112 protein-coding genes and 3 pseudogenes (1 of these 115 cut by a window edge) are annotated in these 113,071 nt (G+C 58.6%); 59 read left to right on the top strand and 56 right to left on the bottom strand.

Annotated elements, in window-relative coordinates; genetic code table 11:
- Positions 1-533, bottom strand: the 5' portion of a protein-coding gene (locus HBH25_RS15370) for a S9 family peptidase (protein WP_168084817.1). It extends 1,510 nt beyond the left edge of the window; only the first 533 of its 2,043 coding nucleotides appear in the window; its start codon is at positions 531-533; its stop codon lies off the left edge, out of view.
- Between the two features lie 111 nt (positions 534-644).
- Here HBH25_RS15370 and HBH25_RS15365 point away from each other — a divergent pair, with 111 nt between their 5' ends.
- Genes HBH25_RS15365 through HBH25_RS15355 form a run of 3 tightly spaced genes read left to right on the top strand, consistent with a single transcriptional unit; the run spans position 645 to position 2,504 of the window.
- Positions 645-1,172: an MFS transporter gene (locus HBH25_RS15365; RefSeq protein WP_168084816.1), complete on the top strand. Its 528-nt coding sequence runs from the start codon at positions 645-647 to the stop codon at positions 1,170-1,172.
- A gap of 24 nt (positions 1,173-1,196) precedes the next feature.
- A complete protein-coding gene (locus HBH25_RS15360) occupies positions 1,197-1,973 on the top strand; it encodes a class II glutamine amidotransferase (RefSeq protein ID WP_168084815.1) in 777 nt (258 codons plus the stop codon).
- 9 nt (positions 1,974-1,982) lie between these two features.
- A complete protein-coding gene (locus tag HBH25_RS15355; protein ID WP_168084814.1) occupies positions 1,983-2,504 on the top strand; it encodes a DUF2937 family protein in 522 nt (173 codons plus the stop codon).
- Between the two features lie 104 nt (positions 2,505-2,608).
- Here the strand turns inward: HBH25_RS15355 and HBH25_RS15350 are convergent, their stop codons facing one another.
- From HBH25_RS15350 to HBH25_RS15340, 3 genes are all read right to left on the bottom strand, one after another.
- On the bottom strand, positions 2,609-3,787 hold the full coding sequence (locus HBH25_RS15350) for a vWA domain-containing protein (RefSeq protein WP_168084813.1): 1,179 nt from the start codon (positions 3,785-3,787) through the stop codon (positions 2,609-2,611).
- A gap of 13 nt (positions 3,788-3,800) precedes the next feature.
- The gene (locus HBH25_RS15345) at positions 3,801-4,646 is read right to left on the bottom strand and encodes an AAA family ATPase (RefSeq protein ID WP_168084812.1); all 846 of its coding nucleotides are present in this window, start codon (positions 4,644-4,646) and stop codon (positions 3,801-3,803) included.
- 152 nt (positions 4,647-4,798) lie between these two features.
- Positions 4,799-5,875, bottom strand: coding sequence for a DUF748 domain-containing protein (locus HBH25_RS15340; RefSeq protein WP_168084811.1), 1,077 nt, complete (start codon positions 5,873-5,875; stop codon positions 4,799-4,801).
- Between the two features lie 134 nt (positions 5,876-6,009).
- Between HBH25_RS15340 and cysK the strand changes: the two genes are divergently transcribed.
- The 3 genes from cysK to HBH25_RS15325 all read left to right on the top strand — a co-directional run bounded on the left by cysK (position 6,010) and on the right by HBH25_RS15325 (position 8,753).
- Positions 6,010-6,984 (top strand): cysteine synthase A, encoded by a 975-nt coding sequence (cysK, locus tag HBH25_RS15335; RefSeq protein ID WP_168084810.1) that lies wholly within the window; start codon positions 6,010-6,012, stop codon positions 6,982-6,984.
- A gap of 92 nt (positions 6,985-7,076) precedes the next feature.
- The gene (locus HBH25_RS15330) at positions 7,077-8,015 is read left to right on the top strand and encodes an aspartyl/asparaginyl beta-hydroxylase domain-containing protein (RefSeq protein ID WP_168084809.1); all 939 of its coding nucleotides are present in this window, start codon (positions 7,077-7,079) and stop codon (positions 8,013-8,015) included.
- 210 nt (positions 8,016-8,225) lie between these two features.
- Positions 8,226-8,753, top strand: a complete 528-nt coding sequence (locus tag HBH25_RS15325) for a GNAT family N-acetyltransferase (protein ID WP_168084808.1) — start codon at positions 8,226-8,228, stop codon at positions 8,751-8,753.
- 47 nt (positions 8,754-8,800) lie between these two features.
- Here HBH25_RS15325 and HBH25_RS15320 read toward each other — a convergent pair whose 3' ends face one another.
- Together HBH25_RS15320 and HBH25_RS15315 are read right to left on the bottom strand one after the other, a co-directional pair.
- Positions 8,801-9,670: a DUF6279 family lipoprotein gene (locus HBH25_RS15320; protein WP_168084807.1), complete on the bottom strand. Its 870-nt coding sequence runs from the start codon at positions 9,668-9,670 to the stop codon at positions 8,801-8,803.
- Between the two features lie 96 nt (positions 9,671-9,766).
- On the bottom strand, positions 9,767-10,486 hold the full coding sequence (locus HBH25_RS15315; RefSeq protein ID WP_168084806.1) for a TorF family putative porin: 720 nt from the start codon (positions 10,484-10,486) through the stop codon (positions 9,767-9,769).
- 246 nt (positions 10,487-10,732) lie between these two features.
- Between HBH25_RS15315 and HBH25_RS15310 the strand changes: the two genes are divergently transcribed.
- From HBH25_RS15310 to def, 4 genes are all read left to right on the top strand, one after another.
- A complete protein-coding gene (locus tag HBH25_RS15310; RefSeq protein ID WP_168084805.1) occupies positions 10,733-11,572 on the top strand; it encodes a CvfB family protein in 840 nt (279 codons plus the stop codon).
- 117 nt (positions 11,573-11,689) lie between these two features.
- Positions 11,690-11,872: a CsbD family protein gene (locus HBH25_RS15305; protein WP_168084804.1), complete on the top strand. Its 183-nt coding sequence runs from the start codon at positions 11,690-11,692 to the stop codon at positions 11,870-11,872.
- A gap of 120 nt (positions 11,873-11,992) precedes the next feature.
- Complete coding sequence (locus HBH25_RS15300; RefSeq protein ID WP_168084803.1) at positions 11,993-12,931, top strand: YihY/virulence factor BrkB family protein; 939 nt, start codon at positions 11,993-11,995, stop codon at positions 12,929-12,931.
- A gap of 6 nt (positions 12,932-12,937) precedes the next feature.
- Positions 12,938-13,477, top strand: coding sequence for a peptide deformylase (def, locus tag HBH25_RS15295; RefSeq protein WP_168084802.1), 540 nt, complete (start codon positions 12,938-12,940; stop codon positions 13,475-13,477).
- A gap of 67 nt (positions 13,478-13,544) precedes the next feature.
- On the opposite strand, the gene alkB is transcribed toward def, so the two are convergent.
- From alkB to HBH25_RS15275, 4 genes are all read right to left on the bottom strand, one after another.
- The gene (gene alkB / locus HBH25_RS15290; protein ID WP_168084801.1) at positions 13,545-14,204 is read right to left on the bottom strand and encodes a DNA oxidative demethylase AlkB; all 660 of its coding nucleotides are present in this window, start codon (positions 14,202-14,204) and stop codon (positions 13,545-13,547) included.
- 3 nt (positions 14,205-14,207) lie between these two features.
- Positions 14,208-16,040 carry an ABC transporter ATP-binding protein gene (locus tag HBH25_RS15285; protein ID WP_168084800.1) on the bottom strand — a complete coding sequence of 611 codons (1,833 nt, stop codon included), beginning with the start codon at positions 16,038-16,040 and terminating at the stop codon, positions 14,208-14,210.
- A 53-nt stretch (positions 16,041-16,093) separates the two neighbouring features.
- Positions 16,094-16,657 carry a peptidylprolyl isomerase gene (locus tag HBH25_RS15280; RefSeq protein WP_168084799.1) on the bottom strand — a complete coding sequence of 188 codons (564 nt, stop codon included), beginning with the start codon at positions 16,655-16,657 and terminating at the stop codon, positions 16,094-16,096.
- A 135-nt stretch (positions 16,658-16,792) separates the two neighbouring features.
- Positions 16,793-17,716, bottom strand: a complete 924-nt coding sequence (locus tag HBH25_RS15275) for a LysR family transcriptional regulator (protein WP_168084798.1) — start codon at positions 17,714-17,716, stop codon at positions 16,793-16,795.
- 277 nt (positions 17,717-17,993) lie between these two features.
- Between HBH25_RS15275 and HBH25_RS15270 the strand changes: the two genes are divergently transcribed.
- From HBH25_RS15270 to HBH25_RS23530, 4 genes are all read left to right on the top strand, one after another.
- Positions 17,994-18,848, top strand: a complete 855-nt coding sequence (locus tag HBH25_RS15270; protein WP_168084797.1) for a carboxylate/amino acid/amine transporter — start codon at positions 17,994-17,996, stop codon at positions 18,846-18,848.
- Between the two features lie 87 nt (positions 18,849-18,935).
- Positions 18,936-20,267: a DEAD/DEAH box helicase gene (locus HBH25_RS15265; RefSeq protein ID WP_168084795.1), complete on the top strand. Its 1,332-nt coding sequence runs from the start codon at positions 18,936-18,938 to the stop codon at positions 20,265-20,267.
- Positions 20,268-20,360: 93 nt separating this feature from the next.
- A complete protein-coding gene (locus tag HBH25_RS15260) occupies positions 20,361-20,738 on the top strand; it encodes a transcriptional regulator (protein ID WP_168084793.1) in 378 nt (125 codons plus the stop codon).
- Positions 20,739-20,994: 256 nt separating this feature from the next.
- Positions 20,995-21,117, top strand: coding sequence for a PA1414 family protein (locus HBH25_RS23530; protein ID WP_267874401.1), 123 nt, complete (start codon positions 20,995-20,997; stop codon positions 21,115-21,117).
- A gap of 141 nt (positions 21,118-21,258) precedes the next feature.
- On the opposite strand, the gene HBH25_RS15255 is transcribed toward HBH25_RS23530, so the two are convergent.
- The 4 genes from HBH25_RS15255 to HBH25_RS15240 are packed head-to-tail and all read right to left on the bottom strand — an operon-like array spanning position 21,259 to position 23,979.
- A complete protein-coding gene (locus tag HBH25_RS15255; RefSeq protein WP_168084791.1) occupies positions 21,259-22,086 on the bottom strand; it encodes a hypothetical protein in 828 nt (275 codons plus the stop codon).
- Complete coding sequence (locus tag HBH25_RS15250) at positions 22,061-22,834, bottom strand: hypothetical protein (RefSeq protein ID WP_168084789.1); 774 nt, start codon at positions 22,832-22,834, stop codon at positions 22,061-22,063. Before HBH25_RS15250 ends, HBH25_RS15255 begins: the two co-directional genes overlap by 26 nt.
- Before the next feature lie 35 nt (positions 22,835-22,869).
- Positions 22,870-23,484, bottom strand: a complete 615-nt coding sequence (locus HBH25_RS15245; RefSeq protein ID WP_168084787.1) for a lysozyme family protein — start codon at positions 23,482-23,484, stop codon at positions 22,870-22,872.
- Positions 23,485-23,493: 9 nt separating this feature from the next.
- Entirely contained in the window at positions 23,494-23,979 is a 486-nt protein-coding gene (locus HBH25_RS15240) for an Hcp family type VI secretion system effector (protein ID WP_168084786.1), read from the bottom strand.
- Between the two features lie 344 nt (positions 23,980-24,323).
- Here HBH25_RS15240 and HBH25_RS15235 point away from each other — a divergent pair, with 344 nt between their 5' ends.
- The gene (locus tag HBH25_RS15235) at positions 24,324-24,911 is read left to right on the top strand and encodes a tRNA-uridine aminocarboxypropyltransferase (protein ID WP_168084784.1); all 588 of its coding nucleotides are present in this window, start codon (positions 24,324-24,326) and stop codon (positions 24,909-24,911) included.
- 140 nt (positions 24,912-25,051) lie between these two features.
- On the opposite strand, the gene HBH25_RS15230 is transcribed toward HBH25_RS15235, so the two are convergent.
- From HBH25_RS15230 to minC, 11 genes are all read right to left on the bottom strand, one after another.
- Entirely contained in the window at positions 25,052-25,705 is a 654-nt protein-coding gene (locus HBH25_RS15230; RefSeq protein WP_168084782.1) for an HAD family hydrolase, read from the bottom strand.
- A gap of 18 nt (positions 25,706-25,723) precedes the next feature.
- A complete protein-coding gene (locus HBH25_RS15225; RefSeq protein WP_168084781.1) occupies positions 25,724-26,713 on the bottom strand; it encodes an ABC transporter ATP-binding protein in 990 nt (329 codons plus the stop codon).
- A gap of 1 nt (position 26,714) precedes the next feature.
- Entirely contained in the window at positions 26,715-27,512 is a 798-nt protein-coding gene (locus HBH25_RS15220; protein WP_168084780.1) for an ABC transporter permease, read from the bottom strand.
- Positions 27,499-28,341: an ABC transporter permease gene (locus tag HBH25_RS15215; RefSeq protein ID WP_168084778.1), complete on the bottom strand. Its 843-nt coding sequence runs from the start codon at positions 28,339-28,341 to the stop codon at positions 27,499-27,501. The genes HBH25_RS15220 and HBH25_RS15215 overlap by 14 nt, the downstream gene beginning before the upstream one ends.
- A 22-nt stretch (positions 28,342-28,363) precedes the next feature.
- Complete coding sequence (locus tag HBH25_RS15210; protein WP_168084777.1) at positions 28,364-29,446, bottom strand: ABC transporter substrate-binding protein; 1,083 nt, start codon at positions 29,444-29,446, stop codon at positions 28,364-28,366.
- A gap of 277 nt (positions 29,447-29,723) precedes the next feature.
- On the bottom strand, positions 29,724-31,892 hold the full coding sequence (locus HBH25_RS15205) for a mechanosensitive ion channel domain-containing protein (protein ID WP_420708490.1): 2,169 nt from the start codon (positions 31,890-31,892) through the stop codon (positions 29,724-29,726).
- A complete protein-coding gene (locus HBH25_RS15200; protein ID WP_168084776.1) occupies positions 31,889-33,178 on the bottom strand; it encodes a M18 family aminopeptidase in 1,290 nt (429 codons plus the stop codon). The genes HBH25_RS15205 and HBH25_RS15200 overlap by 4 nt, the downstream gene beginning before the upstream one ends.
- A 135-nt stretch (positions 33,179-33,313) precedes the next feature.
- Positions 33,314-33,949, bottom strand: coding sequence for an RluA family pseudouridine synthase (locus tag HBH25_RS15195; protein ID WP_168084774.1), 636 nt, complete (start codon positions 33,947-33,949; stop codon positions 33,314-33,316).
- Positions 33,950-34,012: 63 nt separating this feature from the next.
- Entirely contained in the window at positions 34,013-34,267 is a 255-nt protein-coding gene (gene minE, locus HBH25_RS15190) for a cell division topological specificity factor MinE (protein WP_168084773.1), read from the bottom strand.
- Entirely contained in the window at positions 34,264-35,079 is an 816-nt protein-coding gene (gene minD, locus HBH25_RS15185; protein WP_168084772.1) for a septum site-determining protein MinD, read from the bottom strand. Before minD ends, minE begins: the two co-directional genes overlap by 4 nt.
- 137 nt (positions 35,080-35,216) lie before the next feature.
- Positions 35,217-35,972 carry a septum site-determining protein MinC gene (gene minC / locus HBH25_RS15180; protein ID WP_168084771.1) on the bottom strand — a complete coding sequence of 252 codons (756 nt, stop codon included), beginning with the start codon at positions 35,970-35,972 and terminating at the stop codon, positions 35,217-35,219.
- 120 nt (positions 35,973-36,092) lie between these two features.
- Here minC and HBH25_RS15175 point away from each other — a divergent pair, with 120 nt between their 5' ends.
- Positions 36,093-37,031 carry a lipid A biosynthesis lauroyl acyltransferase gene (locus HBH25_RS15175; RefSeq protein ID WP_168084770.1) on the top strand — a complete coding sequence of 313 codons (939 nt, stop codon included), beginning with the start codon at positions 36,093-36,095 and terminating at the stop codon, positions 37,029-37,031.
- 6 nt (positions 37,032-37,037) lie between these two features.
- Here HBH25_RS15175 and HBH25_RS15170 read toward each other — a convergent pair whose 3' ends face one another.
- The 3 genes from HBH25_RS15170 to HBH25_RS15160 form a co-directional block, all read right to left on the bottom strand.
- Positions 37,038-37,892 (bottom strand): pirin family protein, encoded by an 855-nt coding sequence (locus HBH25_RS15170; RefSeq protein WP_168084769.1) that lies wholly within the window; start codon positions 37,890-37,892, stop codon positions 37,038-37,040.
- A gap of 148 nt (positions 37,893-38,040) precedes the next feature.
- Entirely contained in the window at positions 38,041-38,817 is a 777-nt protein-coding gene (locus tag HBH25_RS15165) for an MlaA family lipoprotein (RefSeq protein ID WP_168084768.1), read from the bottom strand.
- Positions 38,810-40,108 carry an alpha/beta fold hydrolase family protein gene (locus HBH25_RS15160; protein ID WP_168084767.1) on the bottom strand — a complete coding sequence of 433 codons (1,299 nt, stop codon included), beginning with the start codon at positions 40,106-40,108 and terminating at the stop codon, positions 38,810-38,812. The genes HBH25_RS15165 and HBH25_RS15160 overlap by 8 nt, the downstream gene beginning before the upstream one ends.
- Positions 40,109-40,317: 209 nt before the next feature.
- Between HBH25_RS15160 and HBH25_RS15155 the strand changes: the two genes are divergently transcribed.
- Entirely contained in the window at positions 40,318-40,692 is a 375-nt protein-coding gene (locus tag HBH25_RS15155; RefSeq protein WP_168084765.1) for a hypothetical protein, read from the top strand.
- Here HBH25_RS15155 and HBH25_RS15150 read toward each other — a convergent pair.
- Positions 40,654-42,210 carry a glycoside hydrolase family 17 protein gene (locus tag HBH25_RS15150; RefSeq protein ID WP_168084764.1) on the bottom strand — a complete coding sequence of 519 codons (1,557 nt, stop codon included), beginning with the start codon at positions 42,208-42,210 and terminating at the stop codon, positions 40,654-40,656. The two genes, HBH25_RS15155 and HBH25_RS15150, sit on opposite strands and share 39 nt — an antisense overlap.
- A gap of 290 nt (positions 42,211-42,500) precedes the next feature.
- Between HBH25_RS15150 and HBH25_RS15145 the strand changes: the two genes are divergently transcribed.
- The 4 genes from HBH25_RS15145 (at position 42,501) to HBH25_RS15130 (ending at position 47,705) form a co-directional block, all read left to right on the top strand.
- Positions 42,501-43,352 carry a glycine betaine ABC transporter substrate-binding protein gene (locus tag HBH25_RS15145; RefSeq protein WP_168084762.1) on the top strand — a complete coding sequence of 284 codons (852 nt, stop codon included), beginning with the start codon at positions 42,501-42,503 and terminating at the stop codon, positions 43,350-43,352.
- Between the two features lie 166 nt (positions 43,353-43,518).
- Positions 43,519-43,830 carry a DUF485 domain-containing protein gene (locus tag HBH25_RS15140; protein ID WP_168084761.1) on the top strand — a complete coding sequence of 104 codons (312 nt, stop codon included), beginning with the start codon at positions 43,519-43,521 and terminating at the stop codon, positions 43,828-43,830.
- Positions 43,827-45,482 (top strand): cation acetate symporter, encoded by a 1,656-nt coding sequence (locus HBH25_RS15135; protein ID WP_168084759.1) that lies wholly within the window; start codon positions 43,827-43,829, stop codon positions 45,480-45,482. Before HBH25_RS15140 ends, HBH25_RS15135 begins: the two co-directional genes overlap by 4 nt.
- 198 nt (positions 45,483-45,680) lie before the next feature.
- The gene (locus HBH25_RS15130; RefSeq protein ID WP_168084901.1) at positions 45,681-47,705 is read left to right on the top strand and encodes a TonB-dependent receptor; all 2,025 of its coding nucleotides are present in this window, start codon (positions 45,681-45,683) and stop codon (positions 47,703-47,705) included.
- A gap of 74 nt (positions 47,706-47,779) precedes the next feature.
- On the opposite strand, the gene HBH25_RS15125 is transcribed toward HBH25_RS15130, so the two are convergent.
- Entirely contained in the window at positions 47,780-47,932 is a 153-nt protein-coding gene (locus HBH25_RS15125) for a DUF3309 family protein (protein WP_163007607.1), read from the bottom strand.
- Between the two features lie 215 nt (positions 47,933-48,147).
- Here HBH25_RS15125 and HBH25_RS15120 point away from each other — a divergent pair, with 215 nt between their 5' ends.
- The gene (locus HBH25_RS15120; protein WP_168084758.1) at positions 48,148-48,477 is read left to right on the top strand and encodes a YnfA family protein; all 330 of its coding nucleotides are present in this window, start codon (positions 48,148-48,150) and stop codon (positions 48,475-48,477) included.
- A gap of 155 nt (positions 48,478-48,632) precedes the next feature.
- Positions 48,633-48,785, top strand: a pseudogene (csrA, locus tag HBH25_RS23370) (carbon storage regulator CsrA); the annotation flags it as partial.
- 40 nt (positions 48,786-48,825) lie between these two features.
- Here csrA and HBH25_RS15110 read toward each other — a convergent pair.
- The 6 genes from HBH25_RS15110 to mnmC all read right to left on the bottom strand — a co-directional run bounded on the left by HBH25_RS15110 (position 48,826) and on the right by mnmC (position 58,168).
- Positions 48,826-49,056: a YheU family protein gene (locus HBH25_RS15110; RefSeq protein ID WP_168084755.1), complete on the bottom strand. Its 231-nt coding sequence runs from the start codon at positions 49,054-49,056 to the stop codon at positions 48,826-48,828.
- A gap of 64 nt (positions 49,057-49,120) precedes the next feature.
- Positions 49,121-50,296, bottom strand: a complete 1,176-nt coding sequence (locus tag HBH25_RS15105; protein ID WP_168084754.1) for an osmoprotectant NAGGN system M42 family peptidase — start codon at positions 50,294-50,296, stop codon at positions 49,121-49,123.
- Between the two features lie 91 nt (positions 50,297-50,387).
- Positions 50,388-52,133 (bottom strand): N-acetylglutaminylglutamine synthetase, encoded by a 1,746-nt coding sequence (gene ngg, locus HBH25_RS15100; RefSeq protein WP_168084752.1) that lies wholly within the window; start codon positions 52,131-52,133, stop codon positions 50,388-50,390.
- A gap of 3 nt (positions 52,134-52,136) precedes the next feature.
- Positions 52,137-53,909: an N-acetylglutaminylglutamine amidotransferase gene (locus HBH25_RS15095; RefSeq protein WP_168084751.1), complete on the bottom strand. Its 1,773-nt coding sequence runs from the start codon at positions 53,907-53,909 to the stop codon at positions 52,137-52,139.
- Between the two features lie 358 nt (positions 53,910-54,267).
- Positions 54,268-56,034: a sensor domain-containing phosphodiesterase gene (locus HBH25_RS15090; RefSeq protein ID WP_229631928.1), complete on the bottom strand. Its 1,767-nt coding sequence runs from the start codon at positions 56,032-56,034 to the stop codon at positions 54,268-54,270.
- Positions 56,035-56,152: 118 nt separating this feature from the next.
- A complete protein-coding gene (mnmC, locus tag HBH25_RS15085) occupies positions 56,153-58,168 on the bottom strand; it encodes a bifunctional tRNA (5-methylaminomethyl-2-thiouridine)(34)-methyltransferase MnmC2/FAD-dependent 5-carboxymethylaminomethyl-2-thiouridine(34) oxidoreductase MnmC1 (protein WP_168084749.1) in 2,016 nt (671 codons plus the stop codon).
- A gap of 84 nt (positions 58,169-58,252) precedes the next feature.
- On the opposite strand from mnmC, the gene pap reads away from it, so the two are divergent.
- Positions 58,253-59,740 (top strand): polyphosphate:AMP phosphotransferase, encoded by a 1,488-nt coding sequence (gene pap, locus HBH25_RS15080; protein WP_168084747.1) that lies wholly within the window; start codon positions 58,253-58,255, stop codon positions 59,738-59,740.
- 74 nt (positions 59,741-59,814) lie between these two features.
- Here the strand turns inward: pap and HBH25_RS15075 are convergent, their stop codons facing one another.
- Positions 59,815-60,018, bottom strand: coding sequence for a DUF6316 family protein (locus HBH25_RS15075; RefSeq protein ID WP_168084745.1), 204 nt, complete (start codon positions 60,016-60,018; stop codon positions 59,815-59,817).
- 32 nt (positions 60,019-60,050) lie between these two features.
- Positions 60,051-61,445, bottom strand: coding sequence for a class II fumarate hydratase (locus HBH25_RS15070; protein ID WP_168084743.1), 1,395 nt, complete (start codon positions 61,443-61,445; stop codon positions 60,051-60,053).
- Between the two features lie 202 nt (positions 61,446-61,647).
- Here HBH25_RS15070 and HBH25_RS15065 point away from each other — a divergent pair, with 202 nt between their 5' ends.
- From HBH25_RS15065 to HBH25_RS15040, 6 genes are all read left to right on the top strand, one after another.
- Positions 61,648-62,178, top strand: a complete 531-nt coding sequence (locus HBH25_RS15065) for a DUF2059 domain-containing protein (protein ID WP_168084742.1) — start codon at positions 61,648-61,650, stop codon at positions 62,176-62,178.
- 6 nt (positions 62,179-62,184) lie between these two features.
- Positions 62,185-62,478 (top strand): BolA family protein, encoded by a 294-nt coding sequence (locus tag HBH25_RS15060; protein ID WP_168084740.1) that lies wholly within the window; start codon positions 62,185-62,187, stop codon positions 62,476-62,478.
- A 118-nt stretch (positions 62,479-62,596) separates the two neighbouring features.
- Positions 62,597-63,535 (top strand): oxygen-dependent tRNA uridine(34) hydroxylase TrhO, encoded by a 939-nt coding sequence (gene trhO, locus HBH25_RS15055; RefSeq protein WP_168084739.1) that lies wholly within the window; start codon positions 62,597-62,599, stop codon positions 63,533-63,535.
- Between the two features lie 3 nt (positions 63,536-63,538).
- Complete coding sequence (locus HBH25_RS15050; RefSeq protein WP_168084738.1) at positions 63,539-64,171, top strand: DsbA family protein; 633 nt, start codon at positions 63,539-63,541, stop codon at positions 64,169-64,171.
- Positions 64,172-64,323: 152 nt separating this feature from the next.
- The gene (locus tag HBH25_RS15045; RefSeq protein ID WP_168084737.1) at positions 64,324-66,762 is read left to right on the top strand and encodes an EAL domain-containing protein; all 2,439 of its coding nucleotides are present in this window, start codon (positions 64,324-64,326) and stop codon (positions 66,760-66,762) included.
- 68 nt (positions 66,763-66,830) lie between these two features.
- A complete protein-coding gene (locus HBH25_RS15040; protein WP_168084736.1) occupies positions 66,831-67,622 on the top strand; it encodes an iron-containing redox enzyme family protein in 792 nt (263 codons plus the stop codon).
- 128 nt (positions 67,623-67,750) lie between these two features.
- On the opposite strand, the gene HBH25_RS15035 is transcribed toward HBH25_RS15040, so the two are convergent.
- The 4 genes from HBH25_RS15035 to HBH25_RS15020 are packed head-to-tail and all read right to left on the bottom strand — an operon-like array spanning position 67,751 to position 71,267.
- Positions 67,751-68,491, bottom strand: a complete 741-nt coding sequence (locus tag HBH25_RS15035; RefSeq protein WP_168084735.1) for a YciK family oxidoreductase — start codon at positions 68,489-68,491, stop codon at positions 67,751-67,753.
- A gap of 29 nt (positions 68,492-68,520) precedes the next feature.
- Positions 68,521-69,192: an N-acetylmuramic acid 6-phosphate phosphatase MupP gene (gene mupP, locus HBH25_RS15030; protein WP_168084734.1), complete on the bottom strand. Its 672-nt coding sequence runs from the start codon at positions 69,190-69,192 to the stop codon at positions 68,521-68,523.
- Positions 69,193-69,194: 2 nt separating this feature from the next.
- Positions 69,195-69,893, bottom strand: a complete 699-nt coding sequence (gene ubiG, locus HBH25_RS15025; protein WP_168084733.1) for a bifunctional 2-polyprenyl-6-hydroxyphenol methylase/3-demethylubiquinol 3-O-methyltransferase UbiG — start codon at positions 69,891-69,893, stop codon at positions 69,195-69,197.
- Positions 69,894-69,935: 42 nt separating this feature from the next.
- Positions 69,936-71,267: a TRZ/ATZ family hydrolase gene (locus HBH25_RS15020; RefSeq protein ID WP_168084732.1), complete on the bottom strand. Its 1,332-nt coding sequence runs from the start codon at positions 71,265-71,267 to the stop codon at positions 69,936-69,938.
- A gap of 103 nt (positions 71,268-71,370) precedes the next feature.
- Here HBH25_RS15020 and mtnA point away from each other — a divergent pair, with 103 nt between their 5' ends.
- The 18 genes and pseudogenes from mtnA to HBH25_RS14935 all read left to right on the top strand — a co-directional run bounded on the left by mtnA (position 71,371) and on the right by HBH25_RS14935 (position 91,683).
- On the top strand, positions 71,371-72,447 hold the full coding sequence (mtnA, locus tag HBH25_RS15015) for an S-methyl-5-thioribose-1-phosphate isomerase (protein ID WP_168084731.1): 1,077 nt from the start codon (positions 71,371-71,373) through the stop codon (positions 72,445-72,447).
- 304 nt (positions 72,448-72,751) lie between these two features.
- The gene (gyrA, locus tag HBH25_RS15010; protein WP_168084730.1) at positions 72,752-75,427 is read left to right on the top strand and encodes a DNA gyrase subunit A; all 2,676 of its coding nucleotides are present in this window, start codon (positions 72,752-72,754) and stop codon (positions 75,425-75,427) included.
- A 74-nt stretch (positions 75,428-75,501) separates the two neighbouring features.
- Entirely contained in the window at positions 75,502-76,584 is a 1,083-nt protein-coding gene (serC, locus tag HBH25_RS15005) for a 3-phosphoserine/phosphohydroxythreonine transaminase (protein ID WP_168084729.1), read from the top strand.
- The gene (pheA, locus tag HBH25_RS15000; protein ID WP_168084728.1) at positions 76,584-77,690 is read left to right on the top strand and encodes a prephenate dehydratase; all 1,107 of its coding nucleotides are present in this window, start codon (positions 76,584-76,586) and stop codon (positions 77,688-77,690) included. The genes serC and pheA overlap by 1 nt, the downstream gene beginning before the upstream one ends.
- 93 nt (positions 77,691-77,783) lie before the next feature.
- Positions 77,784-78,689: pseudogene (locus tag HBH25_RS14995) on the top strand (prephenate dehydrogenase/arogenate dehydrogenase family protein); the annotation flags it as partial.
- A 168-nt stretch (positions 78,690-78,857) separates the two neighbouring features.
- Positions 78,858-79,544: a (d)CMP kinase gene (gene cmk, locus HBH25_RS14990; RefSeq protein WP_324616899.1), complete on the top strand. Its 687-nt coding sequence runs from the start codon at positions 78,858-78,860 to the stop codon at positions 79,542-79,544.
- A gap of 134 nt (positions 79,545-79,678) precedes the next feature.
- Positions 79,679-81,361, top strand: a complete 1,683-nt coding sequence (rpsA, locus tag HBH25_RS14985; RefSeq protein WP_168084725.1) for a 30S ribosomal protein S1 — start codon at positions 79,679-79,681, stop codon at positions 81,359-81,361.
- A gap of 257 nt (positions 81,362-81,618) precedes the next feature.
- Positions 81,619-81,813 (top strand): glycosyltransferase family protein, encoded by a 195-nt coding sequence (locus tag HBH25_RS23095; protein WP_218585499.1) that lies wholly within the window; start codon positions 81,619-81,621, stop codon positions 81,811-81,813.
- A 72-nt stretch (positions 81,814-81,885) separates the two neighbouring features.
- A complete protein-coding gene (locus tag HBH25_RS14980) occupies positions 81,886-83,289 on the top strand; it encodes a glycosyltransferase family protein (RefSeq protein ID WP_218585498.1) in 1,404 nt (467 codons plus the stop codon).
- Positions 83,290-83,306: 17 nt separating this feature from the next.
- Positions 83,307-83,690 (top strand): GtrA family protein, encoded by a 384-nt coding sequence (locus HBH25_RS14975; protein WP_168084724.1) that lies wholly within the window; start codon positions 83,307-83,309, stop codon positions 83,688-83,690.
- The gene (locus tag HBH25_RS14970; RefSeq protein WP_168084723.1) at positions 83,687-84,391 is read left to right on the top strand and encodes a glycosyltransferase family 2 protein; all 705 of its coding nucleotides are present in this window, start codon (positions 83,687-83,689) and stop codon (positions 84,389-84,391) included. The genes HBH25_RS14975 and HBH25_RS14970 overlap by 4 nt, the downstream gene beginning before the upstream one ends.
- A complete protein-coding gene (locus tag HBH25_RS14965) occupies positions 84,382-84,975 on the top strand; it encodes a phosphatidylinositol-specific phospholipase C/glycerophosphodiester phosphodiesterase family protein (protein ID WP_168084722.1) in 594 nt (197 codons plus the stop codon). Before HBH25_RS14970 ends, HBH25_RS14965 begins: the two co-directional genes overlap by 10 nt.
- Before the next feature lie 135 nt (positions 84,976-85,110).
- Positions 85,111-87,030 carry a hypothetical protein gene (locus HBH25_RS14960; RefSeq protein WP_218585497.1) on the top strand — a complete coding sequence of 640 codons (1,920 nt, stop codon included), beginning with the start codon at positions 85,111-85,113 and terminating at the stop codon, positions 87,028-87,030.
- The gene (locus HBH25_RS14955) at positions 87,030-87,779 is read left to right on the top strand and encodes an HAD family hydrolase (protein ID WP_168084720.1); all 750 of its coding nucleotides are present in this window, start codon (positions 87,030-87,032) and stop codon (positions 87,777-87,779) included. Before HBH25_RS14960 ends, HBH25_RS14955 begins: the two co-directional genes overlap by 1 nt.
- On the top strand, positions 87,776-88,786 hold the full coding sequence (locus HBH25_RS14950) for a class II aldolase/adducin family protein (protein ID WP_168084719.1): 1,011 nt from the start codon (positions 87,776-87,778) through the stop codon (positions 88,784-88,786). Before HBH25_RS14955 ends, HBH25_RS14950 begins: the two co-directional genes overlap by 4 nt.
- An 11-nt stretch (positions 88,787-88,797) precedes the next feature.
- Positions 88,798-90,531, top strand: a complete 1,734-nt coding sequence (locus HBH25_RS14945) for a hypothetical protein (RefSeq protein WP_168084718.1) — start codon at positions 88,798-88,800, stop codon at positions 90,529-90,531.
- Between the two features lie 565 nt (positions 90,532-91,096).
- Positions 91,097-91,396, top strand: coding sequence for an integration host factor subunit beta (ihfB, locus tag HBH25_RS14940; RefSeq protein WP_168084717.1), 300 nt, complete (start codon positions 91,097-91,099; stop codon positions 91,394-91,396).
- A gap of 17 nt (positions 91,397-91,413) precedes the next feature.
- A complete protein-coding gene (locus HBH25_RS14935) occupies positions 91,414-91,683 on the top strand; it encodes a lipopolysaccharide assembly protein LapA domain-containing protein (protein ID WP_168084716.1) in 270 nt (89 codons plus the stop codon).
- An 80-nt stretch (positions 91,684-91,763) separates the two neighbouring features.
- Here HBH25_RS14935 and HBH25_RS14930 read toward each other — a convergent pair whose 3' ends face one another.
- On the bottom strand, positions 91,764-92,042 hold the full coding sequence (locus tag HBH25_RS14930; protein WP_168084715.1) for a hypothetical protein: 279 nt from the start codon (positions 92,040-92,042) through the stop codon (positions 91,764-91,766).
- Between the two features lie 246 nt (positions 92,043-92,288).
- Here HBH25_RS14930 and HBH25_RS14925 point away from each other — a divergent pair, with 246 nt between their 5' ends.
- The 3 genes and pseudogenes from HBH25_RS14925 to HBH25_RS14915 all read left to right on the top strand — a co-directional run.
- The gene (locus HBH25_RS14925) at positions 92,289-93,701 is read left to right on the top strand and encodes an MBL fold metallo-hydrolase RNA specificity domain-containing protein (RefSeq protein ID WP_168084714.1); all 1,413 of its coding nucleotides are present in this window, start codon (positions 92,289-92,291) and stop codon (positions 93,699-93,701) included.
- A 139-nt stretch (positions 93,702-93,840) separates the two neighbouring features.
- The gene (locus HBH25_RS23525) at positions 93,841-94,572 is read left to right on the top strand and encodes a CatB-related O-acetyltransferase (RefSeq protein WP_168084713.1); all 732 of its coding nucleotides are present in this window, start codon (positions 93,841-93,843) and stop codon (positions 94,570-94,572) included.
- Between the two features lie 185 nt (positions 94,573-94,757).
- Positions 94,758-95,497: pseudogene (locus tag HBH25_RS14915) on the top strand (polysaccharide biosynthesis protein); the annotation flags it as partial.
- Between the two features lie 50 nt (positions 95,498-95,547).
- Here HBH25_RS14915 and HBH25_RS14910 read toward each other — a convergent pair.
- Positions 95,548-95,811, bottom strand: coding sequence for a hypothetical protein (locus tag HBH25_RS14910; protein WP_168084712.1), 264 nt, complete (start codon positions 95,809-95,811; stop codon positions 95,548-95,550).
- A gap of 379 nt (positions 95,812-96,190) precedes the next feature.
- On the opposite strand from HBH25_RS14910, the gene HBH25_RS14905 reads away from it, so the two are divergent.
- From HBH25_RS14905 to fabF, 3 genes are all read left to right on the top strand, one after another.
- Positions 96,191-97,246: a lactonase family protein gene (locus HBH25_RS14905; RefSeq protein ID WP_168084711.1), complete on the top strand. Its 1,056-nt coding sequence runs from the start codon at positions 96,191-96,193 to the stop codon at positions 97,244-97,246.
- Between the two features lie 104 nt (positions 97,247-97,350).
- Positions 97,351-97,677: a ComEA family DNA-binding protein gene (locus tag HBH25_RS14900; RefSeq protein ID WP_168084710.1), complete on the top strand. Its 327-nt coding sequence runs from the start codon at positions 97,351-97,353 to the stop codon at positions 97,675-97,677.
- Positions 97,678-97,836: 159 nt separating this feature from the next.
- On the top strand, positions 97,837-99,108 hold the full coding sequence (gene fabF / locus HBH25_RS14895; protein ID WP_168084709.1) for a beta-ketoacyl-ACP synthase II: 1,272 nt from the start codon (positions 97,837-97,839) through the stop codon (positions 99,106-99,108).
- Between the two features lie 200 nt (positions 99,109-99,308).
- Here the strand turns inward: fabF and HBH25_RS14890 are convergent, their stop codons facing one another.
- Both HBH25_RS14890 and HBH25_RS14885 read right to left on the bottom strand, forming a co-directional pair.
- Positions 99,309-99,893: a TetR/AcrR family transcriptional regulator gene (locus HBH25_RS14890; RefSeq protein WP_168084708.1), complete on the bottom strand. Its 585-nt coding sequence runs from the start codon at positions 99,891-99,893 to the stop codon at positions 99,309-99,311.
- A 63-nt stretch (positions 99,894-99,956) separates the two neighbouring features.
- Complete coding sequence (locus tag HBH25_RS14885; RefSeq protein WP_168084707.1) at positions 99,957-100,124, bottom strand: DUF2897 family protein; 168 nt, start codon at positions 100,122-100,124, stop codon at positions 99,957-99,959.
- 150 nt (positions 100,125-100,274) lie between these two features.
- On the opposite strand from HBH25_RS14885, the gene pyrF reads away from it, so the two are divergent.
- Entirely contained in the window at positions 100,275-100,976 is a 702-nt protein-coding gene (pyrF, locus tag HBH25_RS14880; protein WP_168084706.1) for an orotidine-5'-phosphate decarboxylase, read from the top strand.
- An 11-nt stretch (positions 100,977-100,987) separates the two neighbouring features.
- Here the strand turns inward: pyrF and HBH25_RS14875 are convergent, their stop codons facing one another.
- The 5 genes from HBH25_RS14875 to HBH25_RS14855 all read right to left on the bottom strand — a co-directional run bounded on the left by HBH25_RS14875 (position 100,988) and on the right by HBH25_RS14855 (position 104,621).
- Complete coding sequence (locus tag HBH25_RS14875) at positions 100,988-102,184, bottom strand: benzoate/H(+) symporter BenE family transporter (protein ID WP_168084705.1); 1,197 nt, start codon at positions 102,182-102,184, stop codon at positions 100,988-100,990.
- Between the two features lie 178 nt (positions 102,185-102,362).
- A complete protein-coding gene (gene folE / locus HBH25_RS14870) occupies positions 102,363-102,908 on the bottom strand; it encodes a GTP cyclohydrolase I FolE (RefSeq protein WP_168084704.1) in 546 nt (181 codons plus the stop codon).
- Positions 102,909-102,998: 90 nt separating this feature from the next.
- Entirely contained in the window at positions 102,999-103,556 is a 558-nt protein-coding gene (locus HBH25_RS14865; RefSeq protein WP_168084703.1) for a Smr/MutS family protein, read from the bottom strand.
- A gap of 35 nt (positions 103,557-103,591) precedes the next feature.
- Positions 103,592-103,915 carry a hypothetical protein gene (locus HBH25_RS14860; protein WP_168084702.1) on the bottom strand — a complete coding sequence of 108 codons (324 nt, stop codon included), beginning with the start codon at positions 103,913-103,915 and terminating at the stop codon, positions 103,592-103,594.
- Positions 103,916-104,030: 115 nt separating this feature from the next.
- Positions 104,031-104,621, bottom strand: a complete 591-nt coding sequence (locus HBH25_RS14855) for a cysteine hydrolase family protein (protein WP_168084701.1) — start codon at positions 104,619-104,621, stop codon at positions 104,031-104,033.
- 134 nt (positions 104,622-104,755) lie between these two features.
- Here HBH25_RS14855 and prmB point away from each other — a divergent pair, with 134 nt between their 5' ends.
- Positions 104,756-105,664, top strand: a complete 909-nt coding sequence (gene prmB / locus HBH25_RS14850) for a 50S ribosomal protein L3 N(5)-glutamine methyltransferase (protein ID WP_168084700.1) — start codon at positions 104,756-104,758, stop codon at positions 105,662-105,664.
- Between the two features lie 37 nt (positions 105,665-105,701).
- Here prmB and ppnP read toward each other — a convergent pair whose 3' ends face one another.
- Together ppnP and HBH25_RS14840 are read right to left on the bottom strand one after the other, a co-directional pair.
- On the bottom strand, positions 105,702-105,983 hold the full coding sequence (ppnP, locus tag HBH25_RS14845; RefSeq protein WP_168084699.1) for a pyrimidine/purine nucleoside phosphorylase: 282 nt from the start codon (positions 105,981-105,983) through the stop codon (positions 105,702-105,704).
- A 63-nt stretch (positions 105,984-106,046) separates the two neighbouring features.
- Positions 106,047-106,604 (bottom strand): 3'-5' exonuclease, encoded by a 558-nt coding sequence (locus HBH25_RS14840; RefSeq protein ID WP_168084698.1) that lies wholly within the window; start codon positions 106,602-106,604, stop codon positions 106,047-106,049.
- Between the two features lie 186 nt (positions 106,605-106,790).
- Between HBH25_RS14840 and HBH25_RS14835 the strand changes: the two genes are divergently transcribed.
- The gene (locus HBH25_RS14835) at positions 106,791-107,615 is read left to right on the top strand and encodes a substrate-binding periplasmic protein (protein ID WP_168084697.1); all 825 of its coding nucleotides are present in this window, start codon (positions 106,791-106,793) and stop codon (positions 107,613-107,615) included.
- Here HBH25_RS14835 and HBH25_RS14830 read toward each other — a convergent pair.
- Both HBH25_RS14830 and HBH25_RS14825 read right to left on the bottom strand, forming a co-directional pair.
- Positions 107,608-108,330 (bottom strand): UDP-2,3-diacylglucosamine diphosphatase, encoded by a 723-nt coding sequence (locus tag HBH25_RS14830; RefSeq protein WP_168084696.1) that lies wholly within the window; start codon positions 108,328-108,330, stop codon positions 107,608-107,610. The genes HBH25_RS14835 and HBH25_RS14830 overlap by 8 nt on opposite strands.
- On the bottom strand, positions 108,327-108,830 hold the full coding sequence (locus HBH25_RS14825) for a peptidylprolyl isomerase (protein ID WP_168084695.1): 504 nt from the start codon (positions 108,828-108,830) through the stop codon (positions 108,327-108,329). The genes HBH25_RS14830 and HBH25_RS14825 overlap by 4 nt, the downstream gene beginning before the upstream one ends.
- Positions 108,831-108,978: 148 nt before the next feature.
- Between HBH25_RS14825 and HBH25_RS14820 the strand changes: the two genes are divergently transcribed.
- Both HBH25_RS14820 and cysS read left to right on the top strand, forming a co-directional pair.
- Positions 108,979-110,679 (top strand): glutamine--tRNA ligase/YqeY domain fusion protein, encoded by a 1,701-nt coding sequence (locus HBH25_RS14820; RefSeq protein WP_168084694.1) that lies wholly within the window; start codon positions 108,979-108,981, stop codon positions 110,677-110,679.
- A gap of 7 nt (positions 110,680-110,686) precedes the next feature.
- Positions 110,687-112,069, top strand: a complete 1,383-nt coding sequence (gene cysS / locus HBH25_RS14815) for a cysteine--tRNA ligase (RefSeq protein ID WP_168084693.1) — start codon at positions 110,687-110,689, stop codon at positions 112,067-112,069.
- Positions 112,070-112,971: 902 nt separating this feature from the next.
- Here cysS and HBH25_RS14810 read toward each other — a convergent pair.
- A partial coding sequence (locus HBH25_RS14810) for an IS3 family transposase (RefSeq protein WP_168084692.1) occupies positions 112,972-113,071 on the bottom strand: 100 nt, incomplete at its 5' end.

The following is a 113,071-nucleotide window of genomic DNA, read 5'->3' as shown; positions in this document are numbered from 1 at the left end:
TTGGCCCAGGTCATGCTGCCGGCGCAGTCTTCGAAGGGCAGGTGCTCCACCTCGCCGCTGGCCAGGGTTTTCACGAACAGCTGATACACCTCGTCCCCTTGGGTGTCCAGGCTGTAGGCCAAGCGCTGGTGGTCTGGGCTGACACTGAAGGCACCCAGTGACAGGAACCCGCCGTCGGCCAGGGCGTTGGGGTCCAGGAGCAGTTCTTCCTGTGTAGCATCCACGGTGAGCGAACCATCAGCCGGGCGCGGTGCGCGGTAATGGCGGGCGTATTCGTCACCTGCAGTGGTACGCGAATAATACAGCCAGGGGCCCCAGGGGGAGGGCAGGCTCAGGTCGGTTTCCTGGATGCGGCTGCGGATTTCTTCGAACAAGGCTTCGCGCAAGGGCGCCTGGTCAGCCAGCTGTGCGTCCAGATAGCTGTTTTCGGCACGCAGGTGCTCCAGCACTTCGTCGCTGTCTTTGTGCTGCAACCAGGCATATGGGTCGTTCCCATCGGCCTTGCGAGCAATCGGGGGCATCGGCTGTGACATGCGTGTGTCCTCACTGTGGCAACGCGGCGTGGCCACGCGGGCCAGCGGCACTGCGCCGCCGGCTAAAAGCCGTTATCATAAGCGTCACTTTGCTGCCATGCCACGAGCACCATGACCGAGAACGATTATTACATTGCCTGGGGCATCTATGCCGTTGCCGCACTGGGCTGCCTGCTGGTGTGGTTCCGCCTGACCGGCTGGATGTGGCGATGGCTTCGCGAACCCCTGCGTGTACTGGGTGCCGCGTTGCTGCTGACCCCTACCGTGGTGGACCCGGCCAAGGATCAATATGCGCCGGCCGTCGCCATCTCTGCCCTGGACCTGGTCTTCAAGGTCGCCGGCAATGCCTGGCGGGCCATCTCGGACCTGGCCATGTACAGTGTGATAGCGATGGTGGCGTATGTTGTGTTTGCACTGGTCCGCTGGCCGTTGGAGCGCAGTGCACGTGCTCGCCGGGCAGAGCGCGAGGCGGCCGCCGAGCGGCAGGCAAAACGGGCAGAGGCTGACGCCAGCGTGCCTTACGAGCCACTGCAGGCAACTCCGCTGGAACCTGGCCGTTACGATACGGACTCACGCCCGGCGACCGGCACGCCAAGGCGCCCGCCGGACACCGGCTTGCGGGTAGAACCCAGGCTTTGACGCGCTAACCTTTCGGGAGGCTTTATGTGCGAATTGCTCGGCATGAGCGCCAATGTGCCTACCGACATTGTCTTCAGCTTCACCGGCCTGATGCAGCGAGGCGGCCGCACCGGCCCTCACCGTGATGGGTGGGGTATCGCGTTTTATGAAGGCCGAGGCCTGCGGCTGTTCCAAGACCCGGCCCCCAGTTGTGACTCACGCGTGGCAGAACTGGTGCAGCGCTACCCTATCAAGAGCGAAGTGGTGATCGGCCATGTGCGCCAGGCCAATGTAGGCAAGGTATGCCTGGCCAATACCCACCCCTTCGTACGTGAGCTCTGGGGCCGCAACTGGTGCTTTGCCCACAATGGGCAATTGACGAACTTCCTACCCTCACCCGGTTTCTATCGCCCCATTGGCGACACGGACAGTGAAGCCGCCTTCTGCGACTTGCTCAACCGTGTGCGCACCGCGTTTCCCGAGGCTGTGCAGGAAGAATACCTGCTGCCTGTTCTGGTAGAGGCGTGCGCCCACTACCGCCGGCTAGGTGTGTTCAACGGCCTGCTGAGCGATGGCGACTGGTTGTTCACCTTCTGTTCGACCAAACTGTCCCACATTACCCGGCGGGCACCTTTCGGGCCGGCCCGGCTCAAAGACGTGGACGTGATCGTGGACTTTACCGCTGAGACCACACCCGATGACGTGGTAACGGTGATCGCCACCGAACCGCTCACCGAAGATGAAACCTGGCACCGCCATGAGCCGGGGCGCTGGGCGCTGTGGCGGGGCGGTGAATGCGTATCTGAAGGCCATATCGAATAAGGATGCTCCATGCTGCGTAGTTACCTTCGGCTGATACTGTTCGCGGTGGGCTTGCTGGTAGGGGTGCAGGTGCCCGGTGTAATCAATGACTATACCCAGCGGGTGCAGGCGCACTTGATCGAGGCTCAGCGGGCGTTGGAAGGCTTCAACGAAACAGCCCGCAAGTTCTTCAATGGCGACCTGCAGGCCTTGGTACAGCATTACCAGAGCAGCGAGGACCCTGTGTTCCGCAGCGATGCCCAAAGCGTGGCTGGGCTGGTCAACCGTGAAGTGGCGCTGGAGCAGGAATGGCAGGCGCTGCAAGGCCATTGGTACGAACGGGCCTGGCATGTGGCGACAGCAGCTGACCGGCAGATCCGGGATGAAACTTTAAGCAACTATGACTACCGCGTGCCCCTTTCGCCTGAAGCCATTGCCTGGGGCATTGTGGTGGCGTTGTTGCTGGCTGCCGCTGTGGAATGGTTGCTTATTGGCGTTGGGTACACCTTTGGTATTCGACCAAGAAAACCGATTCCGGAGAGCTGGCGGTAGGCGCCTGTTCGCAGGCTGGCGCCTACTCCTACAAAAGCCATTCCATGCCTGGTGACCTTGTAGGACCAGGCGAAGCCTGGGAACAAGCACCGACTGATGGCCCCTCACTTGGCCAGGTAGCGCATTCCCTCTTCCAGGCCTGCCAAGGTGAGGGGGTACATGTGGTTGTGTACTAAGGTTTGCACCACACGGGTCGAGGCGGTGTAGTGCCAGGTGTCCTGAGGGTAGGGATTGAGCCAGATAATCCGGCGGAATTTGTCCTGAAAGCGGCGCATCCATACCTCACCGGTCTCTTCGTTCCAATGCTCCACACTGCCGCCTGGGTGAGTGATTTCATAAGGTGACATGGCCGCGTCACCGATAAAGATCACCTTGTAATCAGCGCCATAAGTGTGCAAAAGGTCGTAGGTGGCGGTGCGCTCCGAGGTGCGGCGCAGGTTGTTCTTCCACACGTCTTCGTAGACGAAGTTATGAAAGTAGTAATACTCCAGGTGCTTGAACTCGGCCTTGCAGGCAGAAAACAGTTCTTCACAGGTCCTCACATGGGCATCCATGGAGCCGCCAATGTCGAACAACAGCAGCAGCTTGATGCTGTTGCGCCGTTCCGGCCTTAGCTGGATGTTCAACAAGCCGCCATCGCGGGCGGTGTGGTCGATGGTGCCATCGATGTCCAGCTCGTCCGCAGCGCCGTGGCGCGCGAACTTGCGTAGCCTGCGCAGGGCCAGCTTGAGGTTACGCGTACCCAGCTCTACCTGATCGTCCAGGTTCTTGTAGTCCCGCTGGTCCCATACTTTCGCCGCCTTGCCCTGCCGTTGGCCTTCGTTGCCGACCCGAATGCCCTCGGGGTGATAGCCGCCCGACCCGAAGGGGCTGGTGCCGCCCGTACCGATCCATTTGCTTCCCCCGGCATGGCGGGCGGTCTGTTCCGCCAGGCGCTGCTTGAACGCTTCAATCAGTTGGTCCAGGCCACCCAGGGTCTGGAGCTGGGCCCGTTCTTCAGCGCTCAAGGAGCGCTCGAACGCCTTGCGCAACCAGTCTTCTGGAATCATCGCGTCCAGGTGCTCGCCGAGGCTCTGAAGGCCATTGAAGTAGGTGGAAAACGCGCGGTCGAACTTGTCGAAGTGGCGCTCGTCCTTCACCAGAATGGCTCTGGCCAGGTAGTAGAAGGCGTCCATGTCGGCAAACACAACGTGGTGCTCAAGCGCCTCCAGCAGGTCCAGCCATTCGCGCAGGGATACGGGCACCTTGGCGGCGCGCATTTCATTGAACAGGTTCAGCAGCATGGCGTGCGCCCCATCAGCGATTGTTACGCCGGCTCATGAAGGCCAGGCGCTCAAGCAACTGCACATCCTGTTCATTCTTGACCAAGGCACCGGCCAGCGGCGGAATGGCCTTGGTAGGGTCGCGCTCGCGCAGCACGGCTTCGCCAATGTGGTCCGCCATCAGCAGCTTGAGCCAATCCACCAGTTCGGACGTGGAAGGCTTTTTCTTCAGCCCTGGCACTTTGCGCACATCAAAGAACACATCCAGTGCTTCACTGACCAGGCTTTGCCGAATACCGGGGAAATGCACGTCCACGATCTTCTGCAAGGTGTCCCGGTCCGGAAAGGCAATGTAGTGAAAAAAGCACCGGCGCAGGAACGCGTCTGGCAGCTCCTTTTCATTGTTGGAGGTAATGATGATGATCGGGCGATGGCGGGCCCGGATGGTTTCATCCGTTTCGTATACGTAGAACTCCATCTTGTCGAGTTCTTGCAGCAGGTCGTTAGGGAACTCGATATCCGCCTTGTCGATTTCATCGATCAGCAGAATCACCCGCTCCTCGGCCTCGAAGGCTTCCCACAACTTGCCCTTCTTCAGGTAGTTGCGCACATCGTGAACCTTATCGACCCCCAGTTGGGAGTCCCGCAGGCGGCTGACCGCATCGTATTCGTACAAGCCTTGGTGGGCCTTGGTCGTGGACTTGATATGCCAGGTGATCAACCGCGCCCCGAAGGCCTCAGCCAGTTGCTCGGCCAGGAGGGTCTTGCCAGTGCCAGGCTCGCCCTTTACCAGCAAAGGCCGCTCAAGGGTGATAGCCGCGTTCACGGCCAGCTTCAGGTCAGCGGTGGCCACATAGGTGGGAGTGCCTTCGAATTTCATGCAGAGGTCCTTTTGATTCGAGCTTCAAGCTTCAAGCTTCGAGCCGCAAGCCGCAAGCCGCAAGCCGCAAGCCGCAAGCCGCAAGCCAATCTGCCTTTACTTGCAGCTTATAGCTTGCAACTTGCACCGCATAGCTTGCCGCTTGAAGCGGGTCAGTCCTTGCTAGGCGGCGCCTGCTCGTACCGGGCATTGAACGCTTGTACAAAACCATTGCGCAGGATTTCCCAGAAGGCCTGCAACGGGCTGATGTCCTGGCGGTGAACGTTGCCGCTCAGGTCTACACGGGTGGCGAACTGGTTTTTGCGCTGGTTCTTGAGCACTGTTTCCGTACCCCCTACCAAGGCTTCCCATACCGAACGGAAGAACCCTTTGTTCTTGTTTTCCACGTCCTGCTGCCAATTGAAGACGTCTACATCACGTAGCAGAGGCTTGATATAGCCCGATAGCTTGCCATTGGTTGCCTGGGCCTCGATCACCACGTCCCCGTGGCCTGCGTTGAAATCGAATTTGCCATAGGCCGAGGCGAAGTCGTTCACGCGCTTGAGCTCGATGTCTGTCACGCGCAGGCGGAATTCGAAATCCTCGAAATTGTTGAACGGGTCGAAGGTGGCCTTGGCGTCCAGCGGGGCCTGGCCGAACAGCACGGCCTTGCCCTCGAAGCGGGCATCACGCTTGCCGTCGGAGTCCTCCACGTTGGTGAGGTTGTACAGGCTGGCGTTGATATCGGTAGCAGCCAACTTCACCGGGGGTTTGGAGGTGAAGTTGTTGAAGGTGATCTTGCCGTTATCGATCCGAATCTCGTTCAGGGTGATCGGCAGCAGTTTTTCCAGCTGCGCGCGCCAGTCAGTACCAGCACCCGTCTGAGACGCCTGCTTATTCTCGCCCCCGTCCACAAAGTTGAGCGCCGGTTGCATGAACGCGATACGGGCCACTACCGCATGGTCGTACCAGAGCGCATGCCAGCTCACGGCAATGTCGGTTTGCGGAATGTCTACCAGGGGTACCGGCACCTTGCCGTCCACCTTGGTCACGCGCAGGCCGTTGATGGAGTAGGCACCGCGCCACAGAGCAATGTCCACGTCATCCACGTGGCCGCTGTAGGCGCCCATGTCATGCAGCTTGTCGTTGAGATAGTCCCGCACCAGGAAGGGCAGGGCGATGTGTACGATGACCAGCAACACAACCAGGGCAGCAAGGGCCACCAGGGGCCAGCGATAACGACGTTTCATGGGAGCAGCTCCTTCAGCATGCTCAATGGACTTTCTAGCGCCCAAAGCGTTCGGCTTGCCAGCACTGGACGCCTTCCTGGTGCAAGCTTACCCTGCTGGCCACCTCAGGTTCCGACGTTCAAAAAGGATATGGCATGAGCCGCATTTTCTCTGACAACGCCCACGCCATCGGCAACACGCCGCTGGTACGGATCAACCGGATCACACCGTCAGGCGTGACGATCCTGGCCAAGATCGAAGGCCGTAACCCTGGCTACTCCGTGAAATGCAGGGTGGGCGCCAACATGATCTGGGACGCCGAGGCCGATGGCCGCCTCAAGGCGGGCATGACCATCGTAGAGCCTACGTCGGGCAACACTGGTATTGGCCTGGCATTTGTGGCGGCGGCACGCGGCTATAAGCTGCTGTTGACCATGCCTGCCTCCATGAGCCTGGAACGGCGCAAGGTACTCAAGGCCTTGGGGGCCGAGCTGGTGCTCACCGAGCCTGCCAAGGGGATGAAAGGCGCCATCGAGAAGGCCGGGGAGATTCTGGCCAGCGACCCTGCCCAGTATTTCATGCCGCAACAGTTCGAAAACCCGGCTAACCCGGGCATTCACGAAAAAACCACAGGCCCGGAAATCTGGAACGACACGGAGGGGGCGATCGATGTACTGGTGGCCGGCGTGGGCACCGGCGGCACCCTCACCGGCATCTCTCGCTACATCAAACACACCCAGCAAAAACCGATCCTGTCAGTGGCTGTGGAACCTATTGGTTCACCTGTGATTACCCAGGCCATGGCCGGCGAGGAAATCAAGCCCTCGCACCATAAGATTCAAGGCATAGGGGCAGGGTTTGTGCCGAAGAACCTGGACCTGAGCCTGGTAGACCAAGTAGAGCTGGTCAGTGACGACGACGCCAAGGCCATGGCGCTGCGGCTGATGCGTGAGGAAGGCATTCTGTGCGGCATCTCCTGCGGCGCGGCCATGGCGGCGGCTGTGCGGCTGGCTGAACAGCCAGAGATGCAAGGCAAGACACTGGTGGTGATTCTGCCGGACTCAGGCGAGCGCTATTTGAGCAGCATGCTGTTCAGCGACCTGTTCACCGAGCAGGAAAACCAGGCCTGAGGATGACGCTGGTCAAGCGGTGCCGTCACTGACCTGTGCGGAAGGCGGCTACGGGTTTATCATGGCCGACTGCCAAACCCCAGGAGCACCGCATGACCCTCTCGTTCACCGTCAAGGCCCTTGTGCTGCTTGTGTTCATAGGCAGCACGCTCTATGTGCACCTGCGCGGCAAGGCACGGCTGCCGGTGCTGCGCCAGTTCGTTAACCACTCGGCGCTGTTTGCCCCCTATAACGCGCTGATGTACCTGTTTTCCAGCGTACCCTCCAAACCTTACCTGGACCGTACCCGTTTCCCCGAGCTGGATGTGCTGCGTGACAACTGGGGCGACATTCGTGAAGAAGCCATGCGCCTGTTTGACGAGGGCTATATTCGGGCCGCAGAAAAGAACAACGACGCGGGCTTTGGCTCCTTCTTCAAGAAAGGCTGGAAGCGCTTTTACCTCAAGTGGTATGACAAGCCATTGCCTTCAGCTATGGCGTTGTGCCCCCGTACCGTAGCCTTGGTTAGCGCTATTCCCAATGTGAAGGGTGCCATGTTCGCGCTGCTGCCAGGCGGCAGCCATCTCAACCCGCACCGCGACCCTTTTGCCGGTTCGCTGCGGTACCACTTGGGCCTGGCGACGCCTAATTCGGATGACTGCCGCATTTATGTGGACGGCCAGCCCTACGCTTGGCGGGACGGGCAGGACGTGATGTTCGATGAGACCTACGTGCACTGGGTAAAGAACGAAACCGACGAAACCCGCGTGATTCTGTTCTGTGACATCGAACGCCCGCTCTCGAACCGTTTCATGACCCGTATCAACCGCCGCGTCAGTGCGTTCCTGGGCCGTGCTACCGCACCGCAGAACCTGGATGACGAACGTGTCGGCGGCATCAACCAGGCCTATGCGTGGAGCAAGCGCTTCAGTGACCGCACCAGCAGTGGCGTGAAGCAGTTCAAGCGCAAGCACCCCAAAGCCTACCGCGTGCTTCGCCCAGTGTTGGCAGTGGCGGTGTTGACGGCGCTGGGGTACTGGCTGTTCGGCTGATCCAGGCTGGTTTTGGGACAGGCATCACAAATACGCCCGATAGTGGCACTTTAGCTCAACGGAGCGGCACTTTTGCATCAGCAGGCTGCCTCACGTCCGGGTAAACTTGCAGTGCCGGGTGGTTGGATCCATCATGCATGTTTTACCTGATGGAGCTGTGCTTGCGATGGATTCCTCGCATTTTGGGAATTTTTTCAGGATGTCTGTTTTATGACGTTTTGCCTGGTAAGGACGGCGCGCCTCACTGACTGTGTGGCTTTGCGTGCTGTTCATGCAAACCCTGCTCATGGTATTTCCGTACCCGCAGACAACGACCCCGACCTGTGCGGGTTGTTGGCCACTACCTTGGGGCGCTACCCGTTCCTGGTGGCCGAATGTAACGACACCATTGTGGGCTTTGCCTACGCCCGCGCGCACAAGGCCTCCTTGGCATTACGCTGGTCTGTGGACATTACCGTCTACATGACCCCACAAGGGCGCGAAGCGGGCATGCTGCGTTCCTTGTATCGCCTGTTGCTTGAGCACCTGCAAGAGCAGGGTTACCTGGCGGTCTACGCCGGCCTGGCAGTAACAGACACCGCTGCAATTGCTGCCCACGAAGCTTTCGGGTTCGTTCATATCGGGCTGGGGCAGGCGCTGGATATGCGCGGAGACGCCGAGTACTGGTGCCTCACGTTGGGTGGGGCTGCTCCCCAGGCGACTAGCCGCTTCCCAGGGTTCGTCCGTACATTTACGTAGGCAAGCGGTTACGTAAGCAACGGGTGCAGTCGCCTGGCCGTTGGGCGCTACCGTTTCCGGAGGCACCGAAGCGCAGCAAAACGATCGCGTAACGCCTGCAGTTGCTGGGTAAGCGTCTGCCGTTGCCGGGCATCACTGGCGTTCATCACTGCAATGGTCAGTTCCCGAGCTGCTGCCTGGCTATGGGCGCGGTCGGTACGGTAGGCTTCGGTCCACAGGGTGTCACGGTGCTGCAGCAACTGAGTTACCTTGCTGTCGAACCCCGGTCCATCTCGTTGGACCAATGCTGAGAGCAGGGCTTGCTGCCAACGTGAACGAGCCTCCACTGCCACTTGGTTATGGTTGCCCAAGCTTGCGGACCACCGCTCGATCGCGGCTTGCTGCTCGGCATTGATGTCCCCCAGCCAAGGTTGCAACCGCTTGCCCATGCGCTCGGTTCGGTCCTGGGCTTGCTGAGCCATTGAAGGGCTCACCTGCTCGTTACGCCGTTTGGCAATGTCCTTTGCAAAGGCCTCCCGCAATTCGGCCACCTGGTTATCGTCGAGGTTTTTCAGCAGCTGCACGACCGAAGGCGTAATTTGCCGGGCGATGTCCTGAGCGGCTTGTTCGCCTTCCTGGGTCAGGGTTTGCAGGTCGCCGTCATTAACGTGCTGCGTGGCCACTTGTGCCTGCAGGCGATCCAGCCACGGCAGGTAACCAGGGAGCTGCGTCTGGCAGTGCCAACGCAAATGGTCTTCCAATTGTTTGTCAAACCAGGCCTTCTGGCCCCGGTTCATGTCCAGGTAGTCATCCAGGGACCAGGGGATGAGGGTATCGAGGTTGCGGTAAGCCAGGTCCATGCGGGTACAGGCCGCGCAGGCCAATAGGGCAACCCCAGTGAGCAGCATTACAACGTGACGTACTGCCGAACTTCTCATCGTTTTCCCCATAGTGGCGACTACAGCCGTGCTTACAGCCGTGCTAACCGTAGAACGGTTGTCGCCGCTACGCCACCTGGGGTGCCTACCGGGGACCTAGAAAAAGGCGCGTTGGGCCTTGAGCATCACCATACTGTCGCAGGCCGGGTTATGCCCCGAATATGCCACACACTGGCTGCCTTGAAGGTCCGACGCGCTGTATATCAGGTTCAGGTCTACCCCCATCAAGGGGCGGGACACCTGCATGGACCAGTCACTATAACCGTCGACCAGGTCCCCATTGCCCAGCGAATAAGGTGTCGTGAGGTCATAGCGGGTAACTTTTACCGTCAGGTCAACGTCCACCAGCGGCAATTGCCCAAGGTCGGCGAACAATGTACCCGACCGGCTACCCACGGCTTGGCTGAAGGCGGCGCCAAAGCGGCTATCGAACACACGCATGCCAGCATACAGTTGGTGGCTGTTGCCATTGGCCACGTCTGGGCGGGCATAGCTGATCATGCCCAGCTCGTAACCGAAGTCTGGTACCAGGCGGCGTTTATAGCCTAGGTAGCTGTCCAGTTCGAAGTCGCTGTCTGGGGTAAGGCCAACGCTGGGAGACCATTGGCCTGCATACCAGCCGCTGTCATGGGTGATATCGATGCCACCATGAAAGGACCCCGCTGTGCCAGGCGCAACCAGCCCCTGGGCCATGCTACGTGTAGGCGTGGTACCCAGCTTGAGGTCGAAGTCGCCCAATTCACGCTGTATCGTTTGAGCATAAAGGTGAGGTGCGGCCATCAGGCCAGCGGTCAGCATCAGGCTGCGCTTGAGCATGCGTGTCTCCCCTGGCACAGGGCGCGAGGTTGCTGCGTAGTGCTCGCAACGGTCAATGTAAGGCGCAAGGGCCGGTTTAGACGGGTCAGAGGATACCTGTGATTGCCCTGAAATGAGCACCGCTCGTCGATTTGACCTGCCCCTCCCCGCCGTGTGGCTTTGGCATGCAGCCACTCAGTAGCGTGTGCAGGCGTTAACGCGGCCGCTGTGGGTTACACTAGCGGCTTGTCAACATAGGTGTCGGTCATGGCTTTGGTAGGTCGTTACAACAGCTTGCAAGTGGTCAAGCATACGGATTTCGGGTTGTACCTGGACGGTGGCGCGGACGGGGAAATTCTGCTGCCCAACCGCTATATCCCCAAGGACACGCCCCATGAGGTCGAAGACTGGCTGAATGTGTTCGTGTACCTGGACAGCGAAGACAAATTGTTGGCGACGACCGAACGGCCCAAGGCTCAGGTAGGCGAATTCGCCAGCCTGAAAGTGAAGGAAATCAATGCCATTGGCATTTTCCTGGACTGGGGTTTGCCAAAAGACCTGTTGCTGCCTTTTTCAGAAGAAAAGCGGCAGATGAAAGTAGGCGAATATGGCATCGTGCATCTGTTCCTGGACCGCCGTACCCGGCGCATCACGGCCAGTGCCAAAGTGGATCGCTACCTGGACAAGGCACCGGCGAATTACAAAGTGGGCCAAGCGGTAAACATACTGGTGGCCGCCCAGACAGACCTGGGGTTCAACGCCATCATTGAAAATGCGCACTGGGGCCTGATTCACAAAAACGAAGTGTTCAAGTTCCTGCGCAGTGGCATGCGTGAAACGGCCTACATCAAAGAGGTGCGAGAGGATGGCAAGCTTGCTCTGAGCCTTCAGCCCGTGGGGCAGCAGGCGGTGGAAGGCTTGCAAGGTCAGATTCTCAGCGCCTTGGAAAAGGCTGGCGGCAGCCTGCCATTGAGCGATAAAAGCGAGCCGGAAGTGATCGCCCAGCAGTTCGGCGTCAGCAAGGGCAATTTCAAGAAGGCCATTGGCGCGTTATATAAAGCCGGAAAACTCGTGATACGGCCCGATGGCATCGCTTTGGTGAAATAACCCTTCGTCGGGGCGCAAGAATGTTTTAAAAAAAACTTTGAAACTCGCGAGCGTAGCGGTGTGTCAATCCTTATGCCGATTGAATTGATTTCAATCCACATTCTAGGAGTAACACTCATGAGTGGCACTGGCGACAAAATCAAAGGCAAAGCGAACGAACTGGCTGGCAAAGCACAGCAGGAAATTGGCAAGGCCACCGGCAGCACCGAAACTCAAGCCAAGGGTGCAGCCCGTGAAGTGAAGGGCGATGCCCAGCAGGTCAAGGGTGAAGCCAAGGATGCCATCAAAGGCAAATCCTGATACTGAGTAGCGTTACGCACTACCCCGGCGGTCATCTCAGGATGGCCGCCGTGCGTTTCAGGCGAGGCAAATTGAATGGACTGGCTCAATGAGCCAAGGGGCACGACACAGGAGCGCCAGATGATTTTCCCAGATATGAAAAAGCTGCCATTGGGCAAGGTACTGATCCGTACCGTAAAGGAGTTTTCCAACGACGAAATGCCCACGTATGCCTCGGCGCTGGCGTACCAGATGCTTTTTTCTTTATTCCCGTTCCTGTTGTTCCTGATCGCCATGATCGGTTTTTTACACCTTCCTGATTTCTTTTCCTGGTTGCGCGAACAGGCCAGCCTGGTACTACCTGGCAAGGCCCTGGATTCAGTCAACCCGGTTATCGACCAGCTTCAGCAGTCCAAGGGGGGCTTGTTGTCCTTCGGGATCATTGCAGCCTTGTGGACGGCCTCTGCAGCCGTGCGCTCACTGATGAGCGCCATGAACGCGGCCTATGATGTGGCTGAAGGGCGCCCACTGTGGAAACGCTTGCCGTTGTCGGTGCTGTACACCGTCGGGCTGGCAGGCATGCTGTTGTGCGCTGCAGCGCTGATGGTATTGGGCCCTCAAGTGATGAACTGGATTGCCGGGCAAATCGGCCTGGAAAGCATCACTGTGACGATCTGGACCATCGCGCGTTGGCCAGTGGTGGTGTTGCTGCTGACGCTGGCTGTTGCCCTGATGTACTACCTGATGCCCGACGTGGACCAGCGTTTTCGCTTCCTTACCCCAGGGGCGGTGCTGGCGGTGGTGGTATGGATTCTGGCGTCCATGGGCTTTGCCTATTATGTGACCAACTTTGCTGACTACAACGCCATGTACGGCAGCATCGGGGCGATCATTATCCTTTTGCTGTATTTCTACATTTCGTCCGCAGTGCTGCTCCTTGGGGCTGAAATGAACGCGGTCATTGAGCACATGTCCGAAGAAGGCAAGGATAAAGGTGAAAAAGCCCCAGGTGAGCCTTCTGAAGGTGCCCCTGAAGAAAAGGCCGGCCTAGCCGGAGGACCTGCTTCCGCCAATCAGTGAGGCACTATGATTCGCGAAATCCTTAAGATGGGTGATGAGCGCCTGTTGCGTGTTGCCCAACCTGTGCCTGCCGCCCTATTGGGCAGCCATGAGCTGGATGAGTTGGTCGCGGACATGTTCGCGACCATGGACCAGGCCGGCGGAGTAGGGCTGGCCGCGCCCCAGATAGGTGTAGACCTGCAAGTGGTGGTGTTCGGTTTCGAACGTACTGCCCGCTACCCCTCTGCTGCTGCGGTAGAGCGCACGGTGCTGATCAACCCCTTGATCACTCCCTTGGGGCCGGGGAGGGAAGAGGGATGGGAGGGGTGCCTATCCATTCCTGGGCTCCGTGGAACAGTGCCTCGCTACACCCATATTCGTTATGAAGGCGTGGATGCCCAAGGCAGAGCTTTCCAGCGGGAGGCGCACGATTTCCACGCCAGGGTAGTGCAGCACGAATGCGACCACCTGATAGGGCGGTTGTACCCGTCTCGTATCACGGACTTTACCCGCTTTGGCTTTACCAGCGTGCTGTTTCCAGAGCTTGAAAACCAGGCGAGCCAGTGAGGTTCGCGGGCTGGCGCCGGAAGGCCGGCCCCTCGCTCCAACAAGCCTGACGCCGCGAACGGTCCACCTAGAGGTTAACCTTGCGGAAGGTGAGGTTCAGGCGTCTTGCCCCTGTGAGTGGGTGCTCGCCTTGTTTTAAGGGGGAAACACCATGGAACCTGAGCCGGTCTTCGCCGCCCCACACGACAACGTCTCCATGGCGTACCTCATAGCGCTGTACCGGGTCTGTGCGCCGGGCGCCACCGAACAGAAAAACGGCAGGTAGCCCTAGGGACACAGAGACGATAGGGGCACTCAGGTCTTGTTCATCCTTGTCTTGGTGCAGCGAGAGGCGAGTACCCGCTGTATAGGTGTTGATAAGGCAGGCATCGGGGCTAAAGGCCGTGTAACCCGCAGCCTCCGCCGCGCGCGCAGCCAGTGATAAAAACACAGGCGGCAGTGTGGGCCAGGGGCGCTGTATAAGCGGGTCCACGGGGGTGTATTGGTAGCCGCGCAGGTCACTGGTCCATCCCAGACGGCCACAATTGGTCATGGCAACAGACATGGTGAAACCGCCTGGTGTGACCAGGTGCCGGGGCGGGCTCGCCTGATGCACGTCTTCAACCGCGGCTACCAGTTCACGCGCTGTCGCTAGCGCGAAGCCTTCCAGCAACCAGGCCCCAGGGCCTAGTTGTTGCCGGTTACCCGTGCTGCGGGGTAGGTCGGAGAACAGGTCCAGTGTGAACACGGGTCAATCCACTCCAACGAACCCACCGGTCTGGTGGCGCCACAGCCGGGAGTACAACCCCTTGTGCGCCAGCAACTCGGTATGAGTACCCACTTCCACTACTCGGCCCTTATCCATCACTACCAAACGGTCCATCTGGGCAATTGTGGAGAGCCGGTGCGCAATGGCAATCACCGTTTTGCCTTCCATCAACGTCTCCAGGCTTTCCTGAATGGCCGCTTCCACCTCAGAGTCCAGGGCGGACGTTGCCTCGTCCATGATCAAAATGGGCGCATTCTTTAGCAATACCCTGGCAATGGCGATGCGTTGCCGCTGGCCGCCTGACAGCTTCACACCACGCTCGCCCACATGGGCATCCAGGCCAACGCGGCCCTGTGCGTCGGTCAAGGTCGCCAGGAATTCGTCCGCACGTGCCTTGCGCAAAGCATCCCATAAATCTTCATCTGTGGCCTCAGGGCGGCCATAGCGCAGGTTGTCACGGATGGAGCGATGGAGCAGGGCGGTGTCTTGGGTAATCAGGCCAATCTGCTCACGCAGGCTCTCCTGTTTCACATGGGCAATGTCTTGGTCGTCGATCAGGATGCGACCACTTTCCAGGTCGTACAAACGCAGCAACAGGTTCACCACAGTGGATTTCCCAGCACCCGAAGGGCCGATCAACCCAATGTTTTCGCCAGGTTTGATTTCCAGGTCCAGGCCACTGATAACGCGCCCTACCTTGCCATAGTGGAATTCGGCTGCTTCAAACCGAACGCCGCCTTGGCCGATTTTCAAAGGGGGTGCGTTGGGCAGGTCGGTCACGCTCAGGGGCTGGGAAATCGTCTGCAGGCCGTCTTGGACGGTGCCAATGTTCTCGAAAATCCCATTGACCACCCACATGATCCAGCCAGACATGTTAACGATACGGATCACCAGGCCTGTGGCCAGCGCAATGGCGCCCACGGTCAGCAGGCTTTCGGTCCACAACCATAAGGCCAGGCCCGTGGTGCCGACGATCAGCAAGCCATTCAACGTGGTGATCACGACGTCCATGCTGGTGATAACGCGGCTGGCCAGCTGGGTTTTCTCGGTCTGTTCGCTCATGGCCTCCTTGGCATATTCCTGCTCCAGGTTGGTATGGGCGAACAGTTTGAGGGTGGTGATGTTGGTGTAGCCGTCTACCATGCGCCCCATCAGTTTGGAACGGGCATCTGAAGACACCACCGAGCGCTCCTTTACCCTGGGCACGAAGTACCACAGGGCGATCACATAGCAGAAGATCCAGGCCAGCAGCGGAATCATCAGCCGCCAGTCGCTTTCTGCAAACAGTACCAGGGAACTGATGGCGTAGATCGCGACGTGCCACAGCGCATCTACGGCTTGCACAGCCGAGTCACGCAGTGAGTTGCCCGTCTGCATGATGCGGGTGGCAATGCGCCCTGCAAAATCGTTCTGGAAGAAGTTCATGCTCTGCTTGAGCACATGGCTATGGTTTTGCCAGCGGATCATGCTGGTCATGCCTGGAGCGATGGTCTGGTGCACCAGCAAATCGTGAAGGCACACGAATACCGGGCGAATGATCATGGCCACGATCAGCATCCACGCCAAGGCGCCCCAGTGTTCACTGAAGAAGTTTTCGCGCGGGGTGCTGTTCACCATATCGATGATGTCACTGAGGTAGCTGAACAACGCCACCTCGATCAGCGCAGCGATCAGGCCAACAACTAACAGGGCTGCGAAGCTGGGCCACACCTGGCGCAGGTAATACAGGTAGAACGAGGTGACCTTGCCAGGCGGTGCGTCGGTAGGTGGGTCACGAAAAATGTCGATCCACTGTTCAAAGCGGCGGTACAGCATGGGCATCCCCTCAAGGTCTGAGAACCGCCCGAGGCCGGGCGGTAAGGCGCAGATCAGTCGATGCGCTTTGCGGTCTTGATCATGATCGGGTTGGTCGGCACGTTTTGCATGCCGCCACGCGTGGTGGTAGGGCTCTGGACAATGTTCGTGACCACGTCCATGCCTTTGACCACCTTGCCGAACACAGCGTAGCCAAAGTCGCGGCCACCGTGGTCCAGGAATGCATTGTCATTGACGTTGATGAAAAACTGGCTGGTGGCCGAGTTCACATCGGCTGTACGGGCCATGGCCAGGGTGCCAGTCACGTTCTTCAAACCATTGTCAGCTTCGTTCTTGATAGGTGCCTGGGTTTGCTTCTCGTTCATGCTGCGGTCATAGCCGCCGCCTTGAACCATGAACCCAGGGATGACCCGATGGAACTGGGTCCCGTTGTAATGGCCGCTGTCCACGTAACTCAGAAAGTTCTTGGTGCTGATGGGCGCCTTGTCAGCGTCCAGCTCGACTTCGATCTGGCCCATGTCGGTATCCAACAGGACGTGGGGCTTGTTTGCCGGTGCAGCGTGAAGGGTAGCGGCGAAGACCAGAGAGCAGGCAGACAGCACGAGTTGTTTGAACATGGAGGTAAGGCTTCCTTGGTTAAGGGTTAAAGCATAGGCGGTGTACTGCGCGAGGCAGCGCGACAGGATACCTGATCACCCTTCGATACCCTGTTATGGACTGCCTATGTTCTACAGGTGTTCCCGTTGTGTGTCTCAGGGCTGAGCAGGGATAGGGAAGGGCGCGTCCAAAGGCGCGGTATCGAACGTGCGTAGCCATTGCACGAGGATCTGCGTGGCAGGCCCGAGCGGCTTTTCTTTACTGGCATAGAGGTGAAAAACAGGGTGACGCGTGCCGCCTTGGTCCAGGGGAAGCGGCTTGAGTACGCCGTCGCGCAGCTCCCGTTCAATGATATGGCGCGGCAGCCAGGCAAAGCCCAGGCCGCTGCCCACGAAGCTGGCGGCCGTGGCCAGGCTGCCTACCGTCCACCGATGCTCGGAACCTAGCCAGCCAACGTCGCGAGGCTGCTGCCGCCCGGAGTCACGAATCACCACCTGCAGCTGGCTTTCCAAGTCCTGAAAGGTCAGTTCACGGTTCATGCGGTGCAAGGGGTGTTCGGGGTGGGCAACGGCCACAAACTCTACAGCGCTCATTTCAGTGCCCAGGTACCCGGGAATATTGAAGCCGCTGATGGCCAGGTCGGCGCTACCATCGAGCAACACCTCTTCAACACCTGACAGCACTTCCTCTCGCAAGCGAACCCTGCAGCCCCGGCTCTGGGGCATGAAGGCGCTCAAGGCGCGCACCAGGCGAGCATTGGGGTAGGCGGCGTCCACCACCAGCCGCACTTCTGCCTCCCAGCCCTGCTCCATGTGCTGGGCGAGGTCTTCCAATTGGCTGGCCTGCTTGACCAGCTGCCGCGAACGGCGCAGCAGCACGGCCCCGGCTTCGGTGAGCACGGCTTTGCGACCGTCGATGCGCAGCAGCGGCACGCCTAGTTGCTCCTGCATACGGCCCACGGTGTAGCTTACAGACGACTGGGACCGGTGGAGGGCATTGGCCGCTTGCGCAAAGCCACCGTGGTCTACCACGGCCTGAAGGGTTCGCCATTGATCGAGGGTCACGCGGGGCGCTTTCATCTGCACAGGCCTACTGGGTAGAAGGGTGTGTATTAAACAGGAAATTCGATGTTTGGCCCCAGGTTCTATCTGAAATATGCTGTGCATCGGTGATGCTGCGTTGAAAGCAGGCTCGGAATGCTCATTTACAACCAGTAAACTCCGCTTCCTCGCCTGCTTTCGCCTTGCCTGACCTTCGCACATACATATTTCAAACATAACCTCAGTACTAGCAAAGTTTCATCAGCCTGATGTCTTGGCGTGATAAGGTCGCGCGCTTTTGCGAGCGGGCCCGCGTATGCCTTACCTTCTTATTGTGACCCTTATCCAGGCGTTGTCCTTCAGCCTGATCGGCGAATACCTGGCGGGCCAGGTCGACAGCTATTTTGCCGTACTGGCCCGGGTGCTCATCGCCGGCCTGGTGTTCCTGCCCCTTACCCGCTGGCGCAGCCTGGCAGCCCCTTTCATACGGCACATGGTGCTGATCGGGGCGCTGCAGTTCGGCGTGACCTATGTGTGCTTGTACTTGAGTTTTCGTGTACTCACGGTGCCGGAGGTACTGCTGTTCACCATCCTTACACCTGTACACGTGACCTTGCTTCAGGACGCCCTGGAAAAGCGGTTCAATGGCTGGGCGTTGATGGCGGCTCTGGTGGCGGTAGCCGGTGCGGCGGTCATCCGCTTCGACGGCATCAGCGCACACTTCCTAGGCGGGTTCCTGTTGTTGCAAGTGGCCAACTTTACCTACGCGGCAGGGCAGGTACTGTACAAACGCCTGCTCGCACGCCACCCCCTGTCCGGCCCACATTATCAGGGGTTCGGCTATTTCTTCGTGGGTGCGCTGCTAGTGGCCCTGCCAGCATTTCTGGTGTTCGGCAACCCTGCACGCCTGCCTGCAGCACCATTGCAATGGGGCGTGCTCCTGTTTCTGGGCCTGGTGGCCACAGCCTTCGGCATGTATGCCTGGAACAAGGGCGCCAGCCAGGTACCGGCCGCTACCCTGGCGGTGATGAACAACCTGCACGTGCCTGTAGGGCTGCTGCTCAACCTGTTGGTGTGGAACCATAACGAGCCCCTTGGGCGGCTGGCTCTGGGCGGGTCGATCATTCTGTTATCGGTGTGGATCAGCCGGCGGCGCCTGATGGCCGTATAGTGCCATTGGGTGCATCCCGCTCGCTTGTCAGCCCCGGCTCCGCTACCCTATGCCGTCGTTCCATGTTCCCCTTCGAGGTCAGTACCCGTGTTTTCCCAATTCGCCCTTCATGAACGCCTGCTCAAAGCCGTGGCCGAGCTCAATTTCGTCGAGCCGACGCCTGTGCAGGTCGCAGCCATTCCGCCTGCGCTCGAAGGGCGTGACCTGCGGGTAACGGCCCAGACCGGTAGCGGAAAGACCGCCGCCTTCGTACTGCCCTTGCTCAACCGCCTGATCGGCCCAGCGCGCCCGCGGGTGGATATTCGCGCGATCATCCTGCTGCCCACCCGCGAGCTGGCCCAGCAAACCTTGAAGGAAGTAGAGCGCTTTTCCCGTTTTACCTTTATCAAGGCAGGCCTGATCACCGGCGGGGAAGATTTCAAGGTGCAGGCCGCGATGCTGCGCAAAGTGCCGGATATTCTCATCGGCACACCCGGCCGCCTGTTGGAACACCTCAATGCCGGTAACCTGGACCTGGCTCAGGTCGAGGTGATAGTGCTGGACGAAGCCGACCGCATGCTGGATATGGGCTTTGCCGAAGATGTAAGCCGCTTGTGTGACCTGTGCCCTGCGCAACGCCAGACCTTGCTGTTCTCGGCGACCACCGGCGGCGCGGGCCTGCGCGACATGATCACCAAGGTGCTGAAAGACCCAGAGCACTTGATGGTCAATAACGTTAGCGACTTGAGCGACACCATCAAGCAGCAGGTCATCATGGCCGACCACAACGCGCACAAGGAAGCGATCGTGCAGTGGTTGCTGGCCAACGAAACCTACCGCAAGGCCATTGTGTTCACCAATACGCGCAGCATGGCCGACCGTGTGTACGGTCACCTGGTCGCCAAGGACTTCAAGGTCTTCGTACTGCACGGCGAAAAGGACCAGAAAGATCGCAAGCTGGCCATCGAGCGCTTGAAGCAAGGGTCGGCAAAAATCCTGGTGGCCACCGATGTGGCCGCTCGGGGCCTGGACGTGGAAGGCATGGACCTGGTCATCAACTTCGACCTGCCCCGCAGCGGCGATGAATACGTGCACCGCGTAGGCCGTACGGGGCGTGCGGGTAACGAAGGCATGGCCATTTCCCTGATCTGCCATGGCGACTTCAACCTGATGTCCAGCATCGAGCGCTACCTGAAGCAGCACTTCGAGCGCCGTACCATCAAAGAAGTGAAGGGCACCTATACCGGGCCTAAAAAGCTGAAGGCCTCCGGCAAGGCCGTAGGCGTGAAGAAGAAAAAGGCGGACAAGGACAAGAAGGGCACGGCCAAGCCCAAAGCCAAGGCCACGCCTAAGCGCAAGCCGAACGCGCCCAAAGCCGAAGGCGCTGGCTTGTCCAGCCAGGACGGGCTGGCTCCGCTGAGAAAGCGCAAACCCGAGTAAACCCTGCTGCCTGGAGTTGACCGAACGGTCACTTCCAGGCTCGGTCACAGTTAGGCATGCCACCTCCACCCTCTTTTCTGGAGTTACCGCACCATGCCTACCTACAACTGGGACCTGATCGAGCGCCTGCTGCACAAGGTGCAGGCCACTGCCGGCGAACGCTTCGACGCCCACGGTCATGCTGAGGAATTAGCCCGCACACAGGCTGCCGAAGGCGCCCAGCCTGAAGCCCTCGATACGCTCAAAGCTGCTGCTACTCAATACGAAGCGCTGCTTCAGGAGCGCGGCTTTATTGAGGCTGGAACAGGGCAGGGCTATCAGCTCACCACCAATGGCGCCCGCTTGCTGGCCTTGCTGGACAGCAGTATTCCAGACAGTGAGCACCCACGTGATGTGTTGAACGAACAGGATGACGCACTTGATCCGCTGACCTTCGTGGAATTGGCCGCCAAAGCCCAGGTAGCGCCCTGAGGGAACCACTGTTTCCCTAGGCAGGTCATCCCTACATCGACAGAAACACACGTGCGGCCCTAAAGGGGCCGCCAGGGATGCCGATACAGGGGCGAGTAGGATTCACTCGCAGCATCGGCCGCTACAGGTAGGGTATGCCTTCCTTAGCGACGTTTAGTCACACATGAATCAATGCGTGAAACCATTACCTGGCTTATGATCAGACAGTAACGGCACATGCGGTCGCCGTATCGGGCAAGTCCCAAGGGGGCGTGTTATGCAAGGCAAACTCTTCAACTGGCTACACGACCTGGCCGTGGCGCTAGGCCTCATCCCACCCATGCAACCTATTCCTATTCCTGCAGAAGACGAACGCAAGCGGCGCCAACCTCGGCGGTAGCGGGGGCTGCCCAAAATAGTCATGTCTTGGGAGCGAGGTATAGGCGGTCCTGAAAAGCCGGTTTCTGTATACCCTCACTGAATAGCCGCGTAGCCCTAGGTTGGGTGCTCGCGGCCAGCAGGCCTAGGGGTCGCCGATACATCATTCGTGGCCGGGTATATCTTCAAATCCTCTATAGGCTTCGATAATACGGTAGCGGCCGTTTGCCTCTAAGCAGGTCAGAACGTATAACCCCACGTCGAAGTAGGAAGCGGGGTAGTCAGCGGTGCTGATTATTTTCAGTACGATATCCTCTATACCATCACCATCCATGTCCCCTCGGCCTTGAATGAACACCGTTTGCCGGGCGCCGTTGAGTTTAATGACAGCGCGGTGGTCATTTTTTTCTATGATTTTAAAGGCCCGGTCAGATTCCGCCCATGTGGCATCGGGCCTTTCTTTTAAAACTGCATTCAGTTCGCTGAGGCTGGCATTCATCCCCAGGCGGTAAGGCGCCTTGTCGACCGTTTCCCTAGTGAAGAAATCGGTTGGAATAAAACTGGTGTTAAAAGGTTTTGCCTGATAATTCAGTTTCGCTGCTACACAGTCCGCAGTAAGGCTGGTGTAGAATTGTGTATCCACTACAGACGCGGGATTGAAAAAGCGTTTGGACGTTCCCAAGGTTTCCAGTACTTCCAAACAGTTGGTCATTGGGCTAGGGTGGCCTATTGCCAAAAAAGGGTAGTCGAACTTTTTTGTTAGGCTCGTTTTAAGTATTTTTTTCGAATGGGTGTTAAAATTGCTACCGGGCAAAACGATAGCGCTTACTGGAAATATATTTTTATTTATTGGTAAATCAGGGGTGGGTGTATTTGCAAGTAATAATAAAGCGGGGAGTAGTGTCAGCATGATGTAGAGAAAATTGGGTGGATGAAATACGTGTGTTTTATGGCTTAAGTAGATATCAGGGCTCTCCACCAAATCCATCATAAGACTCCAGAACGATATAGTCGCCTTTAGGCTGAAGTCTGGTTAAGACCCAAAGGCTGCTGGTGAAATAGTTTGACGGCGGGTCCATCGTATTCGTGATTTTCAAAATTATATCCTCGATGCCATCACCGTTTATATCGCCCCTTCCAACCAGCTTTATATGCTGCCTTGCGCCGTTTAGTATCAGTGTTACATTGTAGATGTCATGTTTTTTTAGCCGAAGTATAGGCCCGGAATCAGCCCATTTTGCTTTAGGGTGATCGTGTAGAAAATGCTGCTTTTCATAATAGCTACTATTTAGCCCTAGCGCGTAGGGCGCCGATTTCAACATGCTCTCATCAATTGGGTTTTTTGAGATAAAAGTAGTTTTTGAAGGCTCGGCGTTCAGATTGAGTTTTGCTGCAATACAGGTGCTGGTAATATCAGTAAGTGTGGGCGTTTCCCATTCCTTGCTTGGCTCTAGGTAATGCTTTACAGAGTTTTGCAGGTTAATAACCTCTGTGCAAGTTCTTAGTGGTTCAGGATGATCTTTCGTGCCGAAGGCGGTATAAAATGGGAGGTCAAGCGAGAGTTCTATAGCTTTTTTAGAAGTTAATGGCGCTGAGGAATAGGTTATTTCTTGAAGATCCAGGCCGGCAATTTCTGGAGGGATAAGATCGTTGGCGTCGGTTTTGTGGGATATTGTAATGAAAAATATCAAGGAAAATAAAAATTCGCGTTCTGGATTGCGTTTGATTTTTATTATCATGCTGGTAAAAAACCTATAGTTATAAAGTTCCTTAATTAGCCTGTATTTCGGATTTTTATTGGTTTTGATTCGATTTCATGGGCTTCCAGAAAAAGCATCCTTATATCGCTGTTGCGGCGCTTTGACAGTTGGTATCGATAGGACTGAATTGCGGCTTCATGCCAATTCCTTTTCTTTACTGCAGATTTGAATCTGGGCCATTTTGAATTGAGTGCTGTCATGCCAAGATTGAATATCATATCCATGCACGCCAACTTCGCTTCGTGTGGGAAAGTGTCAAAACACGGGAATATTATTTTTATCTCATTATAAAATTGTAGTACACTTGTGGATAGCTGCCTTTTTATTTCGGCGCACGGCATTCGAAGCTCTGAGTATTTTTTATAATAAGGGGCAGCTAGAGGCCTCCCGTCTAAGCGGTATCCGGGAGCGTCATAAACTCTTGTATAAGCTTCTCGTTTTTGCTGTTCTGAAGCTTTTATGCCCTCTTGGGTGAGGAGATCTATTCGCGTCATGTCATCAATATTTTTTATGAGATTGCCTATTCCTATTGTTACTTTTCCTAAAGAATCCTGGTACAGATAATCAATCACCCCTTCGCTATCGCGAAGCATGTTTTCTAAAATTTTCCTCTCTTTTTCGTTAAGCATCATCTTATCCTAGGCAAAGACCTTGTTACCAATTCGGTCCCATCCCCCGGTGATACTTCCGCCACCGGTTCCGTCTTTCCGTTTCTGCTGAGTGTATGTAACCCTTAGTCGTCCATAATTCAACTCAATCTGTTCCCGTGCTTCCGAAGAATTGGAATGGATGAAATCCGCAATCAGCACTTCCTCCATAACAACTTCTAGGTATTTCTGTTTCTCCCCGCCTGCTCGATTGACAATAAGTGTGACCTGAGGAATGTGATGCCCTTTGCAGCAGGCTTCGAAAAGCTTAGGTGTTGAAATGTCGACCAGTTTGTCGAAGTAAAACTCACGCAGTTGCACTCTTCCAACACTTGCGCCGCCGGCGCTGCTGGCGGTGTTGGAAACCTTCTGCTGTGCGCCGAAGCTATAGGATTCAATTTCAATCCACCCTGCATAAGTCTGATCAGACGTTTCGCCTTGAATGGTATCGAATTTTATATAAGCGTCGAAAGCCATTTTTAGTCCTTTAAATACCACCTATTGAGTTAAAATTAAATCATGGTTATTTTCTTTTGACAGGGTATAAATTATTTCAAAATGCTTATTTGTATTAAATTGTTTTATTGAGTAATAGGTTATTTTAAAGAATGTAAATTAGTTTGATTTTATGTATTTAAGTCGAATTTTTTAGGATTGCCATGTGGGTTGGAGATTATTTCGTTTACAGGGTTAGATAACGAGGAATAGCGAAGTAGGGTCACTGGCAGATCACATATTCGTCTAGCTGTGAGACCATAAGGCGATGCAGCCTCCAGGCCACTGGACGCTGCCGCACTCTTCAAGTTTCCAAAGGACGTTTCATGCCCCGCCTACAGTGCCCTTGCTGCCAGCGGCCGGAAGGCCATTGCCTCTGCTCGTTGATCCCTAGCCTGCCAAGCAACACGCGGGTGTTGATCCTTCAGCACCCCAGCGAAGCCGGGCATGCCCTCAATACAGCCCGCCTGGCTCACCTGGGCCTGAACAACAGTGAGCTGGTCATTACCGAACTCGTAGACCCTGCGCTTTGGGCGGCGCATGAAGGGGAGGCCTGCGTGTTGTTCCCTGGAGAAGGCTCGCAGCCCCTACAACCGAGTTCAGGCAAGGCGATTCAATTGATTGTGCTGGATGGCACCTGGCGTAAGGCGCGCAAGCTGCTGCACCTCAACCCGGCGCTGGCAGCTTTGCCCAGGGTATCCCTTGCTCAGGTGCAACCTACACGCTACCGGCTGCGCAAGGCCCCGGGGCCTGAGGCGCTTTCAACAGTCGAAGCCATTGTGCAGGCCTTGGAGGTGATGGAAGCGCCAACTTCATTCCAGCCCTTGCTGGCACCCTTCGAAGCCCTGATAGACGGGCAGATTCAGGCCATGGGGGACACGGTGTATCAGCGTAACCATGGGCAAGGGGTTTGATGTTCGTTCGGGGGCTGCCCGCCTAGGCCAGGCCGTACCCGTTGTGGGACCGGTCGCAGCCGCAGGCGGAGGCCGGGAACCTGCCAACGCCTATTGCACGCTATAGGCTTAGCCGGGCTAGATCAGAAAGGCTGCGCGTTTTATTTCCAATACAGTACCGGCCAACCCATGGCCTCAGCCCGTGCCTTCAGTATCGGGTCGGGATTTACCGCGTTTGGCCGGCTCACCTTTTCCAGCAAAGGCAGGTCATTGTGTGAGTCTGAGTAGAACGCCGCGCCTTCGAGACTCTCGCCTTCAGCCGCCAACCAGTCCAGCAGGCGGGCGACTTTGCCCTCGCGGTAGGTGAGGGTGCCTTGGGTCTGGCCGCTGTATACGCCATGGGCGACGTGCAGGTCGATGGCCAGTACTTCGTCGACGCCGATGCGGTCGGCAATGGGCTTGACCAAGTGCACCCCGGAGGCGGAAATCACCAGCAGCCGGTCGCCGGCCGCGCGGTGCTGCGCGATACACCGAGTGGCGTCACTAAAAATCAGCGGTTCAATCACATCCTCCACCCAGGGGCCTACCAAGTGGTCTAGCTCTTCTTCAGTTCGGCCCACCAATGGCTCCAAGGTGAACGCCATATAGGCCTCCATGGCCAATTCACCACGGCTGTAGGCATCCATCAGTTCAACATCCTTGCGGATGAAACTGTCAGGGTCGACCCACCCCAGGCGGGCCATTTGAGTGCTCCACAGGGAGGAGCAGTCGCCGTCGATCAGGGTTTCATCCAGGTCAAAGATAGCCAGGGGCATTGCGGTATTCTCCAGAATTCAGGCGACGTCCCGTAGGGCGGCCGCAGCGATGTGCAGGCGTACGCGCGTACCAGTGGGGTACAGGTCTTCAGCCGCGCGGTTCAGCACGTCCACTACCAGGTCCACCTCATGGGCGCGCACACGGTAGCGGATCACGCTGCCCAGCAGGCTATGGCTCAGAATCTCACCCTGGCCGCCAAGTTCCGGAAACAGCTCGATCGCCTCTGGCCGAATAGCTTGGCGGGTGGCTACTTCACGTTGCAGCAAGCGGCTGGCTGCAGCGGCGTCGAGCACATTGTAATTGCCGATAAAACCCGCGACGAAGGCACTGGCCGGCGAGGTGTACAGGCTCTGGGCATCACCGCTCTGAACAATCTGGCCCTCATTCATAAGGAAGATGCGGTCGCTGAGGGTCAGGGCTTCTTCCTGGTCATGGGTCACAAAAATCGTCGTCAACCCCAGGCTTCTCTGGATGTCTCGTATCTGCTCACGCAAGTGTTTGCGAATACGCGCGTCCAGTGCCGACAGCGGCTCGTCCAGTAACAAGAGGCGAGGGCGCGTGACCAGTGAGCGTGCGAGCGCTACCCGCTGAGATTGCCCGCCTGACAGCTGGTGCGGATACCGGTCGGCAAAGGTTTCCAGTTCCACCATGCCGAGCGCTTCTTGCACACGGGACCTGATAGCCTCCATGCCGACCTTTTGCATGCGCAGGCCAAAAGCCACGTTCTGCTCCACGGTCATGTTGGGGAACAGTGCGTAACTTTGGAACACCATGCCAATGTCCCGCTTCTGTGGAGACAGCGGCACCAGGTTTTGGCCATCGAGCATGATCTGGCCCGCATCCACGGGCGTGAGCCCGGCGATACAGCGCAACAAAGTGGACTTCCCGCAGCCGGAAGGCCCCAGCAGGGTCACGAACTCGCCTTTGGCGAGCTCGAAGTTGATATTGGCGAACACAGGGGTAGGGCCGAAACTCTTGCGCAGCGCGTTAACCGTCATGAAACTCATGTCAGGGGCGCTCCTTGTTCAACCGCGTGGCGACCCACGTCAGCATCAGTACAAAAAAGAAGTAGGAAATGACCAGCGCGCTGTTGAAGTGGCCGCTGCTGTTACGCATGTTGTTCAGGTACACCTGCAGGGTTTCATACCGCGTACCCACCAGCAGGTTGGCGAACACGAACTCACCGAACAGGAACGAAAACGATAGCAACAGCGCCACCATCAGACCTTTGCGCAGGTTGGGTAGCACCACCTGCCACGCCGCCTGCCAGGGGCTGGCACCGAGCAGTTGAGCCGCGTCCATCAAGTCTCGCAGGTTGATCGCCTGCAGGTTGTTGGAAATGGCGCGATAGATGAAGGGCAGCGCTACCGTGAAATAGCAACCGATGAGTACCCAGGGCGTGCCCGTCATGGCCAGCGGGCCGGAACCATAGAGCTGCAGCAGTCCAACCGAAGACACCACGGGTGGCACAGCGAAAGGCAGCAGGATGAGCATGTTCATCAGCCCGTCCAGGCGCGGAAAGTGGTAATGCACGACAAAGAGCAAGGGCAGGATCAGCACCACTGCCAGCAGCAGCGCCCCTAGGCATACCAGCAGGGAGTGCCCAAAGGCCGTCAAAAAGCGGGGGTCAGTCCAGAGTGCCACATACCATTTGAACGTCAACCCGCTGGGCAATAGCGTGGCAGACCAACTGGTGGCCAAGGAATACAACAGGGTACCTGCCAGCGGCAGCAGCAAGATCAGGAACAACGCCCATACCACCAGGCGGTGGTAGAGCGACGCAGGCGTGGGCTTAGCGGCGGCCATGGTAGCTCCTGCGCAGTATCCATTGGTGAACCACGGTAACCAGCGCCATCATGGCCACCAGGATCATCGCCAGTGCGCTGGCCAGGTTCGGGTCCAGTGAAATATCCCCGGCGACCATGGCGGCGATGCGGATGGGCAGCACGTTGAAGTTGCCCGTGGTGAGGGCATACACCGTGGCATAGGCGCCCAGGGCATTGGCCAGCAGAATCACAAACGTACCCAGCAGCGCTGGCATCAACACCGGCAACGCAACCAGCCGCCAGTATTGCCAGGGGCTGGCACCCAGCAGTGAAGCCGCATCGCGCCAGTCCTCCCGTAAGGCGTCGAAGGCGGGGTACAGCAGCAGTACACCCAGTGGAATCTGGAAGTAGGTGTACACCACGATCAGGCCAACCTTGGAGTACAGGTTGAAATCGGTGAGTAGCCCGCTCTGCTTGAGCAACAGGGTTATGGCGCCGTTGAAGCCCAGCAGGATGATAAAGGCGAAGGCCAGCGGCACCCCGGCAAAGTTGCTGGTCATGTTGGCAAAGGCAGTCACGAAGTTGCGCAAGCGTGAATCCACCTGGCGCAACGAGTAGCTGCCTACCAAAGCGATGATCAGCCCGAACAGGCTGGACCACAGGCTGATCTCCAGGCTGAACTGCATGGCCTGGCGGTAGAACTTTGAATTGAAGGCCTTGGCGAAATTGGCAAGGCCCCAGCCGTCCGCCCCCTGCACGCTGTTGAGGGCGACCCAGGCCAGGGGCGCCAGTTGGAATACGAGGAAGAACGCGGCAAAGGGCAGCAACCAAAGGGCTGCCAGCCATCTGCCGCGAGGCCGATTGCTCACTGTCACACTCCCGGCAGCAGTGCTATTGCTTCATCTCGGTAATCACCTGCTCGTTCCATTGCTGCGGCAGGGCTTTTGAGCTTTTTTCCCAGGCCGCCGCATCGGTGATGGGCTTCACGCCCTTGTACTGCTCGGCCGGCAGCAGCTTGGCCGCCACGTCAGGCGGCAGTTTCACGTGGTCGGCACGGATAGGGCGAGCGTAGCCCGCCGCCAAGTTGATCTGCCCTGCATCGCTGAGGATGTACTCGCGTGCTAGCTTGGCAGCGTTGGGGTGCTTGGCGTATTTGTTGATGAGGGTGGTATAGCCGGAAATCACAGAACCATCAGCCGGGATCAGCACGTCAAAGCGCTTGGGGTCGATCTGATCCCTGTAGCTAAGGCCGTTGAAATCCCACACCACACCCACGTCGATCTCGCCTTTTTCCAGGGTTTGAATAGTAGGGTTAGCCATGGAGAGCCGGCCCTGCTGGGCCAGTTTGGTGAACAGTGCCAGGCCAGGGGCCAGGTTGCTTTCGTCGCCCTTGAACGCAATGGCCGCTGCCAACACACCATTGGCGGCTTGGGCAGCAGTGCTCACATCGCCAATGGCGACCTTGTAGGTGCCGGTCTCCAGGTCTTTCCAGGTTTTAGGCGCGTCAGCTTCCTTCACCAATTGCTTATTGATGATGAAAGCGATGCTGCCGGTGTAGGCCAGCATCCAGTGGCCATCGGCATCCTTGGCCCATTCGGGGATCTGCGCCCAGGTCGTGGGTTTGTAAGGCTGGGTCACACCTTGGGCCGCCGCGATGGGCCCAAAGGCGGCGCCTACGTCACCGATGTCGGCGCTGGCGTTATCTTTCTCGGCTGCGAACTTGGCCACTTCCTGGGCCGAGCTCATGTCCGTGTCCATGTGCTTGATGCCGTATGTTTTGGCCAGGTCCGCCCATGTGCCCTTCCAGTTGGCCCAGGCATCGGGCATGCCTACGCTATTCACTTCACCTTCTTTTTTTGCAGCGGCTTCCAGGCTGGCCAGGTCATCGGCGGCCACGGCCTGGTTGCCCAGGGCCAGGGCCGTCCCCAGCACAGAAGCAAGGCACAGTGTCTTGAACGTAGGCTGTTTCTTCATGAATGGCTCCAGGCGAGTGAAAAGTGCAGGCCAGCCTAGGGGTGCTGTATGACCGTTTGATGTCGCACGCCCCAGCGCCGTTTCGCTACCAAGCGTAGACCAGGTTGGTGCCTAGCGTGCAGAGAAGGGTGACGCTGTCACGGTTCTGTAAGCCGCCCCTGTCAGGCTGCTGTGAACACACCGGGAGTACTGTGATGAACGAGTACGAAGAGGCACTGCTGGAACAGGGCGCCGACGCCTGGGAGCCCTCAGACGTCGACGACGATGCCATGGAGCTCTAAGTCTTAGTAGCAGGCGGCCCGGCATGCACCACCTGTACACTTAGGCGCGGTGTGGCCAGGTCCAGGCCTGCGGCGTCCAGGGTACGTTTGAGGAGCAGGTTGAAGGCTCGGGAAATCTCCCATTGTTTCAATGGCGCTGTCTTGAAACGGGCACGCAGTACGGCAGAGCCGGAGTCAAAGCTTTCTACACCCTGAAACTCAAGGGGCGACCAGATTTCCCGACGCAGCAGCGGGTCGCTGTGCATCTTCTGTCCCACCTCGCGCATAAGCTTGATGGCGTCATCGATACCCACCGTGTGGGGGATGTGTACGCGGAAAATCGCGTAGCCGAACTCCCGGGAGTAGTTCTTGATGCTCTTGATTTCGCTGAATGGAATGGTGTGCACGATCCCATCGATGTCCCTCAGGCGCACAGTGCGAATGGTCAGGCCCTCCACGGTGCCCAAGTGCCCGCCCAAGTCCACGTAGTCATCGATGGCCAGGGAGTCTTCCACAATGATGAATAACCCGGTAATCAGGTCAGCCACCAGGGATTGTGCCCCGAAGCCGATGGCCAGGCCGATCACACCGGCACCGGCCAGCAAGGGGGTCACGTTTACCCCCATATTGGCCAGGGCCACGATGCCAGCGATCACGAAGATGGTGACGAATAGCACGTTGCGAATCAGCGGCATCATGGTTTGGGCACGGGCATTGGCCAACCCTTTGCGCGAGCGCGCCAGCCCATGCTGAATGCCGGTATCGGCCAGAATCCACACCAGCCACGCGGTCATCAGTGTGCCCGTGAGCCCGAACAGGCGCAGGCTGAATTCATGACCGCTGCCTTCCGTGAAGCGAATGACCGACAGCCCCCATACCCGCAGGCCCAACTCCAGAAACACTACCCAGACGAAGATATGCACCAAGGTGTAGAAGAAACTCTTCAACCGCTCGGCATAGGCCTCCTGGCGGCGAGGCCCTTTGCTGGGTTTTTGTGCCTGGCGGCTGACCAGCCCGTTGATGACCATGCACACCACCAGCAGCACCGTGCATAACAAGGACTGGCGCAAGGCGGTGCTGGCATCGCCTGCTGAAATGAACGTGGCAACCAGAGAAACGCCCACTAGTAGCAGAGCTGGTACGTACCAGTAAGTGCCTAGCACTTCGAGGGTGTCGGTCATGGCACGGCGGTGCAGCCGGCGTTCCAACGGCTGGTTGCAGATCAGGTGTGCAATGGGGCGGCGGAACCGCAGAATGAACAGGCCGCTGAAAATAGCCGCAAGTACGTTGGCCAGTGCCGCAGCGCTGTGGGCCAGGTGCACCCCCAGGCCGTCGACCAGCCGAGGGTCGCTGAGCGCCTCGCCGAATGCAGCGCAACTGCCGATCAGCCACATGGGCCGGAAAGCCCGGCGGCGCAGGATGTACAAGGCACGATGACGGTGCGGGCCGTCCAGCAGTGAGAAGGCAATGACGCAGATAGCTGCAAAGCAGGTGCCCACCACCAGCGCGTAGGCCACCACCAGGGCCAGGTCCTTGCCCAGGGACGAGGGCACCATGTAGCCAACGCCCAGGGTCAGCCCCAGCGCCACCAGCCAAGGGCCTATCTTGCGCAAGGCAAAGCGCAGCAGGTCCCAGGTTTTTGGGTGTTGGGGTAGATCTTCGGTCAGGCCGAAGCGTTCGCGCATGCGATGGCTCAGCCAGTTCAGGGCATACGCTAGCAGCGCCCAGGCCAGAATGGTCAGTGCAAATACCAGGATGACCGTGCTCTGGTCGGCGAAACTGCTGGAGCGTTCAAGTAGCTCATCACGTGCCAGCGACAATTCGTCCAGCCACTGGTGCAGCGGGCTGTCCTCGCCGGAAAACTGCCGCTCCAGCGTACGCACGGTGCCGCCGAGAAACCCTACCACCCCTTCTTCCGGGGTGGGCTTGGGTTTGGCGCTGGCCTCGCGCAGCTGCTTAAGGTCACTGAGTAGCTTGGCGCGCTGGGCGTCGTTCTCCAGCGTCGCGATCACTTGGTCCAGTGACTGGTCAAGGCTCTGTGCGGGCGCTTCTGTCTTGGTTTTGCCGCCCAACAGGCCAGGCAAGCCAGCGGCCTGGGCGGAAGGGGTACAGGCCAGCAGGCACCACAATAGCGCGCCAAGGGCATGCGCCCAGAACAGGCGCCGCCCTTGTACCTTGGCCGTCACGGCAGGGCTCGGGCGGCGTAGAACGCGCTCAGAACCTTCACCAGGTGTGCCAGGTCATGGCTGCCTGCCAGTTCCCGAATGGAGTGCATGGCAAAGGTAGGCACACCGATGTCCACCGTCCGCACGCCCAGGCGGCTGGCAGTAATGGGGCCGATAGTGGAGCCGCAGCCCATGTCGCTACGCACTACGAAGCTTTGTACCGGTACTTCTTCGGCCATGCACAGGTGGCGGAAGAAACCGGCGGTTTCGCTGTTGGTGGCATAGCGCTGGTTGCTGTTGACCTTGATGACCGGCCCGGCATTGAGCTTGGGCCCATGGTTGCCGTCGTGTTTGTCGGCGTAGTTGGGGTGTACCCCATGAGCATTGTCGGCAGACACCAGCAAGGAGCGCTGAATGGCCCTGACGTAGTCGTCGCCATTGGGCAGCAGGCGCTGAAGGGTTTGTTCCAGCAAGGGGCCGTCGGCGCCGCAGGCCGAGCTGGAGCCGACCTCTTCGTGGTCGGTGCATATCAGCACACAGGTTTCATCACCCTCAGCCTTGAGCAGCGCTTGCAAGCCCGCATAGCAGGACAGCAGGTTGTCCAGCCGGGCGCCGGCGATGAAGTCTTCGTGCAGGCCCACTACGGCAGCGGGTTGGGTGTCGTAGAAGCTCAACTCGTAGTCGAGCACCACATCGGCAATCACGTCGTGTTCCCGCGCCAGTTGCTCGGTGAGCAGGGCACGGAAATCGAAGCGCTCGCTACCGGCCACCTGGGCCAGTATGGGCGGAAGTTCGTTCTGCGCGTTGATCGCCCAGCCTTCGTTGGCGGTACGATTCAGGTGAATGGCCAGGTTGGGGATGATCGCCAGTGGCACACGGAAATCCACAAGCTGGCTGGCCACGCGCCCGTCCTGGCGGAAGGTCACACGGCCCGCCAGGGACAGGTCCCGGTCGAACCATGGCGCCAGCAGGGCCCCGCCATAGACTTCCACGCCCAGTTGAAGGAAACCCTGGCGCTGCAGTTCGGGCTGAGGCTTGACCCGCAAGCAGGGGCTGTCAGTATGCGCGCCTACCAGGCGCAGGCCCTCGGTAACGGCCGACTCCTTGCCCAGGCGAATGGCAATGAGCGAGGAATCATTGCGGGTCAGGTAATAACGCCCGCCGGGGGTGGTATTCCAACGTTCGCGTTCGTTCAGGCGTTGGTAGCCTGCTGCGTCCAGGCGCTTGGCAAGGCTGGCGGTGGCGTGGAAGGGTGTAGGCGAGGCCTTGAGAAATTCAATCAGGCCCTGGTTCAGGGTGTCGCGCATCGGGGGGCTCCTGGCAGCAATGGCGCGAGTCTATCGCATTCAGCTGTCCAACGGGGCGAACCGGCCTGTAAGCAGCCTTCCCGGGCTACGCCTTTGGCTTTGCCCGGTCCAACAGGGCAGATCGCAACGTGGCCGTTAAAACGGTGCCGGGCATTGGAAGCGTAGGCGCTCGCCGGTAGCCGGATGGCTGAAGGCCAACATCGAGGCATGCAGGCACAGCCGTAGTGCAGCTTCCAGTGCGGCACCTTCGGCATACAACCTGTCCCCCAACAGCGGGTGGCCGATGCTTAACATGTGCACACGCAACTGATGCGACCGCCCTGTGACGGGCGTGAGTTCCACGCGGCACCAGTCGCCATGACGTTCCAGCACTTTCCAGAAGGTCAGCGCGTGCTTGCCCTGTTCGTGGTCCACCACATGCCGTGGCTTGGTGGGCGGGTCGTAGCGCAGGGGCAGGTCGATACTGCCGCTGTCCAGTTCCGGCTGGCCCCAGCACAGGGCGGTGTAGGCCTTTTCGGTTTCCCGGTCATGGAACTGACGGGACAGTTCACGATGGCTGTGGGGGTCGCGCGCTAACAGGATGATACCCGACGTTTCCCAGTCCAGCCGGTGAACGATCAGCGCCTCCGGGTAACCGTTTTCCTGCAGCCGGGTGATCAGGCAATCCTTGTTGTCATCCGCCCGGCCGGGCACGGACAGCAGCAGGGTGGGCTTGTCGATCACCAGAAAGGTAGGGTCCTGGTGCAGGATGCGGATGTTGGACAGGGGCATTGCACTGGTCTCTGAAAACACACGCGGCGACCCATGGGTCGCCGCGCCTGTAGCAAACCCGGCTTAACGGTCGGGCAGGGTGATGTTGAGTTCGAGGATCGAACAGCTGCCTTGGTTCTCCAGGGCAACCTGTACGTCATCGCTGTCGATACTGACGTATTTGCGAATCACTTCAACCAGCTCTTTCTGCAAGGCAGGGAGGTAGTCTGGAGTCGCCCGCTGACCGCGCTCGTGCGCCACGATGATCTGTAGACGCTCCTTCGCGACCGAGGCGGTGCTCGCCTTTTTGCGGTCTCGAAAGAAGTCGAAAATATTCATTCACGGCCTCCGAAGATGCGTTGAATCCAGCCTTTTTTCTTCACGTCGAGGAACCGATGTTCGACGGTTTTGCCCAGCAAGCGGTCCACGGCGTCACTGTAGGCCTGGCCGGCATCGCTCTGCTCGTCGAGAATCACCGGCACGCCCTGGTTGGAGGCCTTGAGCACGGCCTGGGACTCGGGGATCACGCCCAGTAGGCGAATGGCAAGGATTTCCTCGACGTCCTCGACGCCCAGCATTTCACCCTTGCTGACGCGCTCCGGGTTGTAACGGGTCAGCAGCAGGTGCTCCTTGATAGCGTCATCGCCTTTCTCGGCGCGGCGCGACTTGCTGGCCAGCAGGCCCAGCATGCGGTCCGAGTCCCGCACGGAGGATACTTCCGGGTTGGTGACCACGATGGCCTCGTCCGCGAAGTACATGGCCAGGCTGGCGCCTTTCTCGATACCCGCTGGCGAATCACAGATCACGTACTCGAACTCTTCCTTGAGCTCGTTCAATACTTTCTCTACGCCGTCCTGGGTGAGGGCGTCCTTGTCACGGGTCTGGCTGGCGGCCAGCACAAACAGGTTCTCAAGGCGCTTGTCCTTGATCAGGGCCTGCTTGAGTGTGGCCTCGTTGTTCACAACGTTCACAAAGTCGTACACCACGCGCCGCTCGCAGCCCATGATCAGGTCCAGGTTACGCAGGCCGACGTCGAAGTCGACGATAACGGTTTTGTGGCCGCGCAATGCCAGGCCTGTGCCGATGGCAGCGCTGGTGGTGGTCTTGCCCACACCACCCTTGCCGGAAGTAACCACGAGAATCTTGGCCAAGGTGTATCACCCCTAATGAAAAAAGGACGTTGAGTCCTTGAAAACGTGAAGATGAAGATCGAGTACTTATGGATGTACGTACTGCGTAAATGCGCCGCCATGCAGACAACTGCGCATAAAATGGCGGCAAGTATCCGTTAAAGACGGGTGATGTTCAACACATCGCCACTGAGGCTGATCTGCACGGGGTTCCCCCAGAGTGGGTCGCGCCGCAGGTCTTCGGCGACCTTGTACTGGCCCGCGATCGACACCAGCTCTGCCCCCAGTTGCTGGCAGAAGATACGCGCCCGGGTGTCGCCCTTTACACCTGCCAGCGCCCGGCCCCGCATCGGCCCGTAGACATGGATGTTGCCGTCGGCGAGAAGTTCCGCACCCGAACTTACCGATGAAATGATAACCAGGTCGCAACCCTGAGCATAAATCTGCTGGCCGCCCCGCACTGGCGTGGTAATTATGCGCGTAGGCTGCACAACGGGCTTAGGGGGTGCTTCCACTACAGGCGGTGGCGCTTCCACAATCGGCTTGCGTTCTTCGGCCAGCTCCACTGGCCGCTCCCGGGCATTGGAAGGCGGCAACACCGGCAAGTCGATAGCGATCGCGGCGGCGATGTCCTCGATGCGTGCCGCGCGGATGGCCAGCGTCCGCAGGCCATGGTGGCGGCATACCCGCATCAGGCCCGGCAGGTCGATAGGGCCGCCGTTGGCAGGCAACTTGTCGACCGCCAGCACCAGTGGCGTGTTGCTGAAGAAGTTAGGTGCCTGGGCCACCTTGACGGCCAATTGGCGGTCAAGGCCTTCAAGGTCATTGCGAGCCAGCTCCAGCACGGTGATGGCCAGCATGCTGCCCTTCAGTTGGAACACGGCTTCAGGCTGCTGAGGTTCGGTTTGGCTCATGGTCGGCAAATGTCGCCTTGTCGCGAAAAGTGCCGTGACTTATAGCGAGAACGCTTGCCAGCCGCAAGCCATGCGCAACCCATGTAGAATGCGCAGCTTTGCCTTAGCCCGGATTTTTTCATGCAACGACCGCACTTTCGCCGAGCCTTTCTGCACCCCCGTTTCTGGCCGCTATGGCTAGGCCTCGGGCTGCTGTGGCTGACCGTGCAACTGCCCTATACCCTGCTGCTGCGCCTAGGGAGTGCCTTGGGGTGGGTGATGAGTATTTTCGCCACCGATCGGCGCCAGATCGCCGCGCTTAACCTGAAACTGTGCTTTCCTGAACGATCAGAGGCTCAGCGCCAGCAGTTACTGAAGGAAAACTTTCGGTCCACCGGTATCGCCTTTTTCGAGATGGCCATGAGTTGGTGGTGGCCCAAGGCACGGCTGGCGCGCCTGGCCCATATCGAAGGGCTGGAGCACCTTCGCCAAGCCCAGGCCGACGGGGAGGGTGCCATCTTGATGGCTGCCCACTTCACCACGTTGGAAATTGGCGCTGCGCTGTTGGGCCAGCACCATACGATCGACGGCATGTACCGGGAGCACGCCAACCCCGTATTCGATTATGTGCAGCGCCGTGGCCGCGAGCGACATAACCTGGATGCGCTGGCCGTGGAGCGTGAGGACGTACGTGGCATGATGAAGCTGCTGCGCAAGGGGAGAGCCATCTGGTATGCACCGGACCAGGACTACGGCGCCAAGCAAAGCGTGTTCGTACCGCTGTTCGGCATTCCTGCAGCCACAGTGACGGCCACCAGCACCTTCGCCCGGTTGGGCAAGGCCCGTGTCATTCCATTTACTCAAGTGCGCTTGGCCGATGGCAGCGGTTATCGGCTGGTAGTGCATCCGCCGCTGGCGGCGTTTCCAGCCGAGACCGTTGAAGAGGACTGCCTGCGTATCAACCAGTGGGTTGAACAGGCGATTCGTGAATGCCCGGCCCAGTACCTGTGGGCCCACCGCCGGTTCAAGTCGCGCCCGGAGGGTGAACCGAGGGTCTATCCCAAACGGGCCAAGCGCTAACGCCTGTCAGGCCGTCAGCCGGTTAGCGTGGAAGTCACGCATGGCCTGTTCGATCTCTTCACGGGTATTCATCACGAACGGGCCGTACTGCACGATCGGTTCGTTGAGGGGTTTACCTGCAATCAGCAACACACGGCAACCGGCGGTGCTGGTGAGCGATAGCGCGCCTTGTTCAGACAGCCTTACCAATTGGCCCGCCCCGATGCTGTCGGCGTGCCCGCTGACGGTGACGCTACCTTCATAGACATACAGCAAGGGGCGATGGCCTTCCGGTACGCTGGGGCTCACTGACGCCCCTGCAGGCAAGTGAAGGTCCAGGTACAGGGGCTCTGTGTCCGGGCGTTGAACCACACCAGTCTGTTGCACCTCCCCGTCATCGAATTCACCCGCGATGACCACCACCGTTACACCTTGGGCCGTCTGCAACCGTGGAATATCGGCCGGGGGAATATCCCGGTAAGAGGCATCACCCAGCTTTGCCTTGGCGGGCAGGTTCAGCCACAGCTGAAAGCCACGCATCTCGCCTTCTTCCTGTTCAGGCATCTCACTGTGAATCACACCGCGTGCAGCGGTCATCCACTGAACGCCACCACTGCCCAGCAGGCCCACGTTACCCATGTGGTCCTCATGGCGCATGCGGCCTTCGAGCATGTACGTCACGGTTTCAAAGCCGCGGTGAGGGTGCGGGGGGAACCCGGCGATGTAGTCGTCCGGGTTCACCGAACCAAACTCGTCCAGCATCAGGAAGGGGTCGAACCGTTCGATGCCGGGGCCGCCGAACACGCGAATCAAGCGTACGCCGGCACCGTCCGAAGTGGGTTGGCCAACGTGGGTACTTAGCACCTTGCGAAGCATAGGCATGGGAGAGGCTCCAGATCAGAATGGGGCCATGGTATGCCGGCAGGCGTGATAGATGGGTGAGTTATTTGGAGGGAAATGATCGAGGTTTTCGATTTTGAATAAGTGTCGCGGGCTGGCGCCGGCCTTCCGGTGCCAGCTCGCGAATTCGCTACTCGCTCACCTGAAGCTTGCGCGCTTCGGTGTAGACGTAGCGCACTTTCTCGTACTCGAACGGTGAGTTCAGCTGCCCATAGCGGAAGCTGGTGGTGTAGCGACGGTCCACGGCGCGCAGCAACAGGATTTCTGGATGGCGGCCGCTTTCTTCGGACACGTTCAGGAAGTTGACTTGGGACTCGGCAGCAAAGTCGGTCAACAGGCCTGTGGTGTCACGCAGGTTGGACGGGCCGAAGATTGGCAACACTACGTAGGGGCCTTCCGGCACGCCATAGTGGCCCAAGGTCTGGCCGAAGTCTTCGGTCTGGCGAGGCAGGCCGAAGTACGTAGCCGGGTCCCACAGCCCGGCAACGCCTAAGGTGGTGTTCATCAGCAGGCGACCAGTGATGTCCAGGGAACGCTTGCCTTTGAGCTGCAGCAGGGAGTTCATCAGGTTGCTGATGTCGCCCAGGTTATTGAAGAAGTTGCTTACCCCTGTGCGCACGAAGCTAGGGGTGATGTAGCGGTAGCCGCGCACCACGGGCAGGAATACCCATTCATCGAACCGGTAGTTGAAGTGGTACACACGGCGGTTCCACGATTCCAGCGGGTCGTACACATTCAGCGCACTGAGCGTGGAACGTTCGAACTCGCGCTGGTCCAGGCCGGGGTTGAACGTGAGTTGCTTGAGCGGCTCCTTGAAACCATCCGGGTCTGTCTGGGCCCGGCCGTCGTCGGCCTGGGCGACGCCTGCGCACAGTAGCGCGGCAATGAGCAGGGCTTGTTTAACCACGGAAGAACTCCAGGATAGCGTCGCTGTTTACATGGTAATTGAGGTTGCCGCAGTGCCCGCCCAGGGGGTAGAGCGTGAGCCGGTCACCAAAGGTCTTGCGCAGGAAACCAATGTCCCCAGGGCCCAGGATCACATCGTCGGCATTGTGCATGACCGCGATCTTGCTGCTGCTTTGCAGGTAGTCCTTCAGGCCGTACAGGCTCACCTGGTCAATCAGTTGCAACACGCTGCCGCCGTCGGTACGGGCGCGCCACATCGGGATGACCTGCTCGGTCATGTAGCAGTCGAAGTCACACTGCATGGAACGGCGCATGAAGTCGGTGAGGCTGGTGCCTTCGCGGATCGGGTATTTGGGGGGAATGATCAGGCCACGGCGGTTGATCAGGTCCGAGGTGAAGGCAATGTCTGCCGCCGAGAAGCGGAAGGACACGCCGATCAGCATGGCCATCTGCTCATTGGAGAGGTGCTGGCGGGACTGCTGGAAGTCATACAGCAAGGCTTCGTTAAGGTCGATATAGCCCTTTTGCTGGAAGTAGCGGGTCAGCTTTTTCAGCACCAGTTCATAGAACGTGGTGCTGTTGTTGATGCCCTTTACTTCGGTCTGGGTCAGCTTGTCCAGGTTGTTGATGGAGGTGTAGAGGTTCACTGGCGGGTTGAGCAGCAACACTTTCTTGAAGTTGAAGCTGCGGCGTGTTTCATCCAGCTTGCTGACGAACGCTGCATCCAGGCCGCCCAGGCTATAGCCGGTGAGGTAGTAGTCAGTAACCTGAAGCTTGGGGTGCTGGGCACGGACACCCTGCATGACACGGTACAGGTCCTCAGCGTCTTCGCTGCTGATGCCTGGCGTGGCAAAGCGCGAAGCAGCGCTGATAAAGTCATAGCTGGTCGGCGACGACAGTTGCACCACATGATAGCCAGCCTGCCAGAACAGCTTTTTCAGGAACTCATTGAGCGAGCTGTCGTAGCGAGCACCGGTCCCGGCAATCAGGAAGATCAACGGTGCCGCGTGATCCTGCTCGGCTAGGCGGTAGCGCAGCTTTTTCACCGGCCAGAAGTTGTCCGGCAGGATGAATTCGCGCTCCGGGCGAATGTTCAGGGTGTAGTCAGCCTGGTCGATATCGTCGTCAAGAGGCAGTTTGGGGCGCAGATCCGGCGGCGTAGAGGCAATAGTGGCCTCGAACGGGTTAGTCAGCGGAAAGCCGTAGCTGGCAGGATCGACGTCCTTGGCCAGCGAAAACGCACTCATGACAAGGCCGCCTATCAAGGCAGCGAGGCGTATAAATCGAAGCATGTGATGTTTCCTGACGACGAGATGCTGACTAGACAACTGCCATGATGGCTAGTTGCCAACCCCCTGAAAATGTTTTTATCACCCGGCAAACGCCGTACGTGGTGCGAGACGATACACCCATTTTGCCCCCGGCATGTAGAGTATCCGGGCGCTTTTGTGCAAGCCGTGGTACACCCTCTATCCAGGCGCTTTGAACAGGAAGGAAACCGATGCATTACCGCGTACGTATAGGGCTTGTTTTGCTGGCCCTGGGGGGCTGGGTCGCCACGGCCTATGCCGTACGTTACGGGCTCATGGAGCATACGGCGTGGGTAGGTGCCTGTGCATCGGCCCCCCAGCAACTGGCCTGCCAGGCGCGGGCCGGCATGGGGCAGATGATCCATTGGAATGTGTGGCCACTGTTAGGCCTTGTGGCCACGGTGGCGGCCTGGTTGCTCACTGGGCCGCCCGGGCGCTACCTGGCCACGCTGGGGGTGGCGCTGGCGATACCTGGGTTGGTGCTGTACACCACGTCCCTGGCCGGCGCCGTGGTTGTGGCGGCGGGGTTAAGGGCGGTGAAGCCTTCCAGCGCTCGGCCGGAGTGACCAGGCCATTATCCCGGCTACAACGGCCCAGCCCCAGGCATAGGGGTTTTGCCAGCCTTCCCTGACCAATTGGGCCGGCATACTCACGGTACAGATGCCAGCCAGCAAGCGTGCAGCGTGAGGGGCTAGGGCGGCGGGCCGCCACAGCAGTACCAGGGCCGGCACCAGCAGGCCGGCGGTGGCAAAGTTGCGGTAGCGAGGGTCGAATACCATCCACACGGCTTCCACGGCAGTGGCATAGCCAGCAAGCAACCCCAGTGTGTTGCGGTAGCGGGTGGCCAGGTGCATGGCCTTGGTGCGCCAGCCTGTGACGTGGCCTGAACGCAGCGCCGTGTCGGCGAGCAGCGCCATACTCAGTAGCCCAAGCCCAGCCGCCCATAGCCATTCGCCTGGGTAGCGTGCACCTACACCGGCTTGCCGTGCCCAGCCGGTAAGGCACGCCCCCGCAATAGCCCCCAGCCAGGGCAGGGCCAGCGCAGCCCTGGCCGAACGTGGGCGGCCAGCCACCGCCAGGGTGGCAAGCATTACAGCGCAGGAGATACACAACCATAGGCGCCAGTGGGGCACATTGCTCACCGGGCCATACAACACGCCTTTGTCCTGCCGGTCCGCATCCAGCATGCCCCAGTAGCCTCCCACCGCGCCCTCGTTGTTGCGCTTCCAAGGCTGGTCGATGGCTTCGATCAGGTTGTATTGCCAGCCCAGGCGATCGGCCAGGTGCACGAAATCTCGTACGAAGCGGGCTTGGTTGACGGGGCTGGGCTCGGCGGTTTCGCGGCGCCGGCCTTCGCTGGGCCAACCGGTTTCTCCCACCATGATGGGCTTGGGGGCAAAGCGGCGGGCAAAATCGTCGTGGATCGCCTGTACATGGGCCAGGGCCGTGTCCACGCCGTAGGGTACGTCTTCCCAGTAGGGCAGCAGGTGCACCATGAGAAAGTCCACTTCGGGCGCTACTTGCGGGTAGCGCGCCCAGTACTCCCACACATCGGCATAGGTGACGGGCTGGCGCACCTGGCCTTTGACCTCCCGTATCAGGGCAGCCATGCGCTCGCCTGTCGCCTCCTTACGCAGCAGCACCTCATTGCCCACGATTACCGCTGTTACCACATCCGGGTAAGCGTTGGCGGCTTTCACCAAGGCATCCACTTCTTTTTGGGTATCGGCCGGGTTGCTGTTCACCCAGGCCCCCAGCATCAGCTTCAGGCCGTGTTTGCGCGCCAGCAACGGCAGCCCTTCAAGGCCGGTCATGGAGTAGGTGCGCAAGCAGGCGAACCGGGTGCTTAACAGGGCCAGGTCCTCGTCCAGCTGGGCCGGCCGAAGGGCCATGGGCTGGTCGAACGGGGACTGGTCCTTCCCGAAGGGTGAATAGGAGGCGCACTGCAGGCGCGTGCCGGGCGCGGTGGCGTCAGGCAGCGGCACAGGCCGGCCCAACTGAAACCAGAAAGCCAGCAACGCACAGGCTGCCAGAACGCTGGAGGCACACCAGAGCAGCCACGAGGGAGAAGGGGTTGTGCGCATGACAGGGCCGGGCGGCAGAAGGAGGCGCCGATCTTAACCGGTTCTTGAGCACGTAACAGCCTGCATGGCCATGCAAGTAACGGGCGAACATGGGCGCGGTGTGGCCGGGTGAGTGGGGGCGTGTCGCTGATCACCCGCTGCAGGTCGTACCCAGAACCGGCTGCCGACAAGCACAGGCCGATCATCAGCGTGTCGGCGACCTGCCGGCCGCGGGTGCAGTGATCCGGGCGTCATCAGCGGGCACGCAGGCCTGGCGGTGCACCACGCCAACATCAAGATCGGGAGCGAACATGAAAGCGCGAACACTGTGGGGAGCGGGGGCGGCACTGGTACTGGCAATGGGGGCAGGTGTTGCAAGCGCCAAGACTGAATTGAGCATCGGCTATGTGGATGGCTGGTCCGACAGCGTGGCCACCACCTTCGTGGCAGCCGAGGTCATCAAGCAGAAGCTCGGCTACGACGTGAAGCTGATGCCCGTGGCCACCGGCATCATGTGGCAGGGGATCGCCACGGGCAAACTGGACTTGATGATGTCCGCCTGGCTCCCGGTCACCCATGGCGAGTACTGGGAGAAGAACAAGGACAAGGTGGTCGACTACGGTCCCAACTTCAACGACGCCAAGATCGGCTTGATCGTGCCGGAGTATGTGAAGGCCAAGACGGTAGCGGACCTGAAAACCGATGACAGCTTCAACAAGAAGATAGTAGGGATCGACGCAGGCTCTGGCGTAATGCTCAAAACTGACCAGGCCATCAAGGACTATGGCCTGGATGGCTACAAGCTCCAGGCCAGCTCTGGGGCGGCCATGACCTCTGAACTGGGGCGTGCCTATGACAAACAGCAATCCATTGCTGTGACCGGCTGGGTGCCCCACTGGATGTTCGCCAAGTGGAAGCTGCGTTTCCTGGACGACCCTAAAGGGGTGTATGGCGCAGCCGAACATGTGGACAGCGTGGGCAGCAAGCAGCTGGACACCAAGGCGCCCGAAGTAGCAGCCTTCCTGAAGAAGTTTTCCTGGAAAGATGCCAACGAAATCGGTGAGGTGATGCTCGCCATCCAGAACGGCAAGAAGCCCGATGCCGTTGCCAAAGAATGGGTCGCGGCCCATGCAGATCGCGTAGCGGAGTGGACGGGTAAATAACGTTTCAGCCGCTGTTCGCGGGCTTCGCCCATGCCTACACAGGCTGTAGGAGTGGGCGAAGCCCGCGAACGGTCCCATCATTTAAGACTAAGGTCGTCTATCGTTCTTCCGCACCAGGCATACAGTGGCCAAGGTTCCACTAAACCGTGCTGCGGAGACAAAAACAATGAACGACAGCATCTATCTCGCAATACAGAACAACCCGCGTTTCAAGGAGCTGGTCGCCAGGCGCGAGCGTTTTGCCTGGCTGCTCTCGGCAATCATGCTGGGCTTGTACGCCGCTTTTATCTTGTTGATCGCCTACGGCCCACAGGTGCTTGGCACCCCTGTTAGCCCAGGCTCCTCCATCACGTGGGGCATCCCCATAGGGGTAGGCCTGATTCTGTCGGCCTTTGTGCTGACCGCCATCTACGTGCGCCGCGCCAATGGCGAGTTCGATGACATGAACCGCGCGCTGCTCAAGGAGGTGCAAGCATGAGCCGCCTTCTTGTTGCATTGGCTGCCAGTGTATTGGCCCCCTGCGCCATGGCCGCCGACGCCTTGACCGGCGCCGTGCAGAAGCAACCCTTGAACGTGGCTGCCATTGCCATGTTCGTGGTGTTTGTGGGTGCCACCCTGTGCATTACCTATTGGGCCTCCAAACGTAACCGGTCTGCGGCAGACTACTATGCCGCAGGCGGGCGCATCACGGGCTTCCAGAACGGCCTGGCCATCGCCGGGGACTACATGTCGGCCGCCTCCTTCCTGGGTATCTCGGCGCTGGTATTCACCTCGGGGTACGACGGCCTCATCTATTCCATCGGCTTCCTGGTGGGCTGGCCGATCATTCTGTTTCTGATCGCCGAGCGGCTGCGCAACCTGGGCAAATATACGTTCGCGGACGTAGCGTCCTATCGCTTGAAGCAGAAGGAAATCCGTACCCTGTCGGCGTGCGGTTCACTGGTGGTAGTTGCCTTCTACCTGATTGCCCAGATGGTAGGTGCAGGCAAGCTGATCCAGTTGTTGTTCGGGTTGGACTACACCGTGGCGGTGGTGCTGGTGGGCATTCTCATGTGCCTGTACGTGTTGTTTGGCGGCATGCTGGCCACCACCTGGGTGCAGATCATCAAAGCCGTGCTGCTGCTGTCTGGTGCCAGCTTCATGGCACTGATGGTGATGAAACACGTGAACTTCGACTTCAATGCCTTGTTCTCCGAAGCCATCAAGGTACACCCCAAAGGTGCAGCCATCATGAGCCCCGGCGGCCTGGTGAAAGACCCGATCTCCGCGTTCTCCCTGGGCCTGGCGCTGATGTTCGGTACCGCTGGCCTGCCGCATATCCTGATGCGCTTCTTCACCGTAAGCGACGCCAAGGAAGCCCGTAAAAGCGTGCTCTATGCCACAGGCTTCATCGGCTACTTCTACATCCTCACCTTTATCATCGGTTTTGGCGCGATCCTGCTGGTGAGCACCAACCCAGACTTCAAAGACGCCGCAGGCGGTCTGCTGGGTGGTAACAACATGGCAGCGGTGCACCTGGCCAATGCGGTAGGTGGTAGCGTGTTCCTAGGCTTCATCTCGGCGGTGGCCTTTGCCACCATCCTGGCGGTGGTCGCAGGGCTTACCCTGGCTGGCGCTTCGGCGGTGTCCCACGACCTGTATGCGTCTGTGATCAAGAAGGGCCATGCCAACGAGAAGGATGAGATCCGCGTATCGAAGATCACTACCATCGCGTTGGGTGTGCTGGCGATCGGGCTAGGTATTCTGTTCGAGAAACAGAACATCGCCTTCATGGTAGGCCTGGCCTTCTCCATTGCCGCCAGCTGTAACTTCCCGGTGCTGCTGCTCTCCATGTACTGGAAAAAGCTCACCACGCGCGGCGCCATGATCGGTGGGTGGCTGGGGCTGGTTACAGCAGTAGGGTTGATGATCCTAGGCCCGACCATCTGGGTACAGATTCTGGGCCACGCTACGCCGATCTACCCTTACGAATACCCAGCCCTGTTCTCTATCACGGTGGCTTTTGTAGGTATCTGGTTCTTCTCGGTCACGGACAAATCCAAAGCTGCTGACGAGGAGCGTGCCTTGTTCTACCCGCAATTTGTAAGGTCGCAGACCGGCCTGGGGGCCAGTGGGGCCGTCGCTCACTAAGGTATTCAGCATAAGGCAGCACCCAAACGCCATCGGCCTGTGCCGGTGGCGTTTTACTGTGTGAAACCCTTGTCATGTAAAAGAAGTGTTATAAGATAACATTTCCGTCAGGCCTGGCGGTAAAGGTGTCTTTCGGTAAACCCCATAGCGGGTCGACACGCTGTGAGGTTTACGCCCTTCAGGAATGTGGCAATGTTGATGCAATCAAGGAATACCCTGTGGCCGCTGTCGGCGCTGGCGGCTGCACTGTCGGCGCCTATGGCCCAGGCGGCCGACGCAGTAGTTCTGCAACCGGTCGTTGTGACGGCCAACCCGTTAGGCAGTGAACAATCCGCTACACCCAGCACCGTGCTCAACGGTGATGAACTCACGTTTGCTCAAAAGGGCAGCCTGGGAGAAACCCTGGCCCACCAACCCGGTGTGGCGTCGTCGTACTTCGGCCCTGGTGCCAGCAGGCCCATCATTCGAGGCTTGGACGGCGACCGGATTCGCCTGTTGCGCAATGGTATCGGGGCGCTGGATGCCTCGTCGCTGTCCTACGACCATGCCGTACCCTTGGACCCTGTCAATGTAGACCGCATTGAAGTGGTCCGCGGGCCCGCTGCCCTGCTGTATGGGGGCAGTGCCATTGGTGGTGTGGTCAATACGTTCGACAACCGCATTCCCACTGAGGCCATTGAAGGCATTCATGGGGCCGGGGAACTGCGCTATGGAGGCGCGGACACCACCCGCAGCAGCGCGGGCAAGCTGGAAGCTGGCAACGGCACCTTCGCGCTGCACCTGGACGCCAATAGCCGTACCTTCAATGACCTGCGCATCCCGGGTTATGCCCGTACCGCCGACCAGCGCGCGCTCGAACCTGAGGGCGATCGCAAGCATCGGCTGGGCAACAGTGATGGCCGCCAGGACGGTGGTGCCGTAGGCGGTGCCTACACTTGGGATAATGGCTACGCGGGCGTGTCCTACAGCAATTACGACAGCAACTACGGTTCACCAGCCGAACAGGCTGTTCGCCTGCGTATGCAGCAGGAGCACTATGGCTTCGCTTCGGAGGTTCGCAACCTTGAAGGCCCCTTCACATCGGTCAAGCTGGATGCAGGCTACACCGACTATGAGCACCGTGAGATCGAGGACGGCGAAACGGGGACCGTGTTCAAGAACAAGGGGTATGAAGCCAGAATCGAAGCCCGGCACAAGCCGTTAGGGCCGGTGAACGGCGTGATCGGGGCGCAGGTGTCGCGTAGCGAATTTTCGGCCCTGGGCGAGGAAGCCTTTGTGCCGCAGACCGATACAGACACTGCTGCGCTGTTCGTACTAGAAGAGTGGCAAGTGACGGACCGCTTGAAAGCCTCCTTGGGCGGTCGACTGGAACATACTACCCTGGCCCCAGAGCCTGGCGGCAATGACCGGTTTGAAGGTGCCTCGGATAACCGCTTCACGGCAGGCAGTGTGTCTTCAGGTGCCGTGTACACCCTTACGCCGGTCTGGGCTGTCGCTGCCACCCTCAGTTACACAGAGCGCGCCCCCACGTTCTATGAGCTGTATGCCAACGGCGCCCATGTGGCCACCGGCACTTATGAACGCGGTGATGCCGACCTTGGAAAAGAAAAAGCCGTGGCCAGCGACCTGGCCTTGCGCTTCGACAACCAGGTGCATAAAGGCAGTATCGGCGTGTTCTATACCCACTTTTCCAACTACATCGGCCTGCTCGGCACGGGCCGTACCTTGGATGAGGAAGGCGAGGAGGATGTATCAGGCATTCCGGAATACACCTACTCAGGGGTGCGGGCACGGTTCGCTGGTGTGGAGGCCCAGGACCACTGGCGGTTGGGGGATACGGCGTACGGCAGTTTCGCGCTGGAATCCTCGGCGGACTACACCCGTGCCAAGAACCTGGACACGGGCGAGCCTCTGCCACGTATCGCGCCGCTGCGCCTGCGCACCGGCCTGCTGTGGAACCGCAATGCCTGGCAGGCACGTGTTGATGTAGAACATGCCAGTGCGCAACGCCGTGTCCCCAGTAATGAGGGCGGAACAGACGGCTATACCACGGTGGGGGCAAGTGTGGGGTATGGGTTTGACGTGGGGGATAGCCAATGGCTGGCTTTTGTCAGCGGCGAGAACCTTACCAACCAGACGGTGCGTTATGCCAGTTCCATCCTCCGGGACCTGGCACCAGCACAGGGCCGAAGTGTTCAGGTAGGGCTGCGCACTACCTTCTGAACACCCGATCAAAGCAAAGCCCCGAGGGTCTGTAGACCGCTCGGGGCTTTGCTTGTCAGGCTACGCCAGGGGCGTCATATTTTCCCGAGCAATACCAGAATCAGCAGAATGACCAGCACGGTACCGATGATACCGGACGGGCCATAGCCCCAGCTGCGTGAGTGGGGGAAGACAGGTAGACCACCGATCAGCAGCAAGATCAAGACGATGATAAGTATGGTGCCCATGGCGGATTCCTTTTTTGTTGATCCCTGTGCGGCGCCTGCCGCGGTTAAAGGCGGAGCGTGTAGGCCGTCCGCTTGTACCTGTGACTCATGGAGTGCGCAAAAAGTTTGAAATACTGTGAAACACGTCCCGGCATTCAGTGTGCTGGCGTTTACACAGCCATGGCTGCCGCAGCAGGGCGTATGCTGTGCGCTTTGCCTGTTCAAAAGGGAAGAGCGTGCTCAATTACGTGTGGTTCGCGCTGGCGGCGATGTTCGAAATTACGGGCTGCTATGGCTTTTACCTATGGCTGCGCCTGGGCAAGGGCCCGTTCTGGGCCCTAGCAGGCCTGCTTAGCCTGGTGTGTTTCGCCTTGCTGCTGACCAAAGTGGAAGCCGCCTATGCAGGGCGTGCCTATGCAGCCTATGGTGGAATCTACATCGCAGCCTCACTGGCCTGGCTGGCCGTGGTGGAGCGCGGCAAGCCCTTGCTGACAGACTGGGCTGGCGTGGCGTTGTGCTTGGTTGGCGCTACCGTAGTGCTGTTCGGCCCGCGGTTCTCCAGCTAGCGGTGTAGCGAACGGCAATGAGCACAGCATTGGCCTGAAAGGTTGTAGGAAAGTGTCCAATTTTAACCTTGCACGGCCTCAAAGCCCTGTTCAGCGTTGAACCTCAGTGCATTCCAAGGCAGGCTCGGTACTCCACCCAGCAAAGGATGCAGACCATGCTTGTACTGACCCGCGTAGTCGGTGAGGAGATCATCATCGGCGACAATATTCGCCTCAAGGTGCTTTCGGTAAGTGGAAGCCAGGTAAGGCTTGGGGTAGACGCCCCTCGTGAGGTAGAGGTGCACCGGGCGGAAATCTACCGCCGCCTGCTACGGGAACGCCTGGGCAACGGGTTGGGTGCCCCTGGCGTCAGCCCTCTAGCAGTTCCTTTGGAACATCGTGCTTGGCCAGTAGCTGACACTGCTGGCTCTCCATGTCGAACAGAATGAATGCCTGCTGCTTGGCCAATGCATGGCGTACACGAAGAACGCGGGTGTCCAGCGGCGTTTCGTCACCGTTGTCGGTACCGTCCCGGGTTACGAAGTCTTCGATAAGCCGGTTCAAGGTGTCAGGCGCCAGTTGGTCGTAGGGAATCAGCACAGTGCTACACCACTAAAAAATAAAGTGGCGCCCAGCTTACCGTACTGCCGGGCGCCTTGAAGGGTTACTTGCCAACCAGTTCGTCCACGGCGGGCACCCGGGTATCGCTTTCCATATGGGCCTCATGCTCGATCTGTTTGCTGAACTTGCTCAACGAGGCACTGGCCGGGTCAGCATCGCTGGCAAACACAGGCGGGCTGAGCATGTAGGCCGTCAGCAAGCGGCTTAGTGCGCCCAGGCTGTCGATGTGCGTGCGCTCGTAGCCATGGGTGGCGTCGCACCCGAAGGCCAGCAGCGCTGCACGCACGTCATTGCCTGCATTCACAGCGGAATGCGCGTCGCTGTAGTAATAGCGGAACAGGTCCCGGCGCATGGGCAGGTCATGCTCTGTTCCCAGCTTCAACAGGTGACGGGACAGGTGATAGTCATAGGGGCCACTGGAGTCCTGCATGGCCACGCTCACGGCGTGTTCGCTGGACTGCTGCCCTGGGGCGACCGGGGCAATGTCCACGCCTACGAATTCACTCACGTCCCAAGGCAAGGCCCCCGCAGCGCCCGAGCCTGTTTCTTCGGTAATGGTAAAGATAGGGTGGCAGTCGATCAGGGGCTCGGCACCGCTGTCCACAATGGCCTTCAACGCAGCCAGTACCGCAGCCACGCCGGCTTTATCGTCCAGGTGGCGAGCGCTGATGTGCCCGCTTTCCGTGAATTCGGGCAGGGGGTCGAAAGCCACGAAGTCGCCCACATTCACGCCAAGGGTTTCGGCGTCTGCACGTGTGGAGGAATAGGCATCCAGGCGTAGTTCCACGTGGTCCCAGGTCACCGGCATTTCGTCGATGGCCGTATTGTACGCATGCCCGGAGGCCATCAACGGCAGCACGCTGCCGCGCACAATACCGCTATCGGTGAATACGCTCACGCGGCTGCCTTCGGCAAACCGGCTGGACCAGCACCCTACAGGCGCCAGGCCCAGGCGGCCATTGTCCTGAATCACGCGCACAATGGCGCCGATGGTATCCAAGTGCGAAGACACTGCGCGGTCGGGGGAGCTGCGTTTGCCTTTGAGGGTGGCACGCAGCGTGCCGCGACGGGTGAGTTCATAGGGGATACCCAGGCTTTCAAGGCACTCCGCCACATAGCGCACAATGGTATCGGTGAAACCAGTAGGGCTGGGAATGGCGAGCATTTCCAGCAGCACCTTGCGCAGATAATCCATATCCGGCTCGGGGATGTTCGACATCGTTAGGCTCCTCGGGGATACGTAAGGCAGGCCAGTGAGCGCCGGTTAGCGCCCTCAGGCCCGTTGATGCCCGCTGAAAACGGGCAGGGGGTCAGCGTGCGGGTTGTATATGTGGGAACAGCAAATCCACGAAGCGTTCCGCCGTAGGGCGGGGCTCGTGGTTGGCCAGGCCCACACGCTCATTGGCTTCGATAAACACATAATCCGGCTGGTCAGCGGCAGGCACCAGCAGGTCCACGCCCACCACGGGGATGTCCAGTGCGCGGGCCGCGGTAATGGCCGCGTTGCGCAGTACCGGGTGAAGCGTGTCAGTCACGTCTTCCAGGTGGCCGCCCGTGTGCAGGTTGGCGGCTTTGCGCACCACCAGGGTGTGGCCGTCCTCCAACACGCTCTCGTATTCAAAGCCTGCAGCCTGCACGGTGCGCTCGGTTTCGCGGTCCAGGGGAATACGGCTTTCCCCACCGGTGGCCGCCTGGCGCCGACGGCTTTGGGCTTCGATCAATTCCCGTACCGTGTGCTGGCCGTTACCCTTGATCTGCGCCGGGCGCCGGATAGCAGCGGCGACCACTTCAAAACCGATCACCACCACGCGCAGGTCGGCCCCTTCGTGGAAGCTCTCTAGCAATACTTGGCTGTCGTACTGGCGGGCAACGTCGATAGCCGCCTGTACGTCTTCAAGGGTAGTCAGGTCCACCGCCACGCCAAGACCTTGTTCGCCGTCCAGTGGCTTGACCACCACACGGCCGTGTTCTTCGAGGAAGTCCTGGTTGTCGTCCGCACTGCCTGCCAGCATCTGAGCGGGCAAGGACAACCCTGCCGCAGACAGCACCTTGTGGGTCAGGCTTTTGTCCTGGCACAGCATCACACTGATGGAACTGGTGAGGTCGGACAGCGACTCGCGGCAGCGGATTTTGCGCCCGGCGTGGCTGAGGGTAAACAGGCCATGCTCGGCGTCATCCACCTGCACCTCAATGCCACGGCGGTAGGCCTCGTCTACGATAATCCGCGCATAGGGGTTCAGGTCACCGGCCGGGCCGGGGCCCAGGAACAGCTTCTGGTTGATGCTGTTCTTGCACTTCACAGCGAAGGTGGGAAGGGTACGGAAGCCCAGCTTCGCGTAAAGGTTCTTGGCCAGGCGGTTGTCGTGCATCACGGACAGGTCCAGGAAGGCCAGGCCCCGGCTCATGAAGTGCTCCACCAAATGGCGGACCAATACTTCACCCACGCCGGGGCGCGTGCAGCGCGGGTCCACAGCCAGGCACCACAGGCTGCTGCCGCCCTCCGGGTCGTGGAAGGCCTTGCGATGGTTCAAGCCCATCACGCTCCCGATCACGCTGCCGTCCGTTTCGTCCTCCGCCAGCCAATACACCGGGCCACCTTGGTGGCGTGGTGTGAGTTGCGCGGGGTCCACGGGTAACATGCGGCGCTTGCGGTACAAATGGTTGATGGCTTCCCAGTCCTGCTCGGTGCAGGCTCGGCGAATCCGGAAACCACGGAAAACACGCTGGGCTGGGCGGTAGTCGGTGAACCAGAGGCGAAGGGTGTCAGAGGGGTCCAGAAACAGCTGCTGCGGTGCTTGGGCCAACACCTGCTGGGGCGCGGCCACATACAGGGCAATATCGCGCTGCCCTGGGCTTTCCTCCAACAATGTGGTGGCCAGGGCCTGGGGGGTTGGCCACGTATGGCCCATCAGCAACCGGCCCCAGCCACAGTGTAAGGGCCGTGGTGTGCCGGCCATAGGCAAGCCATCCTCCGCGCACATGGCTTGCAGCCGCTCGTAGGAGGGTGGCTGGCCCCGTTGCAGGCGTTGGCTTACCGAATGTGAATGGGCTTTCATCGGTCAGATTCCTTGTTCACTGAGCCACAGGTTCAGTGCCGCCAGCTGCCACAGTTTGGAACCTCGCAGCGGGGTGAGTTGGCCTGTGGGGTTGGCCAGCAATGCCTCCACGCGTGCAGGGTTGAACAGGCCACGGTCCTGGCTGCCGTCCAGCAACAGGTCACGCACCCAGCCCAAGGTGGCGCCTTCCAGGTGCTTGAGGCCAGGCACTGGGAAGTAGCCTTTCTTGCGGTCGATCACTTCGCTGGGGATCACCCGGCGTGCGGCTTCCTTGAGCACGTGCTTGCCGCCGTTGGGCAACTTGAACTGGCCAGGTACACGGGCCGACAGTTCCACCAGGCGGTAGTCCAGGAAGGGGGTACGCGCTTCCAAGCCCCATGCCATGGTCATGTTGTCCACCCGTTTGACAGGGTCTTCCACCAGCATCACCGTGCTGTCCAGGCGCAGTGCTTTGTCTACAGCAGCATTGGCACCTGGCATGGCGAAATGTTCGCGCACGAAGTCACCCGCTGCATCATGGTCCAGCCGCCATTTAGGCTGAACAGTGTCCGCGTAGTCGGCATAGTCGCGGTCGAAGAACGCCTCGCGATAGGCGGCGTAGGGGTCGCTGGCGCCGTCCACCTGGGGATACCAGTGATAGCCGGCAAACAGCTCGTCTGCCCCTTGGCCGCTTTGCACCACCTTGCAGTGCCGTGCAACCTCCCGGGACAACAGGTAAAAGGCAATACAGTCGTGGCTCACCATAGGCTCGCTCATGGCCCGGAACGCCGCCGGTAACTGCTCGATAATCTCGTGCTCGGCGATGCGCAACTGGTGGTGCTGGGTGCCGTAGTGCTTGGCGATCAGGTCCGAGTATTCGAATTCATTGCCGCGTTCGCCACCGGCGTCGTCGAAGCCGATGGAGAAGGTGAGCAAGTTGTCGACCCCGGCTTCACGCAGCAAGCCCACGAGCAGGCTGGAATCCACCCCACCGGACAGCAGCACACCCACGTCCACGGCCGCGCGTTGGCGTATGGCCACGGCCTCGCGCGTGGACTCTAATACGCGGTCCACCCAGCCTTCGAGGTTAAGCGTGCTTTCTTCGGCGGTGGGGCCGTAGGGCAGCGTCCACCAGACCTTTTCCTCAGTGGTGCCATCGGCTTCGATACGCAACCAGGTCGCGGCCGGTAGCTTCTGCACGTTAGCCAGGAGGGTGCGTGGCGCTGGCACCACCGCATGGAAGTTCAGGTAGTGGTTCAGGCCCACGGGGTCCAGCATGGGGTCGATGTCGCCGCCTTTGAGCAGGGCGGGCAGGGTAGAGGCAAAGCGCAGGCGTTGGCCGGTTCGGGACAGGTACAACGGCTTCACACCCAGGCGGTCCCGGGCAATGAACAGACGTTGGTTATCTCGTTCCCACACGGCAAAGGCGAACATGCCATTGAGCTTGGGCAGCATGGCCTCGCCCCAGGCGTGGTAGCCCTTGAGCAGGACTTCGGTGTCGCCCTCGGAATAGAAGCTATAGCCCAGGGCTTCCAGTTCCTTGCGCAATTCGGGGTAGTTGTAGATGGCGCCATTGAAGGCCAGCGCCAGGCCTAGCTGGCCGTCCACCATTGGCTGCGCAGAGCAGTCGGACAGGTCCATGATTTTCAGGCGGCGGTGGCCGAAGGCAATCGGCCCCTGGCTATGGAAGCCCCACGCGTCCGGGCCCCGCGGTGCGAGGCTGTGGGTAATGCGTTCGACGGCGCCCAGGTCGGCGGGCTGCTGATCGAATCGAAACTCTCCTGCGATTCCACACATGTAGCTTGAACCTTCTTTATCAAGGTTGGGCGCTACTGGGGGCGTGCGGGCCTTGTGCCTGGCCTTTGAATGAACCAGGCGAGCCAATCGCACACGGCATGGTCAGCCAGTAGCGCAGGTGGCCCTGCCAGTCGCGGTGCGCTGTCAGGGGCTTGGGGGGTTGGAGGCCAGGTGGGGGGGATCGTTCCGTTTGAAGCGCTCAACCATGCCTGTTTGCTGGTGATGCAGGCGGGCTGTGAGGGTTAGGCGTGGTGAAGTCCGTTCCCTGGCTGCGCCAGGTCCCACAGGGTTTTGCACGTACGCGAACCTGTGGGAGCTCACGCAGTGGGCGAATGTTGAACTGCTGCAAACCCTGCAGTTAGTCGATACCAATCACACCTTCCCGCCACACCTCCAACGCCTCTAGCTCCATAGGCCGTGCCAGCAAGAAGCCCTGTACTTCATGGCACCCGGCCTTGCGCAGTACTTCCAGTGTTTCGGCGCACTCGATGCCTTCGGCCACAATGCGGTAGCCCAGGCGCAGGCCCAGGTCGATCAGGGTTTCCACCAGGCGGCGGTTGCGTTCGTCATTGCTGATGTTGCAGATCAGCGACCGGTCCAGCTTTACCGCCGTAGCCGGTAATTGGCGCAGGTACGTCCAATTGCTGTAGCCGGTACCGAAGTCGTCGATGGCCACGTCGATACCGACTTCGCGCAATCGCTCCAGTTGCTCGCGCACCAGCTCCGGGCTCTGGCACAAGGCACTCTCGGTAAATTCCAGTTCCAGCAGGCGAGGGGGCAGGCCGGCGTCGGTCAGCAGGCCCAGCAGGCTGTCTGTGAACGCTGCGCCGTCCAGGTCCTCGGCGGACACGTTCACCGACATTTTCAGGCTTCGCCCCTGGTGGTGCCAATGAGCGGCTTGCACCACCGCCTGGCGAATCACCCACAGGCTCAGAGGCCGGATCATGGACGTGCGCTCGGCCAGTGGAATGAACTCGGCGGGGCTCACCGCACCCAGGAAGGGGTGCTCCCAGCGCAGCAACGCCTCCACTGATAGCAGGGCACCCGTTTGCGCATCGAAGCGGGGCTGGTAGGCCAGGCGTAACTGCTCCGCCCCTTGAAGTGCCTGTGCCAGCGCGCTTAACAGCATGAACGCACGCTGCTGGGCGCGTGCCAGCCCCGGTTCGTACCACGCCCAGCCGGTCCCTTTTGTGCGGGCGTCATCAGACGCGCTCACGACCATGCGCAACCAGTCCGGCAGGCTGGCCTGGCCTTGGGTCAACTCGATGGCACCAATCCCGATCTGGGTCTGGATAGGAATGCCGCTGCACATCAGGGGGCGCTTGAAGCGTTGGGTGATGCGGCTGAACACGTCGTCATTGGCATCATTGCGATGGCCCACCAGAAAGAAGCCAAAGCGTGTCTGGCTTATTCGGTAGATGGCTGTGACGTCGGGCAGCAGCAAGGCCAATTCGGCATGCATGCTAACCATCAGCTCCTGGGAGAACTGGTAGCCCAACGCCTTGACGATATCGTTGAGCATCTGTGGGGACACCATGTCCACAGCCACCAGCGAATGGGGCTGCTGACCGCGACGGCTGCCAATGTCTTCCTCCAACCGTAGGCGGTTGAGCAGGCCGGTTTGTTGATCACGAAAAGCCAGGTCTCGCAGGCTGTCGATACGGTGCATCACCAGCGCGCCGAAATTGCGTAGGGCGTCTTCCTCTCGGGGCGTCAACGGGGGCCTTGGCACGGTGTCAATCACGCACAGGCTACCTAAACCAAGGCCGTCCTGGGTGGTCAGTGGTACCCCTGCGTAAAAGCGGATATCCGGGTTGCCTGTCACCAGGGGGTTGCCCTTGAAACGCTCATCTGCCAGCGCGTTGGGCACCACGAACAGTTCTTTGGACAGAATGGTGTGGGTACAGAAGGAAATGTCGCGAGCTGTGCCCGCCACGCCCAGGCCACGGCGGGCCTTGAACCACTGGCGCTGTTCTTCAAGAATCGAGATCAGGGCGATGGGTGCATCGAAATAGTCTTGCACCAATTCAACGATATGTTCGAACACCGGATCCGTAGTGCCTTCAAGCAGGCACAGGTCTGCCACACGCTGCAAGCGCGCTGCCTCGTTCGTGGGCATGGGCATTGGCTGGATCATACAGTGTCTTCCGCTATAGGCCTTTGAGTAGGTGCTCGTTCGGTATCAAAAAGCCCTACTTCGCCTTAAGGTATCGGCCGCTTCGGTAGAATCTGAAGCGTAACAATCAGCGGCCGTCCAGGCCGGCCCGTTTTGGCGGGCTTGCCTTGCCTTTGGACAACGCCCGCACCCCAAACCGATTCGGGTGGCAGGCGTCGGCTACCGGCCGTGGTAGCGGCAAGGGTTCACGCTCCAGCCAGGCGGCAATCAGTTCACCGGACAACGGCGCCGTGATCAAACCACGTGAACCATGGCCACTGTTTACGTAAAGGCCGGGCAGCCATGGGCAGGGTTCATCACAGGTGGCCCGTGCGTTACGGCGAAGCTGGGCATAGGCAGCGTCGAACGCCTCAGGGTCAGCGACAGGCCCTACAACGGGCAGGTAATCAGGGCTGGTGCAGCGCAGGCCAACCCGCCCTTGCAACTGTTCGGCACTGGCTGGGGCCAGGCGCTGGGCCAAGTCAGGCGAAATATCGTCGAGCAAGGCCAGGTTATGCGTGTGTTCGGCTACGCTTGGCTCGCGGTCTAGCCGGTTGAAGTCGAAGCTGGCCCCGAGGGTGTGTTCGCCCAGCCGTGCAGGGGCTACGTAGCCTTCGGCACATACCACGGCTTTCAAGGCCCGGCTGGTATCGGTGGCCGGCAGGCGGGTGATCTGGCCGCGAATCGCCTTGAGCGGCAGGGTAGCGGTAGGCTCGAACGCCTGCACCTGTTCCGCACAGGCCAGCACCACCACAGGGGCACTGGCCAGCCGTTCGGTTGCGCTCCACACCTGCCAGCCCTGCGCTACCTGTTCAAGGCGCAGCACGTGCTGATGGGTAACCAGCCCAATGTTCGGGTGGGCGGCCATTAGGGCGCAGAGGGCGGGGGGGTGAACCCAGCCACCTTCAGGGAAATACAAGCCGCCGTTGGGCACCGGTACGCCGGCCAGTTCGCTGGCTTGTGCCGGCGTTACCAGGCGCAGCAAGCCGGGGGCGAAGGCACTGGCCAGGGTATGCTGGCGCTGGCCCTCTGCTGCAGTGCTAGCCAGCTGCAATACGCCACAGCCATCCCAGGCCGTGCCCTGTTGCAGCCGCTCAAGCAAGCGACGGGTATAGCCAAAACCGCTAACGATCAGCTGGGACAGGGCTGTGCCATGGGCCGACAGCTTGAGGTACAACACGCCCTGAGGGTTTCCGGAGGCTTCCTGAGCCAGGCCGCTGTGACGCTCCAGCACGGTTACCTTCCAGCCTCTGGCGGCCAGGCTGAAAGCCGTGGCACAACCGGCCAGCCCTGCACCGATCACCAGGGCCTTACGTTCACCTGCCACGGGTGGCGGGTAGTCGAACCAGGGCTTGGACGGGGAAGGTGGTGGCGCACCCACCGGCGCAGATGGCGTGATGAACTCGCCGCGCATGATTTCCCATTTCTTGCCTTGCCCAGGCAGCCGTTTCATCTTGAACCCAACGGCTTTCAAGCCACGGCGCACGGCCCCGGCAGCGCTGAAGGTGCCCAGTGTGGTGCCTTCGGCAGAAAGGCGGGCAACCTCGGCAAACAGGGCGTCGGTCCACATGTCCGGGTTTTTGGCAGGCGCGAAGCCGTCCAGGAACCAGGCATGGACGCGGCCCTCAAGCTGGCTCAGCTCAGTTTGCGCGTCACCTATCAACAAGGTGAGGGTCACGCGGCCCTCGTCAAACACCAGCCGTTGCATCCCGGCATGAATAGCCCGGTAGGCGGCCAGCAGTTGCTCGGCCCAATGCGCCAGGAAGGGCCAGAGGGCCAGCGCGCGGGTAAGATCAGCCAGGGCAAGCGGGTACTTTTCGGTACTGATAAAGTGCAGCCGCGTGCCGGGCGGTGCGGTGGTATCGAACAACTGCCAGGCGGCCAGGAAATTAAGGCCCGTCCCAAAGCCGGTTTCGCCAATCACCAGGCAATGGCCGCAGGGCAATGCACTGAAGCGCGACGCCAGCTGGTTCTGCTCCAGGAACACATAGCGTGTTTCTTCCATGGCCGCCTGGCTGGAAAAATACACGTCGCCGAAGGCCTGTGACACAGGCTGGCCGTTTTCATCCCAGTCAAGCTGGGCAGGGGTGATAACGCTGGGCATTAGGTGAGAACGTCAGAGTCGGGAAAGCAGTATTTTGCCACAGGCCAGTGTCCAGATAAGCAGCCCTAGGAGGAAATCCCACCCATGTTCGAATCCGCTGAAATCGGCCACGCCGTCGATGATGATACTTACAAGGCGGCTGTGCCTGCACTGCGCCAGGCCCTGCTGCAGGCCCAATACGAACTCAAGGAGCAAGGCGGTTTCCCGGTAATTGTGCTGATTAACGGCATTGAGGGCGCGGGCAAGGGAGAAACCGTGAAACTGTTGAGCGAGTGGATGGACCCACGCCTGATCGAAGTACGCACCTTTGACCAACAGACCGACGAAGAACTGGCCCACCCGCCTGCCTGGCGGTACTGGCGTCAGCTACCTGCAAAAGGCCGCATAGGGGTGTTTTTCGGTAATTGGTACAGCCAGATGATTCAGGGCCGTGTGCATGGCCGCTTCAAGGATGCCGTGCTGGACCAGGCCATCGGTGAAGCCGAGCGGCTGGAACAAATGCTGTGCGATGAGGGCGCGCTGATCTTCAAGTTCTGGTTCCATCTGTCCAAGCACCAGATGAAGCACCGGCTCAAGACGCTCAAGGATGATCCCCTCCACAGCTGGCGGATCAGCCCGTTGGACTGGCAGCAGTCCAAGACCTATGACCGTTTCGTACGGTACGGAGAGCGGGTGCTGCGCCGCACCAGCCGAGAATACGCACCGTGGCATGTGATTGAAGGGCAAGACAGCAACTACCGTAGCCTGGCCTTTGGCAACATCCTGCTCGAAGGGCTGCAGGCGCGTTTGAAAGCCCCGGCCAGGGGCGTGCAGCAGGCCACGCCGCCACTGGGCAGCAGCCTGGATGAACGTACCGTGCTCGATGCCCTGGACCTGACTCATGCCCTGAGCAAAGCCGACTATCACCAGCAGCTGATCCAAGAGCAGGCGCGGCTAGCTACCTTGCTGCGAGACAAGCGCATGCGCCGGCATGCCTTGGTGGCGGTATTCGAAGGCAACGACGCCGCTGGCAAAGGCGGCGCCATCCGAAGGGTCGCCGCCGCGCTGGACCCACGTCAATACCACATCGTCTCCATCGCGGCCCCTACTCAAGAGGAACTGGCTCAGCCCTACCTCTGGCGATTCTGGCGGCATATCCCGGCAAAAGGCCAATTCACGGTATTCGACCGCTCCTGGTATGGGCGTGTGCTGGTGGAGCGAGTAGAAGGCTTCTGCGAACCAGTCGATTGGTTGCGGGCCTACAGCGAAATCAATGATTTCGAACAGCAGCTCACAGAGGCTGGCATTGTGGTGGTCAAGTTCTGGCTGGCTATTGATAAACAGACCCAGCTGGAGCGGTTCAATGAGCGGGAAGAGACCCCTTTCAAGCGCTACAAAATCACAGAGGATGATTGGCGCAACCGCGAAAAATGGGACGACTACCGAGCAGCTGTAGGCGACATGGTGGACCGTACCAGCACGGAAATTGCACCCTGGACCTTAGTAGAGGCCAATGACAAACGTTGGGCGCGCGTCAAAGTGTTGCGTACCCTTAACGATGCGCTGGAAAAGGCTTTCAGCAAACACGATTGAGCGCGTAGCTTAATTGGCTTCAACGACCTGTTCCCCGGCCCTTTGGGGCCGGAGAGACGGTTCGCCGCTATGGGCTATGCAGTGGCAGTGTTGCGGTTACGGCTCAATGCCCGTTCGATATAAACCAGGCTCTCCTTGAAAGCTTCGGCCTTATTAGGGAAAGGGCCTTCAAGGGTGTTTTCTCGCGTACTAAAGAAGAAACTGCCGTTTATCAGCGTAAACCGGTCGCTACGAAAGTGGGTAGCGGGGGCAGGTTCTTCTGCGCGTTTGCTGAACATGTGAATCTCCGAACGAACTGAAAGCCGAAGGGTTAGCCGTTGCTTCCGGAAGACAACATGTTCTCCGGGCGCACCCATTGGTCGAACTGCTCATCGGTCAAGTAGCCAAGGTCAAGCGCTGCCTGGCGAAGGGTCAGGTTCTCACCATAGGCCTTCTTGGCAATCTGCGCAGCCTTGTCATAACCGATGTGAGGGTTGAGTGCAGTCACCAGCATCAAGCCGCGCTCCAAGTGCTCGGCCATCTTTTCGGTGTCTGCTTCTAGCCCGGCAACGCAATGGGTATTGAAGTTGCGGCAGCCGTCCGCCAGCAGGCGAATCGATTGTAACAGGTTATGGATAATCACCGGTTTAAACACGTTCAATTGCAGGTGGCCCTGGCTGGCCGCCATGCTGATCGTGACATCGTTGCCCAGTACCTGGCAGGCCAGCATCGACAGCGCTTCACATTGGGTAGGGTTAACCTTTCCGGGCATGATGGAGCTGCCAGGTTCATTGGCCGGCAGGCGAACCTCGGCCAGGCCGCCCCGGGGCCCGGAACCCAGCAGGCGCAGGTCATTGGCCAGCTTCATCAGCGCCACGGCGAGGGTTTTCAGCGCCCCCCCCAATGTCACCAGCGGTTCATGGCCTGAAAGGGCCGCAAACTTGTTGGGCGCCGTGACAAAAGGCAGGCCTGAGAGCGCGGCAATTTCTGCCGCCACTGCCTCGGCAAAGCCGGTGGGGGCGTTAAGCCCAGTGCCTACGGCCGTACCCCCTTGCGCCAGTTCATAAACGGCCGGCATGGCCGCACGGACAGCCTGCTGGGCATAGTCCAGCTGGGCCACGAACGCAGACAGTTCCTGGCCGAAGGTGATGGGGGTGGCGTCCATCATGTGAGTGCGGCCCGTTTTCACCAGGTGCATGTGGCGTGCGGACAGCTCGGCAAGGCCTGCGGACAGCTCGGCGATGCCCGGCAGCAAATCATGTTGTACAGCCTGGGCTGCCGCGATGTGCATGGCAGTGGGGAAGCAGTCGTTAGAGCTTTGTGAGCGGTTTACATGGTCATTGGGGTGTACCGGTGCCTTGCCTCCGCGCCCTTGCCCTGCCAGTTCGTTGCCGCGGCCGGCGATCACTTCGTTAACGTTCATGTTGCTTTGGGTGCCGCTGCCGGTTTGCCACACCACCAAGGGGAATTCGCCGTCGTGCTTGCCAGCCAGCACTTCATCGGCAGCTTGCTCGATCAACCGTGCAACGTCCGGCGGCAGGTCGCCGTTACGGCTGTTCACACGGGCCGCGGCTTTCTTGATCAGAGCCAGGGCGTGCACGACCGGCAAGGGCATGCGCTGGTCGCCGATGGCAAAGTTGATCAATGAACGTTGTGTCTGGGCACCCCAGTAAGCGTTTTCAGGGACGTCGATCTGGCCAATGCTGTCGGTTTCAATGCGGGTCATTTCATGCTCGCTTGTGAAGGTTCTATAGCCAGGTTAGGCGCTGCCAGGCAGGTGGGGTTCCCTGATTTTCATGGGGCAACGGCCAGGCGCAGGGCAGGGCAACTCGTCAGGGAGGGTTGAGCCACCGGTCGGGTTGGGCGCAGAATGGTCCGTTCATGGGCTTGCCCACTTGTTGCTCCTATTGCCACAGTAAGGAAAATCGATGAATCGAGTTCGCGCCCTTTGCACAGCGGCTGTTCTGGCCTGCGCCGGGCCGGTGATGGCCGATACCGCCAGCCATAACGCCAGTGCGGAAGCCTTTCTGATGATGGCGCATGCCGACAAGATCGGCACTCCGGTATACATGCAAGTGCAGCAGATGTTCGCCCAGCGCTTCGAACAATCCGGTGCCCCGGAAAGCAAGAAAGCCACGCTGGAAACCTACCAGGCCAAGGCCAATGCAGAGCTGGACAAAGCCATTGGCTGGAACCAGGTCAAGCCGGACATGATCAAGCTGTATACCGACAATTTCAGCGAGCAAGAGCTCAAGGACCTGGTCAAGTTCTACAAAAGCCCCCTGGGCCAGAAAGTGCTGAACACCATGCCCAAGGTTACCCAGCAGTCGGTCGAGTTGAGCCAGAAGCACCTGGAGCCAGCCGTACCGGCGGTGAACAAGCTGCTGGCCGACATGACCGCCGAGGTCACGCCACCCAAGGCAGCTGAACCGGCTAAAGAAGCGCCCAAGAAGAAGTGATCGTCCATGACCATGCAAACCCGCATTGAGCAGGCCTTGAGCCTGCTGCAGCCGCAGCACCTGAGCGTGGCAGATGAAAGCCACATGCACAGCCGTGGCGAGCACACCCACTACAAGGCCGTGGTGGTCAGCGAGCGGTTTCTGGGCCTGAACAGCGTCAAACGTCACCAGTTGGTGTATGGCACGCTGGGCGAGTTGATGGGCCAGTTCCATGCGCTGGCCCTTCACACCTATACCCCGGAGGAGTGGGCTGCTGTCGGTGCCGCTCCGGCGTCGCCGGTGTGTGCAGGCGGGCATTGACGCCTAGGCAACACAGCGCCTGCTCTCTTTGCTAAAATGCGCGCCGCCGTCTACCACGGCGCGTATTCCCAATCGCCCGGTCCGCCCTTTGCGAGGGTGACCACCAGGAGAAGCAAAGATGACTCCCCCTATTGTTGTGGCGGCGTTGTACAAGTTCGTCACCCTGAACGACTACATCGACCTGCGCCAGCCCCTACTCGATGTGCTATTGAGCAATGACATCAAAGGCACCCTGTTGCTGGCCAACGAAGGCATAAACGGCACGGTGTCCGGTACCCGTACCGCCATTGATGCCTTGCTGGCCTGGCTACGCAGCGACCCTCGCCTGGTGGACGTGGACCACAAGGAATCCTACTGCGACGAGCAGCCGTTCTACCGTACCAAGGTCAAGCTCAAGAAAGAGATCGTGACGCTTGGGGTGCCCGGTGTGGACCCAAACAAAAAGGTTGGCACCTATGTAGAGCCTCAGGACTGGAACGCCTTGATCAGCGATCCGGAAGTGTTGCTGATCGACACGCGTAATGACTACGAAGTCGCCATCGGTACCTTCGAGGGCGCCATGGACCCTAAGACCGAGACCTTCCGTGAGTTTCCGGACTACATCAAGGCCAATTTCGACCCCGCCCGCCATAAGAAAGTCGCCATGTTCTGCACCGGTGGCATCCGGTGTGAGAAGGCTTCCAGCTACATGCTCGGAGAAGGGTTCGAAGAGGTGTACCACCTCAAGGGTGGCATCCTTAAATACCTGGAAGAGGTGCCCCAGGAAGACACCAAGTGGCAAGGCGACTGCTTTGTGTTCGACAACCGGGTAACCGTTCGGCACGACCTGTCCGAAGGTGAGTACGATCAGTGCCACGCCTGCCGCATGCCCATCAGCGCCCAAGACCGGGAATCGCCCCACTACACGCCTGGCATCAGCTGCGGGTATTGCTGGGACAGCCTGAGCGAGAAAACACGCCGCAGCGCCATCGACCGGCAGAAGCAGATCGAACTGGCCAAGGCCCGCAACCAACCACACCCTATCGGCCATAACTACCGCAAAGCGACCGAGGCCTGAGCCATGTCGAACCGCCTGGTATACGTGATGGACCCGCTGTGTTCATGGTGCTGGGGTTTCGCACCTGTAATGGAGGGGCTGATCGACCAGGCGGCAGCGGCAGGGGTGGGAGTGCACCTTGTAGTCGGCGGCCTGCGTACGGGCCGTACGCCACTGGACCCAGCAACGCGCGCGCGCATTCTCGAGCACTGGCACAGCGTAAACGAAGCCACAGGCCAGCCTTTTCGGTTCGAAGAGGCCATGCCGGCGGGTTTTGTCTATGACACCGAGCCGGCCTGCCGTGCCGTGGTGGCGGCTCGCCGTATCGATGAACGCCTCGCCTGGGCGATGGCCAAAGGCGTTGCCCAGGCATTCTACCGGGACGGCGTGGATGTAACCTGCACAGCGGCCCTGGTGGACATCGCCGAAGCGGCCGGCATGTCGCGTATACGTTTCGCTGAAACATTCGACCTGGCATCGACTGCCGAGGCCACGCAGGGCGACTTCCAATGGTCCCAGTCGCTGGGTATCTCTGGTTTTCCAACGGTACTGGCCGAACACGACCGCCAATTTGCTCTACTCACCAATGGTTATCAGCCCTTGAAAGAACTGGCGCCCTTGCTGGCACGTTGGCTTGATCGCGCCACCGCGTTATAGTCGCTCAATGCCACTTCACCCCCGAAGCATCGGTTGCGGCATAGGCAAGCAGGGTGCATGGCCAAGTGCCCGCAAACACTGGCCAAACCCCGCTTACGGTGCGCCGGGCCCTCGTTTTCTTGTGTCCCGGCTTCTGCGACGCAAAGGATGACATGAAGCACAATCGGACGCCCGAAACGCCACGACTCATCAGCATTGCCTGGCCGTTCATCGCCGTGGTGCTGTTGCTGGCGCTGCTGGGTTGCATAAGCCTCTACGCGCTCTCTGCAGTGCGTGGTTATGTGGCAGGCGAAAGCCTCTGGTCCAAGGGCCAGAAAGACGCGATTTTCTACCTTAGCCTGTATGCCGATAACCGGCAGGAAGCGGTGTTCCTGAAGTACCGGGAAGCCATGCTAGTACCTGAAGGTAGCCGCGAGCTGCGCCATGCGCTGGACCGCCCCGAGCCCGACGTCGAACTGGCGCGGCGCGACCTGGCGCAAGGCGGCAACCACCCCGAGGATTTCGACGGCATTATTTGGCTGTTCCTCAATTTCCGTCATATTGCCTACTTCGCCAAGGCCATCGAGCTATGGAACATCGGCGATCGCTACCTTGGCCAGTTGGACGGCATCGCTCAACAGATGCACAGTGCGGTGCAGGCCGGAACGGCCACCAGTGCCGATATGAATCATTGGAAAGAGCAGATCGTGGCGGTCAACGAGGCGGTCACGCCAGCGGCCAAGGCCTTTAGTGACGCCTTGGGGGAAGGCAGCCGCGTGCTCCAACGGCTGCTGATTGCCACCAACCTGATCACGGCGTTCGTGCTGATCGGCCTGGCCTTATGGATCACCCGCAAATTGCTCAGGCAGCGCCATAACATGGCGCAGGCGCTGCTGCTTGAACGGGAGCGGGCGCAGGTCACGCTGGCGTCCATTGGCGACGGCGTGATTGCAACCGATGTGACCGGGGCCATCGCCTACATGAACCCGGCTGCCGAGCAGCTTACCCATTGGAAGGCTGAGCAGGCTGCCGGTTTACCGTTGTCTGCATTGTTCAAGCTGCTGGACGAGGGCGTTGACCAGGATTGTTTCACGCTTATCGAACGGATCCTGAACGGCCAATTGGCTGGGGGCAGCGAACACGCCAAGCTGATTCAGCGGCTGGACGGCAGCACGGTCTCAGTGACGCTGGTAGGTGCACCCATTCAAACAGATGGGCGCATCAGCGGTGCGGTGCTGGTGCTCCACGACATGACCCAGGAGCGACAGTACATCGCCAACCTGTCATGGCAGGCCAGCCATGACGCGCTTACCGGGCTTGCCAACCGGCGGGAATTCGAAGTGCGCCTGGAGCAGGCACTGAACCGTATGGGCAACGGCCAAGGCCGCCATACGTTGATGTTCCTGGACCTGGACCAGTTCAAGCTTGTGAATGACACGTGCGGCCACGCTGCAGGTGACGAATTGCTGCGCCATATCTGTGCGGTGTTGCAGGCCGGGTTGCGCGAAACCGACACCTTGGCCCGGCTGGGCGGCGATGAGTTCGGTGTGCTGCTGGAAGATTGCGCTCCCGAGCACGCCGAGCGCATTGCCGAGTACCTGCGTGAAAGCGTGCATAGCTTGCATTTCGTATGGAAGGGTCGGCCCTTCATGACCTCCGTGAGTATTGGCCTGGTTCACCTCAACCTGTTGCCCGCAACCCTCGAGCTGTCGCTGCGCGCAGCTGACATGGCTTGCTATATGGCCAAGGAAAAGGGCCGCAACCGGGTTCAGGTGTACCACGCCGACGACTCGGAGGTGTCCAACCGCTTTGGTGAAATGGCGTGGATACAGCGGTTGCGCCTAGCGATCGAAGAAGATGGTTTCATCCTTTACGCCCAGGAAATTGCCTTGCTGAACAACGACCGTCATGGCGCTAAGCAAGCGAGGCATGTGGAGATTCTGTTGCGCCTCAAGGATGAAGCTGGCCATCTGATCCTTCCCGATACCTTTATCCCGGCGGCTGAGCGTTATGGTTTGATGACCGCCTTGGACAGGTGGGTCGTGCAGAACGTATTCAAGGTCATTCGCCAGGCGATGGACGAGGGCGGCACTTCCCTGGCGGTATGTGCTATCAATTTGTCCGGGATCAGTATCGGCGACGACGATTTCCTGGATTATCTCCGTGAGCAGTTCCGCCGGTATGGTATTGCACCCCATCTGATCTGCTTTGAAATCACCGAGACGAGTGCTATTTCCAATCTGGGAAGCGCCATCCGGTTCATCAATGAACTGAAGGCGCTGGGTTGCCTCTTCTCGCTGGATGATTTCTGCGCGGGCATGTCTTCATTCGCTTACCTTAAGCACCTGCCGGTAGACTTCCTCAAGATCGACGGCAGCTTTGTCAAAGACATGCTAGATGACCCTATCAACCGTGCCATGGTCGAGGTGATCAACCATATTGGGCATGTGATGGGCAAGCGCACTATTGCCGAGTTCGTGGAAACACCTCTGATCGAGCAGGCGCTGATGGAAATAGGCGTGGACTACGCGCAGGGCTATCTGATCGAACGCCCTCACTTGTTCACCTGCGAAAGTTTGCGGTGCGGCGACAAGGTTCGTGAAGCACCCTGAACCTGTGAGCCGAGAGGCTTTCATTCATGCCAGGCGGTAGTTTTTCACCAACAGAAAGGAAGTTGTCGATGAACGATATAGCAGACTCAGGTTTCACCCGCACCGGGCCGCTGATGGAAGCCAGCAGCTACCCGGCCTGGGCTCAACAGTTGCTGCGTGATTGCAGTATTGCCAAACGCCGGGTGGTACAGCATGAGCTTTATCAGCGCATGCGAGACAATGCACTGAGCCCCGCTACCATGCGCCAGTACCTGATCGGGGGCTGGCCAGTGGTAGAACAGTTTTCCTTGTACATGGCACAGAACCTGACCAAAACCCGATTTGGCCGGCACCCTGGTGAAGATATGGCTCGCCGCTGGTTGATGCGCAATATTCGGGTAGAGCTCAACCATGCGGACTATTGGGTGAACTGGTGCGCAGGCCATGGCGTGAGCCTGGAAGAGCTGCAGGCGCAGAAAGTGCCGCCTGAGTTACAGGCATTGAGCCACTGGTGCTGGCAGGCCTGTGCCACCGAGTCGCTGGCCATTGCCATGGCAGCGACCAACTATGCCATTGAGGGTGCGACGGGCGAATGGTCGGCAGTGGTGTGCTCGAGCGATGTCTATGCCAATGCGTTCCCTGAAGACACCCGCAAGCGGGCCATGAAGTGGCTGAAAATGCATGCGCAATACGACGATGCTCACCCATGGGAAGCATTGGAAATCATCTGCACCCTGGTAGGCACTGCACCCTCGGTGGCGTTGCAGGGCGAATTGCGCAAGGCCATCTGTAAAAGCTACGACTACATGTTCCTGTTCCTGGAGCGGTGCATGGAAATCGAAAACAAGGCCGTGCATCGGGAGCGTGAAGCGATCGCGTGATGGATGTGCGGGCAGGCTCCCTTAGGGTTATGCCATGCGCTGCGTGCTGTGGGACCGGTCGTAGCCGAAGGCGTAGACCGGGAACCTGCCGCTTGTTAGGGCCCGCTTTGGTGAACCCGGGCTAGTGCCTACTGCGCATCAAAGGCCACGCCATTCTTGTGAGCGCTGTCCGGCCCCATCAGGTACAGGTAGGCTGGCATGATCTGTTCAGGCGTAGGCACGCGGTCGGGGTTTTCGTCCGGGTACGCCTCGGCACGCATCTGGGTGCGCGTGCCGCCGGGGTTCAAGCTGTTGGCGCGGATGAGCGAGCTGCCAGCGGATTCGTCAGCCAGGGTTTGCATAAGCCCTTCAGTGGCGAACTTGGACACCGCGTACGCGCCCCACTGAGCCCTGCCTTTGCGCCCCACGCTGCTGGACGTGAAAATCACCGAGGCATCGGTAGAGCGATGCAGCAGCGGCAGCAGGGCACGGGTCAGCATGAAGGTGGCGGTCACATTGACCCGCATCACCTGGGCAAATTCGGCATCAGGGGTTTCATCCAGCGTAGCGCGGGGGCCGAGTATCGAGGCATTGTGCAGCAAGCCGTCAAGCCGCCCGAAGCGGTCGTCCAATTGCACCTCAAGCTTCTCATAGTCGGCTGTCGTGGCAGTTTCCAGGTTCAGTGTGTACACCATGGGCTCCAGGTGCCCGGCGGCGCGAATCTGGTTGGCAACCGTTTCCAGGTTCGAACGGGTCTTGCCCAGCAAAATGACCTGCCCGCCATGTGCGGCATAGGCCATGGCTGCCGCTGCACCGATGCCTCGCCCCGCACCTGTGACCAGTATCACTCGGTCCGCCAGCAGGTCTGGTGCTGCCTGATACGTGAACATTACACCTCTCCTTACGGTAGGTGGGGCGGTCAGCAGCTGCAGAGCGCGCGATCGAGCAGGTCGCGCAGTTCCCATGCATCGCTTACCACAGCGTCCGCGCCCCAATGGTCAGGGTTGTCATCTGGGTGAATATAGCCGTAACGCACTGCGACCGTTTTGGTCCCCGCCTCCCGGCCTGATTCGATATCACGCAGGTCATCACCCACGAACAGTACCCGCGACGGGTCCAGGCCCAAGGTGGTGCACGCCAGCATGAGCGGTTCCGGGTCCGGTTTTGCATGAGTGACGTGGTCCGGGCAGATAAGCACACGGGAACGTTGTGCCAGGTTCAATTGCGCCATGATGGGCGCTGCGAACCGCACCGGCTTGTTGGTCACCACACCCCAGGCCAGGCCAGCCTTTTCGATATCGCCCAGCAGCTCGGCCATGCCATCGTACAGGCGAGTGTGAACCGCACAAGCGTTCTGGTAGCGCTCCAGGAACTCCAGGCGCAGGGCCTCGAATTCGGGTGCCTGCACTGGAAGGCCGAAGAGGGCGCTGACCATGGCACGCGCCCCGCCAGAGACCACGTCGCGCACTACCTGGTCGTTCACGGGAGGCAGGCCCCGATGGGCAAGCATGGCCTGGCCCACAGCAATGAAGTCAGGGGCGGTATCGAGCAACGTCCCGTCCATGTCGAACAACACAGCGTCCAGGCGCATGATCAGGCCTCCCGAACGGTCTGGATCATGTAGTTGACGTCCACGTCCGAGGCCAGCTTGTAGTGCTTGGTCAGTGGGTTGTAGGTCAAACCGATCATGTCTTTCACACGCAGGCTGGCGTCGCGGCTCCAGCTGCCCAGCTCGGAAGGGCGGATGAATTTCTTGAAATCATGGGTGCCACGGGGCAGCAGCTTCATGATGTATTCGGCGCCGATGATGGCAAACAGGTAGGCTTTGGGGTTGCGGTTGATGGTGGAGAAAAATACCTGCCCACCTGGCTTGACCAGGCGCGCGCACGCGCGGATCACGGACGAGGGGTCTGGGACGTGCTCAAGCATTTCCAGGCAGGTGACCACGTCATACTCGCCTGGGGCTTCGAGGGCCATGGCTTCGGCGGTGATTTGCCGGTAGTCCACCTCCACACCGGACTCAAGCTGATGCAGGCGCGCCACAGCCAGCGGGGTTTCCCCCATGTCAATACCGGTAACCGTCGCGCCGCGCAGGGCCATGGCTTCGCTGAGAATACCGCCACCGCAGCCTACATCCAGTACTTTCTTGCCGGCCAACGGTGCGCGTTCGTCAATCCAGTTCACGCGCAGCGGGTTGATCTCATGAAGTGGCTTGAACTCGCTTTCGCGGTCCCACCAGCGGTGGGCGAGGGCTTCGAATTTGGCGATTTCAGCGTGGTCGACGTTGCTCATGGGCAGTCCTTGGGGCAAATAGGAAAAAAATGGGCAGCCTGTTCAATGGGCCTCGCCCTCTGCAATACGTTCACCCCACGCACGGGCGCGGGCGACAAGCTCGCCCTCGTCGAACCCGGTGAGCTGGCCGTCTTGCAGCAAAGGTTTACCGGCGACCCAGACGTGCTTTACGCAGTGCCGGTCCGCGGCATAAATCAATTGGGACACAGGGTTGTAGACCGGCTGAGTCGCCAGCCCGGACAGGTCCACGGCGACGATGTCAGCCGCCTTGCCCACTTCCAGCGAGCCGATGCACGCATCCAGGCCCAGCGCGCGGGCGCCATTGAGCGTGGCCATGCGCAAGGCCCTGTGGGCATCCACGGCTGTGGCACTGCCCGCCACGGCTTTGGCCAGGAGCGCTGCAGTACGGGTTTCGGACAGCAGGCACAGGTCGTTGTTGCTAGCCGCGCCGTCCGTACCGATGGCCACGTTCACCCCGGCCTGCCATAACCGCTCTACCGGGCAGAAACCGCTGGCCAGCTTGAGGTTGGATTCGGGGCAATGCACCACGCTGCAGTTGTTTTCCACCAGCAGGGCCAAGTCCTCGTCGCTCACCTGGGTCATGTGAACGGCCTGGAAGCGCGGGCCCAGCATGCCAAGGCGCGCCAACCGCGCCAGCGGCCGCTCGCCAGTGGTTTCCGTGGCCTGCTGCACCTCGAAAGCCGTTTCGTGAACGTGCATCTGCACTGGGATATCCAGCTGGTCGGCAAGCACCTGCACCTTGAGCAGGTTGTCGTCGCCTACCGTATAGGGAGCATGAGGCCCGAAGGCCAGGGTGATGCGCGGGTGCTCGCGCAGGGCGTCGTGCAAGGCGATGCCCTCGCGAATGGCGTCGTCGCTGCTTCGGGCGCCTGGGATAGGAAAGTCCAGTACCGGGATGGAGATCTGGGCGCGCAGCCCCGCTTCGTGTACACGGTCTGCCGCCACGGTAGGGAAGAAGTACATGTCCGCAAAGCAGGTAATGCCGCCTTTTATCTGCTCGGCAATGGCCAGGTCCACACCATCCTGAATGAAGGCTTCATCCACCCATCGGCCCTCGGCGGGCCAGATATGGTCTTGCAGCCAGCTCATCAGCGGCAGGTCATCAGCCAGGCCACGGAACAGGCTCATGGCGGCATGCCCATGGGCGTTGACCAGGCCGGGGGTAAGCACGCAGCCTGGCAGCTCGATCACCTCTACGGCTGAGCGGGCAATGCCGTCGGCGCGAGGCCCTAGAAAGTCGATCACTCCGTCGCGGATACCCAGCGCGTAATCCTTGAACACCACGCCTGCCGGTTCAACTGGCACGAGCCAGGTTGGCAGCAGCAAAAGGTCGAGGGTAGGGGCAGGGGGCATGGGCAGCTTCCGATAGGAGGAACACGTGGCCGAAGTATACCCGAGCGTGTTTCCTGGGGGGGCGGTATAATCGGCGGTTTTGAATGCTTGAGTGAGGTACGGCATGCGCGATCGACTGTTGGCAGCTGAGAAGGTAAAGGCGATCGATTGGCGTGATGGTGCCTTGTTCCTGCTCGACCAGCGCCTGTTGCCGGCCTCTGAAACCTGGCTGCGCTACACCGATGCGGCCGGTGTGGCCGAGGCCATTCGCAGCATGGTGGTGCGTGGCGCCCCGGCTATCGGCATCGCCGCCGCCTATGGGGTAGCCCTGTCGGCAGCACGCCGGCTCGAAGCCGGTGGCGACTGGCACGCCGCCGTGTCCGCCGACATGGCGCTGCTCGCGGCTTCCCGCCCCACGGCCGTGAACCTGTTCTGGGCGCTCAACCGTATGCGTGAGCGCTTGGCCCGGCTGCGTAGCGGTGAATCGCCCGTGGCCGCGCTGGAAGCAGAGGCAGCGGATATCCATGAAAGTGACCGTGAGGCCAACCTGACCATGGCCCAACTGGGTGTGGACATGATCCGCAAGCACCAGGGCAATGTTCAAGCCTTGCTCACCCATTGCAATACGGGTGCGCTGGCCACGGGCGGGTTTGGTACTGCACTGGGCGTGATCCGGGGTGCCTGGATCGAGGGCATGATAGAGCGCGTATATGTTGACGAAACCCGCCCCTGGTTGCAGGGGTCGCGCCTTACGGCCTGGGAACTGGCCAATGAGGGCATACCGGTCACGCTAAATGCCGACTCGGCTGCGGCCCACATCATGAAAACCAAGGGCATTACCTGGGTGATTGTGGGCGCCGACCGTATTACGGCCAACGGCGACGTGGCCAACAAGATCGGCACCTACCAACTGGCTGTGAATGCCATGCACCACGGCGTGCGCTTCATGGTGGTGGCGCCTAGCTCTACCATCGACATGAGCTTGGCGACCGGTGACGACATTCCCATCGAAGAGCGTGCTGGCAGCGAATTGCTGGAAGTCGGCGGCGTGCGGTTTGGCGCGGATGTGGAAGCCTTCAACCCAGTGTTTGATGTAACCCCCGCCGACCTCATCGATGTGATTGTGACGGAAAAGGGCGTCGTGGAGCGGCCTGATACTGCCAAGATGAGCCAGCTCATGTGCCGCAAGCGGCTGCACTAATAACGTCCCTTTGTGTGTAGGGCCCCTGTGGGAGCCGGCAAAGCCGGCGAACAGGGTTTACGAAGGTTGTGACGACTGCCGCAGCCCCTACGCGCCGCTCTGAGCGTTTTTCGGGGAATACGTGTCTCCTCCAAAGCCCCGCGGGGGATAGGCCCCTGACGCGCCTTGTGGTAAGATCCAGCGCTTTCAGGGCGGCCATTTCCATAGGCGCCGCCCGCTGTTTGTGAGGCGCACGTCGTCAGGTAGATTGCTGGCCAAATGCTGGCTCGGCTGAGTTTCATCACATTAAGGAATAAGGCTTCTCATGGGCGAACTGGCCAAAGAAATCCTACCGGTCAATATCGAAGACGAACTGCGGCAGTCCTACCTCGACTACGCCATGAGCGTAATCGTGGGGCGCGCCCTGCCGGACGCCCGCGACGGGTTGAAGCCGGTGCACCGCCGGGTGCTCTTCGCCATGAGCGAGCTGGGCAACGATTGGAACAAGCCTTACAAGAAATCGGCCCGTGTCGTGGGTGATGTGATCGGTAAGTACCACCCTCACGGCGATACGGCGGTGTACGACACCATCGTGCGCATGGCCCAGCCGTTCTCGCTGCGCTACCTGCTGGTAGACGGCCAAGGCAACTTCGGTTCGGTGGACGGCGACAACGCGGCGGCCATGCGATACACCGAAGTGCGCATGACCAAGCTGGCCCATGAACTGCTGGCCGACCTGCACAAGGAAACCGTGGACTGGGTGCCCAACTATGATGGCACCGAGCAGATCCCGGCAGTCATGCCAACCCGCATCCCTAACCTGCTGGTCAACGGTTCCAGCGGTATCGCGGTCGGCATGGCCACCAACATTCCGCCCCACAACCTGGGTGAAGTGCTCGACGGCTGCCTGGCTGTCATCGACAACCCGGACGTGACCATCGACGAACTGATGCAGCACATCCCAGGGCCGGACTTCCCCACAGCAGCCATCATCAATGGCCGTCAAGGCATCATCGAAGCCTACCGCACTGGCCGTGGTCGCATTTACATGCGTGCCCGCTCCACGGTGGAAGACATCGACAAGGTGGGTGGCCGCCAGCAGATCGTAGTCACCGAGCTGCCTTATCAGCTGAACAAGGCACGCCTGATCGAGAAAATTGCCGAGCTGGTGAAGGAGAAGAAGCTCGAAGGCATCACCGAGCTGCGTGACGAGTCCGACAAGGACGGTATGCGCATCGTGATCGAGCTGCGCCGTGGCGAAGTCCCGGAGGTGATCCTCAACAACCTGTACGCCCAAACCCAGCTGCAGGCCGTGTTCGGCATCAACATCGTGGCTTTGATCGACGGCCGCCCGCGCGTGCTGAACCTCAAGGACCTGCTCGAAGCGTTCGTGCGCCACCGCCGCGAGGTGGTCACCCGCCGTACCGTGTTCGAGCTGCGCAAGGCGCGCGAGCGTGGACATATCCTCGAAGGGCAGGCCGTTGCCCTGTCCAACATCGACCCCGTCATTGCCATGATCAAGGCGTCCCCTACGCCTTCCGAGGCCAAGGAGGCACTGGTGTCCACGGGGTGGGCGTCCTCTGCCGTGATGACCATGGTCGAGCGTGCTGGCGCCGATGCCTGCCGGCCGGAGAACCTGGACCCGCAGTATGGCATGCGCGACGGCAAGTACTTCCTGTCGCCGGAACAGGCCCAGGCTATCCTGGACCTACGCCTGCACCGCCTGACCGGCCTTGAGCACGAGAAGCTGCTGGCCGAGTACCAGGAAATTCTCAACCAGATCGGCGAACTGATCCGCATCCTCAACAGCGCCGAGCGCCTGATGGAAGTGATCCGCGAAGAGCTGGAACTCATTCGTGCCGAATATGGCGATGTACGCCGCACCGAGATCCTGGACGCACGCCTGGACCTCACCCTGGGTGACATGATCCCCGAAGAGCACCGCGTGGTGACCATCTCCCACGGCGGCTACGCCAAAACCCAACCGCTGGCGGCCTATCAGGCGCAGCGTCGCGGCGGTAAGGGCAAGTCCGCCACGGGTGTGAAGGACGAGGACTACATCTCCCACCTGCTGGTTGCCAACAGCCACACCACGCTCATGCTCTTCTCCAGCAAAGGCAAGGTGTACTGGCTCAAGACTTACGAAATTCCCGAAGCCTCCCGTGCCGCCCGTGGCCGCCCGCTGGTGAACCTGTTGCCGCTGAGCGAAGGCGAGTACATCACCACCATGCTGCCGGTGGAGGAGTACACCGAGGGCCACTTCATTTTCATGGCCACCGCCAACGGCACCGTGAAGAAAGTGCCGCTGCCTCAGTTCAGCCGTCAGCGCAGCGTAGGCCTGATCGCGCTGGAGCTGGATGAAGGCGACGTCCTGATCTCCGCCTCCATCACCGATGGCCAGCGCGAAGTGATGCTGTTCTCCGACGCAGGCAAGGTAACCCGCTTCAACGAGGCAGATGTGCGCCCCATGGGCCGTACCGCCCGCGGCGTTCGCGGCATGCGCCTGGCCGAAGGCCAACGCTTGATCTCCATGATCATTCCTGAAGAAGGCAGCCAGATCCTCACGGCCTCTGAGCGCGGTTATGGCAAGCGTACGGCGATTGCCGAGTTCCCTCAGTACAACCGTGGCGGCCAGGGCGTGATCGCCATGGTCAGCAACGACCGTAATGGCCGCCTGGTAGGCGCCGTGCAGGTGCTTGAGGGCGAGGAAATCATGCTGATTTCCGACCAGGGCACCCTGGTACGTACCCGTGTCGGTGAAGTCTCCAGCCTGGGCCGCAACACTCAGGGTGTAACCCTCATCAAGCTAGCCACCGATGAGAAACTGGTAGGCCTTGAGCGTGTACAGGAGCCTTCCGAGGAAGAGGTAGAGCTGTTCGAAAGCGAAGACGCGCTGGCGCAGAGCATGGTCGAGGAGCTGATCGACGCGCCGGAAGACGGCGTCGAAACCCCGGCCGATGAGCTGGGCGACACCGGCGATGCACCGCTGGACGACGAGTAACAGGTTACACAGGCAGCCGGGTGCTTGAGCGCCCGGCGATGCAAGGCATATCCCTTTTGTAGAGCGAGAGTGACGTGAGCAACCGAGCCTTTAACTTCTGCGCAGGCCCTGCCGCGCTGCCTGAAGCCGTTTTGAAGCGCGCCCAGGCGGAGATGCTCGACTGGCATGGCAAAGGCCTTTCCATCATGGAAATGAGCCACCGCAGCGAAGACTACACGGCCGTTGCACAAAAGGCCGAACAAGACCTGCGCGACCTGCTGTCCATCCCCTCGAATTACAAGGTGCTCTTTCTGCAAGGCGGTGCCAGCCAGCAGTTTTCGGTGATTCCGCTCAACCTGTTGCCTGAAGGCGGCGTAGCGGACTACATCGACACCGGCATCTGGTCGCGCAAGGCCATCGACGAAGCCCGGCGCTATGGGGCAGTCAACGTGGCCGCCAGTGCCAAAGGCCTGGATTACCTGGACCTTCCTGCACAAGACAACTGGCAGCTCACCCAGGGTGCCGCCTACGTTCACTATGCCAGCAACGAAACCATTGGCGGGCTGGAATTCCATTCAGTGCCACAGGCCGAGGCGCCTTTGGTAGTGGACATGTCTTCGGACATCCTTTCGCGGCCTATCAATGTGGCGGACTACGGCATGATCTATGCCGGCGCCCAGAAGAACATCGGCCCCAGTGGTTTGGTAGTCGTCATCATTCGTGAGGACCTGCTCGGCAACGCCCGGGCCATCTGCCCCACCATGCTGGACTACAAGGTGGCGGCGGATAACCACTCCATGTACAACACGCCAGCGACCTATTCCTGGTACCTCTCTGGCCTGGTGTTCGAGTGGCTGAAAGAGCAGGGCGGGGTAACGGTGATGGAGCAGCGCAACCGGCTCAAGAAGGACCGCCTCTACGGGTTCCTCGACAGCAGCGCCTTCTACAGCAACCCCATCGCACCGGCGGCTCGGTCGTGGATGAACGTGCCCTTCCGCCTGGCAGACGAGCGCTTGGACGCAGCCTTCCTGGCCGGTGCCGATGCGCGTGGCCTGTTGAACCTCAAGGGCCACCGTTCCGTCGGTGGTATGCGTGCTTCGATCTACAACGCCTTGGGGCAAGATGCCATTGAGGCGCTGATCGCTTACATGACCGAGTTCGAGAAGGAGCGCGCTTGATGACCGACACCAGCTCCGATCAGGCGCTCAAGGCACTGCGCCTGCGCATCGATAACCTTGACGAGAAAATCCTGGAGCTGATCAGCGACCGTGCCCGCTGTGCGCAGGAAGTGGCGCGGGTCAAGATGGCCACTTTGGCCGTGGGCGAAACGCCGGTGTTCTATCGTCCCGAGCGTGAGGCGCAGGTGCTCAAGCGCGTGATGGACCGCAACCAGGGGCCTCTGGGTGATGAAGAGATGGCGCGGCTGTTCCGCGAAATCATGTCCACCTGCCTGGCGCTGGAACAGCCGCTGAAAGTGGCCTACCTGGGCCCTGAAGGGACGTTTACCCAGGCCGCGGCGATGAAGCACTTCGGTCACGCCGTCATCAGCCAGCCCATGGCCGCTATCGACGAAGTGTTCCGTGAGGTGGTGGCCGGTGCGGTGAATTTCGGCGTGGTGCCGGTAGAGAACTCCACTGAAGGCGCGGTTAACCATACCCTCGACAGTTTCCTTGAGCATGACATGGTCATTTGCGGGGAAGTGGAGCTGCGCATTCACCACCACCTGCTGATTGGCCCTAATACCAAGACAGACAGTATTTCGCGCATCTACTCCCATGCCCAGTCCCTGGCCCAGTGCCGCAAATGGCTGGATGCCCATTACCCCAACGTGGAGCGTGTTGCGGTGTCCAGCAACGCCGAAGCGGCCAAGCGGTTAAAAGGGGAGTGGAACTCCGCTGCCATCGCCGGTGACATGGCGGCGACGCTTTACGGGCTCGAGCGCCTGGCCGAGAAAATCGAAGACCGGCCCGACAACGCAACCCGTTTCCTGATTATCGGGAATCAGGAAGTGCCGCCTACCGGTGACGACAAAACGTCTGTCATCGTGTCCATGCAGAACAAGCCAGGCGCGTTGCACGAGTTGCTGATGCCCTTCCATGAAAACCACATCGATCTCACCCGCATCGAGACGCGGCCTTCTCGCAGCGGCAAGTGGACGTACGTGTTCTTCATCGATTTCGTAGGCCATCACCGGGATCCGCTGATCAAGGCGGTGCTGGAGCAGATCAGCAACGAATCCGTAGCGCTGAAAATACTGGGCTCCTATCCAAAGGCTGTGCTCTGACTCCCTTGCACCTGCGGTCGCCTGCCGGCCGCACTGTACAACCCGGCATGCAGTACCGTTATCGATGTGCCCGTGCCTTTGCGGACCTTTTCCATGTTGAATGAACACTCCACCGGCCGTGCGCCATTGATTGGCCGCCTGGTGGTGGTCGGCCTGGGCCTTATTGGTGGCTCGTTTGCCAAAGGGCTTCGTGCCAGCGGCTGCTGTGCCGAAGTGGTGGGGGTAGACCTGAACCCTGTGTCCCGGGCACGGGCCGTGGAGCTGGGCGTAACGGATCGCTGTGTGGCGTCGTTGAGCGAAGCCTGTATCGGGGCCGATGTCATCCAGTTGGCCGTGCCCATCCTGGCCATGGAGCGGGTGCTGGCCATGCTGGCCGAGCTGGACCTTGGCAATGCAATCATCACGGACGTGGGGAGCGCCAAAGGCAACATCGTGCGTGCTGCCCGGGTGGCATTGCCGTCTCACCTGCACCGCCTTGTACCGGGCCACCCCATTGCAGGCTCCGAGCAGAGCGGGGTGGAAGCGTCCAACAGCGCCTTGTTCCAGCGCCATAAGGTGATTCTCACGCCACTGGCTGAAACCGAGCCTGCAGCGCTGAGCGTTATCGATGCACTCTGGCGGGCGCTAGGGGCGGACGTGGAACACATGAATGTTGAGCGCCACGATGAAGTGCTGGCGGCTACCAGTCACTTGCCTCACTTGCTGGCCTTCAACCTTGTGGACTCGCTGGCTCGCCGCGACGAGAGCCTGGAGATTTTCCGCTACGCCGCCGGGGGATTCCGTGACTTCACCCGTATCGCTGGCAGTGACCCGGTCATGTGGCATGACATCTTCCTGGCGAATCGTGACGCCGTGCTTCGCCAGCTGGACGCCTACCGGGCCGACCTGGACGCATTGCGCGAGGCGGTGAGCCAGCGTGACAGCGATGAGCTGCTGAGAACGTTCACGCAGGCACGTGCCGCCCGCGAGCATTTTGGCGAGATCCTTGCCCAGCGCGCCAGGAGCAAGCCGTATCAAGGTGGAGAGTGAGCCTGATTGCAGGGTCGCCTGTAACACCAATCGGGTATCATGCCTGCCGGTAGCCAATGGCATGGGATGCTCGTTTTTTCATTTCAGCCTTCCCAGTGGCCAGGCGCCCGGGAATGCACGGGTCAAAGAGGGTCAGTTGTGAATTTTCAAGCTCCGGTCATTACCATCGATGGGCCCAGTGGCTCAGGCAAGGGCACCGTTGCCAGCAAGCTGGCAGAGAAGCTGGGCTGGAACCTCCTGGACTCCGGCGCGCTCTATCGCCTGCTGGCGTTTGCCGCCACCAATCATGGCGTGGCCTTGAGCAACGAGGCGTCCCTGGTGCTGCTGGCCAAGCACTTGGACGTGCAGTTCGTCGCGGCAACCGATCATCGGCTGGACCGTATCATCCTTGAAGGGGATGATGTGTCACAGGCCATTCGCAATGAGCAGGTGGGCGCCGGCGCTTCCCAAGTGGCTGCCATTCCTGCGGTGCGTGAGGCTCTGCTGGAGCGCCAGAAGGCGTTCCGAGAGCATCCTGGCCTTATCGCAGATGGGCGGGACATGGGTACTGTGGTGTTTCCAGATGCGCCACTCAAGGTGTTTCTTACCGCTAGCGCGGACGAACGCGCACGTCGCCGTTACTTGCAGTTGAAGGCAAAGGGCGATGATGTTAGTCTGGCGAGTCTGTTGGATGAGATACGTGTGCGCGACGAACGCGACACGCAACGGGCAGTGGCACCGCTCAAACCGGCTGCCGATGCCATACAGCTCGACTCTACCGAGCTGTCTATCGAACAGGTGCTCGACAAAATCATGAGCGAGGTCGCACAACGCGATCTCGCCTGACCCGGAAAACCCAAGGGGTTCCAGCGTAAGCGGCGATGGCCGCTGCCCCTGAAGGTTTTCCTTATTCAAACGCAGCCCACGTTAACTGGATCGTGGTTGTGGGCCGGCCTCCGGCTCAATCTACAGGAATTAAAATGAGCGAAAGCTTTGCAGAACTTTTTGAAGAAAGCCTGAAAACCCTCAACCTTCAGCCTGGCGCTATCATCACCGGTACTGTTGTCGACATCGACGGCGACTGGGTGACTGTACACGCTGGCCTGAAGTCCGAGGGCGTCATCCCGCTCGAGCAGTTCTTCAACGAAGCTGGCGAGCTGACCATCAAGGTCGGTGACGAAGTTCACGTCGCGCTGGACGCGGTGGAAGATGGCTTTGGCGAAACCAAGCTGTCCCGTGAAAAAGCCAAGCGCGCCGAGTGCTGGATCGTTCTGGAAGCTGCCTTCGCTGCCGAAGAAGTGGTCAAGGGCGTCATCAACGGCAAGGTCAAGGGTGGTTTCACCGTCGACGTCAACGGTATCCGTGCGTTCCTGCCGGGTTCGCTGGTCGACGTGCGTCCAGTACGCGACACCACTCACCTGGAAGGCAAAGAGCTCGAGTTCAAGGTCATCAAGCTCGACCAGAAGCGCAACAACGTTGTCGTTTCCCGTCGTAGCGTCCTGGAAGCCGAGAACAGCGCCGAGCGCGAAGCGCTGCTGGAATCGCTGCAGGAAGGCCAGCAGGTCAAGGGTATCGTCAAGAACCTCACCGACTACGGCGCATTCGTGGACCTGGGTGGCGTGGACGGCCTGCTGCACATCACCGACATGGCCTGGAAGCGTATCAAGCATCCTTCGGAAATCGTCAACGTTGGCGACGAGATCGACGTCAAGGTTCTGAAGTACGATCGCGAGCGTAACCGTGTATCCCTGGGCCTCAAGCAACTGGGCGAAGACCCATGGGTTGCTATCAAGGCACGTTACCCAGAAGGTACCCGCGTGAATGCACGCGTTACCAACCTGACCGACTACGGCTGCTTCGCAGAGCTGGAAGAAGGCGTGGAAGGCCTGGTACACGTTTCCGAAATGGACTGGACCAACAAGAACATCCACCCGTCCAAAGTCGTTCAAGTCGGCGACGAAGTGGAAGTCATGGTTCTGGACATCGACGAAGAGCGTCGTCGTATCTCCCTGGGCATCAAGCAGTGCAAGTCCAACCCATGGGAAGACTTCTCTGGCCACTTCAACAAGGGCGACAAGATCTCCGGCACCATCAAGTCGATCACCGATTTCGGTATCTTCATTGGTCTGGATGGCGGCATCGACGGCCTCGTTCACCTGTCCGACATCTCCTGGAACGAAGCTGGCGAAGAAGCCGTACGCCGCTTCAAGAAGGGCGACGAGCTGGAAACCGTTATCCTGTCCGTTGACCCAGAGCGTGAGCGCATCTCGCTGGGCATCAAGCAGATGGAAGACGATCCGTTCTCCAACTACGTTGCTGTCAACGACAAGGGCGCTATCGTCCGCGGTATCGTTAAAGAAGTTGACGCCAAGGGCGCTGTAATCACCCTGGCCGATGACATCGAAGCCACACTGAAAGCCTCTGAAATCAGCCGTGACCGCGTTGAAGACGCGCGCAACGTGCTGAAAGAAGGCGAAGAAGTCGAAGCTAAGATCATCAGCGTCGACCGTAAGTCTCGCGTTATTCAGCTGTCCGTGAAGTCCAAGGACGTTGAAGACGAGAAAGAAGCAATCCAGAGCCTGCGCGAGAAGCCAAGCTCTGAAAGCGCCGGCCCGACCACCCTGGGTGATCTGCTCCGCGCTCAAATGGAAAAGCAGAACTGAGTTCTGTTAACCATTGAATGAAGAGGGGTGGCTTCGGCCACCCCTTTTTTTTGTCTATGGAAAACGAACGGCTGGCTAACTAAAACGAACATTCGTCCCACCAGGGGATAATTGGAATATTCCGACATTGCCCAAAGCGGATTGCTTCAGCGAGTGACGTTTCGATATCAGGGAGGATAGAATATCGTCAGTACGCCAACCGACTGGGTCGTCGCCAGCGGTAATGGAAGACAATTTATAACGGGATGGAAATTAACGTGCAGATCATCATTCCAATGTCTGGTTTTGGAGAGCGCTTTCGTCGTGCTGGATACTCGGTTCCGAAGCCAATGATCGAAATCGAGGGAAAACCAATTGTTGCTCATGTCATTGATATGTTCCCAGGCGAGACGGATTTTATTTTTATCTGCAATCAGGACCACCTTAATCATCCTGAATACCGCATGGCTTAGATCCTTGAGCAATACTGTCCAACGGGGCGGATAGTTGGTATAGAGCCGCATAAATTGGGCCCAGTGCATGCAGTGTTGCAGGTCCTTCCTCTAGTCGAGCGCAATAAGCCAGTGGTAGTGAATTACTGCGACTTTACGTGCTTTTGGGACTGGGAAAATTTCAAAAGTTTTGCTGCCGAAACGGCAGCGGTTGGCATTATTCCGGCTTACAAAGGGTTCCACCCCCACACACTAGGTACGACCAACTATGCGTACTTGCGTGAGCAGGATGGGTGGGCTAAGGATATTCAAGAGAAACAACCCTACACCGATAACAGGATGGAAGAGTACGCGTCCAGTGGGACTTACTACTTCGCCACGGGTGAATTAATGCTGGAAGCGTTCACTGCAACGGTAGCCCAAGGCCTAAGTTTGAATGGTGAGTATTATGTTAGCTTGACCTACCATGCTCTCTTCCAGAAAAAACTACCGGTCGCCGTTTACCCCTTGCAGCACTTCATGCAGTGGGGTACGCCTGGAGATGTAGCCGAGTATAATGAATGGTCTACTATCTTTAAAAGGCTCCTACAGAATGATTTGGAACAAGAGCGTTCCGGCTATCTGGTAGTGCCAATGGCGGGCCTAGGCCAACGTTTTTCCAGGGAAGGGTACAGGTTAACGAAGCCGTTGATTCCAGTATCGGGACGGCCGATGGTATTACAGGCTACCCACGATCTGCCACCTGCTCGACAAGCGTCCTATGTGCTACGTGCGGATATGCCGGAGCTGGATTCGATATCCATGCAATTGCAAGCCGAATACCCAAGCGCGTTGATCACTACGGTGCCGGCTGTAACAGAAGGCCAGGCCTGTACGGCACTAATAGGCCTGAATGAGCTAGCCAAGCAATTAGGAGAGGAGACACTAGAGCAAGTGACTTTTGGAGCATGTGACAATGGGGCTCTCTATAACCAGCAAGCCTTTCAAGCTTTGGCAAATGATCCGGATGTAGACGTTATAGTGTGGGGGGTTCGGCAGCATGCAAATGCCGTTCGCCACCCTCATATGTACGGTTGGATTAACGCTGTTGATAACGATGTAAAGGCTATATCAGTAAAATTTCCTCTTGAACAGCCAGAACTTGATCCTATAGTCATTGGTACATTCACTTTTCGGCGCAGTTCTGATTTTGTCCACGCTGTAAAGTCACTCATTTCAAGGGATGGTCGCGTAAATGGGGAGTTCTATATTGACTCCTGTATCAACGATGCGCTAGCACTTGGCTTAAAATGTAAGTTGTTTGAAGTTGACAATTTCATCTCTTGGGGCACGCCCAACGACTTGAAAACGTTTGAATATTGGCAATCGTGCTTCCATAAATGGACAGGGCACCCGTATCAGCTGGAGCAAGATAGTCGCGTGTCTCGCACAGCTATTGCGGAGCTCCAAGAGCGCTATGCGGCACTGGTACCCGCTCCCTTAATGGCTAAAGCATGATAAGGCGGGAATTGGGCTTGTTTTTGCTGATTGGCTCGCTGACGGTAGTCATAGACTTCCTTGCATACAAGGGGCTGCTTGCAGTTTCCATGGTGCCGGTGGGCGTCGCGAAGACGACTGGTTTCATTGCTGGAACCATTTTCTCTTATTGCGCAAATAAGGTATGGACGTTCGGGCATGCCAATCATGTACGTGGAAGTGTATGGCGATTCGCTGTGTTATATATTGTAACACTTTTAGTAAATGTGAATGTCAATAGCTTTTTTCTGGAAGAATTCGCGGGCATGAGGCTGACTATTGTTGCGGCATTTTTGGTTGCGACAGGGGTAACAGCAGTGCTGAATTTTCTGGGTATGAAATTCTTTGTTTTTTCCTCGTTCTATAATAAGGGCCCACAGTGAAATACTCTTTGGTGATACCGTGTTATAACGAAGCAAAAAATATTCCTCTATTGCTTGAAAGATGTTCCTTGCTTGTTCAAGAAGCAGATATAGAGATAGTTATAGTCGATAATGGATCGTCTGATAATTCAGCATCATTACTTGAAGAGCTTTTGCCTAACTATGAAAGGTGCCGCAGTGTAAGAGTGCCAGTCAACAAAGGCTACGGGTATGGGATTTTAGAAGGTCTGAGATCTGCAAATGGGCAGATAATAGGTTGGACCCATGCCGACCTTCAGACTGACCCTTGCGATGTACTAAACGCTATAGAAATATTCGAAAATAGCGCATCGCCCCTCTTTGTCAAAGGCAAGCGTTATGGCAGGCCAGCAGCGGATGTAATTTTTACTATAGGGATGAGTGCGTTTGAGACAATTCTCTTGCAGCGCCCGTTCTGGGATATTAATGCACAGCCAACGCTTTTTCCAAAGAGTTTCTTCCTGAACTGGGATGAGGCGCCACATGACTTCTCGTTGGACCTATATGCTTACTATAAAAGTAAAGACTGTGGCCTCGAAACTCGGCGGTTTGATGTCAGGTTCGGCGAAAGAGCGCATGGCGTATCTCACTGGAATGTGAATTGGCAAGCAAAGCTAAAATTTATACGAAGAACGGTGGGTTTTAGTCTTCAGTTAAGGAAAGGGTTGAATAAGTGGAAATAATATCGCATCGCCGCAACCTGCTGGAACAACTTGTTTCAACGCCCACCAACTATGGAGTTGAGGTAGACATAAGAAGCCAAGGCGATGAGCTTATTATTCATCATGATCCTCTGGTGGAAGGTGGAAGTTTCAATGAATGGGTTGCAGCGTACCGTCACGGCACCTTGATTCTGAATGTAAAAGAAGAAGGGTTGGAAGCTAAGCTCATAGAGGTAATGGCTGTGCATGGCATCCAGGACTATTTTTTCCTCGATCAGTCCTTTCCTTTTCTTGTCAGGTGGGCAAACAAAGGAGAGCGCCGGTGTGCCGTTCGCGTCTCCGAGTTCGAATCAGTAGAAACCGCACTGGCCTTGGCAGGAAAAATCGATTGGGTATGGGTTGATTGCTTCACACGTTTTCCACTTACAGCGGAAGATGCGCAGCGGTTGCAGTTGGGTGGTTTCAAGCTTTGCCTCGTGTCTCCTGAACTGCAGGGCCGCGATGCGGAGTCAGAGATTAGTAAGTTAAAAGCTGAGCTGGAAACGCTTAAGATAATGCCAGAAGCTGTATGTACAAAGCGGCCCGATCTGTGGGAGCGAAATTGAGCCCAGATTAAAAGTTTTTTTTCAAATCCATTGTTTATACTCGGGCTGATGATCCGCATAGCATTGATCGTTAGGGTAATACCAACATCAACACTGACATGGTATGCGCCTTTCTTGGAGTCTAGTCTGACCGGGATGAGTCTGGATCCTTGGTCAGATTGGTTATACCAAGGCGGTGCAGCTTCCGCATTCCCATATGGCTATGTTATGTGGCTGGTTCTATTGCCTGCTAGTATGCTATGCAAAGCAATGTCTGTGCCTCTCAGCTATGGCTATAGTGTGACTTTGCTGGTAGCTGATGTTGTGATGCTTGTATTTCTTAGAAAGTACCTTTCTTCGCGCGATCGGCTACTACTCATTACCTACTGGCTGTCGCCTATAGTAATAGCAGCAACCTATGCTCTCGGTTTCAATGACCTTATTCCAATGGTCTTCCTTGTAGCAGCCTTTTACTGCCTCAGGAAAATGCGTTTGCTATGGTGCGGCTTCTTATGCACTGCGGCAATATCTGCCAAACTGAGCATGGTTATAGCGATTCCTTTTTTCCTGATTTATCTTTTGCATAATCAAAATTTAAAACAGTTTTTGCAGTTCTATCTCAAAGGTTTGGTATTAGGATCAGGCTTGCTGTTATTACCATTCGTGTTGGTGTCCAGCGGCGGTTTGTACATGCTGCTGAATAACCCTGAAATTGGCAAGATATATCAGCTTGCTTTGGATTTAGGAGGAGGGTCGAAACTCTGTTTGGTGCCTCTGGCTTATTGTTTAATGTTTTATGCAACCTGGCGTGTCAAGCGGCTGAACTTTGAATTGTTCAGTGCTACTCTAGGAATGGCTTTTTTATTAGTGGTGATTCTTACTCCAGTGTCGCCGGGCTGGTTTATTTGGGCCATGCCACTTCTTGTATCTTATCAGTTGCAAAGCGATCGTTTTGCTTTTGTGCTGGTAGGGCTGTTTACCATGGTCTATTTGTCATGCAGCCTGCTTCTCAGTCCCCAGGTTATTGCGACGATGGATATCCTGAGGCACTGGATACCCTTCGTACCCCAATCTGTTGAAAAAAATACATTGTCTATTTTGCAAACGATGCTGGTCGCCCTGGGTATAATATTAGCGTTCAGGGTATGGCGAGAAACTGTTATCAGAAATGATTTCTTCCGTCTGAGTCGGAGGCCCTTCGTGTTGGGAATAGCGGGAGACTCCGGGGCTGGTAAAGATACTTTCTCTGACGCAATGCGTGATTTGTTCGGACGGCATTCGGTGGCTACGATCTCTGGAGACGATTACCATTTATGGGATCGACAGAAACCAATGTGGCAAGTAATGACCCACCTGAATCCCATGGCAAACGATTTGGATGCCTTTACCCATGATCTTGTATCTCTAACCGATGGCAAGGGTATCCAGTCGCGTCATTATGATCACAGTACTGGAAAAATGAGCAGGCCTTTTGGAATAAGAAGTAATGACTTCATCATTGCTAGCGGCTTACACGCGCTGTATTCACCTATCATGCGTCAATGTTACAGCTTGAAAGTATATTTGGATATCGATGAAGATTTAAGACGTTTTCTAAAGATTCGTAGAGACGTCCAGCATCGCGGGCACTCGCTGGAAAAGGTGCTGGCTTCATTCAAACGGCGGGAAGCGGATTCAGCGAAATTTATCTGGCCTCAGGCTTCGCATGCTGATTTGATTTTTAGCGTGCAACCTATCCATCCAAGTGTTCTGGAGGATGGCGGCCATCACCCTCTGCGCCTTAAACTATTAGCACGTTCTCGTCATGGGTATAACGCTGTTTTGCTGACCCGTATTCTGATCGGCGTCTGTGGCTTGCACGTAGACATGGCTGAGGAGGCTGATGGTACAGAAGTAGCGCTTACGATAGAGGGTGAGCCAACAGCGGATGATATTCAGATGGCTGTAAAAATGATATGCCCCAGCCTATCTGAATTCCTGGACTTTTATCCGAAATGGGAAGGTGGAGTGCTGGGGCTGATGCAGCTTATTACTCTCTCTCATGTCAACCAAGCATTGAAGAAGCGATTCATTTGATGAAGATATTTAACCCCTCACTTTTCGATCGTTTGCCTGATGCAATATTGTTTGATACCGACAATACACTGTATCCCTATGATCCAGCTCACGCTGCAGCTCAAAAAGCAGTCCGGGATAAAGCGGTAGCAACCTTTTCAATCACGGCTGAACAGTTTGATGTGGCATTCAAAGAAGCGAGGGATCAGGTCAAAAACCGTTTAAACGGAACAGCTTCATCCCACAGCCGACTGTTATATTTGCAAAGAATGCTGGAAAACCTTGGGCTTGGTTCACAGATATTGCTCGTGCTGGATTTTGAGCAAACCTACTGGCGTACCTTTTTAAATCATGCAATTTTATTCGATAATGTCAAGGAGCTCTTGGACGATATTAGGTTGCTAGGTATACCTACTGCCATAGTGACCGATTTAACTGCACAAATTCAGTTCCGTAAAGTTGTTTATTTCGGTCTCGATAACTACTTCGATTATATTGTAACAAGTGAAGAAGCCGGGTTCGACAAGCCTCACGCGGCACCTTTTACTATCGCTCTTGAAAAGATGCGTCCAAAAGGTAACTGTATTTGGATGGTGGGAGATAATCCGATTAATGATATTCGTGGTGGGCGTGAAAAAATAAACGCTGTAACCTTACAAAAGATTCATTCTGGAACAGCTTTAGGAGTTGGCACAGATGCTCCAGATGCTGCTTTTGAGAATTTTAAGTCACTTCGTACTTTACTTGCGAAACTAGGGCAGGAAAAATGAACGAAAATCATGCAGGTTTAGGGCTTGAAGTTATTCAGTATTCTGCGCAAGTCGGAGCAGATCCGTTACTTGTCCAAGGCGCGGGTGGTAACGTCTCATGGAAAATTGATAATTCGCTTTGGATAAAGGCTTCAGGCACTTGGCTGGCAGATGCAGTGCGCGATAACATTTTTGTAGAAGTTGATCTTAATCAGTTGCGAGATGAGCTTGATTCAAAAAATTTTGCTGCAGTTCCTCATATAAGGAATGGCTCAATCCTAAAACCTTCCATTGAAACCCTCCTTCATGCTCTCATGCCTCATCCTGTTGTAGCACATTTGCACGCCATCGACGTCCTGTCGCACTTGGTACGCAAAGATTGTGATAACACGATTGCATCAAAGCTAAATGAATTGTGCTCCTGGTCGGTCGTAGAGTATCAAAAGCCTGGTGCACTGTTAGCTGAGGCAGTGGCTGACGCATTGGCTGAAAATCCCAAAGCCGATGTAGTTTTCATGAAAAACCACGGTTTAGTCATAGGGGGAAGTACTCCAGGTGAAATATCTAGCCTGCTTAAGACAGTAAGTTCAGCTCTGAAGTGCGAGATTACCCTTGATGTAGATTTATTAAGCAGAAAGCCGTCTGCCGCGATTCATCCTCAGTACAGGGCTGTCGACGACCCCAAAATTCATCAACTCGCTATCCAAGATTCACTTTTCTGTAGGCTGCATAAAGATTGGGCGTTATATCCTGATCATGTTGTCTTCCTAGGTGCCAGAGCTTACGTATACGATTCATGGGATGATTTTGATCAGTTTGAACAGCTTCCTGAATTGATATTTATTAGAAACAGTGGTGTTTACGCTAAGCAATATTTAAATAAAGCCAAATCTGCTCAATTGCGTTGTTATTATGATGTGCTAAGCAGGCAATGCCCATCGCAGCAACTGGTTTCGTTAGATTGCGATGATATTCGTAATTTGCTTAGCTGGGATGCAGAGCAATACCGTATGCAATTTGCGAAATAATGGATAGACATATGCGACAGAATGTACATGAGGCTTTAAAAGGCTATAGTGAAAGAATCCTTGGACCGGTGATTAGCGACACCATACTAGGCGAGCATAAAGGCCTGCCTAAATTTCTGTTCTTTTTTGTAGTCATCTTGTATTTTGTGTACATGTGTTTGATGCAAGGACATCTCATGTTCGCCGGTGAGATGTGGGCCGAAATGGCTACGAACTATTTTGCTGTATCCAAAGATGGCAATCTATTTCAAAAATTCTTTGAGCTTGATTCAGGTTATATTCCACTGTTGCCTAGAATCATTGCCTTTGCTGGGGACGCGATAGGGTTTCCCGCTGCTTCCATGCCTTATTTCTACACTTGGACGTCAGTGTTGCTAACGGGTTGTATAGTCGGTGCATTTTGTCTTCGACCGTTCAGAGCTGTTGTCCCAAATGACATATTACGATTTTTTTGCGCATTAATTATTTTGCTGGTTGCGGACTATGAAACTCGGACATTTATAAATTTTACCTATTTCGGCATATTTCTTATTTCGGTTGTTACTGCTCTTTCATTGTCTGATAGTAATCGCGATGTGCCTAGGTGGTGCTGGCTCATATGTTTCCTGATTCTATCCAAGCCGGCTATTGTAGCTGTTGTTCCCTCTCTTATACTGGCTGCCATATTTGCCAAGCGTAGGTTTAGACTTGTTGCTACGGCCTCGATTATGCTTTGTTGTATCCAGCTTATACAAATGGTACATAGCCACGCAAACGGGGGGTTTGTTACACAGATTAACTATTCTAGTTTTCAAAAAATAGATGCTGGGTTTCGTTATTCATTAGGGTTTTTAGGGGGTATGCTTTCTGGTAAGAAAGTCGCGGCAGAATATTATCCCCCGCTCATATACGGCTCAATTGCACTTTTCATGATTCTCCTGACTTTTTGCTTAGTGCGACGCAGATCTAATTCGTTACTCATTATCGGTCTTGGCTTGCTGCTAATGAATTTCATGCTTAACGCTTTCGCTCTAAGTAGTCAGTGGAACGTTAATATGGAAAATTTGCCGGGTGTCCCGCTATATCGACATACTATTGTTGGTTTTTTCGGAACAACACTAATCGTGACAGGATGGATATCTACAGTGTTCGCAGCAGATTGTCCAAAGTTTCCGTTTCTAATATCTTGGCTTAAGCCTCTAGTTCTGGCACTTTGGTTCTTTGTCTCTGGATGGGCTGCCTTTTCGGTAAACGTCAACAAGGCTGTAAATCCGTTTGCCTTTAATAATTCAAAGTGGCAAGAAATGTCTTCAGCTATCGATTCTGGAGCGCCAGTATGCGTTCCGATAGATCCGCTAGGTTGGCAGTTCCTTCGTGGATGTACGGATTTTACCCCTAACATATCTTGGGTAGCCCAATTTGATTATGAGAAAATATTAGAGCCTGGGGTATTCATACCTATAACAATGCCGCAGTCTGTTTCTGACAGAACAGTCATGTCGGTTGGTGTGCTTTTAAAACCACAGTCTATAAGTAAGTCGACCGTTCAAGTTACTTTGGTCTTTCAGCTCAAATCGGGCGCTAAGGTTTTCTACTCTGGCCAATCTGAATTACCTCCTAGCGGTGGTTTGATTTTGTTAGCTGGGGATAAGTCGATTAGCGCGCAAGAGGTTCAGTCAGTCCAGTTGATGTCTTCCCAGCCCATACGATTGGCATCTATAAAGGATGATAGAAATACGCTCGCCGTTTCTTGGTCGGGACGATAATAGCAGATTCCTGAAACTATGGAAGTTCACATATTAAATTGTGTGCTAGTAGACGGTTTGTAGGTGATGGCAAGTGTCCGGCTAGGGGCACTTGCTTAAGATTTCTACAGTTATTTCGGGTGCATTCGACGAAACGCATTCAAGGGACGTTTTCAGCAAAATTTCAAAAAAATTATTTGGCTATTGACGCTCATCTAGATTAGGAGCAGGTGTGTCTAATTTTAATAACTGTTAGCAAAGTCTTAGATTGTTTAAAAAGTTTTTGTGCGAAATCGGTGGCTTTTCCATTAATGGTATTATTGACTATTTTCTTTGCTATAAATCTTAGGGCTTGTATTTTCCATATTCTTTATTGACATCACGCTCACTCTATTTAGGTGTTCACTTTTTTACGCGTACCCGTATGCTTATCTCTCCTACTGAGCTTTTGTCGCGACGATGTGTACGTGTAACACCGCAGCGCCTGAGTCCCACGAGAAAGCCAAAAGTCAAGCTGTTCAAACCGTTCCAGCCATGCTACAACCTTCCTGCGGTTTCCTAGCTTCTTGATAAAGAAGGGAAAAACATGACGAAGTCCGAACTGATCGAACGCATAGTCACGCATCAGGGTCTGCTGTCGTCCAAGGACGTAGAGCTGGCTATCAAGACCATGCTTGAGCAAATGTCCCAGTCCCTGGCCACAGGGGACCGGATTGAGATTCGCGGCTTTGGCAGTTTTTCGCTGCACTACCGCTCTCCACGTGTGGGAAGAAATCCGAAAACCGGCCAGTCTGTGACGCTGGATGGCAAGTTCGTACCGCATTTCAAACCAGGTAAGGAATTGCGGGACCGTGTAAATGAAGACGAAGAGGGCGAAACCGCTTGAGTGCTGGAGGTAAGCCCGTGCGTAGCATCACGCGCCTGTTTCAGGTTGTGCTGGTTTTGATGGTGGCAGCGGCGTGCCTGCTGTTCGTGTTGGAGAATTCCCAAAAGGTAGCGTTGAGCTTCCTAGGGTTTGCAAGCCCTCAATGGCCTGTGTCTGCAATGGTATTGCTGGCATTACTGGCTGGGTTGGCAATTGGCCCACTGATAGGCTGGTTCATTGCAATCCGGGGGCGCCGTCGCCTGCGCCGGGCAGCGATCCGCCAAAAGGCTAATGTGCCCAGCATATAGAAGGTAGCCACTACGCCTTTCTTAAAGCGGCTCAAGGCCTGTCATGGCGGCCCTGAGGGCCTATCAGGCTAAAACTTAGGTCAGCGGCACATTACGATCATGCTCCGGCTTGTGTACCCGGCCGGGTTAAGCCCGAATGGATAGTCGGTAGCTTCCTCGCCTTCCTGGCTCGAGCGAGCCAGTACCCGATAGTCGCCGTTGCAGGCTTTTTCGGCTCGTTTGTAGCATTTGTTCCATGAGGACATCAGCCCAGAGCAGTTGATGTGCAGCCCCTTTTTCCCCTGCCGCACTTCGGATTGCGAATCCGACGCACATCCGCACAGTGCAACCAATGCTATCGCAACTAAAACACGTCTCATGCCCGTCCTTATTCTGGTTGGCCCCGGTACGTTGCCCGAGCCTTTCGGCTATGTGCTGATTCATGTCATGCCGTGCCGGCATTACCACCGGTTTTCGTAAACCTACCTCATACGTAACAGAAAGCGTAGAAAAGTTTGGTGACCATGGTATTGGGCCCACGCGGTTTAAGAGCTGAGCCTATAGTGATCCCTCGCATTTGCACGGCTAAATCCCCGCTCCAAAAGCTCGTCAGAGAATGCTCAACCGTGCCATTTCCTACAATCACTCATCACGGCGCCCACCAAGGGGTGACCGGCTCCTGTCACCAGTTGCATCTAAGCGAAGCCTGCAGCGTGCTGGTCGACTGCGGGCTGTTCCAAGGCAATGAAACAGCCTTGCATGGCAACGGCATCGAATTCGATATCGCTGGCATTTCCGCGCTGGTGGTGACCCACGTACACCTGGACCATGTGGGGCGTATTCCCTGGTTGCTGGCCGCAGGTTTCGACGGGCCTATCCTGTGCAGTGAGCCTTCTGCCCACCTGCTTCCTCTGATGCTGGAAGATGCGTTCCGGCTGATGGTGACCCGAGACCAGGCGCCTGTAGAGCGTTACATCCAAAGCGTGAAGCGCAGGATTGTTGCGCTGCCTTATGACCAATGGCACGTGCTCCCGGCCGCTGGCCCTTCCCAATGCCGCATTCGGTTGCAGCGGGCTGGGCATGTGCTGGGCTCGGCGTATGTAGAGTTCGATATTCGTGCCTCCGGTACGCTTGAAAGCCAGCGAGTGGTGTTTTCCGGGGACCTGGGCAGCGGCCGTTCGGCGCTGTTGCGGCCGCCGGTGTCACCGGAACGTGCGGATGTGCTGGTACTGGAAAGCACCTACGGTGACAGGGTGCATGGCGCACAGGAAAATCGGACAGCGCGGCTGGAAAGGCTTATCGAAAAGGCCTTGGAGGACCAAGGCACGGTGCTGATCCCGTCCTTTAGCCTGGGGCGTGCCCAGGAACTGCTGGCCGACATTGAAACCATTTTGCGCAACAAGGGCGTGGGCGGCTCTCCGGGCGCAAGAGGCGTAGTGGATTGGCCACAGCTGCCGGTGATTCTGGACTCCCCGTTGGCCAGCCGTATCACTCAGGCCTATAAGGAATTGCAGCCTCACTGGAACGAGGAGGCTCAAGGCCGCACACAGGCTGGGCGATCACCGTTGGCCTTTCCACAGCTAATTACCCTTGATAGCCATGAACAGCATCAGCGCACGGTCAATTACCTGGCCAGCACATTGCGCCCTGCGATCGTGATTGCTGGCAACGGCATGTGCTCCGCCGGCCGTATCGTCAATTACCTCAAAGCCATGCTGAGAAACCCTCGGCACAACGTGCTGTTCTCGGGGTACCAGGCCAAAGGCACACCGGGTGCCGTAATACAGGCCGCCGAAGGTGCGGAGGGCTTCCTGGGGATCGACCTGGATGGCGAGCGGTACGACATTCGCGCCGGCGTGGCCACCTTGGCAGGCTATTCCGCCCATGCAGACCAAGCCGGGTTGCTTGGCTTTGTGAAGGGAATCCCAGAGTCGCCCTGTGAGGTACGGCTGGTACACGGCGAAGCCAGGGCAAAAAATGGCCTGGCGCAGGCACTGGCGTCAGCGTACCCAAGCATGCGCGTGGTGACTCAACCCTGACCTGCGGCGGGTGCCAGATGAAAATAATCGAAGGTTTTTCACAACACACTCTATAATCGGCTCGGCTTGTTTATCAGAACTATAACGCTGCAGCGGTTTGGGAATCCCGGCCCTGACAGGCAAGGACCCGACCCGTGCAATGAATGTGTTCACGCGAATGTGGCTAAGCGCTAAGCTCAAGCGCGGCCTCGCACGCCATGGATGCCGGCTGGACAGCGGCATTCGCGGGCTGAGGCGCGATAACATGCTGCTGCTGCTGGAGCAGGGCGTGAAACTGCACGATGTAAAAGTGTATTCACGCCAGCTTCATATCGGTGCCTATACCGATGTCGTCAGCGGTTGCGAGCTGCACCATGTCAGCCATATAGGCCGTTACTGCTCGGTGGCGGCGCGTGTCATCATTGGCCAGGACCGGCGATCGCATCCGTTGGACTGGCTGTCCACCAGCCACGCTGTGCTACAGGCACGCCTGGATTACCAGCCAGACGCCCATAGCGCCTCTGACCAAGGCATGGATTTTCCCACCTCGATCGGCCATGACGTGTGGATTGGCCGAGACGTTATTGTGATGAAAGGTGTAACCATCGGAACAGGGGCGGTCATAGGCGCCCAGTCACTGGTAAACAGAGACGTGCCGCCTTATGCCATCGTGGCAGGCTCCCCGGCCCGTGTGGTGCGTTATCGCTTTGACGAGCCTACCCGGCAGGCCTTGCTTGCCAGCCACTGGTGGGATTATCAATTGAGCACACTGGGCCAGCACGCTGTAGAAAGCCCCGCTTTGCTGCTCAAGGAATTGGGTACCCAAGGCAAGCCGCCGCTGGCTGAAATCCACTTGGTGACCATCAGCAACGCGCCGCTGCGTATTCAGTGATCTATCGCTATCAAGTCTGTTGCCAGCGCGTGAATGGCCGTCAGTAGGGTAGGGGTATTTGCAGCGGTTGAGATTTCTATCCCCAAGTAATTGTATTTGGTATTGTTTCCCGCCTGATCCGCTGCAAAGGCGGCTGGTTAGTTCTGGGAACACTGTACGCAGCCCAGGCCGCCATGCGCACCAACGTGTCCAACTTCGTACTGGTATCGACCGACAAGGCCGTACGCCCTACCAATGTAATGGGGAGTACCAAACGGCTGGCGGAAATGATGTTGCAGGCGCTGAGCCGGGAGGTGGCGCCGGTGCTGTTCCAGGACTCGCACCGCGTTGCTCACGTGAACCGCACGCGCTTCACCATGGTCCGTTTCGGCAATGTGCTGGGGTCGTCTGGTTCTGTGATACCGCTGTTCACAAACAGATCCGAGCGGGCGGGCCGCTGACGGTCACGCACCCCAAGGTAACGCGTTATTTCATGACCATCCCTGAAGCGGCTCAACTGGTCATCCAGGCAGGCTCCATGGGCAAGGGGGGCGATGTCTTCGTACTGGACATGGGTGAGCCAGTGCGCATCGTGGAGCTGGCCGAGAAAATGGTGCGTTTGTCAGGGTTGTCCGTTAGGTCCGAGAAAAATCCCCAAGGTGATATTGCCATCGAATTCACAGGGTTGCGGCCTGGGGAAAAGCTCTACGAAGAATTGTTGATTGGGGACAACGTGGCTGCTACGGACCATCCCATGATCATGAGCGCGCTGGAGGACGCCATGGGCTGGGATGCGCTCAAGAGCGGCCTGCAATCGCTGCTGGACGCGCTAGCGACCGACGATTACGTACGCGTGCGTTATGTGCTGCGAGAGCTGGTAAATGGGTACGCGCCGGCTGATGACATTGTGGACTGGAAACATCTTCAGCAGCGCCGCGATCCCTGAAGGTCAACTGACCGGCGCACAGTACGTGGCCGGTCTTCCAAACGCAGCGATCAATGCACTAGTTCTGGCCTTGCCGGCCCATAATCAAACCTGCTCAACGGCTTGACCCAATACCGTTTGTACTCGGCCTCACTTGGCGGCACGGGCTTTTCGTTAAGCCAGCCCGAGGGGCGCTTCAATTCTGCGCGGTAGGCGTCCCACTCCATCTTCAGTGCCGCTTCCCTGGCAGTGGCTTCGTTGTCGAACCAGCCTAATACGTAGGCCTCGCCATACTCTCGGCCATGTTCGATCAGCAGGTAGATGTCATTGTTCATGGGGTTCTCCCTCTGTCAGCGGGGGCATGCACACGTCACAGCCGCCGTGCCCACGCTAAAATAGTGCCTGGCTTTCTTTCACTGTAGACACCTCTTAGGCTATGTACGAAAAGTCCTGACGCTCGGTGATGCTGTGTTGAAAACAGCTTCGGAATGCTCATTTACAACCAGTAAACCCGAGTGCGGGCCCAGTCCGCTTCCTCAGCTGTTTTCGCCTTGCCTGACCTTCGCGTCAGAACATTTCGTACACAGCCTAGCAAATGAGTGCGCCCGAAATACCGTCACCTTTGAACCACCCCTGATCAGCGGCAGAGGTTGAGTACGGTGCGTGCTCGCCCTAGGATGGCTGCCTGACCTGACTGCCTCTTGAGGGACCTCCATGAGCTATGCCTATATTTCCAGCCCCAACGATGGGTTGGTTTCGCATTACCACCTCAACGACGACACCGGCGAGCTCCGTATGGTGGAGCAGCTGCCAGCAGGCGAGAAGGTGAATGCGCTGGCGTTGTCGCCTGATGGCACTACCCTGTATGGCGCTTTGCGCGGCCAGCCTCCCAAGGTGGTGAGTTTCAGCGTGGATGTGGCCACAGGCACCCTCACGCCACGGGCCGAGGCACCGGCAGGCGCCGGGTTTTCCTACATGGCCACTGACCGCGAAGGCCGGTTCCTGCTAGGTGCGTCCTATGGGGAAGACCTGGTGACCCTTCAGGCCATCGACGATGAGCTGCAGGTACAGGAAGCCGCCTGTAAATACCCCAGCGGCCTGCACGCCCACTCAGTGCGCACCGACCCTAGCAACCGTTTTGTGTACGCCTGCGTGCTGGGTGCGGACCGTGTGTTGCAATACCGGCTAGATGCACAGGCCGGCGAGCTGAAACCCATCGGCGAAGGTTTTGTAAGCGTTCCAGGCAATACCGGGCCACGGCACATGGTGTTCTCTGAGGACGGCAGTGTGATGTTTGTGTTGGGTGAAATGAGCGGTACTGTCACAACCTTCGCCATTGATGCGCAAAGCGGCGCACTGACTCAAAAGGGCGTGGAGAACGGCATTCCCCAGCACCTTGGCCTCCACGAAGGCCTGGTTCGAGACAGCCGCAACAACAACCTCAGCGACGACCCCACCCCGCGTATCTGGTGTGCCGACATCCGGCTGGTGCCAGACGGCACGCTGTTGTACACCACAGAGCGCACCACCAGTTCTGTAAGCGTGTTTCAGGTAGCGGGGGACGGTACCCTGAAATACCTCAACAACCATAAGCTCGAAGAAAAACAGCCACGCAACATTGCTATTTCTCCCAATGGGCGCTGGCTATTGGCGTGTGGTGAGCTGAGTGACACAGTGGGTAGCTACCGCATACACCAGGACGGTTCGCTGGAGCGGGTTGGGCAAGCAGTTTCGGGGCAGGGTGCCCTGTGGATCGAGGTGCGTGCCTAGCACAGAAAACTCAGGTAACAGCTATACACTGGTATTCATCTGCTGCTCCGTTAAGGTAGGCGCACGGCCCATGAGGGGCCGTGCAACCTGTCAAGGAGCACTCCATGCGCAAGACCCTTTTGCCCTCCGTTCTGCTGGCCGCTTTGGCTTTCTCCTCCCTCACCGCCCATGCTGCGCCGCCCACGCCTGCCGCACCGGCCATGGCTGACAGTATGGCCAACCCCATGGCGGGCGCCATGGTCAACCTGAATACAGCCGATGCTGCCACCTTGCAAAAGGAACTGGCAGGAATAGGTGCCGCCAAGGCCAACGCTATCGTCGCCTTCAGAGAGGCCAATGGCCCCTTCGCCTCGGTGGATGAGTTGCTGGAAGTGCAGGGTATTGGCCAGGCACTGGTAGATCGCAACCGCAATCGGCTGGCGGTGAAATAGCCCGTCCTCCTTGCTGGAGGTGTGCGGCCGCAGGCAAAACGCCCCCTGCATCGCATGCCTCCACCTGCCAAGCCTGTTTAAATGTCGATTGACATATAAACGTCGGCCCCTCACTCTCGTTGAATGATAGCCAACATTCAATGCGTGCGGAGCCACCCTATGAGCAGTCCCCGAATCGTTGTTACCGGCATGGGTGCAGTGTCGCCATTGGGCGTAGGCGTAGCCATGAACTGGTCACGCCTGCTGTCGGGCCACTCCGGCATACGCCTGCTTGATGCAGCAATGGCCGAAGGGCTGGGTGTGCGGGTTGCCGGTCGTGTACCCGGCATCAACGAGGACCCAATCGCTGGTTTCGACCCGGCTACCGTGGTGGACGGCAAGGACCTGAAAAAAATGGCGCCCTTTATCCTGTATGCAATTTCCGCGGCACAAGAAGCCTTGCAGCAGGCAGGGTGGGCGCCCGTTGAGCCTCACGCGCAACTGCGCACAGCCACAGTCATAGGCTCTGGCATCGGGGGGTTCGGTACGATCGCCGACGCCGTGCGTACCACGGATTCGCGTGGCCCCAAGCGTTTGTCACCTTTTACCATTCCCTCATTTCTGGTGAACCTTGCTGCCGGCAACGTCTCCATTCGCCATGGCTTTCGTGGCCCGCTGGGTGCGCCTGTCACCGCCTGTGCGGCAGGCGTGCAGGCCATTGGCGATGCAGCCCGCTTGCTGCGTTCGGGAGAGGCCGACATCGCACTGTGTGGGGGCGCGGAGGCCTGTATCGACCGGGTGAGCCTGGCAGGCTTTGCGGCAGCCAGGGCCGTGTCCCCTAATGAGCGGCCTGCCGAAGCATCGAGGCCGTTCGACCAGGCGCGGGATGGCTTTGTGATGGGGGAGGGTGCAGGGATGCTGGTGATTGAAACCCTTGAACACGCGCAGGCCCGAGGTGCAACGCCATTAGCGGAGCTGGTGGGCTATGGCACGTCTGCAGATGCCTACCACCTTACGGCAGCCCCTGAGGATGGCCGAGGCGCGCAACAGGCCATGAGCCTCGCGCTGTCGCAGGCGGGTATCGCACCCGAGCAGGTCGGCCACATCAATGCTCACGCTACCTCGACGCCGGTAGGCGACCGTGCTGAGCTAGAGGCCATCAAGGCAGTGTTCGGCAGGGCACCTCACCTGGCGATCTCCGCTACCAAGTCAGCCACCGGTCACTTGCTGGGCGCCGCGGGTGGTTTGGAAGCCATTTTCACGATACTGGCACTGCAGGCACAGGTTGCGCCACCCACACTCAACTTCTGCTCGCCAGACACTGCCGTTGGCACGCTGAACGTTACGGGTCCTGACAGCCCAGCGTCCCTTGCGACCGATTATGCGTTGTCTAACGGGTTCGGTTTTGGTGGGGTAAATGCGAGTGTCGTTTTCCGCCGTTGGCAGGCATGAAAAATCTGGCTGTTTTTTGATCAATAAGCTGTAGCCCTTGGCTGGCGCGGCCTGCAGCATGCTATTCAAGGGTTATCCACATAGCCATCCCCTTGGAGTGTGCACAACCTCCTGCTACTGGTCATTATTTGCTCACCCGGCTGCAGGCCGCGTATTCCGGGGCTTGCAGCGTGGTCTCCCCAGGTTGTCCACACCTATGCTCAAGCTTTTTCGGGATAACCTTCCGCCACCCGTACACTGGCCTTCAGCGCGCGCCTGGCCTCTTCAAGTACACGGTCGGAGAGCGCTGGGTTCTTGATGCTACGCGACAGTATCAGTGCACCGACCATGCCTGACCACAGGGCTACGGCGCGGTCTTGGGCGTCATGGCCCGAAAGCCTTTGGGCAATAAGGGAAAGCCGATGCTCAATGGCTTCGTCCACCAGCTCGCTCGCTTCGCCGCGCTGGCCCATCTCCGCTGCAAGCGTGGGTAAGGGGCAGCCGTGCTCGGGGTGGTCTCGGTGAGCAGCGCTGAGGTAATGATCGATCAGAGCATCGAGAGGTGAAGGTGAAGCCACGGCCTGGGCTACCACCTTGTCCATCTCTAACGTGGCTTCTCGCAGCACTGTCTCAACCAGTGCCTGTTTCGAATCGAAATGCGCGTAGAAGCCGCCATGGGTCAGGCCCAGTGCCTTCATCAAAGGCTGCAGGCCGGTCGCAGCGATGCCATCGCGCCTAAAACGCAGGCTGGCCTCATCAACGATGCGCCGATAGGTTTGGGCTTTGTGGTCCTGAGAGTATCGCAAGAGGGGCCGCCAGGTGATCAAATGTTAGGCAACATGCTATCACCCCGCCCCAGTCGTCAGCCATTAGCGATCGCGTGCGTCCTTGGCGTCCATCTCGGCGTTGCGCTCGTGCACACGCTTGAGCTGCTCTTCGGTCATGTCCACTTTCTGCGCACTTTGGCGCAACATCATCAAGCCACCGACGATAGAGCCGATCGCCACCAACAAAATCAACCATGCGTACCAGGGCATACAGTTCTCCTTTACGGCTTCGAGTGGGCCCGCTTCGTGTTGGTTCCAGTATAGCCACCGGCAGGCACGTGACCTTTCCAAATGGCCTGCTTCCACAGGCTAAATTCGATACAATGCGCGCCGTTTTCCAGTTACCCGCCGAGAGTTCACATGCCCACTTGCCAGTCGCCCATCATCGTCGCCCTGGACTTTTCCACTCGCGAAGCCGCCTTGGCGCTGGCAGACCGCCTGGACCCATCGCTGTGCCGGGTGAAGGTAGGCAAAGAGCTGTTTACCAGCAGTGCCTCGGGCATCGTCGAAGCCCTGAATACCCGAGGGTTCGAAGTGTTCCTGGACTTGAAATTCCACGACATTCCCAATACCACGGCCATGGCTGTAAAGGCAGCGGCAGATATGGGCGTGTGGATGGTCAACGTGCACTGCTCCGGTGGGCTGCGCATGATGAGTGCCTGCCGTGAAGTGCTGGAGCAGCAGAGCGGGCAAAAGCCCTTGTTGATCGGGGTAACCGTGCTCACCAGCATGGAGCGCGAAGACCTGGCCGGTATTGGCCTGGATGTGGACCCACAGGAGCAGGTGCTCCGTTTGGCTGGGCTGGCACAGAAGGCAGGCATGGATGGGTTGGTGTGCTCGGCCCTTGAGGCGCCGGCGCTCAAAGCCAGTTACCCAGGCCTGCACTTGGTGACACCAGGCATTCGCCCAGCGGGCAGTGCCCAGGACGACCAGCGCCGTATTCTGACGCCGCGCCAGGCGTTGGAGGCGGGGTCCGATTACCTGGTAATTGGTCGCCCCATCAGCCAGGCAGCCGACCCTGCCCAAGCGCTGGAACAGATTGTGGCCCAATTGAACGGCTAATCAGTAGCGGGTCAGAGGGCTGGGCGCCTCGCATTGAGTATGAGCAACGTCAGCACCCCCGCCACAATCCCCCAGAACGCTGACCCCACCGAAAACAGCGTCATCCCTGAGGCCGTCACCATAAACGTGATCAGTGCGGCCTCACGCTCCTGGGGCTGCGCCATCGCCTGGGTCAGCCCATTCATGATGGAACCGAGCAGCGCCAAGGCGGCAATGGACAGCACCAGTTCCCGTGGGAAGGCGGCAAACAGTGCTGCCAACGTAGCCCCGAAGGTTCCGGCTACGCCGTAAAACAGGCCGCACCATACGGCGGCGGTGTAGCGCTTGGTGGGGTCTTCGTGCGCCTGTGGCCCTGTGCAAATGGCCGCGCTGATAGCCGCCAGGTTGATGCCGTGGGAACCGAAGGGCGCCAGTAGCAGCGATGCGAAGCCGGTCACTGACACCAGCGGTGAGGCGGGCACCTGGTAGCCATCAGCGCGCAGCACTGCCATGCCTGGCATGTTTTGCGAGGTCATGCACACCACAAACAACGGGATGGCAATGCTGATGGTCGCCGCCAGCGAGAACGCCGGTGGCGTCCAGACGGGCACTGCCAGTTGCAGGCGTACACCACTGAAATCCAGCAGGCCCAAGCTGCCGGCCACGGCCACACCGATCAACAGGGCTGACAGCACCGCATACCGAGGGGAAGCACGCTTGCACAGCAAGTAGCCGAAGAACATGGCCAGCACCAGCAGCGTCTGGTGTTGGGCGGCAATGAAGATCTCGCTGCCAATTCGAAACAGGATGCCGGCCAGTAATGCGGCCGCCAGCGAGCCGGGCAGTCGCCGTACCAGGCGCTCGAACGTACCTGTGATACCGCACACGGTCACCAGCAGCGCACAGGTGATATAGGCGCCGATGGCTTCGGGGTAACTGACACCCCCCAGGCTGGTGACCAGCAAGGCCGCACCTGGCGTGGACCAGGCCACGGTTACCGGTGTGCGGTAGCGCAACGACAGGCCGATGCTGCACAGGGCCATGCCGATGGACAGCGCCCAGATCCACGACGCAATCTGCCCCCCACTCAGGCCAGCGGCCTGGCCGGCCTGGTACATCAGGATGAGCGAGCTGGTATAGCCGGTCATCATTGCGATAAAACCGGCGACAATAGCGGAGGCTGAACTGTCCGCCAGAGGGCGAAGGCGGGGCGGGGCGGCACTGGGCATGGCGGGCGAATCCTTGCGTGATGTTCACGCAGGTTACCGCCACAGGGAAAGGTTGAAGCCGTACAGCGGGAGGCGGATTGGGGGATACAGTCGGGCCTGCCGTGGCCTCAAAACTTTTCCCAGCCATGCCCGTTCCCACAGGGGCCGGGCATGGCACAGCCTCTGTGGCTTGGGTGGCTTACTTGATCAGGCTCAGGAACTCGCTACGGGTAGCGGCGTTGTCTCGGAACTGGCCCAGCATTACAGATGTGATCATGCTTGAGTTCTGCTTTTCGACACCGCGCATCATCATGCACATGTGCCTGGCCTCGATAACCACGGCAACACCTGAGGCCTCTGTCACCTGAAGCACGGCTTCGGCAATCTGGCGGCTCAGGTTTTCCTGGATCTGAAGGCGACGTGCATACATGTCCACGATCCGCGCCACCTTGGACAGGCCCAGCACCTTGCCGTTAGGAAGGTAGGCCACATGCGCCTTGCCAATGAACGGCAGCATGTGGTGTTCGCACAGGGAATACAGCTCGATGTCTTTCACCAGCACGATTTCACTGGCGTCGGAACTGAACAGGGCACCGTTGATGACCTCTTCCAGGGTTTGTTCGTAACCGCGGCAGAGGTACTTCATGGCTTTGGCAGCGCGCTTTGGCGTGTCGATCAGGCCTTCGCGGGAAACGTCCTCGCCGATCTGGCCAAGAATGGCGCTGTATTGCTGTTCCAGGGACATGGATTTACCTGTAAGAAGATTCTAAGCAAGCGCGTAGGTTAAGGCTCGCAAGGGCGTGTCGCAAGTGCAAGGCAGGGCAGGGGCGTGCGGTCATTCGTCCCGCCCTTCCAGCATGGTTCTGCGCAGCATCACGTAAACCGCGCCAGTGCCCCCATGCTTGGCCTGGCAGGACGTGAAACCCAGCACCTGGGGGTGCTGGCGCAGCCAGGTATTCACGTGGCTTTTGATCATCGGCCGCTTGCCGTCCAGGCGTGAGGCCTTGCCATGGGTCACACGTACGCAGCGAATTTCCAGCCGCGTAGCTTCGGCCAGAAACTCCCAAAGGATTTCGCGTGCCTTCTCCACGGCCATGCCGTGCAGGTCCAGGCTGCCTTCAAAAGGGATCTGCCCCAACTTGAGCTTGCGTGTCTGGCTTTCCTGCACCCCATCCCGCGCCCAATTGAGGGGGTCTTCAGGGCCAACATCGATCACGAACTGGTCAGACAGCCCATCCACCACCTTCACGTCATGGCGCACGGTGGCAGCCTGGCGCAACGCCTGGACCTGCTGGCGATCTGGTTTGGGCTTGCCGATATCTGCTCGGTCATTGCGAAGGGGTTTCACCCCCTTCACTTCCGACTGGAACAGGGAAAAATCGTCGTCTTGCATCGTGGCCTCCACTCAAGGGGGCCAGTTTACGCGAGTCAGTCGTGCTTTTTCATCAGGTGTGGTGCCATGTTCAGGTCCTGCGTGCGGCGCAGGCGGCGCCGGCAGCGGCGCCATACCGTAATACCCAGGTACACAAATAGCAGCCCGAACGCCACTTGGATAATTGCCCCTGTGGTGCTGGTATCTAGCCCTTCCAAGGCGGGAGGGCGGCCCAGCAGGCTGGCAGCACCGGCCATGCCAAGCAGAATGCCAAGGGTGGCCAGCACCGCTGCGAAGGTAGCGCCCAAGCGCACCCGCCACCGGTTTGGACCGCGAGGGCGAAGCCTGCGGGCATCAAAACCGTCGTGGGATCGCTTCATCAGGTGTTCCTCAGGTGAATATCGGGCCTTCGACCCCCATATGATTCAAGGGTTCCAAGGCACCTGGCAATTGGCGTGCGGGACGTGCTACGAGCAACAATGTAGGGCGGGGCGGCTAGATCACATCGGCGGTCATGGCCACCGCAGCGAAGTTGTCTGCCATGGTCGCCATACCCACCTGCTTCACCTGTTCGGCACTCAGTACACCCCCTTTGTACGGTAAGTCGCGGGTTGCGCAGGCATCCTCGACCAGGGTGCAGCGATAACCGTAGTCTTTGGAGGCCCGTACTGTGGTACTGATGCTGGAGTGGGTCATGAAACCGCAGACGATGAGGTCCACATGGCCCAGGCTCTGAAGCAGGTCATGCAGGCCGGTGTTGTTGAACGCATTGGGCATACGCTTTTCGATAATGTGTTCGCCGTCGAGCGGGGCGGCCTTGTCGATGAACCGGCCACGCTCACCCTGCGGGTCGAACAGCCCCCCGGGAATGCCCAGGTGCTTGACGTGAACGATAGGCCGATGGGCCTTGCGTGCCGCCTCCAGGAGCAGGGCGATGTGATCGACAGCTTCGTCAATGCCGGACAGCGCCAAGGGGCCGCTGAGGTACTCCCTTTGGGCGTCGATAATGATCAGCGTGGCATTGCTCAGGGTAAACGGTGGGTAACCGCGACCGCTGAGTTGAAACATTGTCTTGACATCGGACATCAGGGGCTCCTTTGAATAGGGCTTTTGCATATTCTCCACTTCCGCAGCCCATATGGGAATAACCGTGATGCGAAGTCACGCCTGCATGGCCTCAGGCTGCTAGAATCGGCAGCAGAATTTTCTAGGAGCCTGTCGTGATCACTACCCGCCTGCGCACCCTGCGCGACCACATCCGTTGGGCCGTCAGCCGCTTCCACGCCGAAGGGCTGTACTTCGGCCATGGCACAGACAACGCCTGGGACGAAGCCCGGCAATTGGTGGTGGGTGCACTTCATCTGCCTTGGGACATTGCTGACAGCTACCTGGATTGTCGCCTTGAAGAGGATGAGCTCAGCCATGTGCAGCACCTGCTGCGCCGCCGTATCAAAGAGCGCATTCCCGCTGCCTATCTGCTGGGCGAGGCATGGTTCTGCGGCCTGCCCTTTATCGTGGACGAGCGCGTGCTTATCCCTCGCTCACCCATTGCCGAGCTGATAGGCCAGCGTTTTGCACCGTGGCTGGCAGGGGCACCTGAGCGCATTCTGGACCTGTGCACCGGCAGCGGCTGCATCGGCATCGCCTGCGCCCAAGCGTTCCCGGCAGCCGAGGTGGTGCTGGCCGACCTCTCGTTCGAAGCCTTGGAAGTGGCAAACCACAATATCGAGCAGCATGACCTGGAATTGCGGGTGTTTACGGTGCAAGGGGATGGGTTCCAGAGCCTGCCGGAACAGCGCTTCGACCTGATCGTGTCCAACCCGCCCTACGTGGACGCCGAGGACTTCGCCGACATGCCGGCAGAGTACCACCACGAGCCTGCGCTGGGCCTGGCCTGTGGCGCCGATGGCCTGGACCTTGTGCGGCGCATGTTGGCCGAGGCGGCGGACCACTTGACCGAGCAGGGCCTGCTGGTGGTTGAGGTGGGCAACAGCCAATGCCACGTGGAAGCCCTATACCCGGAGGTGGATTTCACCTGGTTCGAGTTCGAGCACGGTGGCCATGGTGTGTTTGGGCTTACAGCGCGCCAGTGCCGTGATCACCAGGCGCTGTTTGCCTCACGGGTGTGAGTGAGGCATCAGGCGTGGCGTGCGGCAGGCGCCACGCTTAGCGGTATTCGCACAGGTAGGCGGTGTCTGAGGCTACCTTGAGCTGGAACTTGCTGTTGGCAGGTACATTGAACTGGGTGCCGGCTTCGAAGGTTTCCCAGTCGGTGCTGTCGGGCAGTTTCACTTCCAGGGCCCCGGACACCACGTGCATGATTTCGCGGGCAGCGGTGCCGAACTCATATTCACCTGCCGCCATCACGCCAACGGTAGCGGCGCCTTCGGCGTTTTCGAACGCAATGGATTTGACGGTGCCGTCGAAGTACTCATTGACCTTGAACATGGGGCGACTCCTATCGCTTGGGCTGAAGACAGTGGGCCAGTATGCCCAAGCGGGCTAGGGGCGTCACCCGCTTTTGTACTGTTCAGGTAACGCCAGAGGCAGCAGCCTGGCGGTATTTCGTGCGTCTTCCAATGCTCTGTGCTGGCTACCTTGAAAGTGCAAGCCTGCCAGTTGCAGCGCGCTGTTGAGGCCAGTAGGCCGCGGCAATTGGCGAGCCTTGGCAAACCGCTGCTTGAGGTTCACGTGAGGAATGCCCGCCAGTTCCGTGGCCAAGCCATACTCACGCCACGCCAGTAGAAATTGCTGACGGTCGTAATCCCCCCAGCTCACCCAGCCTGCCAATGGCGTGGGTAAATGCACCAGCCAGCGTTCGAATTGCTCCCACACCTGCACCAGGCCATGGGCGGCATCAATGTCGGCCTGGGTAATGTGGGTCAGCGCCCTGCAGAACGGTGTCAGCAAAGGCCGCCGTTGTGGGCGAACGAACCGTTGAAAGTGGTCCAGCTCCCGCCCGTCACGGTTGACAAGGCAGGCGCCGATTTCGATGATTTCCATTTCTTCGACCGGCCAACCGCCTTCATCGGTGGTGGCTTCCAGGTCAATGACCAGCCAGTGCGGCATGTGTCGCCCCTTCCATAAACATCCTTGACACAGAGCCTAGCCAAGCCCGTAAGGTTCCGGTACCTGCCGATTGCAACCGAGGGCGACAGAATGGCCCTGGGCTTAAAAGCAGGCGACGCCCCCGTGTTGTCTGATGCTATAAAAACGCCTAATTTATGACGATCACCCAGGCCGGAGCCTACCCCTGTGTTCACCAAGCCTTGGCGTGCTGCCCTCGTATGTGTGACGTTGCTCGGCGCCGTGTGCGCCCCTTTACTGGCCCAGGCGCGTGAAACGGTCCGCGTTGCTGCCACACACTTTCCGCCTTATGCCGTGCACCCCGAAACCGGCGGTGACACGGGGCTACTGCCGGAGCTGCTCGCGAAGCTGAACAAGGTCCAGGACCGGTTCACCTTCGTTATGGTGCCCACCGCGCTGCCTAGGCGGTTCCAGGACTTTCGCCAGGGCAGGGTAGACATCACCATTTTCGAGAACCCCCAGTGGGGGTGGCAAGCCATCCCCCATACCGCTGTGGACATGGGGCTGGAGGATGCTGAGGTGTTCGTTGCACGCAATATTGAGGGGCGTGATGAGGAGTACTTCACAAACCTGAGCGGGAAGCGATTGGCGCTCTACAGCGGCTATCACTATGCCTTTGCGGGTTTCGAAGCCTCACCGGAGTTTCTCATGTCGCACTACCGAGCCAGCCTGACGTACTCCCACGACAGCAACTTGCTGATGGTGGCCCGTGACCGCGCTGATATCGCCCTGGTGACACGCTCCTACCTGGTGGACTTCTATAGCCATTACCCTCAGCTGCGAAGCGCGTTGCTGGTGTCCCAGCGTACAGACCAACGCTACCACCACTATGCGCTGGTGCGGCCACAGGCACCGATCACAGGCCCAGAGTTGGCCGGCTATTTTGAACAGCTTCATGCCAATGGGGAAATGCTGAGGCTGTTCTCGCCTTATCATATTGACGCGGTAACACCCACAGAAGGGAAAGCGGTAATCGACAATACTGCTAGGTAAGCTCGAAGGCCTCCAGCCGTGCGCCTTGCTTGTCCCACTCCAGCACCCACCCCTGGCGATCCCAGTCCCCTAGCACGATTCTGCGTGCGGGCGCCTGGCCAACCTGTAGCTTGTGTATGGCAGGGCGGTGGGTGTGGCCATGTATCAGTGTGGTAACACCCGCCTGGCTGAGCACCTCAGGTACGTACGCGGGGGTCACGTCGACGATGTCACTGGCTTTCCTTCGGGTGTGGGCGCGGCTCTGGCTGCGAATGCCCCGGGCAAGTTTCTGCCGCCAGCTCACAGGCAGGTGCCGTAGTGTCCAAAGGGTAAGTGGGTGGCGCAGCACCCGGCGCAACTTCAGGTAGTGCTCGTCTTGCGTGCACAGCAGGTCACCGTGCATCAGCAGTACGTTTTCCCCGTCCAGGTCGATCACGCTAGGGTCGCTCAGCAATGTGCAGCCTGCTGCGCGGCAGAAGGCTTCGCCGATGAGGAAGTCCCGGTTTCCATGCATCAGGAACACGCGGGTGCCACTGTCGGACAATGCCCGCAGCGCCTGGCAGATGTGGGCCTGGTAGGGCGACATGGCGTCGTCACCAATCCAGGCTTCGAAAAAGTCCCCCAGAATGTACAGGGCGTCGGCATTGCGCGCCCGGCCTTCGAGGAAGTGCAAAAACGCCCGGGTGATGTCCGGGCGCTGTTCTTGCAGGTGCAGATCGGAGATCAGCAGTATCACTCGATGATCTCGGCTTTCTCGATGATCACGTCGTCGGTGGGCACGTCCTGATGGCCGGCCTTGGAACCGGTCTTGACGCCTTTGATCTTGTCGACCACGTCCTGGCCTTCGATCACTTCGCCGAACACAGCGTAGCCCCAGCCCTGAGTGGTCGGTGCGGTATGGTTCAGGAAGCTGTTGTCGGCCACGTTGATGAAGAACTGTGCGGACGCCGAATGCGGCTCCATGGTACGGGCCATGGCCACGCTGTATTTCTTGTTGGGCAGGCCGTTGTTGGCTTCGTTTTTGATAGGTGCGCGCTTGTCGGTTTTTTCTTTCATGCCCGGTTCGAAACCGCCGCCCTGGATCATGAAGTTGCCAATCACGCGGTGGAACACTGTGTTCTCGTAATGGCCGGCTTTCACGTACTCGACAAAGTTGGCAACAGTGCCAGGCGCCTTGTCTGCGTTAAGTTGCAGCACGATGTCGCCATGATTGGTGGTGAGCTTAACCTTGGACATAACAATTCACTCTTTTCAAAAAATCAGATGGCACCCGCGTTTTACCGCGACGCCCTGTCAGTGCCTTGACTGGTTGGGCTATGATACGGGCTTTGTTTTAGTCGGCCTACACTCAATTGGCCGGCCTTTATCGTATTCGAAGGATTCCATGACCAAGCCTACCGCCGACAACGCTTCGAACGCCGCCGCCAAGGCCGAGCCTGTGGTTCCGGCCAACTTCCTGCGGCCAATCATGCAGGCCGATCTCGACGCCGGCAAGCACGCGGCCATCGTGACGCGCTTTCCACCAGAGCCCAACGGCTACCTGCACATTGGTCATGCCAAGTCCATCTGCGTGAACTTCGGCCTGGCCAAGGAGTTCGGGGGCAGTTGCCACCTGCGTTTCGACGACACCAACCCTGCCAAGGAAGACCAGGAGTACATCGACGCCATCAAGTCCGATGTGCAATGGTTGGGTTTCGAATGGGCCGGCGAGGTGCGTTATGCCTCCAGCTACTTCGACCAGTTGCATGCCTGGGCGGTCACATTGATCGAGGCCGGTAAGGCTTATGTAGACGACCTCACGCCCGAGCAGGCCCGTGAATACCGGGGCAGCCTGACCGAACCGGGCAAGAACAGCCCATTCCGTGACCGGTCGGTTGAAGAGAACCTGGACCTGTTCGCCCGCATGAAGGCGGGCGAGTTCAAGGACGGGGAGCGGGTACTGCGGGCCAAGATCGACATGGCCTCGCCCAACATGAACCTGCGCGACCCCATTCTCTACCGCATTCGCCATGCGCATCACCACCAGACCGGTGACGCCTGGTGCATCTACCCCAACTACGATTTCACCCATGGCCAGTCGGACGCGCTGGAAGGGATCACGCACTCCATCTGCACCTTGGAGTTCGAGGGGCACCGCCCGCTGTACGAGTGGTTCCTGGACAACCTGCCGGTCCCGGCCAAGCCGCGCCAGTACGAGTTCTCCCGGCTCAACCTCAACTACACCATCACCAGCAAGCGCAAACTCAAGCAGCTCGTGGACGAGCAGCATGTGCGCGGCTGGGATGACCCACGCATGTCCACGCTGCAAGGCTTCCGCCGCCGCGGCTATACCGCCCAGGCTATCCGCAATTTCTGCGAGATGATCGGTACCAACCGTTCCGATGGCGTGGTGGACATGGGCATGCTCGAATTCAGCATTCGCGAGGACCTGGACCGCACCGCGCCACGTGCCATGTGCGTACTGCGCCCTTTGAAAGTGACCATCACCAACTACCCCGAAGGCCAGCAGCAGGTGCTGGAGCTGGCGCGTCACCCGAAGGAAGACATGGGTGTTCGCCAGCTGCCCTTTGCACGTGAGCTGTACATCGACCGCGACGACTTCATGGAAACCCCGCCCAAGGGCTACAAGCGCCTGGAGCCCGGTGGCGAAGTACGCCTGCGCGGTGCTTACGTGATTCGTGCCGATGAGGCGGTGAAAGATGCCGAGGGCAACATCGTGGAGCTGCTGTGCTCCTACGACCCGGACACACTGGGCAAGAACCCTGAAGGCCGTAAGGTAAAGGGCGTGATCCACTGGGTACCGGCGCAGGAGAGCGTGGAGTGTGAAGTGCGCCTGTACGATCGCCTGTTCCGCTCTGCCAACCCGGAAAAATCCGAAGAGGGTGGCAGCTTCCTGGACAACATCAACCCGGATTCGCTGCAGGTGCTCACCGGTTGCCGCGCCGAACCTTCCCTGGCCCAGGCAGCGCCGGAAGACCGTTTCCAGTTCGAGCGCGAAGGCTACTTCTGTGCCGATTTGAGGGACACCCAGCCGGGCAAGCCCGTGTTCAACCGTACCGTGACCCTGCGTGATTCCTGGAGCTGATGCCGCCGTGCTGAATATCTATAACACGCTGACCAAGGCCAAGGAGCCGTTCAAGCCGCTGGAGGGCAACAAGGTACGCATGTACGTGTGCGGCATGACCGTGTACGACTATTGCCACCTGGGCCATGGCCGCAGCATGGTGGCCTTCGACCTGGTCACCCGCTGGTTGCGCTACAGCGGGTATGACCTGACTTACGTGCGCAATATCACGGACATCGAAGACAAGATCATCAACCGCGCCCACCAGAACGGCGAGCCCTACGATGCCCTCACCGGGCGCATGATCGATGCGATGCACGAAGACGAGCGCCGCCTGAACATCCTGCCGCCGGACCAGGAACCTCGTGCTACGGACCATATCCCCGGCATGCAGGCCATGATCCAGACGCTCATCGAGAAAGGCTACGCCTATGCGCCTGGCAATGGCGACGTGTACTACCGCGTAGGGAAGTTCGAAGGCTACGGCAAGCTGTCGCGCAAGCGCATCGAAGACCTGCGCATAGGTGCCCGTATCGAAGTGGAAGAGGCCAAGCAGGACCCATTGGACTTTGTGCTCTGGAAGGCCGCCAAACCGGGTGAACCCAGCTGGGCATCCCCTTGGGGCCCTGGCCGGCCAGGCTGGCATATCGAATGCTCGGTAATGTCCACGTGCTGCCTGGGTGACAGCTTCGACATTCATGGGGGCGGTAGCGACCTGGAATTCCCGCACCATGAGAACGAGATTGCCCAGAGCGAGGCGGCAACAGGCAAGCCTTACGCCAAGGCCTGGATGCACTGCGGCATGATTCGTATCAACGGCGAAAAGATGTCCAAGTCGTTGAACAACTTCTTCACGATCCGTGACGTGCTGGAAAAGTATCACCCTGAAGTGGTGCGCTACCTGCTGGTGGCCAGCCATTATCGCAGTGCGATCAACTATTCCGAAGACAGCCTGCGTGATGCCAAAAGCGCGCTGGACCGCTTCTATCATGCCCTCAAGGGCTTGCCGGTGGCGGCGCCTGCCGGTGGCGAAGCGTTCGTGGCACGCTTCGCTGCTGCCATGAACGATGATTTCAATACCGCTGAGGCTTGTGCGGTGCTGTTCGATCTGGTGCGCGACATCAACCGTGTGCGTGACAACGACCCGGCCGCGGCTGCCGGCTTGGCCGGTCGCCTGCGTGAGCTGGGCGGACTGCTGGGTGTATTGCAACTGGACGCCGAGGCCTTCCTTCGTGCCGGTGCCGAGGGGCGCGTGAATGCCGCTGAAGTGGAAGCGCTGGTACAGGCCCGCTTGCAGGCCCGGGCTGACCGGAACTGGAGCGAGTCCGACCGGCTTCGCGATCAGCTCACGGCTATGGGCGTAGTGCTGGAAGACAGCAAAGGCACTACTACCTGGCGGTTGGCGGACTAAGTGCCTGGCACTGTGGGGTAAAGAGCCTTTCGCTGGCTCTCGCCAGCTCCCACAGGGTACGTGCCCGCCACTGTGCCCCAGGGGCTCAGGAAGGCTGAGCCATGAGCTTCCACCCTGTAGGCTTTCGCTGGCTCTTGCCAGCTCCCACAGGGTACGTGCCCGCCATGGTTCTCTAGGGGGTCAGGAAGGCTGAGCCCTGAACTTGCACCCTGTAAGCTTTCGCTGGCTCTCGCCACCTCCCACAGGGTACGTGCCCGCCACGGTGCCCTAGGGGCTCAGGAAGGCTGAGCCATGAGCTTCCACCCTGTAGGCTTTGGCTGGCTCTCACCAGCTCCCACAGGGTACGTGCCCGCCATGGTTCTCTAGGGGGTCAGGAAGGCTGAGCCATGAGCTTGCACCCTGTAGGCTTTGGCTGGCTCTCGCCACCTCCCACAGGGTACGTGCCCGCCACGGTGCCCTAGGGGCTCAGGAAGGCTGAGCCATGAACTTGCACCCTGTAGGCTTTCGCTGGCTCTCGCCAGCTCCCACAGGGTACGTGCCCGCCACGGTGCCCTAGGGGCTCAGGAAGGCTGAGCCATGAGCTTGCACCCTGTAGGCTTTGGCTGGCTCTCGCCAGCTCCCACAGGGTACGTGCCCGCCACGGTGCCCTAAGGGTTCAGGAAGGCTGAGCCCTGAACTTGCACCCTGTAAGCTTTCGCTGGCTCTCGCCAGCTCCCACAGGGTACGTGCCCGCCACGGTGCCCTAGGGACTCAAGAAGGCTGAGCCCTGAACTTGCACCCTGTAAGCTTTCGCTGGCTCTCGCCAGCTCCCACAGGGTACGTGCCCGCCCCGGTGCCCTAGGGGCTCAGGAAGGCTGAGCCCTGAACCTGCACCCTGGACTGCCCCCTTAAAGTTGGACAGTTTATGATGTTGCCTGAGCCCTGTACTCAACAGGGCTCAGACCACCGAGCCTGAGCTTGATGCGGTGGTGGTTGTAATAGTAAATGTACTCATCCAGTTCC

Origin of the sequence: Pseudomonas quercus, assembly GCF_012033695.1 — a bacterium.
GTDB lineage: Bacteria > Pseudomonadota > Gammaproteobacteria > Pseudomonadales > Pseudomonadaceae > Aquipseudomonas > Aquipseudomonas quercus.
The sequence above is the reverse complement of the archived record's forward strand: the minus strand, read 5'-3'. Positions and strand labels throughout refer to the sequence as shown.

Bases quoted from the DNA above. Each gene is read 5' to 3' on its own strand.
- mtnA (WP_168084731.1), top strand. From the start codon at position 71,371: ATGCGCGATCGACTGTTGGCAGCTGAGAAGGTAAAGGCGATCGATTGG.
- HBH25_RS15035 (WP_168084735.1), bottom strand. From the start codon at position 68,491: ATGTTCACGTATCAGGCAGCACCAGACCTGCTGGCGGACCGAGTGATA.
- HBH25_RS15040 (WP_168084736.1), top strand. From the start codon at position 66,831: ATGAACGATATAGCAGACTCAGGTTTCACCCGCACCGGGCCGCTGATG.
- HBH25_RS15225 (WP_168084781.1), bottom strand. From the start codon at position 26,713: ATGAGTTTCATGACGGTTAACGCGCTGCGCAAGAGTTTCGGCCCTACC.
- cysK (WP_168084810.1), top strand. From the start codon at position 6,010: ATGAGCCGCATTTTCTCTGACAACGCCCACGCCATCGGCAACACGCCG.
- HBH25_RS15285 (WP_168084800.1), bottom strand. From the start codon at position 16,040: ATGCTGTACCGCCGCTTTGAACAGTGGATCGACATTTTTCGTGACCCA.
- HBH25_RS14960 (WP_218585497.1), top strand. From the start codon at position 85,111: ATGAGTCTGGATCCTTGGTCAGATTGGTTATACCAAGGCGGTGCAGCT.
- HBH25_RS14820 (WP_168084694.1), top strand. From the start codon at position 108,979: ATGACCAAGCCTACCGCCGACAACGCTTCGAACGCCGCCGCCAAGGCC.
- HBH25_RS15105 (WP_168084754.1), bottom strand. From the start codon at position 50,296: ATGTCGAACATCCCCGAGCCGGATATGGATTATCTGCGCAAGGTGCTG.
- pyrF (WP_168084706.1), top strand. From the start codon at position 100,275: ATGCCCACTTGCCAGTCGCCCATCATCGTCGCCCTGGACTTTTCCACT.
- HBH25_RS15175 (WP_168084770.1), top strand. From the start codon at position 36,093: ATGCAACGACCGCACTTTCGCCGAGCCTTTCTGCACCCCCGTTTCTGG.
- HBH25_RS15325 (WP_168084808.1), top strand. From the start codon at position 8,226: ATGACGTTTTGCCTGGTAAGGACGGCGCGCCTCACTGACTGTGTGGCT.
- HBH25_RS15135 (WP_168084759.1), top strand. From the start codon at position 43,827: ATGAGCCGCCTTCTTGTTGCATTGGCTGCCAGTGTATTGGCCCCCTGC.
- HBH25_RS14930 (WP_168084715.1), bottom strand. From the start codon at position 92,042: ATGAGACGTGTTTTAGTTGCGATAGCATTGGTTGCACTGTGCGGATGT.
- mupP (WP_168084734.1), bottom strand. From the start codon at position 69,192: ATGCGCCTGGACGCTGTGTTGTTCGACATGGACGGGACGTTGCTCGAT.
- HBH25_RS23525 (WP_168084713.1), top strand. From the start codon at position 93,841: ATGAATGTGTTCACGCGAATGTGGCTAAGCGCTAAGCTCAAGCGCGGC.
- HBH25_RS14945 (WP_168084718.1), top strand. From the start codon at position 88,798: ATGCGACAGAATGTACATGAGGCTTTAAAAGGCTATAGTGAAAGAATC.
- minE (WP_168084773.1), bottom strand. From the start codon at position 34,267: ATGAATATTTTCGACTTCTTTCGAGACCGCAAAAAGGCGAGCACCGCC.
- HBH25_RS14840 (WP_168084698.1), bottom strand. From the start codon at position 106,604: ATGCCGCACTGGCTGGTCATTGACCTGGAAGCCACCACCGATGAAGGC.
- HBH25_RS15160 (WP_168084767.1), bottom strand. From the start codon at position 40,108: ATGCTTCGATTTATACGCCTCGCTGCCTTGATAGGCGGCCTTGTCATG.
- HBH25_RS14825 (WP_168084695.1), bottom strand. From the start codon at position 108,830: ATGTCCAAGGTTAAGCTCACCACCAATCATGGCGACATCGTGCTGCAA.
- HBH25_RS15235 (WP_168084784.1), top strand. From the start codon at position 24,324: ATGCCCCGCCTACAGTGCCCTTGCTGCCAGCGGCCGGAAGGCCATTGC.
- ppnP (WP_168084699.1), bottom strand. From the start codon at position 105,983: ATGTTCAAGGTCAATGAGTACTTCGACGGCACCGTCAAATCCATTGCG.
- HBH25_RS15350 (WP_168084813.1), bottom strand. From the start codon at position 3,787: ATGCTGCTGAACCTGTTCAATGAAATGCGCGCCGCCAAGGTGCCCGTA.
- HBH25_RS15065 (WP_168084742.1), top strand. From the start codon at position 61,648: ATGAATCGAGTTCGCGCCCTTTGCACAGCGGCTGTTCTGGCCTGCGCC.
- HBH25_RS14955 (WP_168084720.1), top strand. From the start codon at position 87,030: ATGAAGATATTTAACCCCTCACTTTTCGATCGTTTGCCTGATGCAATA.
- mnmC (WP_168084749.1), bottom strand. From the start codon at position 58,168: ATGCCCAGCGTTATCACCCCTGCCCAGCTTGACTGGGATGAAAACGGC.
- HBH25_RS15250 (WP_168084789.1), bottom strand. From the start codon at position 22,834: ATGATAATAAAAATCAAACGCAATCCAGAACGCGAATTTTTATTTTCC.
- HBH25_RS14860 (WP_168084702.1), bottom strand. From the start codon at position 103,915: ATGAAGCGATCCCACGACGGTTTTGATGCCCGCAGGCTTCGCCCTCGC.
- HBH25_RS15020 (WP_168084732.1), bottom strand. From the start codon at position 71,267: ATGCCCCCTGCCCCTACCCTCGACCTTTTGCTGCTGCCAACCTGGCTC.
- gyrA (WP_168084730.1), top strand. From the start codon at position 72,752: ATGGGCGAACTGGCCAAAGAAATCCTACCGGTCAATATCGAAGACGAA.
- fabF (WP_168084709.1), top strand. From the start codon at position 97,837: ATGAGCAGTCCCCGAATCGTTGTTACCGGCATGGGTGCAGTGTCGCCA.
- HBH25_RS15315 (WP_168084806.1), bottom strand. From the start codon at position 10,486: ATGCTCAAGCGCAGCCTGATGCTGACCGCTGGCCTGATGGCCGCACCT.
- HBH25_RS15050 (WP_168084738.1), top strand. From the start codon at position 63,539: ATGTCGAACCGCCTGGTATACGTGATGGACCCGCTGTGTTCATGGTGC.
- HBH25_RS14855 (WP_168084701.1), bottom strand. From the start codon at position 104,621: ATGTCCGATGTCAAGACAATGTTTCAACTCAGCGGTCGCGGTTACCCA.
- HBH25_RS14875 (WP_168084705.1), bottom strand. From the start codon at position 102,184: ATGCCCAGTGCCGCCCCGCCCCGCCTTCGCCCTCTGGCGGACAGTTCA.
- HBH25_RS15300 (WP_168084803.1), top strand. From the start codon at position 11,993: ATGATTTTCCCAGATATGAAAAAGCTGCCATTGGGCAAGGTACTGATC.
- HBH25_RS15090 (WP_229631928.1), bottom strand. From the start codon at position 56,034: ATGCCCATGCCCACGAACGAGGCAGCGCGCTTGCAGCGTGTGGCAGAC.
- HBH25_RS14950 (WP_168084719.1), top strand. From the start codon at position 87,776: ATGAACGAAAATCATGCAGGTTTAGGGCTTGAAGTTATTCAGTATTCT.
- HBH25_RS15155 (WP_168084765.1), top strand. From the start codon at position 40,318: ATGCATTACCGCGTACGTATAGGGCTTGTTTTGCTGGCCCTGGGGGGC.
- HBH25_RS15150 (WP_168084764.1), bottom strand. From the start codon at position 42,210: ATGCGCACAACCCCTTCTCCCTCGTGGCTGCTCTGGTGTGCCTCCAGC.
- HBH25_RS15305 (WP_168084804.1), top strand. From the start codon at position 11,690: ATGAGTGGCACTGGCGACAAAATCAAAGGCAAAGCGAACGAACTGGCT.
- HBH25_RS15140 (WP_168084761.1), top strand. From the start codon at position 43,519: ATGAACGACAGCATCTATCTCGCAATACAGAACAACCCGCGTTTCAAG.
- HBH25_RS15340 (WP_168084811.1), bottom strand. From the start codon at position 5,875: ATGAAACGTCGTTATCGCTGGCCCCTGGTGGCCCTTGCTGCCCTGGTT.
- HBH25_RS15045 (WP_168084737.1), top strand. From the start codon at position 64,324: ATGAAGCACAATCGGACGCCCGAAACGCCACGACTCATCAGCATTGCC.
- HBH25_RS14905 (WP_168084711.1), top strand. From the start codon at position 96,191: ATGAGCTATGCCTATATTTCCAGCCCCAACGATGGGTTGGTTTCGCAT.
- HBH25_RS15130 (WP_168084901.1), top strand. From the start codon at position 45,681: ATGCAATCAAGGAATACCCTGTGGCCGCTGTCGGCGCTGGCGGCTGCA.
- pap (WP_168084747.1), top strand. From the start codon at position 58,253: ATGTTCGAATCCGCTGAAATCGGCCACGCCGTCGATGATGATACTTAC.
- folE (WP_168084704.1), bottom strand. From the start codon at position 102,908: ATGTCCCTGGAACAGCAATACAGCGCCATTCTTGGCCAGATCGGCGAG.
- HBH25_RS15095 (WP_168084751.1), bottom strand. From the start codon at position 53,909: ATGTGTGGAATCGCAGGAGAGTTTCGATTCGATCAGCAGCCCGCCGAC.
- HBH25_RS14885 (WP_168084707.1), bottom strand. From the start codon at position 100,124: ATGCCCTGGTACGCATGGTTGATTTTGTTGGTGGCGATCGGCTCTATC.
- HBH25_RS15060 (WP_168084740.1), top strand. From the start codon at position 62,185: ATGACCATGCAAACCCGCATTGAGCAGGCCTTGAGCCTGCTGCAGCCG.
- HBH25_RS15145 (WP_168084762.1), top strand. From the start codon at position 42,501: ATGAAAGCGCGAACACTGTGGGGAGCGGGGGCGGCACTGGTACTGGCA.
- HBH25_RS15125 (WP_163007607.1), bottom strand. From the start codon at position 47,932: ATGGGCACCATACTTATCATCGTCTTGATCTTGCTGCTGATCGGTGGT.
- HBH25_RS15320 (WP_168084807.1), bottom strand. From the start codon at position 9,670: ATGAGAAGTTCGGCAGTACGTCACGTTGTAATGCTGCTCACTGGGGTT.
- HBH25_RS14865 (WP_168084703.1), bottom strand. From the start codon at position 103,556: ATGCAAGACGACGATTTTTCCCTGTTCCAGTCGGAAGTGAAGGGGGTG.
- HBH25_RS14910 (WP_168084712.1), bottom strand. From the start codon at position 95,811: ATGAACAATGACATCTACCTGCTGATCGAACATGGCCGAGAGTATGGC.
- HBH25_RS15310 (WP_168084805.1), top strand. From the start codon at position 10,733: ATGGCTTTGGTAGGTCGTTACAACAGCTTGCAAGTGGTCAAGCATACG.
- HBH25_RS15270 (WP_168084797.1), top strand. From the start codon at position 17,994: ATGCCTTACCTTCTTATTGTGACCCTTATCCAGGCGTTGTCCTTCAGC.
- HBH25_RS14900 (WP_168084710.1), top strand. From the start codon at position 97,351: ATGCGCAAGACCCTTTTGCCCTCCGTTCTGCTGGCCGCTTTGGCTTTC.
- HBH25_RS15280 (WP_168084799.1), bottom strand. From the start codon at position 16,657: ATGTTCAAACAACTCGTGCTGTCTGCCTGCTCTCTGGTCTTCGCCGCT.
- HBH25_RS15240 (WP_168084786.1), bottom strand. From the start codon at position 23,979: ATGGCTTTCGACGCTTATATAAAATTCGATACCATTCAAGGCGAAACG.
- ubiG (WP_168084733.1), bottom strand. From the start codon at position 69,893: ATGAGCAACGTCGACCACGCTGAAATCGCCAAATTCGAAGCCCTCGCC.
- rpsA (WP_168084725.1), top strand. From the start codon at position 79,679: ATGAGCGAAAGCTTTGCAGAACTTTTTGAAGAAAGCCTGAAAACCCTC.
- def (WP_168084802.1), top strand. From the start codon at position 12,938: ATGATTCGCGAAATCCTTAAGATGGGTGATGAGCGCCTGTTGCGTGTT.
- HBH25_RS15070 (WP_168084743.1), bottom strand. From the start codon at position 61,445: ATGACCCGCATTGAAACCGACAGCATTGGCCAGATCGACGTCCCTGAA.
- HBH25_RS15210 (WP_168084777.1), bottom strand. From the start codon at position 29,446: ATGAAGAAACAGCCTACGTTCAAGACACTGTGCCTTGCTTCTGTGCTG.
- ngg (WP_168084752.1), bottom strand. From the start codon at position 52,133: ATGAAAGCCCATTCACATTCGGTAAGCCAACGCCTGCAACGGGGCCAG.
- minC (WP_168084771.1), bottom strand. From the start codon at position 35,972: ATGAGCCAAACCGAACCTCAGCAGCCTGAAGCCGTGTTCCAACTGAAG.
- HBH25_RS15200 (WP_168084776.1), bottom strand. From the start codon at position 33,178: ATGCGCGACACCCTGAACCAGGGCCTGATTGAATTTCTCAAGGCCTCG.
- HBH25_RS15170 (WP_168084769.1), bottom strand. From the start codon at position 37,892: ATGCCTATGCTTCGCAAGGTGCTAAGTACCCACGTTGGCCAACCCACT.
- HBH25_RS15275 (WP_168084798.1), bottom strand. From the start codon at position 17,716: ATGAAAGCGCCCCGCGTGACCCTCGATCAATGGCGAACCCTTCAGGCC.
- HBH25_RS15330 (WP_168084809.1), top strand. From the start codon at position 7,077: ATGACCCTCTCGTTCACCGTCAAGGCCCTTGTGCTGCTTGTGTTCATA.
- trhO (WP_168084739.1), top strand. From the start codon at position 62,597: ATGACTCCCCCTATTGTTGTGGCGGCGTTGTACAAGTTCGTCACCCTG.
- HBH25_RS15075 (WP_168084745.1), bottom strand. From the start codon at position 60,018: ATGTTCAGCAAACGCGCAGAAGAACCTGCCCCCGCTACCCACTTTCGT.
- HBH25_RS15360 (WP_168084815.1), top strand. From the start codon at position 1,197: ATGTGCGAATTGCTCGGCATGAGCGCCAATGTGCCTACCGACATTGTC.
- HBH25_RS15195 (WP_168084774.1), bottom strand. From the start codon at position 33,949: ATGCCCCTGTCCAACATCCGCATCCTGCACCAGGACCCTACCTTTCTG.
- HBH25_RS15255 (WP_168084791.1), bottom strand. From the start codon at position 22,086: ATGATGGATTTGGTGGAGAGCCCTGATATCTACTTAAGCCATAAAACA.
- HBH25_RS15245 (WP_168084787.1), bottom strand. From the start codon at position 23,484: ATGCTTAACGAAAAAGAGAGGAAAATTTTAGAAAACATGCTTCGCGAT.
- HBH25_RS15230 (WP_168084782.1), bottom strand. From the start codon at position 25,705: ATGCCCCTGGCTATCTTTGACCTGGATGAAACCCTGATCGACGGCGAC.
- HBH25_RS23530 (WP_267874401.1), top strand. From the start codon at position 20,995: ATGCAAGGCAAACTCTTCAACTGGCTACACGACCTGGCCGTGGCGCTA.
- HBH25_RS15220 (WP_168084780.1), bottom strand. From the start codon at position 27,512: ATGGCCGCCGCTAAGCCCACGCCTGCGTCGCTCTACCACCGCCTGGTG.
- HBH25_RS15260 (WP_168084793.1), top strand. From the start codon at position 20,361: ATGCCTACCTACAACTGGGACCTGATCGAGCGCCTGCTGCACAAGGTG.
- HBH25_RS15365 (WP_168084816.1), top strand. From the start codon at position 645: ATGACCGAGAACGATTATTACATTGCCTGGGGCATCTATGCCGTTGCC.
- HBH25_RS15345 (WP_168084812.1), bottom strand. From the start codon at position 4,646: ATGAAATTCGAAGGCACTCCCACCTATGTGGCCACCGCTGACCTGAAG.
- pheA (WP_168084728.1), top strand. From the start codon at position 76,584: ATGACCGACACCAGCTCCGATCAGGCGCTCAAGGCACTGCGCCTGCGC.
- ihfB (WP_168084717.1), top strand. From the start codon at position 91,097: ATGACGAAGTCCGAACTGATCGAACGCATAGTCACGCATCAGGGTCTG.
- HBH25_RS15355 (WP_168084814.1), top strand. From the start codon at position 1,983: ATGCTGCGTAGTTACCTTCGGCTGATACTGTTCGCGGTGGGCTTGCTG.